Origin of the sequence: Curtobacterium sp. 8I-2 (genome assembly GCF_902506155.1) — a bacterium.
Lineage (GTDB): Bacteria > Actinomycetota > Actinomycetes > Actinomycetales > Microbacteriaceae > Curtobacterium > Curtobacterium poinsettiae.
The window spans coordinates 167244-282586 of the sequence record NZ_LR732826.1 but is presented as its reverse complement, the minus strand read 5'-3'; the positions used below and the strand labels follow the sequence as shown (position 1 = coordinate 282586).

Here is a 115343-nt window from a genome sequence, read left to right as displayed (position 1 = left end):
TCAGCCCTGCGGCAGCTCGTGCGCGGTGACGTCCTCGTTGCGCTTCTTCCGCCAGGGTCGAGCCGGGGTGTTCGGGCCGTCCCACACCAGGATGGCGCCCCATGCCGCGGCGATCAGCGGCACCGAGATGATCGCGCCCGTGATGCCGGCGAGCACGGTGCCGGCGGTCAGGCCGATCAGGATGACGAGGCCGTGCAGCTTGAGCGTCCGCCCCATCAGGACCGGCTGCAGCAGGTTGCCCTCGAGCTGGTTCACCAGCACCACGATGCCGATCACGATGAGCGCCTGCACCGGGCCGAGGGCGACGAGCGCGACGAGGGCGGCGAGGATGCCGGCAGCGGTCGCACCGACGATCGGGATGAACGCCGTGATGAAGACGATGACGGCCAGCGGCAGGGCCAGGGGCACGCCGACGATCGCGATGCCGACCCCGATGCCGATCGCGTCCACCGCGGCGACGGTGGCGGTGCCGCGGACGTAGCCGCCGAGGGTCGAGACGACCCGGTCACCGACACGACGTGCGCGGGCGTAGCGCTCACCGGTGAAGGGACGGAGCAGGAACTCCCAGATGCTCGGGCCGTCCTTGAGGAAGAAGAACAGCACGACGATCATCAGCACGAGCCCGGTCAGGAAGTTCGCGGTGGCCGACGCGCCCGCCAGCGCACCGGAGCCGAACTGGGCGCTCGTGACGAAGTCGGACGCCGACGCGACCGCGTCGTCGATCTGCTTGTCGGAGATCGAGAACGGCAGGTTCTTCGCGAACTCCTGCAGCTGCTGGAACCCGTCGACCGCCGACTTCTGCAGCTGCGACCACTGGTTCTCGACCGCGACGACGATGAGCCAGCCGATCACGCCCAGGATCGCGAGCACGCCGATCAGGACGGCGAGGGTGGCGAGCACCGACGGCACGCGGTGCTTGCGCAGCCACGACACGACCGGGTGCATCGCCGACGCGATGATGAGCGCGAGGAGCACGGGGATCGTGACGACGCTCAGGATGTTGCTCGCCCAGACGACCCCGGCGACGACCACCACGACGATGATCAGCTGCAGGCACCGGGTCGCGAAGTGCCCGGCGGAGTCGGACCATGCGGCCTGGACCCTGGACGGCGGGGCTGGGGTGGTCGGGCGCGGAGCGTCGCGGAAGAACGGCATGCGCCAGACGCTACCGACCAGCGGGCCGCCGCGCCGCTTCTGACGGGCAACGCGTCGAGGGCAGCACGTCCGCGCGCCTAGGATCGGGCGCATGGCGACCGTCCTCCTCGTCCGTCACGGACGCACCACCGCGAACGCCACCGGCGTCCTGGCCGGACGCACCACCGGCGTGCGACTCGACGCCGTCGGGCGGACCCAGGCCGAGCGGACCGCGGAGCGCATCGCCGCGGTGCCCGTGGTCGCCGTGGTGTCGAGTCCGCTCGAGCGCTGCCGACAGACCGCCCGCGCGATCCTCGACCGGCAGCCCGGCCGCCAGCCCGACCGGCAGCCCGACCGGCAGCCCGACCGGCAGCCCGGCCGCCAGCCCGACCGGCAGTCCGGCGCGTCCGATCTGCTGATCGAGCGGGCCATCACCGAGGCCGACTACGGGCAGTGGCAGGGCCGGAAGCTCGCCGACCTGGCGAAGGAGCCCCTCTGGCGCACGGTGCAGGCGAACCCCAGTGCCGTCGTGTTCCCCGGCGGCGAGTCCATGCAGACGATGCAGTCCCGTGCCGTCGCGGCCGTCCGGCGCATCGACGCCGAGGTCGAGGCGGAGCACGGACCCGGCGCGGTCTGGGTCGCGGTGAGCCACGGCGACATCATCAAGAGCGTCCTGGCCGACGCGTTCGGCATGCACCTGGACCTGTTCCAGCGCATCGGCGTCGGGCCGGCCTCGGTGTCGGTCGTGCGGTACGGCGAGCACCGCCCCGAGGTCGTCGCGACGAACACCGAGTCGGGCGACCTGTCCTGGCTGCGCACCGCCCCGGCTCCCAGCGGGGAGGCCGCGGTCGGCGGCGGCGCTGGACATCCGGAACCCGATGCGCACACCGGCACCGGGCGTCCGGCCCCCGACGCGCCCGGCTGACCTGCGCGACCCTGAACGGGCGGAGCCGAGCGCTCCTACAATGCGGGTATGCCCACCATCGTCCACGGCTTCGACTGGCCGGACCGCCTCGTCGTCGGCACCATCGGCCGTCCGGGTGAGCGCGCCTTCTACATCCAGGCCCGCTCCGGTCGACGCGTCACCAGCGTCGCGCTCGAGAAAGAGCAGACCTCCGTGCTCGCCGACAAGATCGACGAGCTCCTCGACGAGGTCGCGACCGTCGACGACAACCGCTTCAGCGTGCCGCCGTCCGTGCCCGCCGAACTCCGCGACCCGGAGCCCCTCGACCAGCCCGTCGAGGCCGAGTTCCGCGCCGGAGCGCTGAGCTTGGGCTTCGACCCGTCCACCGCCCAGGTCGTCATCGAGGCGTACCCGATCGACGACGAGGTCGAGATCGTGTCCGAGGAGAGCGAGGACGGCGTCGAGATCGAGGCCGTCGTGGAGATCCCCGAACCCGCCGAGCTGTTCCAGGTGAAGATCCCGGTCGGCACCGCCCGGGCATTCGTCGAGCGCACGCGTGAGGTCGTCGCCGCCGGTCGTCCGCCCGGCGACGCATGAGCGACGGATCGCTCTCCGTCCGGGCGCGCATCCGTGAGGCGTCCAACGCCACCTTCCTCGCCGACCTCGACGGCGCGACCGTCGTCTACAAGCCCATCGAGGGCGAGCGCCCGCTGTGGGACTTCCCGGACGGCACGCTCGCCGGCCGCGAGATCGCCGCACACCTGGTCTCCGAGGCGTTCGGCTGGGGCGTCGTCCCGCCCACGTGGATGGGCGACGGTCCGTTCGGCCCCGGCATGGTGCAGCGCTGGCAGGACGTCGACCCCGAGCAGGACGCCGTCGACCTGGTGGCACCCGAACTCGCCGAGGCGGACGGTTCGCCCTGGCTGCCCGTGCTCGAGGCCATCGACGAACACGACCAGCCCGTCACGCTCGTGCACGAGGACTCCGAGGCCCTGCGCCGGATGGCCGTCTTCGACATCGTCGTGAACAACGCCGACCGCAAGGGCGGGCACGTGCTCGCGATGCCCGACGGCCACCGCTTCGGCGTGGACCACGGGCTCACCTTCCACGTCGAGCACAAGCTCCGGACGGTCCTGTGGGGTTGGATCGGCGAGCCCCTCGGGCCGGACGAGCTCGAGGGCCTCGACCGCGTGTCCGAAGCCCTGCGCGGCGGGCTCGGCGACGAGCTCGCCGAGCACCTGACGGACGAGGAGATCGACACGCTCCGGGCGCGCTGCGCGGCCCTGCGCGCCGTCGGGATCTTCCCGCCGCCGCCCGGTCACGGCCCCGCCGTGCCCTGGCCGCTGTTCTAGACGCACCCAGGTACGGACTGGAGGCCCGTGGCGGTCTCGCCACGGGCCTCCCGGCTGTCCGTGGCTGGCTTCAGAGCCCCCAGTCGTCGCGGAAGAGCGCGCCGCCGGCCCCGCGACGCGAGCCGAGGTACGAGCCGACCACGGCGACCCCGAGGTCGTCGTTCTCCGGCGCCACGACGCTGCCGTCCACCCGCTTCGCCATCGCGTCGATGAACCGGGCGAGCCCCGGGTCCTCGCCGAGCCGGAAGAACGTCGTCTGGGCGCCGAGGCGTCCGGCGTTCTCGAGCTCCCGGACGGTCAACGCGATCGTCACCGGGTCGGGCGGGTAGTCGAACCAGACCTGCCCGTTCGGCTCGAGGTGCGAGGTCGGCTCGCCGTCCGTGACGATGAGGAGCACCGGTTGGGCCGTGGGGTGCTTGCGGAAGTGCCGGTTGGCGAGCAGCAGGGCGTGGTGCAGGTTCGTGCCCTTGTCCCACATCGCGTCGAGACCGACGAGCTGTTCGACGTCCATCACCTCGGCCTCGCGACCGAAGGCGATGAGCTGCAGGTCGTCGCCGCGGAACCGGGTCGACACCAGGGTGTGGAGCGCCAGGGCCGTGCGCTTCATCGGGACCCAGCGGTCCTCCATCGCCATCGAGAACGACGTGTCGACGAGCAGCGCGACGCAGGCCTGGGTGCGGGCCTCGGTCTCCTGCACCTCGACGTCGTCGATGCTCAGGTGCACGCCGGCTCCCTGCCGACCGCTGGCCGCCGTCCGCACCACGGCGTTCGTGATCGTGCGGGGGATGTCCCACGGCTCGGTGTCGCCGAACGCCCACTGCCGTGACGCCCCTGACGGTTCACCCGCGGCGCCCGAGCGACGGAGGTCCCTGGCGCCCTGGCGACCGGACATCTGCTGGGCGACGTCCTTGAGCAGGCTCTTGCCGAGCTGCCGCATCGCCTTCGGGGTCAGCCGGAGCTGCCCGTCGGCACCGCGGCGCATCGCCCCCGAGTTCCGGAGCGCCTGTTCGAGCCGCTGCAGGGTCTTCGCGTCGACCGCCGCTTCGTCGCCCAGCTGCCGGGACAGCGCGTCGAGGTCCAGGTCGTCGAGTTCCGAGCCGGGGCCGGACTGGGCGAGCTGGTCGGCGAGCGCGTCGAGGTCCGCGATGTCCTGGAACACCCCGGTGCCGTCGCCGAGCCCGAGGCCCTGCTCGCCGTCCATGCGCTCCGACCCGCCCCAGTCCTCGCCGGGCCGCAGGGACCGCAGGTTCCCGTCGAGCTGGGACAGCTGCCCCATCAGGTCGGGGGAGCCGAAGGCCTGCTCGGCGAGGGAGTCGAGTTCGTCCCGCTGCTCCTGGGTCATCGAGTTCCGCATGCGCTGCGCTGCGGCCGCACGGGCTGCCAGGTCGTCGAGCAGCTCGTCGACGTTCGCGGGGTCCGACGGGAAGTACTCGCCGTGCTGGTCCATGAAGTCGTCGAACTGCTGCTGGGTGTCCTCACCGCGGGCGTGCGCCTCGAGCAGGGCGTTGAGGTCCTGCATCATCGCGCTGACCGCGGCCCGGTCCTGTTCGGTGGCGCCCTCGAGCGCCTGCTTCATGCCGGCGAAGCGCTGGTCGAGCACCTCGCGGCCGAGCAGGTCCTTGATCTCGTCGTACTTCTGCCGGGCCTCGGGGCTCGTCCAGTCGTAGCCGCCGAGCTCCTGCACCGCGGCGGCGGGGGAGGGCGACAGGCTGTCGAGCTGCAGTTCGGCCAGCGCCCGGTCGCCGTCGTCGAGGTCGACGTTGCGGGCGAGTTCGCCGCGTTCGGCACGGAGCGCCTGGTCGAGCAGTTCGCGGACCTGCTGCAGGGTGCCGTCGAGGTTGTTCCGGCTCGTCAGTTCACGGCGCCGCTCGGCCACCTGGCGGGCCAGGTCGTCGAGGCCGCGCTGCGTCCGGCCACCGCGTCGCAGGAACTCCCGCATCGCGCGCTCGGGCGACGTGCCGCCCATCACGTCCTGCCCGATGGCGTCGAGTGCCTCGGCCAGGTCGACCGGGGCCGCGAGCGGGTCCGGCCCGTCGGTGTAGGCCCCGTAGCGGGTGTCGCGCGTCAGGCGTCGGTTCTGCCTAGCCATAGACGGCTTCGCCCCCGCCGGACTCCTTGCTGATGCGTCGGGCGAGGAACAGGCCCTCGAGGGCGAGCTCGATCGCGCCGGCGCGTTCGCCGTCGTTCGTGGCACCCATCCGGTCGCACACCTGGTCGTACAGGTCGGACTCGCCGATCGACGGCAGCCCCTCGAGGAACGCCCGGGCGCTGACCTGCTCGCCCGTGGTGACCATCGTGCCGCCGTCGAGCGCGTCCACGAGCACCGCGAAGTCGAGACCCCTGAACCGGGCGCGCACGGTCTCGGCGGTCGCGGTGCGGAGCAGGTGCTCGAGGACCTCGTCGGCCCGGTCCTCTTCGCCGTTCTCGAACTCGATCTTGCCGCCGAGGACGTCCACCGCGGTCTCGAGGTCGATCGGGCGGGCGACCGCCTCGTCCTCGCCCTGGCGTGCTGCGCGGTGCACGGCGGCGGCGGACACCGTCTCGGCACCCGCGATCGCGAACCGGGCGCTGACGCCGCTGCGCTGGTCGACGGCGCTCGACGAACGGAGCGCCCGGGTGAAGCGGGCGAGGATCTCGATCAGCGCGTCGGGCACCTCGGCCGTCAGCTGCGCCTCCTGCCGGATGACGGCGATCTCGTCGTCGAGCTCGATCGGGTAGTGCGTGCGGATCTCGGCGCCGAAGCGGTCCTTCAGCGGCGTGATGATCCGGCCGCGGTTCGTGTAGTCCTCGGGGTTCGCACTCGCCACGACGAGCACGTCGAGCGGCAGCCGCAGCACGTAGCCGCGGATCTGGACGTCGCGTTCCTCCATCACGTTGAGCATCGCGACCTGGATGCGTTCGGCCAGGTCGGGCAGTTCGTTGATCGCGACGATGCCGCGGTGGCCGCGCGGGACGAGCCCGAAGTGGATGGTCTCCGGGTCGCCCAGGCTGCGACCCTCGGCGACCTTCATCGGGTCGACGTCGCCGATCAGGTCGGCGACGCTCGTGTCCGGCGTCGCGAGCTTCTCGACGTAGCGGTCGTCGCGGTGCCGCCAGCTGATCGGCAGGGCGTCACCGAGCTCGTCGGCACGTCGGATGCTCGCCGTCGTGATCGGTTCGTACGGGTGCTCGCCGAGCTCGGAGCCGGTGATGACCGGCGTCCACTCGTCGAGCAGGCCCTGCAGGGTGCGGAGCAGGCGGGTCTTGCCCTGGCCGCGCTCGCCGAGCAGGACGACGTCGTGCCCGGCGATCAGGGCGCGTTCGAGCTGGGGGATGACGGTGGTCTCGAAGCCGCGCAGGCCGGGCCACGGATCGGTGCCCTGGCGCAGGGCGGTGAGCAGGTTGTCGCGGATCTCGGCGCGGACCGTCTTCTGGACGTGACCAGAGGTGCGGAGCTCGCCGACCGTGCGGATGTCAGGTCGGGTCACGTTCTGGACGTTACGCCTTGTCGGACGGGAGGCCCGTGGCGGGGCCCGCCACGGGCCTCCCGTCCGTCCGCTTGTGGGTTTCCATCGCACTTGCGATCATTGAGATCCCGGCGACGGAGCCGGATTCGAAGTAGGGGGATCCGGCTCCGCCCCCGGTTGCTCGTACCGCATCTGAACCACATCGGCGATCTCGGCGTACGGTCCCCTTTCGTGAGCAGCGCGAACGCAACCATCAAGAGCCTGGTGCCCGCCAGGATGGACCGCTTGCCGTGGACCCGGTTCCACTGGAGCGTCGTCGTCGGACTCGGCGTGTCCTGGATCCTCGACGGTCTCGAGATCCAGATCGTCTCGAACGCCGGGTTCCAGGCCGACCTGAACCTGTCGACGCAACAGGTGACGTTGCTCGGCACGATCTACCTGGTCGGCCAGGTCGTCGGCGCCCTGGTGTTCGGGCGGATGTCCGACCGGCTGGGCCGCCGCAAGCTGTTCATCCTGACGCTGGCCATCTACCTGATCGGTTCCGGCATCGCGGGCCTCGCGCAGGACTTCTGGTTCCTGGCGGCCTTCCGGTTCGTGGCGGGGCTGGGCATCGGTGGCGAGTACGCGGCGATCAACTCCGCGATCGACGAACTCATCCCCGCGAAGTACCGCGGGCACGTCGACATCGCCATCAACGGCACGTACTGGGGTGGCGCGGCACTCGGCGCCTTCGCGAACATCTACCTGCTCGACACGTCGTACTTCGCCGAGGACATCGGCTGGCGCATCGGGTTCTTCCTCGGCCCGGTGCTCGGCATCGCGATCATCTTCCTGCGCCGGCACATCCCGGAGAGTCCTCGGTGGCTGATGACGCACGGACGTCAGGAAGAAGCCGAGGCCACCGTCTCGCGCATCGAGGCGTCGGTGGAGCAGGCGAACGGCAAGCCGCTGCCCGAGGTCGACCAGTCGAAGGCGATGACCGTCACGCCGACCGACCGCGTCGGGTTCCTCACCATCGCGCGCGTGCTGCTGAAGCAGTACCCGACGCGGACGCTCGTCGGCGCGACGATGATGATCACGCAGGCGTTCCTGTACAACGCGATCTTCTTCACCTACGCGCTCGTGCTGACGAACTTCTTCGGCCTGAAGACAGCGGAGACGGCGGTGTACTTCTTCCCGTTCGCGATCGGCAACCTGCTCGGGCCGATCATCCTCGGGCGCTTCTTCGACACCTGGGGTCGTCGCCAGATGATCTTCCTGACGTACCTGGTGTCCGGGCTCGTGCTCGCCACGTCGGCGTTCCTGTTCCGGGCCGACGCGATCTCGGCCACGGTGCAGGTCGCCTTCTGGTGCGTCTCGTTCTTCTTCGCCTCGGCCGGTGCGTCGAGTGCGTACCTGACGGTCAGCGAGATCTTCCCGCTCGAGCTGCGGTCGCAGGCCATCTCGTACTTCTTCGCGCTGGCGCAGATCTTCGGTGCGGTCGCCCCGGCCATCTACGGTGCCTTCATCGGGGACGGGTCGTCGCGGGAGCCGCTGTTCTGGGGGTACCTGCTCGGATCCGCGGTGATGATCGGCGGCGGCGTGGTGGCCCTGATCTTCGGGGTCGACGCCGCGCGGAAGGGGCTGGAGGACGTCACCCAACCGCTCTCGGTGCTCACCGGGGATGCGAAGTCCGACCGGAAGTGAGCACGGTGGCGGCGGCCTGACATTCTGTATGCAGAGTGTTTAGCGCCGCCGCCGCAGCGCTGTCACCGTGCCTGCATGGCACTCCTCCACAGTCCGACACCGGCGACGATCATCCACGACAGCGGCCGCCCGCTCCCCGGGGGCTCCGCCCGTGCGTGACCCTGGGGTGATGGAGCACACCCCGATGCGCGCCGCGGCCGGCGACCTCGATCCCCACGGCCTGCGCCGCAGCCTGCTGCGCGACGCGGTGTTCCTGCGCCTGCTCGACAACGTCCTGCGGGGCGAGTACCGCCGGGGGCAGCGGCTGCGGCTCGACACCCTGGCATCGGACATGCGGGTGTCGCGGACGCCTGTGCGCGAAGCCCTCGTGACCCTCGAATCGCTCCAGCTGGCGACCGTCCAGCGGTACGTCGGGGTCGTGATCTCGCACTGGTCGGTCGACCAGATGACCGAGCGCCTCCGGATCGCGCAGACCATGCTCGCCGATCCTCCGTCGAGCGCCGTCGGCTACCAGGACCGGTTCGACAAGGCGTGGCTCCGCGAGTGCTGGACCGAAGCCGGTGCCTTCGTCGAGCTCGGGTCCTGGTACCTGCGCCGCCGCGGATCGTCGGTGAGTGGCGACTGGTTGCTGTCGCAGCGCATCGTGCTCGACATGTTCTTCACCGATGACGTCGCCCTGGCGAACGGGATCGACGCCGTGGTCGACCGGCGCCGACGGGTCGAGATCGTGGAGCGAGCGGTGGACGCCGCCGCCCGCGATGCCCTCGACGACTGCGCCGCCGCACTCCTCGAACTCTCGACCGCCCTGATCGCCCTGCCGGACCGCTTCCGGGTGGTGGTGTCGGCCTGACGCGGCGTCGGCTGCGGATCCGTTCAGGTCCATGCCGACCGCCGCGGATCCGCTGGTCGCGATGCCGTTCACCGAGCATCGCCGGTGTCCCTCGCACCGGATCGTCAGGAAACGTCGTGGCAGCCTTGACCGGTTGCCGTCCCCGGCGTGTCCACCGACGACAGGAGTGCCCGTGAACGACGTCCGCGACCGATCCCACCGCTTGAACCGAGCGTCCGGGATCGCACGGCACGGACGTCTCCGGCGCTCGAGCCCCCTCGCGACCGTGGCCAAGACGGTCTCCGCCGTCGTCGCGGTGGCGCTCGTGAGCTCGGTCTCGGTCACGGCGATCGCGGCGAAGCAGGTCACGGACGACCTCGGTGACGGGGTGGAGATCCAGGGCCAGCCCGCGCCGCAGGCGAAGGGTGGTCCCAAGCCCCTCAGCGCCTTCAAGGGCGGGTTCAACATGCTCGTCGTCGGCACCGACAACGACCCCGACCAGAGTGCTGCGTTCGGGGAGCGCGACGCGACCCTCAACGACGTCAACATCCTGCTGCACGTCTCGGCGGACCACACCAACGCCACCGCGGTGAGCATCCCGCGTGACCTCGTCACACCGATCCCGGCCTGCAAGAAGACCGACGGCACGGGCACCGCCCCGGCGATGGCGGCGCAGCCGATCAACACCTCGTTCGGCGAGGGCGGCCTGAACTGCGTCACCCAGACCGTGTCGGGTCTGACCGGGCTCGACATCCAGTACTCGGCGGCGGTGTCGTTCAAGGGCGTCATCGAGATGTCGAACGCGATCGGCGGCGTGCCGGTCTGCGTCGCCCAGCCGATCACCGACTCGTACACCGGGCTGAACCTGCCCGCCGGCACCTCGACGCTGCAGGGTGACGATGCCCTGGCGTTCCTGCGCACCCGGCACAGCGTGGGCGATGGGTCGGACCTCGCCCGGATCTCGAGCCAGCAGGTGTTCCTGTCGTCGCTGCTCCGAACCGTGAAGTCGAACGACACCCTCGGTTCGCCCGCCCGCCTGTACAAGCTGGCCCGGGCGGCGGCGTCGAACATGCAGTTGTCCCAGAGTCTGAACGACATCGGGACGATGGTGCAGATGGGCCTGGCGCTGCGGGACCTGCCGCTGGCGCAGGTGAACTTCGTGCAGTACCCGGGCATCACGGGCGGCACCGGGGTCTACGCCGGCAAGGTCCAGCCGACGACGTACCTGGCCGACCAGCTGTTCGCGAAGATCAAGGCCGACCAGTCGTTCTCGCTCGGGGCGGACAGCACGGGCATCGGGTCCGAGACGAACCCGACGCAGACGGGTCCGACGCAGCCGACCGCTGCACCGTCGTCTCCGGAGGCTGCGCCGAAGCCGGTGACGCCCGCGACCCCGGCAGCACCGTCGTCGGCTGCGCCCCGCACCCCCTCGGCGACGCCCGAGACCATCGACGGACTCGAGGGCCAGTCAGCCGACCAGCAGACCTGCTCCAAGGCGTTCGGGTACTGAGGCGCGGGGCGGGCCCTCGCTGGCCCCGAGTCTCGGTCGGGCGGACTCTTTGCGGCCTTCAACGCCCGTGGACTGTCCGCGGGGACGAGTCTCGGCTCGGTAGCTGCCTGCCCCCCGAACGCAGGAACGGGGGCGCGGTGGTGGGCCGCGCCCCCGGGGAAGTCGCTCCCCGTCGGGCACCACGCGATCGGGCGCGCCGGGCCCGCGCGGAGAACGACGTCGGGTGCTGTGTCGCGACGACGGGGACGAACCCCGGAACGTGATTGCCGCGTCCCGACGATGCTATGCAGTGGGGTACGCCCCGACAACCCCGATGTGTCCCCACTTCGGGGGACCGCGCTGTCCGGCCCGAGCCACGCGCGGGCGTGCGTCGGGTCGAGACTGGCGCGGTCCTCCTGTATGGTGGTCGGAGCGCTCGCGAGAGTGCTTGGAGACGTCGCATAGTCCGGCCGAGTGCACCACCCTGCTAAGGTGGAGTCCCCTTTGAGGGGACCGAGGGTTCAAATCCCTCCGTCTCCGCACTGTACGAACAGCATCACGAAACCCCGGTCCGATCGGACCGGGGTTTCGTCGTTCCCGGGCGCCTCGCACGGCGGTCGACCCCGCCGGAACCAGGTTCCGCGGCTCGAGCGCGATCAGGCGCGCGGCGGCCCCGTCGTCGACCGCACCACGAGCGTCGGTGGCACGAGCGTCCGGATGGGACCCGCCGGGGCTCCCGCAGCCGCGCCGATCCGCTCCACCAACCGCGCAGCCGCCAGGCGCCCGACCTCGTCGTTGTGCGGGTCGACCGTCGTCAGGCGCAGCAGGGGTGACGCGGCGAGCGGGGTCTCGTCGTTGCCGATCACCGAGACGTCCTGCGGCACGCGGAGTCCGGCTTCCTGCACGGCGGCGATCGCACCCATCGCCATGACGTCGTTCGCGGCGAACACCGCGGTCAGGTCGGGGTGCTCCCGGAGTGCGAGCCGCGTGCCCTCGTAGCCGGTGGCTTCCGAGGTGGGGCCGGAGCCGGAGACCAGCGGCTCGATGCCGGACGCGACCAGCTGTGCGACGGTGGCGTCCCGGCGGAGCGCAGCCGGGCCTCCCGAGCCGGTGACGTGGACGATGCGGCGGTGCCCCAGCCCGATCAGGTGATCCGCTGCCAGCCGTCCGCCGGCGGCTTCGTCGGAGGCGACCACGTCGAGTCCGCCTGGGACGTCCTCACGCGCACCGGCGACCACGACCGGGGTGTCCGCGGGGACGACGACGTCGGGGAAGCCCTCGGCGGCGAGCACCACGCCGTCGACCCGCAGGGAGACCAGGTCGTCGAAGGGCGAGGAACCGAGGTGGGCGTTGGCGCGGGTGTCGGCGAGGGTGAGGCGGAGTCCGTGCGGGGCGAGGGCCTCGCGGATGCCGTCGAGCATCGGGACGTACCAGGGGTTCCGGAAGTCGTCGACGATGACGCCGATGGTGCGGGTCCGGGTGCCGGCGAGGATCGCGGCGGCGCGGTTCGGGCGGTAGCCGAGCTCCGCGACGGCGGCGAGCACCGCGGAGCGGCGGGCGGGGGAGACCCCGGGGTCGTCGCGCAGCACCATCGACACCAGGGACTTCGAGACGCCCGCGCGTGCGGCGACGTCGATGATCGTCGGCGGGCGAGGGGTCACGCTGAGCCTTTCCGGCACGGTGCTTGACAGGACATGGGCTGGTGCGGCTACAGTCTACCGACACGTTCTGGAACGTTCCAGAATCGGATCCAGCGACCTTCTCGAAGGAGAGAACATGAGCGACAGCATCGGCGTCGCCGTCATCGGCGCGGGCATGGCGGGCAAGGCCCACATGGCTGCGTGGCGGAACGCACCCTCCCTCTTCACCTCGACGCTGCCGCCGATCCGGCTCGTCTCGGTCGGCGACGTGTACGAGCCCCTCGCCGCCGAGGCCGCACGGCGCTTCGGCTACGAGCGGCACGACACCGACTGGCGGGCCATCGCGGCAGCGGACGACATCGACGTGGTGAGCGTCGTCGTCGCGAACACGCTGCACCGCGAGATCGTCGAGGGGCTGCTCGCCGCCGGCAAGCACGTGCTGTGCGAGAAGCCGCTGTCCGACTCGCTCGACGACGCCCGCGCCATGGCGTCCGCCGCTGCCGAGGCCGAGCAGCGCGGAGTCCTCGGCCGCATCGGTTTCACCTACCGTCGCGCTCCCGGGCTCGCGGCCATCAAGGAGCTCGTCGAGGACGGCACGCTCGGCCGGGTCCTGCACGTCTCGGGTCGGTACTGGACCGACTACGGCGCCTCGCCCGACGTCCCGTTCTCGTGGCGCTTCGCGGGGGAGCCCGGGTCCGGGGCGCTCGCCGACGTCGGCTCGCACCTGTCCTACGTCGCCGAGTTCCTCGCCGGACCGGTCCGGAGCGTCAGCGGTGGGACGTTCACCACGTCGATCACCGAGCGACCCGTGGCCGCCGGACACGCCCTGCGGGGGCAGGCGGTCCCGCTCACCGGTGCGACCGCGGCTGTCGGGAACGACGACTACGCCACGTTCAGTGCACGCTTCGGTGACGGCACGGTCGTCGGGTCGCTCGAGGCCTCCCGCGTCGCGGCCGGGCATCCGAACGGACTCGTCATCGAGGTGTTCTGCGAGCGCGGGGCCGCCCGGTGGGACCAGGAGCGCGCCTCCGAGATCGGCCTCGCGCTGCAGTCCGACGGCTCGCGTACGGGCGGGTACCGCCAGGTCGTGCTCGGCCCGGACCACCCCTACGTCGCGGGCGGCATGGCGATGGACGCCCCGGGCGTCGGTTGGGGGCAGAACCAGATGTTCGAGTACCAGGCGCGGGCGTTCCTCGACGAGGTCGCCGGGCTGTCCGGCGACGTACCCGACGCCCTGCCCGCGAACGCCACGTTCGACGACGGCGTGCACAACATGGAGGTCCTCGACGCGGTGGCACGGTCCGCCGCGGCCGGGGGTGCGTCCGTCGACGTGGCCGACGCCGTCGTCCCGACCACGGAGGGTGTCCGCGCATGAAGCTCGGTCTCTACAACGCGATCCTGCACGACCGCCCCCTCACCGACGCACTCCGGGTCATCGCGGCCAACGGCCTGACCGGCATCGAGCTGAACACCGGCGGCTTCCTGCCCCCGGTGCACGTGCCAGACATCGACGCGATCCTGGTCGACGACGCAGCCCGTGACGCCTTCCTCGCGCAGTTCGAGGACACCGGCGTCTCGATCGCCAGCCTCAACTGCAACGGCAACCCGTTGCACCCCGACCCCGCGATCGGTCCCGCCCACGCCGAGGACGTCCGACGCAGCATCCGCCTCGCCGCCCGCCTCGGACAGGACCGCGTCGTCACGATGTCCGGCCTGCCGGCGGGGGAGCCCGGCGGGACGCGGCCGAACTGGATCGTGAACGCGTGGAACTCGGCCGCGCTCGACGTCCTCGAACACCAGTGGAGCGTCGCGGTGCCGTTCTGGCAGGAGGTCGACGCCCTGGCCCGGGAGCACGGCGTGAAGGTCGCGCTCGAGCTGCACCCGCAGAACCTGGTGTTCAACCCGGCGACGATCCGCGAGCTCGTCGAACGCGGCGGGCTGACGAACGTGGGGGTCGAGCTCGACGCTTCACACCTGTTCTGGCAGCAGATGGACCCGGTGGCGGTCGCCCGCGACCTCGGCCCGCTGGTGTTCCACGCCGCCGCGAAGGACGTCCGGATCAACCCGCACGCGGCGATCAACGGCGTGCTCGACAACTCGTTCCGCCGGTTGTCGACCGACGAGCCACGCACGAACCTGGGCGGCGACGAGTGGGCGAACGAGTGGCCGAAGCCGTCGGCGTGGGACTTCGTCGCGCTCGGCAAGGGCCACGACGAGGTGTACTGGACGACGTTCCTCGAGGCCCTGCGCGCGATCGACCCGGACATGTGGGTGAACATCGAGCACGAGGACACCGAGCTCGGGCGCGAAGAAGGCGTCGCGGTCGCCGCGCGCGTGCTGCGCGCCGCGGACGCGGCACTGCCGCGCCGGGCCTGACCGTCCGGCGGCCGACCCGCACACCGCCTGGAGGCCCGTGAGCCGTTCCGCGCACGGGGTGACGGATCCGCTCGTGGTGCGCAGTGCCTCCCGGCCGCACCCTGCGCGGATCGGCCACCGGTGCGCGGAACGACCAGTCGGTGCACCCGTTCCGGGTGCTGTCATCGGGCCGGGGTAGCATGCACGACACCTGTCCTGTGACGATGGAGCCCTGCGTGCCGGAACCGACCGACCCCGCCTTCCCGCTCGAACACGTGCGATCGGTGGGCGACGACATCGTGGCCTCCGTCGCCACGGTGATCGACGGCAAGACGGAAGCCATCCGAACTGCCCTGACGGTGATGCTCGCCGAGGGGCACCTGCTCGTCGAGGACGTCCCCGGGGTCGGCAAGACCGTGCTCGCCAAGGCGCTCGGCGCCTCGGTTGGCGGGTCGGTGAACCGCATCCAGTTCACCTCGGACATGCTGCCGTCCGACGTCACGGGCGTGAACATCTTCGACCAGTCGTCCGGCACCTTCCGGTTCTCGCCCGGCCCGGTGTTCGCGAACGTCGTCATCGGCGACGAGATCAACCGCACCAGCCCGAAGACCCAGTCGGCCCTGCTCGAGGCGATGGCCGAGTCGCAGGTCACCGTCGACGGCGTGACGCGGCAGCTGGACCGTCCGTTCATGATCGTCGCGACGCAGAACCCCATCGACATGGAGGGCACGTACCCGTTGCCCGAAGCCCAGCGCGACCGCTTCATGGCGCGCATCGCGATGGGCTACCCGAGCGTCGACGCCGAACGGCAGATGCTCGCGAACCGCGGCGGCAGCGACCCGCTGTCGCGCCTGCGGCCGATCGTCGACGTCACCACCCTGCGGCAGATCATCGAGACCGTGGCCCACGTGCACATCGCCCCCGACGTCGAGGCGTACATCATCGCGATCGTCCGGTCGACGCGCACGCACCCCGACCTGGTGCTCGGTGCGAGCCCCCGTGCGACCCTGCACCTGGCGCAGGCCGCGCGTGCACACGCTGCGTTGGCCGGCCGGTCGTTCGTCACCCCCGACGACGTCGCAGCGCTCGCCCCGATCGTCCTCGCACACCGGCTCGTGCCGGTCGCCCGGGGGCTCGGCGGCACCGGCGAGGACACCGTGCGCGAGATCGTCGTCCGCATCGTCTCGGACACCGCCATCCCGTTCACGGCCACCCCCGTCCGCTCCTGATGGCGCGTCCACCGGCACCGCCGTCGCTGCTGCGACGCGTCGGTGCCGCGCGGTCCACGGCCGCCCGGTTCGGTCGCCGCGGGCTCTCGTTGGCACGCCGGACCCCGTTCCCGCGTCCGACGGTCCGCGGCTGGACGGTCATCGCGGTCGGCATCGGCCTGGTCGGCGGCGGCCTGGTCGGCTCCACGAGCGTCGCGGTCACGGCAGGGCTCCTACTGCTCGTGCTCGTCGTGCTCGGCATCGTCATGGCGTTCGTGGTCGCGACCCCGCTGCGAGGCAGCCGCAGCACCGCCCGGGCGATCGTGCAGGTGGGCGAGGTCTACCGCGAACGCATCACCCTGGGCGGCACCAGCCTGCCGTTCGGCCCGCGGGCGACGCTGCTCGTCCGCGAACAGCTCGAGGACGCCTTCGCCAGCCTGGCCGAGGCGGAGACCTACGCCGAGGTCGGACCTGGCCTGCCGCCGGCGGTGCTCGACGTCGAAGCGCTCGCGATGCACCGCGGCCGCTCGCTGGTCGGGCCCGTCACGATCCGGGTCGAGGACCCCTTCGGCCTGCTCCGGATCGACCGTCCCGTCGTCGCGGCCGAAGAGATCGTCGTCGTGCCGGCCTCGGCGCCGCTTGGTGCGATCGACGCCGGAGCGCTCGCCGGTGCCGTCTCCGCCGACGAGGGCCGGGTCGGACAGGGCGGTTCGGCCGACGACAGCGAACTCCGTCCGTACCGACCGGGTGACCCGATCCGCCGGGTGCACTGGGCCCAGAGTGCGCGCCGCGGGGAACTCCACGTCCGCCAGACCACGCAGGCCCAGCCGCCCGAGGCCGTGATCGCGCTCGACGTCCGGCGCGAGTCCTACCAGCGCCTCGGTCGGGAAGACCTCGCCGAGCTCTCCGACCTGGGCGGCGACCAGGCCTTCGAGCACGCCGTGGTGGTGGCCGCCAGTGTCGCCCGCGCGCTCGCCGCCCGGACCTCCCGCGTCGTGCTCGTGTTCGACGGCCCCGAAGGCGCGACCCGGCACGCGGGCGACGTCGGCGGGCTCACCGACGTGCTCGTCGGGCTCGCCGACGTCCGGCTCCGCTCCGATGCGCGACAGGTGACCGACGTCCTGCCCGAGGTCCGCGGCCGCGACGTGCACGGGATGACCGCCGTCGTGACCGGTACCTGCACCGCGGAGGAAGCCGCCGAGCTCGTCAGTGCGACGAGTGGGTCGAGCCGCGGCATCCTGGCGACCATCGTGCCGCCGGACCCTGCCGTCCGGGGCATCCTCGACCGCGGCGGCTGGCGGACCCTCGTGGTGCCGGTCGCCGGTGCGACTCCGTCCGGAGCAGCACGGTGACCGGGGCGACCGCACCGGTGCGTGGCCGCGTGGACGTGCGCGAGATCCTGGAGCGGGACGACCTGCGTGACGTCCCGAGCGCCTGGGTCGTCGCCCTCGCGCCGGTGCCCGTGCTCCTCGCCGCCCTCGCCATCCGGCCGCTCGTGCAGGGCATCGCCTGGTGGGTGTCCGGTGTCGTCGTCGTCGCCGTGCTCGTCGCGGTGATGCTCGCGGTGCGCCGGCAGACGCCCGGCATCCGCTTCGTCGTCCTGGTCGGCACGGTCATCGCCTGCTCGTGCGCCGCCGCCCTGGTCAACGACATCCAGCCGCTCGGGTGGCTCGACGCCGACGGGGCCCTCGGGCAGACGCTCGCCGCGATCCGCCTCAACCCGGCACCCCTGCCACAGACCGACGCGATCCGGCTCGTGGTCACGGCGTCGATCGGGTGGGTGGCGGCGGTCGCACTGTTCCTCGCCGCCATCGCGCGGATCCCGTCGCTCGCCGCGGCCCCGGCCCTGGTGATCCTGATCGTGCCGGGCGTCATCACCGGCCAGCCCGCCGGCACCCCGCTCGTCATCGCCACGTCGGTGGCGTTCCTTGCCCTGCTGTGGTTGTCGGTGCGCCCCGTGCAGCGCGCACTGCCCGCCGCCGTCGTCGGTGCCATCGGGCTCGTCGTCGCCATCGGACTGCCGACGATCGTGCCGCTCAACGCCAGCTGGCTGTCCGGTGTCACCGGTGCGATCCAGTCCCCGATCCAGCCCGGACGGCCCGGCACGCTGCTCGAACTCGGCAACGACCTGCGCCGCCCGAGCGAGCTCGAGGTCTTCCGGTACCGCTCGTCGGACGGGCAGCCCGAGTACCTCAAGCTCGCCGACCTGGACGAGTTCGGCACGGGGGACTGGGTGCCGACCGTGACGAACGCGGCCGAAGCCGACACCGCCGACGAACAGCAGTGGGCCGAGGGCGTCAACCCGCGCCTGGCGAGCCGCGGCGACGTGACGGTCCGTATCACCGGGCTGTCGAGCACCTACCTGCCGGTGCCGTCAGGTGCGGTCTCGATCGAGTCGCAGTCCACCAACCTCGACCTGTCGCAGTGGCGCTGGATGGGGAACTCGAGCACCGTCCGGTCGACCGGCGCCGCGACGGCCCGGGGTGCGATGTACGAGGCGTACGGCGCCTCGACCTTCGCCAACGACTACCTCGACGCGGTCGCCGCCTCGGGGGTGCTCGCGCGCTCCGACGGCCGTGGCTTCCGGGAGCCCAGCCGCGAGCAGCTCCGCACCGACCTCGCCCTGCCCGACGACCTGCCGGCGAACATCTCGTCCACCGCCACCCGTGTCGCCGCAGCCGCGACCGACGACTACGGCCGGGCACGGGCGCTCGAGCAGTGGTTCCGCAGCGACCTGTTCACGTACTCCGAGACCGCTCCGGTGGAGCAGGGCTACGACGGTGACAGCATGGACGTCGTCTCGACGTTCCTGCGCGTCCGCGACGGGTACTGCGTGCACTTCTCGTCCGCGATGGCCGTGATGGCCCGGACGCTCGGCATCCCCTCGCGCATCGCGGTGGGGTACCGGGCCGGGTCGCCGCAGCCCGACGGCGAGTACGCGGTGTCGAACCGGCAGCTGCACTCGTGGCCCGAGCTGTACATCAAGGGCGCCGGCTGGGTCGCGTTCGAGCCGACGCCCGACTCCGACGAGGCCGCTCCGTCCGAAGAACCCTCGGCCTCCCCGACGGCAGCGGCGCCGGAGACCCCGCTGCCGGCGCCCGAGCAGACCACCCCGGCGGAAGAGTCGGCGTCGTCGACTCCGTCGGAGTCCCCGGTTCCGGGTGCTGCGGGTGCGTCCAGCACCGGCGGCGGCGGTGGCCCCGTCGGTCTGCTGGTGGGCCTGTTGCTCGTGCTCGCGGTCCTGGTCGCCCCGGGCTTCGTGCGTGCCGTTCGTCGCCGCTCCCGGCTGTCGGCGATCGCCGCCGGTCGGTCACCTGCCGTGCAGGCGTGGCGGGAACTGCTCGACGACGTCGCCGACCACGGGTACGCCCCGGGCCTCGCGCCGCCGGGTGACGCCGCCGCCGTGGCCCGGACTGCCCGAGCCGTGCTCGGACGCCTGCGGCCCGGACTGCCCGCGTCGGTCGTGCCGCACCTGGAGGCCGCCGTCGACGCGGTCGACCGTGAGCGCTTCGCCGCCGACGGGGCCGCATCGGTGGACGGTGCGGCGCTGGGCAGCCACGTCCGACAGGCCCGTGTCGCCCTCGACGAGTCGGTGCCGAGCGTGCGCGTCGTGCGGTCGCGGCTGCTGCCGCCGAGCCTGTTGCCGTCCTCGGCCTGGTCCCACGACGGGCCGAAGCCCCGCCGTCGGGATCGTCGCACGGCCTGACGCCGGCGCGGGCGCGTGGTGCGAACCTCGCACGGTGCGGGGTTCGTCGGGCGCTGCGGGGTTGGTCGGGTGGTGCGTGGTTGGTGGCTCGGTGCGGGGCTGTAGGCGTGCACGGGGCGGTCGAGCGGGCACGGGGTCGCGAACCTCGCACGGTGCGGGCTCCGTTGGGCGATGGCCCGGCGGATGTTGCACGGTGCGGGGTTGGTCGGGTGGTGCGTGGTTGGTGGCTCGGTGCGGGGCTGTAGGCGTGCACGGGGCGGTCGAGCGGGCACGGGGTCGCGAACCTCGCACGGTGCGGGCTCCGTTGGGCGATGGCTCGGCGGATGTTGCACGGTGCGGGGTTGGTCGGGTGGTGCGTGGTTGGTGGCTCGGTGCGGGGCTGTAGGCGTGCACGGGGCGGTCGAGCGGGCACGGGGTCGCGAACCTCGCACGGTGCGAAGCCCCGACCGCCGAGCCCGACCGCCACGCCCGCCCGCGGGCCGCGGCAGCGTCAACGCCGGCGGATGACCGCCTCGAGCAGGGTCGCGACCAGCTCGCCCGGGTTGACCCCCGGCAGCGCCGGCGCGTCGAACACCAGGCCGACGTTCGCCGCGATGAGCACGTTTGCGAGCTCCTCCGGCGTCATGCCCACGTCGACCTCGGGGTGGCCACCGAGCCACAGCCGCACCAGTTCGAGCACGCCGTCCTGCAGCACCCGGCGCTGCCGGATGAACTCGGGCAGGAACTCCGGGTGCCGGACGGCGTACCCGCGGAACGTCGACAGGAGCGCGAACTGTTCGCTCTGGTCGTTCTGACCGAACGCGACGCGCAGGACGTTCCCGACGTCGACGGAGTCGATGTCAGCGTGCACGAGTTGCCGCAGGGAGCCGAGCACCACGTTGGTGGACCGCTGCATGACCTGTCCGAGCAGGTCTTCCTTCGACGAGAAGTTCGAGTAGACCGCACCCTTGCTGAACCCGGCGCGCGCAGCGACCTCGTCGAGCCGGGCGCCGTGGACCCCCTGTTCGGCGAAGACGGCCGCACCGGCGGCGAGCAGGCGCTCTCGGACCTCAGCGCGCGGGATGCGCTGGGCGGGGGAAGCGTCGTCGCTCATCGGTTGGTGCTCCGACCTGTGCTGGTGGTCGTCGGGGAGAACATCGTGGAGGAGACCTGCCGCGCCGCGCGTCTGATCCCGCGCGGCATCAGCGAAGCCCCCATCCCCACGTCTGCTCGGAACCGCCGCGTTCGGGTCGCGTCGGTGCTGTGCGGACAGCGTTCACCGGGATCGCACCGGCAGAACCACCAGGACGATACCCGGCGGTACTGATCGTACCGTCGCGGAGCCGCGGATGACAGCCCCTCAGTCCTCGTGCTCTTCCCGGACGCTGCCGGCACCGGTCCGACGCCCCGGTCGACGGAGCAGTCGGAGCGCGTCCGGTCGCAGGCTCCGACCGCGCCGGAGCAGCGAACCCAGGGTCGACTTCGGCTGCCAGTCACGACCGTTCGGCAGTCCCCAGCCGCGGCGGACCGCGCCCCAGCGGAGCCCGAGCGACAGGGTGATCGCGAGCAGGATGCCGATCGAGGGTGACCCGAGGGCCGAGGCGATCACCATCGTGGCCGACGCGGCGACGGCCACGGTGGCGTACAGCGCGTTCCCGCCGAACACCGCCGGCACCCGTCGCAGCAGCAGGTCGCGCATGGCCCCGCCACCGACCGCCGTGATGGTCCCCATGATGATCGCGGCGGGCCAGTCGAGGCCGGCGTCGTAGGTCCGCTGCACGCCGACGACCGCCCAGAACCCGATCACGGCGGCGTCGAGCACGGTGAACAGGCGGTCCCAGGTGATCTCGGAGAACGACACGAGGAACGCGATGAGCGCCCCGGCGACGGCGACCGGCACGTACAGCGGGTCGACCAGTGCGACGGGCGGCCCGTTCTGCAGCAGGGTGTCGCGGAGCATCCCGCCACCGAGTCCGGAGACGAACCCGACGACCAGGAACCCGAACAGGTCGAAGTCCATCGCGCGGGCGATGGAGCCGCCGAGCAGGGCGGACGCGAAGACCCCGGCGAGGTCGAGCACGTTCGTGACCGACGCCAGGCCGTCGACGGACAGCAGGTTCATGAGAACCATCAAACATCACGTCGCACGACTGGCGGGCCGATCCGCGGTTAGGTTAGCCTCACCTTCGTCATGCTCGCCACTCTCGTCATCGGTCTCCGTGAAGGCCTCGAAGCCACGCTCATCGTCGGCATCATCGCCGCGTTCCTGCGTCGCAACCGCGTCCCGCTCGCCCCGATGTGGTCGGGCGTCGGGCTCGCGGTGCTGCTCAGCATCGCCGTCGGCTTCGGGCTGCAGGCCGTCGAGCAGGCGCTGCCGCAGGCGCAGCAGGAGGGCATGGAGGCGGTCATCGGCATCGTCGCCGTCGTCTTCGTCACGGGCATGATCGTCTGGATGCGCACGCACGCGCGCACCCTGACCGCCGACCTCGAAGCGAGTGCGACCGCCGCGCTCGGCCGCGGCACCGCCTGGGCGCTCGCCGGCATGGCGTTCCTCGCCGTCCTGAAGGAGGGCTTCGAGACCTCGGTGTTCCTCCTCGCCACGTTCCAGGCGTCGTCGGACACCGGCCTCGCCGCGCTCGGCGCCGTGATCGGCATCGCCGCCGCGGTCGTCGTCGGCTTCGGCATCTACACCGGTGGCGTCCGCCTCAACCTGTCGCGGTTCTTCACCGGCACCGGGGTCTTCCTGGTCTTCGTCGCCGGCGGCCTGGTGCTGACCGTCCTCCGCCGCGCGCACGAGGCCGGCTGGATCGTCATCGGCCAGCAGCGCACCGTCGACCTGTCGTGGCTCGCCCCGAACGGTTCGGTGCAGGGCGCCCTGGTCACCGGCGTGCTCGGCATCCCGCCGGACCCACGGGTCATCGAGGTGCTCGGCTGGGTCCTCTACGTCGTCCCGGTACTGGCCCTGACCCTGTGGCCGCGCGCCTGGCGTCCGTCGCCGGACCGCGTGCCCCGGGTGCGCGCCGTCGTGGCCGGCACCCTCGCCGTGGCGGCAGCGGCGCTCGCGATCGCCGTGCCGACCGGCGGCGTCGACCTGCCCCGCACCACCGCGGTCAGCGGCGACGCCAGCTCCGTCTCCGCCAGCGTCGACGGTGCGTCCGGCGTCCTCCGTGTGGCCGGCACCGGAACCGGCCAGGAGGCCCGACTCGCCCTGCCGACGTCGGCCCACCGCCGCGTCACCCGCGCGGGCGTGGCCGCCGACCGGTGGCGCGTCGTGCAGGACGGAACCGGTGCGCAGGGGAGTGGTGCCGACCGTCCGTCGAGGCTGACCCTCGACGACCTCGTCACACTGTTCGGCCGATTGCCCGTCGGGGTCTCCCCGTCGACGAACCCCGGCCCGTTCGCGGCCCGCTGGGCCGTCCGCGACACCGTGACCCTGTGGACGGTCCGGGGTGGGGTCCTGGACGCCACCCGCGACGAACGCGACGTGCTGACGCTGAGCGGTGGGGGCCTCCCATCCGCACGCACCACGACCCTGGACCGCACCGTCTGGTCCGTCCCCGACGCCCGCGTCGAGCGGTCGGCCGCCTCGGTGGCCGCGGCCGACGCCCGGTCAGCCGACCTGCTGCTCTGGAAGGCCTGGCTGCCGATCGCCCTCGGCATCGCGGCCGCCGCACAGGCGCTGCTGGCCCTGCGTGACCGCCGCCGTCGGCGGCTCCCCACGACCCGCACCCCCGAACCCGTCCCCGCTCGTGGCCCTCCGGCCGCGGACCCTGCAAGGAGCACCGACCATGTCCTTCGGTAAGCCCGTCCGACCCCTGATCACCCTGGGCGCCCTCGGCGTCGTCACCGCCCTCGCACTCTCCGGATGCTCCGGCGGGTCCGCCGAGACCGGCGGCTCCGGCAGCGACGCGAAGGTCTCCCGCGTCACCGTCACGCTCACCAACGACGGGCAGGACGCCTGCGCGGTGTCCGCGACGAAGGTCCCCGCGGGCCCCGTCACGTTCACGGTGAAGAACGAGTCGTCGACCGCGATCACCGAGGTCGAGCTGCTGCAGGACCAGCGGATCCTCGGCGAGAAGGAGAACCTGGCACCCGGCCTCGACGCCGTCCGGTTCACCGCCACGCTGACCGGCGGGAAGTACCAGGTGTACTGCCCCGGTGCCGAGACCGAGCTGACGGACTTCACCGTCACCGGCAAGGCCGCGTCCACCGCGAACAGCAGCGCCTCGACGCTGCTCCGTGACGGGACGAAGGGCTACGCGACCTACGTCGACGGCCAGGTGACCGACATGGTCGCCGCGGTCGAGCAGCTGCAGAAGCACATCGACGCCGGCGACCTCGACGCGGCGAAGACCGACTACGCGAACGCCCGTCCGTTCTACGAGCACGTCGAGAGCGACGTCGACGGCTTCGTCAAGAAGGGCTTCAAGGCCACCGACAACGCGGGCAACCTCGACTACCTCATCGACATGCGCGCCTCGAACCTCGACCCGGCCGTCGGCTGGAGCGGGTTCCACGCCGTCGAGAAGGACCTGTTCCAGGCGGGGAAGATCACCGCGTCGACGAAGCAGACCGCCGCGGACCTGACCGAGGACGTCCAGCTGCTCGCGAAGCTCGTGCCGACGCTCGACTACAAGCCGGAGGACCTGGCCAACGGCGCCGCCGGGCTGCTCGAAGAGGTGCAGTCGAACAAGATCACCGGCGAGGAAGAGGCGTACAGCCACATCGACCTGGTCGACCTCGCCGCCAACGTCGAGGGTGCCCGCCAGGCCTTCGCGTACCTCAAGCCGGGGCTGACCAAGCTCGACCCGACCTTGACGAAGCAGATCGCGAAGCAGTTCGACGCCACGAACACGCTGATGGACGGCTACCGCGACGCCGACGACCTGGGCGGCTTCGCCAGCTGGGACGCCGCCACCAAGAAGTCCGACGCGAACACGATCTCGCAGCAGATCCAGGCGCTGCAGGACCCGCTGTCCCGCCTGGCCGAGAAGGTCGCGACCGCGTGACCGAGCTGGACGAAGGACCCCGGGCGGACGAGGCACCCCGGGCGAACGTCTCGCGCCGCGGACTGTTCGGCGCCGGCCTGGCCGTGGCCGGTGCCGGGGTCGGCGCAGCCGCGGGCATCGGCGGCGCCACCGCGGCGACCGGGGTGAACCCGTTCACGGCGGCGACGAACGGCGACGAGTCGATCGACCTGTCCACGAGCCACCCGTTCTACGCCACCGCGGCACGGCAGCCACAGGGCGGGATCCGCACCACCCCGCAGCGGCACTGCGTCTACATGACGTTCGACCTGTCGACGACCGTGACGACCGAGCTGCAGGTGCTCCTGGCCCGCTGGTCGGCCGCGATCGCCCAGCTGCAGGCCGGCAAGACCGTCGGCAGCGTCGAACCCGCCCACGGCAACGGGGTCGGTGCCGACACGGGCGAGGCGCTCGACCTCGGTCCGGCGTCCCTGACCGTCACGGTGGGGCTCGGCCCGGGCGTCTTCGACGAGCGCTTCGGGCTGGCCGACCGGCGTCCGGCGTCGCTCGCCGACATCCCGACGCTGCCGAGCGACAACCTGCAGCGGGGCCTGACCGGCGGCGACCTGTCGCTGCAGGCCTGCGCGGACGACCCCCAGGTGGCGTACCACGCGGTGCGCGACCTGGCGCGGATGGCCCGCGGCACCGCGACCGTCCGCTGGACCGTGCTCGGCTTCGGTCGGGCATCGGCCGGGCCGGACCAGAGCACGCCCCGCAACCTGATGGGGTTCAAGGACGGCACCCGGAACATCACGACCGACGCCGACCACGACCGGTTCGTCTGGCTCGACCGCGACGCCGGGTGGATGGCCGGGGGCAGCTACCAGGTGGTGCGGAAGATCCGGATGAACATCGAGACCTGGGACGCCGACGTCGTCAGCGACCAGCAGCGGGTGTTCGGGCGGACGAAGATCCAGGGGGCACCGCTCTCCGGCGGACAGGAACACACCACCCCGGACTTCCACGCGAAGGACGATGACGGTGCGACGAAGATCGACGCGACGTCGCACATCGCCCTCGCCGCACACGAGGCGAACGGCGGCGTGAAGATCCTGCGCCGGCCGTACAACTACACCGACGGGCTCAACGAGTACGGCCAGCTCGACGCCGGGCTGCTGTTCATCGCCTACGTGAACGACCCGGACCACTTCACGCGGTTGCAGCGGAAGCTCGGCGCCTCGGACCGGCTGAACGAGTACGTCTCGCACATCGGCTCCGCGGTGTTCGCCGTGCCGCCGGCACCGCGCAAGGGGTCGTACATCGCCGAGCAGCTGTTCCGCTGAGCTGAGTCGCCGACACGACCCACCGACGCAGAAGGGGTGGGCGCCCTCCGCCGTTTCCCTGGAGGCGGAGGACGCCCGCGTCGCGGAGTCTTGTCGAACGGAACCACCGCCGACTTGCTGAAAGCGACCCGGCACGACGCGTCGCGGTGCGACAACCCCGAGAGTACCGCGTGGATCCGCGGATCCGCAGTGTTCGACCGGGATGGGACAGCAACCGTGGCGGCCGGCTCGCGCGACGCGTGCGCCGGACGCGCCCCGGGCCTCCTGACCGACGCGAACGGGCCGCCTCACCATGGTGAGACGGCCCGTTGCGGTGTGCGCTCGGGAGGCGCGGGGTCAGTCCGTCAGGACCATCGCAGCACGTCGTGCACGGTTGCGGCGGAGGACCACGAGTGCTGTGGTCCCGGCGAGCAGGAGCAGGCCGGCCGCGATCGCCGGAGCGGTCAGGTCCGCACCCGTGTAGGCGAGGTCGCCACCGGCGCGCGGGTCGTCGTCGGTCCCGCCGACGCCGCCGATGCCGGCGTCGTCACCGGTTCCCGCACCGGGGCCGGGGGTGACCCCGCCACCGGTGCCCGGGGTCGGGTCGGCCGGGTCCGTCGGGTTCGTGGGGTCGGTCGGGTCCGTCGGATCGGTGGGGTCGACCGCCGCGGCGACCGGGATCGTCACGGCGAGGGTGACGGTCTGATCACCCGGCAGGGAGACCACGAGCGGTGCGTCGGTCGTGGCGACCGGCTCCGCCACGGCGGCGAGCGAAACGGACCCAGCGGTGCGGGCGGCAGCGCGTGCAGCCGGCGCCTCGATGTCGGGGACCGTGACGGTCAGGGTCGCGCGACCCTGCTCGTCGTTCGTGTCGATGATCGTCGGGTCGATGGCGGCCGACGCGAGCTCCTTGCCGTCCGCGCTGACCGAGACGGTGCCGGCCTTCGCGGGGTCCTCGCTGCTGAACACGAGCGACGACAGGTCGAGCTCGATCTCGTCGCCGGGCTGGAACCCGTCGGACGGGGTCGGCGTGACCGTGACCCCGACGGCGCGCTGGTCGGTCGGGGGCGTGACCGTCGGGTTGGCGAGGAAGTAGTCCACCTGGGCCTGCAGGTCGACCTGGCCCGAGTCGGCGATGTTCGTGCCGGTCGCGAAGGCGGCGAAGTTGTCACCACCGGTCGACAGGAACGAGTTGACGGTCACCTTGAGGGTGTCGGTCAGCGCGATCGGCTCGCCGTCGAGGGTCATCCCGGTGATGCGGTCGCCACGGCCCTTCGACGGGTCGTAGGTGTACGCGAAGCCGTCCGAGACGCCGAGCTTCAGGAACGGACGCGGCAGACCGTCCGGCTGCCACTGCTGCTCGAGGGCGTTCTTGATCTGCTGGCCCGTCATGTCCTCGGTGACCAGGGTGTTCGCGAACGGCTGGACGAGCGCGGCTTCCTTGTAGGTGACGGTGCCGTCCGGGTCGCCGGCGCCGCTCGACGCGGCGATCATGTCGGTGCGGAGTCCGCCGGGGTTCATGAAGGCGACCTGTGAGCCGTTGCGCTCGGTGGCGCTGCGCTGGACCTCGGCGATGTAGTTGCCCAGGACGGATTCGCCACCGCGGTTCTCGGTCGTGCGGTCGGACTGCACGGCGCGACGCAGGTCACCCGTGATCGTGCCGAGCTTCTTGCTGCCCTCGACGTCGGCGACGGCCTTCGCGGCGGTCACGATGTCGGCCACCGCGTTCACCGAGGTGGGGTCGGTCGGCACACGGGTCTCGCCGTTGACCGACTTGACCTCGCTCGTGATGCCGGTGAGCTGCTTGTCGGCGTCCACCGTGAGCTGCAGGTGCCCGAAGGCCACGCCGTAGGACCCGGCCTGGATCACCGGACGCTTCGTGCCGTCGGGGCCCGCGATCGAGTGGTTGTACGTCGCGTGGGTGTGCGCTGAGACGATGGCGGAGACCTTCGACGAGACACCCGAGGTGATCTCGCCGAACACACCAGAGCCGGTGGCGTCGGCGAGGACGTTCGTCGGTGCGCCCTCGTGGACGAGCAGGACGAGCACGTCGGCCTCGTCGTTGTCGTCCTTGCCGTCGGTGAGCTGCTCGGCGTACTTGTTGACCTGGCTGACGATCGGGGCCATCGCGAGGCCCTCGACACCGCCGGGGCTGACGAGCCCGGGGATGAGGTCCTCGGTGGTGGCGCCGATGAAGCCGATCTTCACGCCGCCCTTCTCCACGATGGAGTACGGCGTGAACGCGGGGTCCGTGGTGCCGGCCTTGACGATGTTCGCCGAGACGTAGGGCCACTCGGCGCGGTCCTCGATGCGGCCGGTCAGGTCGCTCTGGCCCTTGTCGAGCTCGTGGTTGCCGATCGCGCTGACGTCGAGGTCCATGGCGTTCAGGGCGTCGATCGTCGGGGTGTCCTGCTGGATGAGCGACGTGAAGGTCGAGGCCCCGACGTTGTCGCCGACGCTGGCGAAGATCGTGTTCGGGTTGGCCTCGCGGTACGACTGCACGACGCCGGCGAGCTTCGCGGCGCCCGCGGCCTTGTCGGCGGCGGTGCCCTCGGACTCGATGCGACCGTGGAAGTCGTTGACGTCGATGATGTCGATCGTCGTGTCGCCCTCGGCGGCGACGGCTGCGGACGGGACGGACAGTGCGACCAGGACCCCGGCGGTGGCGAGGGCCGCGCCGGCGCCGAGGCGCCGTCGGGTCGTCGCACCGGCGGATCCGGTGGTGTGGGAAGTGTTCATCGCCGTCGAACCTACGAAGACGCACAGGCGACTCGCCAGACCCAGTCGCAACTCGTCACACGACGTTCACATCCACCATGCCGAGCTTCAGCGGATCTCCCGCCAGGTCGTCTCGGCCGCGCTGCCGATCACGGCCTCGATGATGTCGGCGGAGCGGGCGCCGTCCGCGAAGGTCGGCAGTCCGTCTGGTGCCACCCCGGTGCGGGCCGCGGTGTAGGTGTCGGCGACGAAGGCCGCGAACGCGTCGAGGTACCCCTGCGGGTGTCCGGCCGGCACGATCGCCAGCCGGCGCTGGTCCGGGTACCCCTGCGAGGGGTCGCGCACGACGATCTGCGCGCCGCGCTCGTTGCCGAACCACGCGGACTCGGGCTGCTCCTGGTCGAACGCCGCGCTGCCGCGGGTGCCGTCGACCTCGAACCACAGGCGGTTCTTGCGGCCCGACGCGACCTGCGAGATCACGACGTTGCCGATGCGGCCCGTGGCGGTGCGGAAGGTCGCCACGGCGGTGTCCTCGGTGGTGACCTCGGCACGCTCCGCCGCGTCCGCCACCGGGTCCGGGTCGGGGGAGCCGGAGAACGACGGACCGGACGCCGCAGGCCGGGTGGGGTAGACGATGTCGGTCGCCGCGGACACCGAGGCGAAGCGCTCACCCGTGACGAACTCGACCAGGTCGCACCAGTGCGAGCCGATGTCGGCGAACGCGCGGGACAGCCCGCTCGAGGTCGGGTCGACCCGCCAGCTCGAGGCGTCCTCGTCGAGCATCCAGTCCTGCAGGTAGTGGCCGTGCACCGCGAGCAGCCGGCCGAGCTCCCCGTCGGCGATGCGCGCCCGGATCTCGCGGACCATCGGGTGGTAGCGGTACACGAACGGCACCGTGGCCACGACACCGGCGTCGGCAGCGGCGGCGACGAGCTCGGCGGCCTGGGCGGGGTCGATCGCCAGGGGCTTCTCGCACACGACGTTGATGCCGGCCGCGATCACCGCGAGCGCCTGCGGGTGGTGCTGGTCGTTCGGGGTGCAGATGTGCACGACGTCGGGGGCGTCGGCGATGACCTCGTCGAGCGAGGCATAGCCACGGGGCAGGTCGAGCTGCGAAGCCACCTGCTCGGAGCGGGTGGCGTTCCGGCCGAGGACACCCAGGACCTCGGCACCGGAGGCCCGGGCCGCCCGGGCGTGGACGCCGGCGATCATGCCCGTCCCGACCACGGCGACACGGAGGCGTCGCCCTTCGTACCCATTGCTCATGGTGCTCCCTCGCGCCGGAATGACACCACCGTAGCGGCCCGGTCATCCACCGGGGCCGATGAGTACCGTCTGCAGCATGTCGAGCCTCCAGACCAGCCTGCTCATCCTCGGAGCCAGCGGCGACCTGTCCAAGCGCCTGCTCCTGCCCGGCCTCGCGACCCTGCTCCAGGTGAAGGACGACTGGGACGTCCAGCTCGTCGGGGCCGGTGTCGAGGACCTGTCCGACGCCGACTGGAAGGCGCAGGTGCGCGAGTCCTTCGAGAACGCGCAGGCGTCGAAGAACGAGGAGGACGAGGGCGCTTCCGGCGACACGGCGCTGCCGGAGCGACTGCAGGCCGTGGTCGACGCCTCCACATACCGGAAGGCCGACGTCACCGACCCGGACGACCTGCGGGCACTGCTCGAAGTGTGCGACCACGACCCGGCGATCTACTTCGCGCTGCCGCCGGCCGTCACCGAGAAGAGCTGCGAGCAGCTCGCCCACCTCGACCTGCCCGCCCGCACCCGGCTGGCGCTCGAGAAGCCGTTCGGCACCGACGCCGACAGCGCCTCGAAGCTCAACGACCTGCTGCACTCGTTCATCCCCGAGGAACGGATCCACCGGGTCGACCACTTCCTCGGACGCTCCACCGTGCTCAACCTGCTCGGGCTGCGCTTCGCCAACCGCATCATCGAGCCCCTGCTGTCGTCGCAGCACGTCGAGCGCGTCGACATCGTCTACGACGAGACCCTCGGGCTCGAGGGTCGTGCGCGCTACTACGACAAGGCCGGCGCGCTCACCGACATGATCCAGAGCCACCTGCTGCAGGTGATGGCGGTCGTCGCGATGGAGGCCCCCGCCTCGATCAAGGCCGACGACCTGCGCACCCAGAAGGAGCTCGTGCTGCGGGCCGTCCGGCCCTGGGGTGGCGACGTCGTCACCGCGGGCAAGCGCGCCCGGTACACCGCCGGCACCGTCGGCGACCGCCAGCTGCCGTCGTACGTCGACGAGGACGGCGTGGACCCGTCGCTCGGCACCGAGACCCTCGCCCAGCTCACCCTGGAGATCGCGAACTGGCGCTGGGCCGGCGTCCCGTTCACCCTGCGCTCCGGCAAGGCGCTCGCCGCGCAGCGTCGCGAGATCGTCATCACGTTCAAGGACTCCCCGCACGTGCCCGAGGGACTCACCGGCACCGAACTGCCCGACCGGCTGCGCATCTGGATCGCCCCGGACGAGATGCAGCTCGAGCTCAACGTCAACGGCGCCGGCGACCCGTACACGATCGACCACACGAGCCTCGAAGTGACCTTCAACCCCGGGCGCCTGAGTGCCTACGGCGAGGTGCTGGCCGGCGTGCTCGAGGGTGACGCGACGCTGTCGGTCCGCGGCGACAGCGCCGTGCAGGGCTGGAAGGTCGTCGGGCCGTTCCTCGACGCGTGGAAGGCCGGCAAGGCGCCCCTCGACGAGTACGCAGCGGGATCGGTGGGCCCCGACGGCTGGGACAACATCGAGGCCTGAGCCCGACGGGCGGCGTAGCGTCGGGCGACGTGAACACCACCGACGACGTCCTGCAGACCGTTCCCGAACCCGCCGGCGCCGACATCCGTGTCGACGACGTCTCCTACGACCACGAGGGCACCGAACTGCTCGGTGTGCTCGCGAAGGACGCCGCGATCGCGGGCCGTCGTCCGGCCGTCCTCGTCGTGCACGACTGGCACGGCGTGAACGAGCACGTCGAAGCCCGGGTGACCATGCTCGCCCGACTGGGCTACGTCGCGTTCGGCGCGGACGTCTACGGTGCGGGCGTCCGCCCCGGGGACGACACCGCGGCCCAGGTCGCCGGCGGTTTCTACCAGGACCTGCCGCTGCTGCGGGCCCGCGCCACCGCCGGACTCGAGCGACTGCTCGCCGACCCGGACGTCGACCCCGCCCGCGTCGTCGTCATGGGGTACTGCTTCGGCGGCTCGACCGCACTCGAACTCGCACGGACCGGGGCCGACCTGGTCGGTGCCGTGTCGTTCCACGGCGGGCTCATCGCGCACGACCCCTCGGACGCCGCCGACATCCGGGCGAAGCTGCTCGTCCTCACCGGGGGCGCCGACCCCGTGGTGCCCGACGAGGCCGTGCACGCGTGGCAGGACGAGATGCGGGCTGCGCCGGACGTCGACTGGCAGGTCGTGACGTACTCGGGCGCGATGCACGCGTTCGCGGTGCCCGGCACCGACGCCCCGGACCACGGTGCGCAGTACCAGGAGCGCGCCGACCGCCGGTCGTGGCAGGCGCTGCGGGTGTTCCTGGCCGAGGTGTTCGACGAGGAGCCCGCGGCACGGTGACCGCGCGGCCGCCGGGGGCTGCTCGCGACACGCCGGGCACGGGGGCCGGAGCGCCTCGATTGGCGCCCGGGCCGCACCTGTTGTAGAGTCTTCCACGGCCGCAAGGCCACGCGCTCGTAGCTCAATGGATAGAGCATCTGACTACGGATCAGAAGGTTGGGGGTTCGAGTCCCTTCGAGCGCACAGTACGGAGAAGGGCCCCGGTGGACACCACCGGGGCCCTTCTCCGTTCCGGCCGGCGAGGGCCAGATCCCGGCGAGGGTCAGCCCGCGGCGTGGTGCGGGTAGTCGGCGGAGCGGCCCTGGAACGCCAGGATCGCCGGGTTGCGGATGTGTCCGTCCCCGATCTCGATCGCCCGGCGGATCGTCTCCGACCCGGCCCAGGCGTCGGCGCCCGACATCACGGTCCGCAGGAACGGCAGCAGCGCCTCGCTGATCTCCCAGGTCGACGAGTTCCAGAGCATCGACGGGCTGTGGTCGACCGCGTAGTAGTTGGTGGTGCCGCCGACGGTGGTCATCGGTTGTGCGAAGGACGTCGGGTGCGCCCAGCTGAACCCCATCCCCTCGTCGACGGAGACGTCGACGACGAGGCTCCCCGGACGGAAGGCCGCCAGGTCCTCGGTGCGCAGGAACACCAGGGGCGCGTTGGGGTCCTGGAGCGTGCAGTTCACGACGATGTCGTTCTCGGCCAGGTACGGCGCGAGCGGGACCGGCCCGTCCGGGGTGCTGACCACGCTGTCGAACGGCGGTGCGTCGGTCTGCCCGAAGTGCAGGATGTCGACGGAGGGGATGGGTGAACCGACGGCCGCGATGTCCCGGTTGGTCAGGACGCGGACGTCGTGGATGCCGTGTGCGTTCAGGGCGGTCACCGCACCGCGGGCCGTGGCACCGAACCCGATGACGACCGCGGTGAGCCGGCGCCCGTAGTCGCCCGTCGACCCGCAGAGCTGCAGTGCGTGGATCACCGAGCAGTAGCCGGCGAGTTCGTTGTTCTTGTGGAACACGTGCAGGCCGAAGCCACCGTCGTCACGCCAGTGGTTCATCGCCTCCCACGCGATCAGCGTCAGTCGTTTGTCGACGGCGAGCTGCGTGAGTTCCCGGTCCTGCACGCAGTGCGGCCACCCCCAGAGCACCTGACCGTCACGCAGGTCCGCCAGGTCGGACGTCAGGGGCTTGGGCAGCAGGACGACATCGGCCGTCGCGATCACCTCTTCGCGATCGGCCATCGCGCCGACGAGGGGCTCGAGATGCTCGTCGGGGACGCCGAAGCGTCGGCCGTACCCGCGTTCGAGCGTCATCGCCGCTCGCAGGTCGGGATCGATGCGCTCGAGGTGGGCCGGGTGGATCGGCAGGCGGCGCTCGTCGGCCTTCCGGGAGTCGGCGAGCACCCCGAGGTGGAGCAACTGGTGCGCTGGCGCTGTTTCGGTCATGGTGCACTGTACGGTGCAGGCCGACCACGGGTGCGCCGGACGGGACGACCGCTCAGGAACCGGGCGAGTACGGCCGGGCCGCGTCGATGATCTCCGGGGCACGCTCGATGCCGAACGACGTGAAGAGCGGCGACCACAGGGCCTTGAGCTGCGCGACGAGTTCGTCGTCGGTCAGCTGTGTCGAACCGTCCACCATGCCCAGTGTCGTGTTGAGGAGCAGCAGGACCGACGGCTGGACCTCGGCCGCGTCGACGTCAGCGGCCGCCACCCCGGCGCTGACGAGCTCGCCGCGCGTCATCTCGAACCAGTCGAAGCCGCGCGGCACCGGCACGCCGGCCTTGCCGAGTTCGTGCAGGAGCCGCACGGCGCCGCCCGCGACCGAACCCCTGCGGACGTCGATCCCGGTGGTCAGGAGGAACACCGTCAGGCGCTCGAGCCCGGGCTCGGCGGGCAGCGCGTCGAACAAATCACGCCAGCGCTGCTGCTGCAGCTCGATGACCGCCGTCGCCAGGTCCTTCTTCGACGGGAACAGGTGGTACCCGATCGCCGACTTCGGCTTGCCCATGGCCTCGGCCACGCGGGAGAACGTGGTCGCCTCGTAGCCGAAGGCCGCGAACTGTTGCCCTGCGGCGTCGATGATGGCTCGTCGAGACGCCTCCATGGCGAGCTGCCGCTGGTTCATCTGGCGCGGTGTCCTTCCTCGCCCGGGATCGAGCGGTCAGTGAACACCACATCCTAGGGCCGCTCACTCCTGCGGCCCGTCACCCCGTTCGGGTCAGGCGGCGCAGAACGTGTTCCACGCCACGTCGATCCCCTTCCGGTGCAGCGAGTCGAGTCCGACGTCGAGGTGCTTCCGCTCCGCGTCCACCAGGTGCGCGCACCGGTGGTCCTGGGCCACGGTCTGCAGCTGGCCGAGCGCGGTCACCAGGTCGGTGTCGATCGCGTCGAGCTGGGGCCGGATGGTCGCCAGGTCCGGTGCCGTCGTCGGTGCGGTCCACGGGTTGTGCGTCCAGTGGTTGATGAGGCCGCGCTGGACGACCTTGCTCGCGGCGATCTGTGCGCGGACCACCCGGGTCACCAGGACGGGGTCGACGCCCTGCTGCTCCGCCAGGGTCACCGCTTCGTCGACGACGGCCTGTTCGCGCACCGGGTCGGCGACCGGCTTGCCGCTCAGCCACTTCGACTCGGCCACCGGGTCGGCGAGCTCGAGTCGACGCAGGATGAGCGCGCCGAGGGTGTCGAGCTGCGCCGTCGACGCCGCGGGACCGGAACCGTCGTGGGAGATGGTCATCGTGGAACCCGTCGGTTCAGCCGAGGTGGACAGGGTGTCGGCGTTCGCCACCGACGTGGGCAGTGCGATGCCCGCTGCGAGCAGGCCGAGGGCGAGCGCGGTCGCGGCGCTCCGGCGGGCGTGCTGACGGGCGGAGGTCGAGGTGGTGGGGTGTGCGGTGTTCACGGGGTTTCCTTCCCGAACCGGCGCCGGAAGCGTCGGGTCAGATCGTCGATGATCGGTTTGATGACCTCGTCGTAGAACGGGTAGACGCCGAAGTGGTCGGCGCCCTCGTCGCAGTAGCAGTCCATCGAGATGGCCTCCTCGAAGTTCGAGAAGACGTAGGTGGCACGGTGCGGGAACACTGCGTGCGGTTCGTCGTCACGCGGGGTCGTGGTGGTCACGGCGGTGATCGATCCCGGTCGGCAGCCGTCAGCCGGCCAGGCGAGCCGCGGGGACGCCCGGGTCGCGCCCGGAGACCACCACGGCATCGATCTCGGTGGACCCGTTCCCCGACCCGACCGTGCGGTTCTGGATCTGGTTGAGCGCCCAGTTGCCCGGCAGGGGCTCGAGCTGGTTGCCCGCCCACGCCGGCGACATCCCGGCGACGAACGAGAAGTGCGCGAGTCCGGAACTGCTCACCGCGGTGCACGTGGCACGGGATCCGTAGACGCCCTGCTTGTACAGGTTCCCCCGGTCCCGCAGGCCGGCTGCGACGCCGCGGAAGTACGGCACCACGAGCGACTCGTCCTGCGCGGCGGTGGCGTCGAAGTCGGCGGCGAAGTAGATGGTGGTCTGCTTGGGGATCCCGAGTTCCCGAGCGGCGTCGTGGGCGCGGTGGGCGTCCTTGACACCCTGCTCCTCGGTGAACCACGAGGCGGCGAACCCGCCCTCCTCGAAGATCGGCCACAGCCCGAGCCCGGCGCTCGCCATCACGCGCAGCTCGTCGGGCGTCAGGGCCTTGTCGAGCGCCCCCGACCGCTGGTGGTTCGTCAGGTAGCGGCCGACGCCGGTGGCGCCGGATGCGCGGACGGCTGCAGCGCGCGCGTCGTCGAGGCGCACGGCGGTGTCGGCCCCGGTCGTGGCCCGGTCGGGGTCGCCCGTGCTCGCTGCCAGCGCCGCCCACGTGCCGGCGTCGAACGTCCCGGTCTGCTCGGCGGGCGGGAACGCCTGGAACTGCTGGAACGCCCGGACCACCGCGGCGTCCGCCGCCGAGTAGGCGCTGCTGAACACGACGCGCTCACCGTTCAGCACCAGGAGCGCCTTGACGAGCAGCACCCAGGCGCCGGTGGCCCCCACGCCGACGACGCTCGGTCCCGCGGCGCGGAGTGCAGCAGCCGTCCCCGGACCCCAGGCTCCGTCGACCGTGACGCCGACCGCGACCTGCACGGCGCGGATCGCTGCCGCGTACGTGCTCGTGTCGACGACCCCGCTCGTGCTGCCGTACGCACCGCCGACCGCCTCGGCGTACGTGCGGTTGAGGTACTGCTGGACGGTGCGGACCGATCGGGACCCGCCGGAGGCGAGCCGCACCGGGTCGACGGTCAGGAGTGCGCCGAACAGGTGGGCCGACAGCGGGAGCCCGCCGGGAGCTGCGCCCAGGTCGGACCGCAGGGCCTCGGCGGCCGCGACGGTGGCCGCGTCGAACTCGCCGGTGAGCGAGACGGTCGACGCGCCCTTGCAGATGAGTCCCGCCTGGACGAGCCGGCGCCAGGTCTCGGCGTCGTCGCCCGTCTCGGCGCCGACGTCCCCGTGCTGCTCGAGTTTCTGCCGTGTCGTCGGACCGAACGTCGCGACGACGGGGGAGATGCCGAGGAGCGACTGGGTTCCCTGCACGATCCCGAGCACGGTGCCGCTGCCGGTCAGTCCGTCCTCGTCCACCTGCACCCATCCGTGCACGTGCCCGAAGGTCTTGTTGAGCCAGCGCTGCACGGCCAGGACACCCGCGTCGGCCGAGCCGGAGGAGCCGGTCGACCCGGGGGAGCCGGCCGAGCCGGAGGGGGTCGCCGCGTCGGCCGGGGCCGCGAGCGTGGTCGTGACGAGCGGGACGGCGGCGGTGATGCCGATGAGCGCAGTTCGGCGCGAGATGTGCACGGGGGTGCCCCTTCAGTTGCCTCGAGCGTCCGCTGGCCACCGATCACGCTGTGCGATGCTGATGGCTGCGGCATGGTCCGAGCAACTTCGTCCCTCAACTTGGGACGGTCCTGCATTTCGACAGACGATCGACTGATGAAGCGCTCAGTCCGACACGACGGACGGGAGGCCCGTGGCGATTTCGCCACGGGCCTCCCGTTCGTTCCGCCCGTTCTGTCGGTGCGTCGACTACGCGACGGTCGCGCGCGCCTCGGCGAGCGACGGGTAGTCCGTGTAGCCCTCGGCGGTCGCGCCGTAGAAGAGCTCCGGACGCGGCTCGTTGAGCTCGGCGTCGTGCTCCCAGCGGTGCGCGAGGTCCGGGTTGGCGATCGCGGCGCGGCCCACGGCGACGGCGTCGGCGTGGTCGCCGTCGACGAGCGTGATGGCCTCGTCGCGGGTGGTGAGCGACGAGAAGCCGGAGTTCACGATGAACGGGGCACCGGTGGTCCGGCGGATGTGCTGCACCAGGTCGCCGGTCGGCTCGGCGTGCAGGACGTCGACGAAGGCGAGCCCGAGCGGCGCGAGGCCCTCGGCGACGGCCGTGTAGGTGGCGCGGACGTCGTCGGCGTCGTCCTCGATGACGCCCTGGATCCCGTGCTCGGGCGACAGGCGGATGCCGGTGCGCTCGGCGCCGATGGCCTCGGCGATGGCCGTGGTGACCTCGATCGCGAAGCGCGCGCGGTTCTCCGGGGAGCCGCCGTACTGGTCGGTGCGGGTGTTCGACACCGGCGACATGAACTCGTGCACCAGGTAGCCGTTGGCACCGTGGACCTCGACCCCGTCGAGCCCGGCGGCGATCGCGTTGCGGGCGGCCTGCACGAAGCCCTGCACGGCCTCCTGCACCTCGGCGGTGGTCAGCGCGTGCGGGACGGGCATGTCGGCCTTCGAGCCGTCGGCCAGGTGCGTCTGGCCGGGAGCGGCGACGGCGGACGGGCCGACGATGCGCGGCGTCTGCGAGATGTCGGTGTGCGAGACGCGGCCACCGTGCATGAGCTGCATCACGATCGTGCCGCCTGCGGCGTGCACGGCGTCGGTCACGCGGCGCCAGCCGGCGATCTGGTCGTCGGTCTCGATGCCGGGCTGGCCGGGGTAGGAACGGCCCTCCTGCACGGGCCAGGTGCCCTCGGTGATGATCATGCCGAGGCCGGCGCGCTGCCGGTAGTGCTCGACGAGCAGGTCGTTCGGGACGCCGTGCTCACCGGCGCGGGTGCGGGTGAGCGGGGCCATGACGACGCGGTTCGACAGGGACAGGGCACCGATGGTGGTGGGTTCGAAGAGCTTCACGTCAGGGGGAACGACGAGTTGTCCGATGCAATTCCGTCTCGGAGCAGTTCTTCAGGCAGCGCCGTCAGTCGCGCGGGCACACCAGCGTCGACGAGCGCACCTGACCCTCCGGCCGGATCACCTGGTGCTGGGAGAGGGGCTTGCCGCACAGGGGGCAGCCCCGGTCGATCGTCCGGTCGTCGATGCCCTCGGGGCGGCCGGCGCCGATCTGCGAGGGGCCCATCTTGTCGATGAGCGTCGTGTTCCATCGTTCGTACCACTGGCCGAAGCGTCCCACGGTGCATCCTTTCGTTCGTGCACGAACCATTATGGCACTGATGGTCGCGGATCACACCTGGTCGACGCGTTCCAGCAGCTCGGTCAGTTCGTCCTTCAGTGACTCCAGGCGAGCGAGTGGCCACCCGAGCCGGTCGGCGACGGCCAGCGGCACCGCCTGGGCGCGGTCGCGCAGGGCGTGTCCGGCGGTGGTCAGCGAGACCTCGAGCTGGCGTTCGTCGGCGGCACTGCGCGTGCGGCGGACGTAGCCGGAGGCCTCCAGTCGCTTGAGCAGTGGGCTCAGCGTCGCGGAGTCGAGTCGCAGCTCGCCGGCGATCTCGCGCACCGACCGCGGGTCCCGTTCCCACAGGGCGAGCATCACGAGGTACTGCGGGTGGGTCAGGCCCATCGGTTCGAGCAGGTCGCGGTACAGCCCGATGACGCTGCGGCTCGTCGCCGCCAACGCGAAGCAGAGCTGCCGGTCGAGCGCGAGCGGGTCCGGTGCGGTCTGGGTCATGCGCCCAGGGTACTTCGTTCGTGCACGAAGTGGTCTGAGGCGCGGTGGTGGCGCGTCCATGCAGGGACAGGTATCGACAGAACACCAGTCGATCGACGCGTGTTCTGTCGCGCGTTGCGGACGCATCAGGTGCGGACGCATGCGTCGGGGCGGTGGGCGCAACGGCCTGGAGGTCCGGTGCCGGTCTCGTGGACCGGCACCGGGCCTCCAGGGTGGTTGCGCTGGTGCGTCGACTACGCGCGGTGCGCGGGCGGGTGCCCCGAGTCGTGCGTCGTCGCGTCCGGCTCCACGGGGAGTGCGTGGGTGCCGGTGTGCGTGCCCTCGTGCCCGGCGACCGGGTGGGAGCGCTCGAGCTTCGCGCCCTCCACGTCGACGTCCGGCACGATGCGGTCGAGCCACTTCGGGAACCACCAGGCGCTCTTGCCGAGCAGGTGCATCGCCGACGGGATGAGCAGCATGCGGACGACGAAGGCGTCGATCAGCACACCGAACGCCAGCCCGAAGCCGATCGGCTTGATGGTGGACGAGTCCGAGAAGATGAAGCCCGCGAACACCGAGATCATGATGATCGCCGCTGCCGTGACCACCGCGCGACCCGCGTGCAGACCGCGCTGGACGGCCACCTTCGCGCTCGCGCCGTGGGCGTAGGCCTCACGCATGCCGGACACCAGGAACAGCTGGTAGTCCATCGCCAGACCGAACAGGATGCCGATCTCGATGATGGGCAGGAAGCTCAGGATCGGTGCCGGGTCGTGCACACCGAAGACCGAGCCGAGCCAGCCGAACTGGTAGATCGCGGTCAGACCACCGAACGACGCCAGCACGGACAGGATGAACCCGGCGGTGGCGGTGATCGGCACGAGGAACGACCGGAACACGATGATCAGGATGATCAGCGACAGTCCGACGACCACCACGAGGTAGAGCGGCAGCACGTTCGACAGCTTCTCGGACACGTCGATGTTCGCCGACGCGTTGCCTGCGACGCCGAGCGTGACCTTGCCGTCGTCGGTGGAGACGGTCTGCTCGCGCAGGTCCTTCACGACGTTCTCGGTCGAGACGCTGTCCGGGCCACCCGAGGGCTTCACCTGGAACGCGACGATGTCACGGTCCTTCGATGCACCGATGGGCAGCACGGCCTCGACGTCGTCGTTCTTCGCGATCGCCTGGCCGATGGTGACCTCGGTCGCGGTGACGTCGCTCTTGCCGATCGACTCCGGCAGGGTCGCCACGACGAGCAGCGGGCCGTTCTGGCCGGCGCCGAACTCCTTCTCGAGCGTCTTGTAGGCCTTGTACTGGCTGGAATCGACGGCCTCGGACGATCCGCTCGGCAGGCCGAGGCGCATCTGGGTCGCCGGCAACGCGATGGTGCCGAGCACCGCGACGCCGAGGACGAGCGTGATGACCGCGCGCCAGCTCGACATGGGCTTGTTCGGGATCCGCGTGGAGTCGGTGTTGCCGATCTTCGCGCGCTCCTTCTTCCGCAGGATCCGCATGCCGATCAGCGACAGCAGGGCCGGCGTGAAGGACGTCGCGATGAGGATCGCGAAGAGCACCGCGACCGCACCGACCGTGCCCATCAGGCCGAGGAACGGGATGCCGGTGATGTTCAGGGCGAGCAGCGCGACGATGACGGTCGCACCGGCGAACACCACGGCGTTGCCCGAGGTGCCGTTCGCGAGCCCGATCGACTCGTGCACCTGCATGCCCTGCTTCAGCTGGGTCCGGTGCCGGTTCAGGATGAACAGCGAGTAGTCGATGCCGACCGCCAGGCCCAGCATCACCCCCAGCACCGGCGTGACCGAGATGAACTCGACCACGCTCGAGAACGACAGGGCGGTGAGCGAGGCGACGCCCACGCCCAGGACGGCACTGACGAGCGGGACCGCGGCGCCGATGACCGTGCGGAGCATCAGGAGCAGCACGATCGCGGCGATGATGACACCGCCGATCTCACCCGGTCCGAGGATCGACGGCACACCCTGCGCGATGTCGTTCGAGACGTACACGTTGACGCCCCGGATGTCGGCCGATTCGGCGTCGTCCGCGATGGCGGTCTTGGTGTCGGCGGGGACCTCGTAGGTCGACGTCGTGAACTGGACGGTGCCGATCGCGGCGCTGCCGTTGTCCGACACGAAGCGGATGTCCTTCGACAGGTCGAGCAGGTCCGAGCCCTGTTCGAGCTCCCGCTCGTTGTCGTCGAGCTTCTGCTTGTTCGTGTCGATCTTCTTCTGGGCGTCGGCGATCTGCTGCTCGCCGGCGTCGATCTGGGCCTGCTGGGCGTCGATCTGCGCCTGGGCCTGCTGGAGCTGGGCCGCTGCGGCCTGCGCCTGCGCGGCGGGGACGGCTGCGCCCCCGGCTGCCTGCGCCTGGGCCTTCTGCGCGTCGAGCTGTGCCTGCGCGTCCGCGATCTTCTGCTTGCCGGACTCCAGCTGCGCCTTCTGCGCGTCGAGCTGGTCCTGGCCGGTCTCGATCTTCGCGCGGCCGGACTCGATTTGGTCGCGACCGTCGACGATCTTCTGCCGCTGGTCGTCGAGCCGGTCCTGCGTCGCGAAGCCGCTCGTTGTGCCCTTTACGCCGTCGAGCTTCTCGAGGCTGGTCAGGAAGTCGTCGATCTCGGACTGCTGCGAGGACGAGAACGCCTTGCCGTCCTTCGTCTCGAAGACGATCGTGCCGTTGCCGCCGTTCGCCGACGGGAACTTGTCGGCGAGCTGGTCCTGCACCTGACTGGTCTTGGTGTTCGGGATGGTGATCGACGACGAGATCGTCCCGGCGAAGAGCGTGTACGTGACGCCCGCGACGGCCATGATCACGACCCAGGTGATGATCACGAGCCAGTGGCGTCGTGCGGAGAACCGTCCGAGACGGTAGAGGAGACCGGCCATGCGGAGTGCCTGCGGTCCTTTCGTTGTCAGGTGCTGGTGGTGCGGGGTGCGCCGGTGGACCCCTGGGGGACGAGGAGGTGGGGTGGTGTCAGTCGTCGGCCATGTAGCCGCTGCGGACGCTGTGCACGAGTCGGGCGAGCAGGTCGTCCCACGCGTCGAGGGCGGGCTGGTCGAGGTCGGGGCCGGACGTCGCCAGCCAGTGCTCCGCGATGACGACGATGCCGCTCATGAGGCCTTCGACGAGCAGCGCTGCGTCGAGGGGGTCGGCGGCCGGGTAGCGACGGGCGACCTCGTGCCGGAGCCGTTCGGTCACGCGTGAGAACGCCGTCTGGGTCAGGACCGCGGCCTTCGGGTCGTCCTTGCCGGGGTCGCCGAGGATCCGGTACATGCCGGCGATCGCCGGGGCCAGGTCGGCGCCGCGGGCCGCGGACTCGAGCTCGTCGAACATCGACGCCCGGCTGCCGTCGCCCACCGGCGTCCGGGCCATGTCGGCGAGGAACCGGTCGATGATGACGGAGAGCTCCTGCTCGCAGACGGCCAACAGGACCTCGTCGAGCGAGGCGAAGTGGTTGAACACGGTGCGCCGGGCGATGTCGGCCCGGGCGGCGAGGTCGTCCACGCTGAAGTCGCGTCCGCCGCGCTCGTCGATCAGGTCGCGGGCGGCCTGCAGGATCGCCGCGCGGTGCTTCGCCTTGAGGGCGGCACGGCGGTCGGTCACGATGGTCACGAGAGGGAACACTAGGTGCATCGATGCACTCGGTGCAATGAGGCTCGGTGCTTCCCCAGGTTCGTCCCCCGGCGTGAACGTCTGTGCTGCACCGGTGTTCAGGCGGAGGCGTCCGGTGCCAGACTGGACCGACGAACCACCGTCGTACGAAGGAGTACCCGATGCCCGTCCGCCTGTCCCCGGAGACCCTCGACGAGATCGCCGCGAGCGGTGTCGCCGTCCCCACCTACGACCGCGCCGGGATCACCGCCGGCATCGTCCACTTCGGCGTCGGCGGGTTCCACCGCGCGCACCAGGCGATGGTGATCGACCGGCTCCTGCAGCAGGGCGAGGCCCGCGAGTACGGCATCTGCGGCGTCGGCGTGCTCGAGCAGGACCGCCGGATGGCGACCGCCATGGCCGAGCAGGGCGGCCTGTACACGCTCGTCCTCAAGCACCCGGACGGCACCCGCGAGTCCCGCGTCGTCGGCAGCATCGTCGAGTACCTGCTCGCCGTCGACGACCCCGACGCCGTCGTCGAGAAGATGGCGCACCCGGACACGAAGATCGTCAGCCTGACCATCACCGAGGGCGGCTACAACTTCGACCACGTCACGGGCGAGTTCGTCGCCGACGAGCCGGGTGTCGCCGCCGACCTGCGCGGCGACGGCCCGCCCCGCACGGTCTTCGGCCTGGTGGTCGAGGCTCTGCGCCGCCGACGGGACCGCGGGCTGGAACCCTTCACCGTGATGTCCTGCGACAACATCCAGGGCAACGGGCACGTCGCCCGGTCGATGTTCACCGCCTACGCCCGGCTGCAGGACCCGGCCTTCGCGGACTGGATGGACGAGCACGTGGCGTTCCCGAACTCGATGGTCGACCGCATCACCCCGGTCACGGCCGACGAGGACCGCGCCTGGGTCCGCGACGAGCTCGGCATCGACGACGCCTGGCCCGTCGTCGCCGAACCGTTCTTCCAGTGGGTGCTCGAGGACGACCACCCCGCCGGCCGGCCGCCCTACCAGGACGCCGACGTGCAGATCGTCGAGGACGTCGAGCCGTACGAACTCATGAAGCTCCGTCTCCTCAACGCCAGCCACCAGGGGCTCTGCTACTTCGGGTACCTGTCCGGCTACCGCTACGCGCACGAGGCCACACAGGACCCGGCGATCGCGACCTTCCTGCGCCGCTACATGGACGAAGAGGGCGCACCGACGCTGCACCCGGTGCCCGGCATCGACCTCGATGAGTACGAGTCGACCCTGATCGAGCGCTTCCAGAACCCCGAGGTGCGCGACACCCTCGCCCGGCTCTGCGCCGAGTCGAGCGACCGGATCCCGAAGTGGCTGCTCCCCGTCGTGCGCGAGAACCTGGCCGCCGGTCGGCCCGTCACGCTGTCCGCCGGCATCGTCGCGTCCTGGGCCCGCTACGACGAGGGCACCGACGAGTCCGGCGAGCCCATCGAGATCGTCGACCGGCTCGCCGAGCCCCTGCACCGCATCGCCCTGACCCAGCGCGAGGACCGCCTCGCCTTCATCGCGAACCGCCAGGTCTTCGGCGACCTGGTCGACGACGAACGGTTCGTCGCCGCCTACCGCGACGCCCTGGACGGGCTCATCGCGGACGGCGCGCACGCCACCGTCACGCGCCTGTCGCGGTCCTGAGACGCGACCGACGAACGGACGGGAGGCCCGTGGCGGCGCCGCCACGGGCCTCCCGTCCGCCTGCTGGCGGCTGCCGTCAGACGCTCACCGCGCGACGTCGTCCCACGGCACCGGGGTGGTCTCGCCCGTCTCCCAGTCGCGACGCAGCACGCCGTAACCGACCGACCCGACGGCCGGGCCGCCGTCGACGGGCCACGCCTCGCGGTAGTGGGCCTCCTGCACCCAGCCGGCACGGACGAAGACCCGGCGCATGGCGGTGTTGTCCTCGCGGGTCTGGCCCTCGAAGCGCGTGATCGCCGGCATCGTCGTGAACACGTGGTCGGTCACCGCACGCAGGGTGGGGACCCCGAGGCCGCGGCCCCGGAACCGACCGGCCAGGCGCAGGTCGAACAGGGGGACGGGGTCGGCGAGGTCCTCGAGGCGGACCAGCCCGATGCGTCCGAGGCCGTCGTGGTCGAGCCAGGACGTGTCGTGCTCCTCGTCGCGGTAGGCGCCGGAGTCGACGGCGCTCGCCGCGTCGGCCGCGCTGATGCGCCGTCGGACGTGGAACGGGAACTCCTCGGACGTCAGGAACGCGAGCAGCTCCGGGCGGTCGGCGCCGGTGGGGTCCAGGCGGGTGAGTCGGACGGCGGGAGCTGGCATGCCGCTCAGGGTAGTTGCACGGTCGTCGGGCAGGCTCGGGGCGTGCGAGGTGGGACGGGGACGACGACCACAGCCCTGACGGCCCTGGTGCTGGTCGGACTGGTGGGGTGTTCCGGCGAGCCGGGCGGTGCGTCGGCTCCTGCTTCTGCCGCTGCGTCGGCTCCGGGTGCAGCGGCGCCGGCGACCGACCCGGCGACCGACCCCGCCACCGCGCGGGCCTTCGCGTCGCTCGAGCGGCGGTACGACGCTCGGCTCGGCATCACCGCGGTCGACACCGGCAGCGGCCGGACCCTCGTGCACCGTGCAGGGGAGCGGTTCGCGTTCGCGTCGACGGTGAAGGTGTTCATCGCGGCGGCGGTCCTCGACGCCTCGTCCGACGCCGACCTGGCGACCGTCGTGCACTACGACCGCGGTGACCTGCTCGAGTACGCGCCCGTGACGAGCGAGCACGTCGACACCGGGATGACGGTCCGGGAGCTCATCGACGCGGCGCTCCGGTCCAGCGACAACACCGCTGCCAACCTGCTGGTGGAACGGCTCGGCGGGCCGGACGCCGTCGAGCGGTGGCTGCGCGGCATCGGCGACCGGACGACCCGCGTCGACCGGGTCGAACCCGACCTGAACCAGGCGACGCCGGGCGACCGGCGTGACACGACGACGCCGGAGCGGTTCGCGGCCGACCTGCGGGCGGTGCTGCTCGGGGACGTCCTCGACGCTGCCGACCGGCGGGTGCTCCGCGACGCGATGCTCGGCAACACGACCGGGGACGCGACGATCCGTGCCGGGGTGGACCCGTCGTGGCGGGTCGCCGACAAGACCGGCACGGCGTCCTACGGGGTCCGGAACGACATCGCGGTCGTGACGCCGCCGGGACGAGCACCGATCGTGCTGGTGGTGATGACGAGCCGGGCCGATGCCGCCGCGGAACCGTCGGATGCACTGGTCGCCGCGGCGACCCGGGCCGCGGTGGCCGGGCTGACCGGCTGAGCCGCACGCCTCGCGGAGCGTCGCGGGACTACCGGAGTGTGCTCGCCCAGCGCCCGATGGTGTCGTACGCCCGTTCCCGGACGTCCGGCGCGGACAGGACGACGTCGTGCAGGGCCCCCGCGAGCCGGCGGACCGTGACCTCGTCACCGAGGGAGAGCGCACGGTGCGCCACCGTGTCGACGTTCAGGGCGACGTCGGCCCGCGCCATCCCCGGGTCCCACCGCGGCTGGAGCATGCTCTTGTCGCTCAGCATCACCAGGGTCGGGACCGTGATGCCGAGCCCCTTCTCGACCTCTGCCTGACCGTCGAAGACCGCGGCGAGCCACCCGGGGTGCAGGGGGAAGCCGCGCTCCGGCCGCCACTGCTGCTCGTAGGTCCACGACCCCTCGCCCTCGGCCGAGACGGTGCGCGTGTAGAAGCCGGGGTCGACGGCGGGCATCGGCGCGAGCGGGTTCCGGCGCGCGCCGAGCCTGATGACCGGTGCGACGATGGCCCGCCCCACCGCGGTGGCCTGGAACTCGAGCCACGGGCTGTTCAACACCAGGCCGTGCACGAGCTCCGGGTGCCGGGCCGCCCACAGCGACAGGGTCAGACCGCCCGTGGAGTGGCCCATCGGCACGAGCTTGCGGCGGTCCGAGCCGGGGTGCTCGGCCGAGATCGCGTCGAGCGCTGCGGCGATGTCCTCGTCGTACACGGCCAGGTCGTCGACCATGCCCGGGGTCTGGTGCGGACGCAGACTCCGACCGTACTTCCGCAGGTCCAGCGCGTGGAACCGGGCGCCGAGCCGCTCCAGGCGTTCGGCGAGCTCGACCTGGAAGAAGTAGTCCGACCAGCCGTGCACGTAGAGCACATCGACCCCGTGCAGGGGCCCGCGACCGTGCAGCAGCAGGTCCGTCGGGGTGTGCCGTCGGCGGACCAGGGTGGCGACGACGGGGCCCTCGGAGTCGGTGCCGAGCGGCAGTTCGAGCCGCTCGTACGCTGCTCCGAGCACGTCCTCGTGCCACCCCTGGTCCGTCATGCGCCGAGCGTATCCGGCGCCGGTGCGGGCGGTGCTGCTGCGGGGTCGTGCACCCGTCACCCGGCCAGGACCACGACCTTGCCGCTGATCCGTCCCGCGGCCGCCTCGTCGTGCAGGGGCGGCAGCTCGGTCAGCGGGATGCGCCGGGTGACCTCGACCGTGAGCGCCCCGGCGTCGACCAGGGACACCAGCTCCGCCAGGCGCTCGCGGTTGCGCAGGACGAACACCGTCGCCGCCCGGACCCCGCGTGACTCGTCGTCCGGCGTGGCCATGAACGCCGTGGTGCTGACGACCGCGCCGCCGTCGCGCACGACGTCGACGAGTGCTGCGAAGTCCTGCGGGTCGATCGGGGCGAGGTTGAGGAGCACGTCGACCGGCTCCGTCACGGCGGCGCGGACGTCGGTCGTGGTGTGGTCGATCACCTCGTGGGCACCGGCCGCCCGGACGGCCTCGATGCTGCGCGGGCTCGCCGTCGCGATGACGTGGACGCCGGCGCGGACGGCGAGTTGGATCGCGTACTTGCCCACCACGCCGCCGGCGCCCATGACCAGCACGCGCTGGCCTGCCTCGAGCCGCCCGTCGTCGAACAGTGCCTGCCACGCGGTGAGTGCCACCGAGGGCAGCGCCGCCGCGTCGGCCAACGGGATGCTCGTCGGTGCGGCGACCACCGCGTCCGCCGGGGCGATGACGTACTCGGCCGCCCCGCCGTCGAGCTCCATCGGCAGGAACGCGACGACGGCGTCCCCGACCGCGATCCCCTCGACGCCGTCGCCGAGCGCGTCGACGATGCCGGACACGTCGTAGCCGGGGACGTGCGGCAGCTGGATCGGGATCGGCAGGAACCCGCCCCGCATCCCGTTGTCCGCCGCGTTGAACGCCGAGGCGGCGACGCGCAGTCGCACCTGCCCGGCGCCCGGGGTGGGCTGCTCGACGTCCTCGGTGCGGAGCACCTCGGGACCGCCGACCTCGTGGAACCGTACTGCCTGCATGATCGTGCCCTTCGTCGGTGTTGCCCATGTGCTTCGAGTTCGAAGCAACTGACGATGACGCTAGCACTGCTTCGAACTCGAAGCAACGGGTAGGATGGATCCCGTGACCGACGCGCCGAACTCCCTGACACCGACCCAGCTCGGGGCGTACTTCGCCTTCACCGAGGTGAGCAGCCTGCTGCGCCACGCGGTCGAGCGGCAGCTCCGCGACGTGGGCGGCCTGAGCTACGTGCAGTTCCAGCTGCTCGCCCGGCTCGGTGACGCTCCGGGCGGGCAGCAGCGCATGACCGACCTCGCCGACGGCGTCGTGTACAGCCGGAGCGGGCTGACCTACCAGGCGCAACTGCTCGAGCAGCGCGGGCTGGTCACGCGCGGTCCCTCGCCGGACGACGAACGCAGCACGGTCGTGACGATCACCCGGGCCGGTCGTGACGTCCTCGCCGCGGTCTTCCCCGGACACATCGAGGCGCTGCACACCCTGCTGTTCGCGTCGATGTCCGACGCGGACGTCGACGACCTCGCACGGATCCTCGGGGGAGCGGCGGAGCACCTGCGCGCGAACCCGCCACGCTCCGCGGGCGCGCGCCGGCGCAGCTGACGGAACGGTCGTACCGCGCGGGTCACGCCCGATCGTCGCGCCGGTGGGGTCCCCGTTCTAGCTGCGGGGAGCCCGCACGAAGAACAGCGTGATGGCGCCGAGGACGACCGCGGCGACGATGAGCGCCCAGGCGAGCACGATGACCGGCCCGTCCCAGGGGGAGACGAGCAGTCCGACCCCGATCACCAGGGCCACGGCGGCGCCGATCAGGGCGAGGCGGTGCGGTCGTACCGGAGCGGTGCGTGTCACGGTTCCAACGGTACGCGCGAAGGGCTGGCAGCGCGGCGTCGAACGGGTACGCCGGTCACACCGTCGTGCGCATCACCCACCGCCACTTCGCGATGCGGCGGTCGCGCACGAACCCGAACTGCGTGAACAGTTCTTCCGGTCCGGTGTGCAGGTACGCCCCGCGCTGCGGTTTCCGCTCGACCGTCTGCTCCGGGTAGGCCTCGACCGTCCCGCCGCCCGCCCGGCGGATCTCGTCCAGGGCCGTGGTGACCGCGGCACGTGCGACACCGTGGCCGCGGTGCCGGGACTCCACGAACACGCAGCCGATCCGCCAGTCCGGCGGGGTCGAGGCGTCGCGTGCGTAGGCGCCGGGGTTCAGGATCGTCGGCAGCTCGGCCGGGCGTCCGAACTGGCACCAGCCGACCGCGGTGCCGTCGGCGTAGACGAGCACCTGGTGGTTCGTGCCGTCGCGCACGTGCCGGTGCTTCGCCTCCTGGTGGGACACCGTGGGGTCCGGTGTGCCGCGCGGGCCGTCCGGGTGGAAGCCGATGCACCAGCACCCGCCCCACACACCGTTGCTGCGGGTGACGAGCGCGGCGAAGTCGGGCCACGTCTCCTCGGTGAGCATCGCCGTCGAGTACTCCATGCGCCGATCATGCTCCGCACGGGCGGCGAGCGCCGAGCGGCGACCGACCCCGGCACTTTCCCAGCGGACACGACGGTGTTCCGCGGGGAAGTCCCGGCGGCCACCCGAGCAGGACTGCGAGCCTCTCCGGACCGCGCCGATGGTGGCGCGGACGAGGGGGAACGACATGACGATGCGACGTGCAGGGGGAGCCGCGCTCGGCTTCGTGGGTGGCAGTGTGCTCGCCGGGTTGCTGGTGAGCGTCGGGGTGACGCCGGTGATCGCGGTCGCCGGCGTCGGCACGACCTCGGCGATCGGGGTGTTCGAGTCGTTGCCGGAGGACATCGAGATCGGGCACCTCCCGCAGCGCAACCAGATCTGGGCGTACCGCGGCGGCGAGCCGGTGCACCTGGCGAACGTGTGGGACCAGGACCGCCAGGAGCTCACGCTCGAGCAGATCAGCGACCACCTGGAGCACGCCGCGGTGGACGGCGAGGACAAGCGGTTCTACGAGACCGGCGGCGTCGACGCGACGTCCGTCGTCCGGTCGCTCGTGAGCGTCGCCACGTCCGGGACCGAGGGCGGGTCGGGTGGTTCGACCCTGACGATGCAGCTCGTGCGGAACATCAAGATTCAGCAGGCCAGCGAACTGCCCACGGCCGAGGAGCGCGAGGCCGGGTACGAGGAGGCGACCCGGCGGACGCCGCAGCGCAAGCTCGCCGAGATGAAGCTCGCGATCAGCCTGGCGAAGCAGTACACGAAGCGGCAGATCCTGGCGGCGTACCTGAACATCGCCTACTTCGGCGACCAGACCTACGGCGTGCAGTCGGCGGCGCAGCACTACTACGGCAAGTCGGCGAGCGACCTGACCCCGGCCGAGGCGGCGTCGCTCATCGCGATCGTGCAGTGGCCGGAACGACGGGACCTGTCGACGCCGGACCACCACCGCGACAACGCCGCCCGGCGGAACGTGATCCTGCGGTCGATGCACGAGCAGGGGCACCTGTCGGCCGAGGAGTACCGAACGGCTCGGCTGTCCCGTGTCGCCGACTCCGTGCACCTGACGGCACCGCACCAGGGGTGCGAGGCGGTCGAGGTGGGCGCCGCGTTCTTCTGTGACCACGCGGAGACCATCGCTCAGCGGCTCCCGCAGCTCGGCGCGACGAAGCAGCAGCGGGCGGACGCCTGGCGCACCGGCGGGTACCGGATCCAGACCACGCTCGACCTCGACCTGAACGCGGCGCAGAAGCAGCTGCTCGACCGGTACGACCCGAAGACCGAGACCCGGCTGGCACTCGGGGCCACGTTCAACACGGTCGAGGCAGGGACGGGCCGCGTGCTGACGATGGCACAGAACACCGACCACGACCGCTCGTCCGACGCGCCCCGCACCGCGACCTCGCTGAACTACGCCACCGACGAGGCGGACGGCAGCTCCACCGGCTTCCAGACCGGGTCGACCTACAAGATGTTCACCCTGCTCGCGTGGATCGAGGCCGGCCGCAGCCCGGACACCGTGGTGGACGGCACGCCGCACCCGCACAGCGAGTGGACCGCGTGCGGGGAACCCGCCTCGGCGTTCTGGCAGCCGAAGAACGACTCAGCCGGGCAGCGTGGTCCGTACTCGGTCCGGTCGGCGACGGCGCAGTCCGTCAACGCCGCGTACCAGTCGATGGCCGAACAGCTCGACCTGTGCGACATCCGCGACGTGGCCGAGCGGCTGGGCGTGCACCTGGCGAGCGGCGGCGAGCTGCCGTGGAACCCGGGTTCGTTGCTCGGCACCGAGAGCATCGCCCCGCTCACGATGGCCTCGGCCTACGCCGGCATCGCGAACGGCGGGCGGTTCTGCGCACCCGTGGTGATCGACCAGGTCGTCGCGCCCGACGGTGAGGAGCTCGGCGGACAGCCCCGCTCGTGCACGCAGGCGGTGTCCCGGCAGACCGCGGCCACCGCGTTCGACGTCATGCAGGGCGCCTTCCGCGGCGGGACGGCGAGCGGTGGGCAGACCCCCGACGGCGCGACACTGTTCGGCAAGACCGGCACCACGGACGCGGCCGACCAGGTGTGGTTGGTGGGCGGGACCTCGCGTGCCGTCACCGCCTACTGGCAGGGCAACACGGACGGCGCGAAGCACAACCTGCGGACGTTCTCCAACGGCCAGGGCGGCACCTACGCCGGGTCGCGTGCGGCCGTCTGGCGCGACGCGCAGACGGCGGTGAACGCGGCGCTGCCGGTCGGCTGACGGCCCGGAACGCAGCCACGAACGGCCTGGAGGCGCGGTGCCAGCTGGCACCGCGCCTCCAGGCCGGTTCTCGGTTGCGTCCTACGACAGCTTCTTGCTGTCCTCGAGCCAGCCCGCGAGCTTGGTCATGTAGTCGGCCTGCGACGTGTAGTCGAGGGCCGGGAACGTCCAGCTGTGGACCTGGCCGGCCTTGAGCGCGGCGTTGTCGGCGAAGGTCGGCTGCTTCTCGAGGTCGGCGACCTGGTAGCCCTGCTGCGACAGCAGCAGCACGTCACCGGTGATCTGACCGGCGTTCTCCCACGAGTAGATGCCCCAGTAGAAGCCCTTCGGCTTCGGGTTGACGAAGTCGACCCCGTACGACGCGTACATCTGCAGCGACGGCTCGTCGGTCGGGCGGGTGACGTACGCGCCGTCACCGTCGGCGTACATCGAGACGACCGACAGGTCCGTGTCCTTCGAGACCTTCTCGAGCTCGTCGGCGGCGGTGTCGAAGCGCTTCTCGGCGGCGTCGACCGTCGACTCCTTCGCGCCGAGCGACTCGGAGAGCTTCGCGATCTCCTCGATGACGTCCTCGCCCTTGCCGCCCCACTTCACCTCGGCGACCGGCGCGATCGCCTTGATCTGCTTCTCCTGCGCCTTGTCCTTGAAGCCGTAGCCGGGCTGCTTGGTGTCGAGCGTGCCCTTCGCGTCGGTCGGGTAGACCGAGGTCACGACGAGGTCGGGCTTCAGCGCGGCGAGCTGCTCGAGGTCGATGTCGCCGTAGGCGGTGCCGAGCTGGGTGATGCCGTCGGTGTCGAGGCCCTTGAACCGGGCGTCCTTCGCCATCGTCAGCTGCCCGAAGGTGCCGACGGGCTTGAGGCCGTACTCGATGAACGACAGGGCGATGTCGTTCAGCACGACGACGCGCTTCGGCGTGTGGTCGACCTTGACGGTCGCGCCGGTGGCGTCCTGGTACGACCACGCCTTCGACGCGGCGGTGCCGCCGTCGGAGTCGGAGTCGTTCGAGTTGCCGGTGCTCGAGCAGCCGGTCAGGAGGAGTGCCGAGACGGTCACGGAGGTCAGGAGGGCGGCGCGCAGGTGGCCACGTCGGGAGGTCTTCACATTAGGAGAGGCTAACCTAACTTTACGGCACTCGCCAGCACGTCTTCGGTTTTCGTGCGTGTGACGGTGTGCTCGGTTCCGGCGCTCGGGAGCGGGTCGTGCTCGTCCGCTTCGGGCACGATCATCGGCGCACCGGTCACGGGGTCGGGGAACACCCGGGCGTGCAGGCCGAACGCGTGCTCGAGCAGTGCCGGGGTGAGGACCTCGTGCGGTGTGCCGTCGGCCACGACCCCGCCGTCGTGCAGCACCACGAGCCGGTCCGAGTACCGCGCCGCCAGCGACAGGTCGTGCAGCACCATCACGATCGTCGACCCCTGCTCGCGGTTCAGCCGTCGGACGAGCCGCAGGACCTCGAGCTGGTGCGCGAGGTCCAGGTAGGTCGTCGGCTCGTCGAGCAGGAGCGTCTCGGCCTGCTGCGCGACGACCATGGCGATCCAGGCGCGCTGGCGCTGTCCGCCGGACAGGCTCGTGACGTCACGGTGCGCGACCTCGGTCAGGCCGGTGGCGGCGATCGCGTCCTCGGCGACGGCGGCGTCCTCGGCGGTCCATGGCTTCGCCCACGACTGGTGCGGGTTCCGGCCGCGCATCACCAGGTCGAGCACGCTGGTGCCGGCCGGGGCGACGGGGGACTGCGGCAGGATCGCGAGCTTGCGGGCGACCTGGCGGTTCGGCTCCTTGCGGATCGGGGCGCCGTTGAGCAGGACCTCGCCGGCCTGCGGCTTGAGCACGCGGCCGAACGCCTTGAGCAGGGTCGACTTGCCGCAGCCGTTCGCGCCGAGGAACGTCGTGACGGTGCTGCGTTCGATGCGCAGGTGCAGGTCGCGCAGGACCGGCTGGCGGTCGTAGCCGACGGACAGGCCCTGGGCTTCGAGCACGCTGTCGTGCTCGTGCTCGTGCTCGTGCTGGTGGTCGCGGTCGTGCGCTGTTGTCATCGGGACATCTCCTTGCGGTGACGGACGAGGAGCCAGATCAGGTACGGCGCCCCGATCACGGTGGTGATGATGCCGACCGGCACCTGCCACGGGAACGCGGAACGGGACAGCAGGTCGGCGGCGAGCACGAGCACGGCTCCCAGAGCACCGGCGAGCAGCAGCGGCGGCCGGTTCGTGCCGGCGAGCCGGAGCCCGACCTGCGGCACGACGAACGCGACGAAGCCCACCGGTCCCGCGGCGGCCACGGCGGCGGCGGTCAGCACGACCGCGAGTGCGATGACGAGCAGCCGGTGTCGCTGGACGCCGAGTCCGACGCCGGTCGCGACCTCGTCGCCGAGCTGCCCGATGCCGAGTGCCGCACTCGTCGCGAGTGCGATCGGCACCGCGACCACGGCCACCAGGAGCAGCGGCCAGACGCTCTCCCACGAGGTGCTCGACAGGCTGCCGACCAGCCACTGCGAGGCCGCGGTCGCGACCGTGATCTTCGCCCGGACGAGCAGGTAGCTGGTCACGGCGTCGAGGGTCGCGCTCACGCCGATGCCGACCAGCACGAGCCGGTAGCTCTGCACGCCACCGCGCCAACCCAGGCCGTAGACCAGGACCGCTGCGACCAGGGCGCCGATCGTGGCGGCCACCGGGATCCCGCCACCGAGCACCAGGGACGACACCGAGTACGTCCCGCCGCCCAGCACGATCGCGGCGACCGCACCGACGCTCGCGCCCGCGGTGACGCCGATGATGTCCGGGGTGCCGAGGGGGTTCCGCGTGAAGGTCTGGGTCAGTGCCCCGGCGACCCCGAGGGTCAGGCCGACGAGTGCGCCGGTCAGCACGCGGGGCAGGCGCAGAGTGGTGATGATGAAGGCGTCGGGACCGGACTCCAGCCCGAGCAGGGACCGGATGACGACCCCGGGCGCGATCCACGTCGAGCCGACCGCGGTGCCGAGGACGATGAGCACCAGGACGGTGGCGAGCGACGCGACGGTGTACCAGAACACCCGGGGGCGCCAGGCGAGGCCGACGGGGCCGATGCGGATGCCGGCACGGCCGGGGGTGCGGGCCGCGGGGCCGTTCGTGCCCGGCGCACCGGGTGTACTGCCGGGCATGCCGGTGGTGCTGCCGGGCGTCCTCCCGCTGCTGCGCACCGCTGCCCCGCTCACAGCGACACCAGCGATCGGCGGCGGGCCACGGCGACGAACACCGGGCCCCCGATGACGGCGAGCACGATGCCGACCTCGACCTCGGAGAACCCGCCGATCAGGCGACCGATGACGTCGGCGACCAGCACGAGGGCGGCGCCGACCAGACCGGACACCGGCAGCGTCCAGCGGTGTCCGGTGCCGACGAGCGCGCGGGCGACGTGCGGGACCGTCAGGCCGACGAAGCCGATCGGGCCGGCCGCCGCGGTCGCCCCGGCGGCGAGCAGCGTGATCCCTCCCAGGCCGACCAGCCGGGCGACGAGCACGTTCTCGCCCAGGCCCTTCGCCAGCTCCGACCCGAGCCCGAGGGCGTCGAGGGCGCGGACGTTCAGCACCGCGAGCACGAGTCCGGCGGCCAGGAACGGCCACACCGCCCCGAGGATGTCGAGCTGGCGTGCGGCGAGCGACCCGACGACCCAGAGCCGGTACGCGTCGAGCGACGCCTGGTCGGTCAGCACGACGAACGAGGTCAGGGCGGCGAGCAGCGCCGAGACCGCGGCGCCGGCGAGGGCGAGCGGCACCGGGCTGGCCGTGCCGCTGCCGGCGATCGTCACCGAGAAGACGACGACGCTGGCGACCAGGGCCCCGACCAGTGCGAACCAGACGGTCGCGCTCGTGCTCGTCACCCCGAACACGTAGACGCCGAGCACCACCGCGAGCCCCGCGCCCGACGAGACGCCGAACAGACCGGGGTCGGCGAGTGGGTTGCGGGTGTGTCCCTGCATGAGCAGTCCGGCGATGCCGAGGGCCGCGCCGACCGCTGCGCCGATGAGCGTGCGCGGGATGCGGGAGCCCCACACGATCGCCTCGTCGGTGCTCGATCCGGTGCGCGTGAGCCCCGCCCACACCTCGGCGACGCCGATGCGGTTGCTGCCGAGCAGCATGCTCGCCACGGCGACGAGGACCAGGGCGACGACGAGGCCGATGATGACCGCGGTCCGTCGCCGCATCGCGGTCCGGTGCACACCGAGGGCGCGGGACGCGTCGCCGTCCCGGGCGCTGGACACGACGGGTTCGGGGGCCTCCGGACCGGAAGCCAGAACGGGATTGGGGGCTGGCACGGAAGTCATCTTAGGTTAGCCTTGCCTCATGGCGAAGACCCCGCGGCTCCTGCCGACGAACCCCCGGCTCTTCCGCGCCCGTGTCCTCCGGACCCAGCGGGTGACCCCCTCGATGCAGCGTGTCACCGTCACCGGCGACGACCTGCACGAGTTCGGCTACCTCGGTTTCGACCACTGGTTCCGCCTGTTCGTCCGGCGCCCCGACCAGGACGCCTTCCGGATGCCCGACCTGGACGGCAAGAAGTGGTGGCCGACGTTCCTCGGCATCCCCGAGGACATCCGCCCGCACTGCGCGAACTACACCGTCGCCGCGTACCGGCTGCTCGCCGACGGCACCGCCGAGCTCGACATCGACTTCGTCGTGCACCTGGACCACCGCGGTCAGCTCGAGGGCCGTGCCGCGATCTGGGCCTGCTCCGCCCGCCCCGGCGAAGAGCTCGCGATGCTCGACCAGGGCTGCATCTTCGACGTCCCGGCCGGCACCAGCGAGGTCGTCGTCGCGGCGGAGGAGACCGGCCTGCCCGGCATCGTCGGCATCGCCGAGTCGTTGCCGCGCGACACCGTCGGCCGCATCATCCAAGAGGTCCCGACCGCCGCCGACATCCGTGACCTCGACGCCCCCACCGGCGTGCAGGTGACGTGGATCGTCCGGCAGCCGGGCGCGGTCCCCGGCAGCGGCGCCCTCGCGGAGCTGCAGCGGCACGTGCCGTCCGACGACAGGGGCTACGCGTTCGTCGTGGGGGAGTCGAAGCTCGCCACCGAGGGCCGCCGCCACCTGCACCGTGCCGGTCTGCCGAAGTCGCGCATCACGTTCTCCGGGTTCTGGAAGCACGAGACGAAGGTCTCCGTCCGCGCCTGACCCGCGTGCTGCCTGGCAGGTGTGCCCCGTCCCGCCAGGTACGCCCGCCCTCGCCAGGTGCGCCGCGCCCGTGGCGCGACCAACGGACGGACGGGAGGCCCGGTGCAAGCTGGCACCGGGCCTCCCGTCCGTGGTGGGGCCGCGTCAGCCCTTGAGGCCCGAGCCCGTCACGCCCTCCACGATCTGCCGCTGGAAGATCAGGTAGAGGATGATCAGCGGCAACGCCGCCAGGAGTGCACCAGCCTGGATGTCGGCGTAGCGCTGCCCGAAGCTGCCCTGGACCGTGGCGAGCCCGACCGGGATCGTCATGAGGTCCGGGTTGGACAGCACGAACAGCGGCAGCAGCAGGTTGTTCCACACCCCGACGAAGGTCAGGATCGTCACCGCTGCGATCACCGGACGCGACAGCGGCAGGATGACCGACCAGTAGACCTTCCAGATACCGGCGCCGTCGATGCGCGCAGCCTCTTCGAGCTCCTTCGGGATGCCGTCGAAGAACTGCTTGAAGATGAACACCGCGATCACGGCGGGCACCTGCGGGAAGATCACCGACCAGTACGTGTTGAGCAGGCCGACCGCGTTGAGCTCCTGGAAGATCGGGATGATCAGCACCTGGGTCGGGATCATGATGCCCAGGATGATGAGCAGGAACGCGATGTTCCGGCCGCGGAACACCAGCCGCGACAGCGCGAACGCCGCCATCGAGGCGAACAGCACGGTGAGCACCGCGGTCACGACGCTCGTGATGCCGCTGGCCAGGTACCAGTTCCAGATGTCGCCGGCTTGGAACAGCGACGCGTACGAGTGCAGCGTCGGGTTCCAGTTCGACAGGATCGAGTTCGCGCCGAGCGCGGCGACACCGTTGTCGGACAGCGACGTCTTGAGCGCGAACACGCTCGGGATGAGCCAGATGATCGCGAAGATCGTCAGGATGATGCCCGACGCGATCGTGAAGCCGCGCCCGCTGACACCGATCTTGGCGGCGCTCGTGGGAGCGGCGGACGAGACCCCGGTGCGGAGCTTCCGGCCGGTGGTGATGCTCTCGGTGGCGGTCATGTCAGGCACCGATCTCTCGCTTGGCGGCAGCGCGCTCGACGAGCTGCCGGATGACCGCGATCGCCACGATCACGATGAACAGGAGGACCGACGCAGCCGACGCGGCACCGAGTCGGTTGTCGGTGAATCCGACGCCGGTGATGAGCTGCAGCGAGACCTGGGTGGAGATGCCCGGGCCGCCGTTCGTCATCAGGTAGACCTGGTCGAAGATCTTCAGGCTCGCGATGATCTGCAGCAGGATGACGAGGGTCGTCGTGCGGCCGAGCAGGGGGAGCGTGATCGACTTGATCTGCTGCCAGTTCGAGGCACCGTCGACGGCGGCGGCCTCGTACAGTTCGCGCGGGATCTCCTGCAGGCCGGCCAGGTAGAGCACGAAGTTGAAGCCGAGGGTCCACCACACGGTGGCGATGGCGACACCGATCATCGCCGTGTTCGGGCTGGCCAGGACACCGGCGCCCGGAGTCATCCCGAGCAGCGACTGGACGCTCGCGAAGAGACCGGTGCTCGGCGTGAAGATGAACACCCAGATCAGCGAGATCGTCGCCGACGGCAGGATGAACGGCAGGAAGAACGCCAGACGGAAGAACCACTGGCCGCGGTTCATCCGGTTCGTCAGCACGGCGAACACGAACGCCAGGATCACGAGCGGCGGGGTCGTGTACAGCGTGAACTGCAGTGTGTGCCAGAGCGAGGACCAGAAGTCGTCGCGACCGAGCATCTCCGCGTAGTTCGCGAACCCGGCGAAGCTGCCGAGCCCGGTGCGGACCGTCGAGGTGTTGAAGAAGCTCGTGACGATCATCCAGACCGTCGGACCGAGCAGGAAGGCGATGTAGAACAGGCCGAACGGGGCGAGGAACAGCCAGCCGCTGCGGCCCTGGCCGCGGGTCAGGCTGGAGCGGTACGGGCGGAGTCGTCGCGGAGCGCTCGCCGCGTCCGTCGGGCGGTCGAGGACAGGTGCTGTGGTCACGTCATCGTGCCTTTCGCAGGGTGTTCACGTCGTTCGTGGTGGTCGCAGGCCCGATCACAGCGGGCTCGGCGTGTTGAGGTAGGTCGACAACTGGGACTTGATGGCGCTCATGGCCGCGGCGGGGGAACTGCTGCCCTGCTGTACGAGGGCCAGCTGGGCGCCCACGGTGTTCTCGAACGTGGACCCGGAGCCGCCGTACCAGGCGGCGTCGTCGAACACCGCTGTCTCGGCGGCGGAGGCGTAGTTCGACTGCGGCGTCAGCTTCTTGTAGGCCGAGCTGTCGTACGTCGGCAGGTACGCCGGCACGTGGCCACCCTGTGCCCAGGTCAGGCTCTGCTCGAGCATCTGCTTGATGAACAGCATCGCCGCCTGCTTCTGCTCCGGCGTGCGGTCCTTCTTCGGCAGGATGAACGTGTGCGAGTCGGCCTGGGTCGCCGGCTTGTCGAAGAGCTGCGGGACCGGAGCCATCCCGAACTTCAGCCCCTTGATCGACTGGGCGGTGCTGATCTCCCACTCGCCCTGCATGAAGAAGCCGGCCTTGCCGGTGAACATGAGCGTCTGCGCGGTGGCGTAGTCGAGGCCCTTGTTGAGCCAGCCCTGCTTGACCCACTTCTGGGTCATGTCGGTGACCTTCGTGTAGGCGTCCTCGTTGACGGTGAGCTTGGAGCCGCCGTCGCTGATGAACGGCGTCGCACCCTCGATCTGGTTGTACATCGTCCAGAAGAAGCGCCACGGGGTCGCGACCTCACTGACGTTCGCGACGTTGAGCGCCGTGCCGCCGGTGACCTTCGAGACTGCCGCCAGGGCCTTCTCGAAGGCGTCGATCCCCGTCAGGTCCTTGAGGTTGTCGTCGCTGTCGAGCAGGCCGGCCTTCCGGCACACGTCGACGTTGTAGAACAGCACGAAGGGGTGGGTGTCGAGCGGCACGCAGATGTTCTTGCCGTCGGTCTTCTGCGCCGTCCAGGCCTTCTGGTTGAAGTCGGCGGCGCTCATACCGACGCCGGCGAGGTCCTCGGAGGTGATGGGATCGAGCAGGTCACCGTCCCACAGGGGCTTCGCCCGGGTCAGGTGGGAGATCGCGACGTCCGGTGGCTTGTTCCCGACGGTGGCGAGTGTGACCTTCGAGTAGTACGGGTTGCCCCACGCGAACGTGGTGGCCTGCAGCGCGCTCGATCCGCCGTGCTGCTTGGCGTAGCCGGCTTCCATGTCCTGCATGCGGACGCCGTCACCGCCGCCGAACAGGTTCCAGAAGACGAGGGTCTCGGGGTTGAGGGCACTGCCGGCGAGACCGGCGGCGAGGGGACTGGAGCAGGCGGCGAGCGGCAGGACCGTCGCGGCCGCTGCACCGGCGGCGAGGAAGCCCCGCCGCGAGAGGCGCGACGCAGGTGTTGCGGGTGGGATCGGCATGGCATCACTCCATCGGGATGGGCCGGGCTCGGGAACAGGGTCGGTGCTCCCGCCGGAGCATCGCTGCTCCGGACCCGGAGCACTGCTGCTCCGGACACGGAACGACCTTCCGGTGCTCCGTGAGCGCTCACATTAGCGCTCGCCCCTGTCATCCGCCACCCCTTTCGCGACGGCGTGGAACCCGGTAGCGTTTCCGTCAGGTGAGCGCTCACTTTCGTGACGGCCCGCTTCGGTTCCCGTACGCGCCCCCACCGCTCCCCGCACGAACCGCACTGCCACGATCGAAGGAGATCCATGCCCCGCACACACCTCGTCCTCGACGCCGCGTTCACCGTGGGGCCGGTGCGACGTCGCCTGTTCGGCGGGTTCGTCGAGCACCTCGGCCGCCACGTCTACGACGGCATCCACGAGCCCGCCCACGAGACCGCCGACGAGCACGGCTTCCGAGGGGACGTCGTCGAACTCGTCAAGGAACTCGGCGTCTCCGCCATCCGCTACCCCGGTGGCAACTTCGTCTCCGGCTACAAGTGGGAGGACGGCGTCGGCCCCGTCGAGCAGCGCCCCCGCCGTCTCGACCTCGCCTGGCACTCGACCGAGACGAACGAGGTCGGCCTGCACGAGTTCCAGCACTGGCTCGACCGGGTCGGCTCCGAGCTCATGCTCGCCGTGAACCTCGGTACCCGCGGCACGCAGGAGGCGATCGAGCTCCTCGAGTACGCCAACATCGACGCCGGCACCGCACTGTCCGATTACCGTCGTTCCAACGGTCGCCAGGAACCCTTCGCCATCACGATGTGGTGCCTCGGCAACGAGATGGACGGCCCGTGGCAGCTCGGCCACAAGAACGCCGACGACTACGGCAAGCTCGCCGCCATGACCGCCAAGGCCATGCGACAGATCCAGCCCGACCTCGAGCTCGTCGCCTGCGGTTCCTCCGGGGCGTCGATGCCGACGTTCGGCGAGTGGGAGCGCACCGTCCTCGAGCACACCTACGACGACGTCGACTACATCTCCGCGCACGCCTACTACGAGGAGGACGACGACCTGCCGTCGTTCCTCGCCTCGGGCGTCAACATGGACCACTTCATCAAGACGGTCACCACGGCCGCCGACCACGTCCAGGCGCAGAAGAAGTCCGACAAGCGCATCGACATCTCGTTCGACGAGTGGAACGTCTGGTCGATCAAGAAGTGGGAGGCCAAGGCCAAGACCTTCACGCTCGACGAGTGGCCCGTCGCCCCGCGTCTGCTCGAGGACGTCTACACCGTCGCCGATGCCGTCGTCGTGGGTGGCCTGCTCATCTCGCTGCTCCGCCACGCGGACCGCGTCGCCTCGGCCTCGCTCGCCCAGCTCGTCAACGTGATCGGCCCGATCATGACCGAGCCCGGCGGCCCGGCCTGGCGCCAGACGACGTTCTTCCCGTTCTCGGTCACCTCGCGCCTGGCACAGGGCACGTCGCTGCAGGTCAAGGCCTCCGGCGACACCGTCGACGGTGGCAAGCACGGCGAGGTCCCGGTCGTGGACTCCGCCGCCACCGTGACCGAGGACGGCAAGGCCGCGGTCTTCCTGGTGAACCGCCACCCGTCCGAGCCGACCACGGTGACGATCGACCTCGCAGGCATCGGTGCGACGGGCGACGTCCACGCCGAGGGTGTCTGGGACGACGACCTGCATGCCGTGAACGACCTGGAGAACACCTCGCGCGTGGGGCTGCGCACGAACGAGTCGGTCCGCCGCGAGGGCGACACCGTCACGATCGAGCTCCCGCCGGTCTCCTGGACCGCCGTCTCGATCGGCTGACAAGACGCCTCGGCGCACGCCACGGCGGGCGTCGAGTGAGCACAGAGGACGTCGGGCGCTCGCGCCCGACGTCCTCTGCTCGTTGTGCGGGCGCGGCGCGCGGCGGGCCGCGGCCGAGTCTCGTCTGGGCGGACAGGGCGCGGCACGCGGATGGCGCAGCCTGTCCGTGGGGCCGAGTCTCGGGCCTCGGACGTGGACGCGCCGGCCGGGAGGCCCGTGGCGGCCTGGCACCGCGCCTCCCGTCCGGCGTCCGGCGAGACCACGACCGAGTCTCGTCTGAGCGGACAGAGCGCGGCACGCGGACGGCGCAGCCTGTCCGCGGGGCCGAGTCTCGGCACGAGCGCGCCGCGTCAGCGCGCCGACGGTGCCGCCGTGCTCGCGCGCTCGACGAGCCGCACCGGCACCAGGTCCGACGCGACGCTGACCCGCTCGCCGTCGATCTGGGCGAGCAGCGTGGCGACCGCTCGGCGGCCGACCTCGTCGAAGGACTGGTGCACGGTGGTCAGCGGCGGCCAGAACGAGTCGGACTCGGGGGAGTCGTCGAACCCCACCACGCTGAGCGACGACGGCACCGGGCGGCCGGACTCGTGTGCGGCGCGCAGGACCCCGAGGGCGGTCTGGTCGTTCGCGGCGAACACCGCGGTGATCTCCGGCCGTGCGGCGATCTCGAGCCCGGCCTCGTACCCGTGCTCGGTCGTCCACCCACCGCGGAACACCGGGGGGACGGGCCGACCGGCGCGCGACAGGGTGTCCTGCCACGCGGCGAGGCGACGGGCCGCCGAGTACGACGAATCCGGACCGGCGACGTGCCAGACGGTCTCGTGGCCCAGGTCGAGCAGGTGCTGCGTGGCCTGCCGGGCGCCGTCGGCCTGGTCGGTGTCGATCGCGGGGTGGTCCGTGCTGCCCGTGGAGTCGACGATCACCATGGGGACGCCGTCGGGCAGCACGACCTCGGCGGTGTCGATGATGTGCGACTCGATGATGATCACGACGCCGTCGACGGCCTGTTCGTGCAGGCGTGAGAAGGCGGACCGGACGCCCGCCTCGGTGCGCGAGGCCATGGGCAGCAGGGTGATCGTGAAGTCGGCGACCCCGGCGGCGTCGGCGATCGCCTCGAGCGTGCGCATGTTGCCGAAGGACGCGAGCGTGAACATGATCACGCCGATGGTCCGGAAGCGGCCCGAGCGCAGGGCGCGGGCGGCACGGTTCGGCCGGTAGCCGAGGGACTCCATCGCGCGCTGGACGCGGTCGCGGGTCTCCGGGCTGACGTTGTCGAAGCCGCGGGCGACCCGCGAGACGGTCTGCATCGAGACCCCCGCGGCGTCGGCGACGGCGGCCATCGAGGGGGCGCGGCGGGTGCCGGCGGGGGACTCCATCGTCACGCTGGCGCTCCTTCCGGATCGAGGGGCCGAACAGTCGGCCTCCCCGGACGCTAGCGCATGTTGACGTTGCCATGCTATCGTCGCGACGTTCGATGTTGACGTCAACATCGGTGACCGCCCGGACACCCTGATCCGGCCCGGGCCGAGCCGCCGACATCGGCCACCCGAACGCAGCAGACGAAGGAGTCACATGAGCACGCTCGCAGCGCGCCCCGGTGAGGCAGCACCGCGCCCCACCGCCGAGCGCCCCGCCGGCCGCCGCCCCAAGCCGCGGGGACGGTTCACCGGATGGCTGTTCGTCGGCCCGTTCGTCGTCGTCCTGGTCCTGATGCTCATCGTGCCGATCGGGTACGCGCTCTGGCTCAGCCTGTTCCGCGACCAGCTCATCGGCGGCAACCAGTTCGTCTGGTTCGCCAACTACGTGCAGCTCTTCCAGGACGCCAAGTTCTGGTCCGGGCTCGGTCGGGTCGCGATCTTCCTGGTCGTCCAGGTGCCGATCATGCTCGGCCTCGCGCTCGTCGCCGCCCTGGCCCTCGACAGCGCCCGACTGTGGGGGACGAGCTTCTTCCGCATCGCGGTGTTCCTGCCCTACGCGGTCCCCGGTGTCGTCGCAGCCCTGATCTGGGGCTTCATCTACGGCAACCAGTTCGGTCTGACCGGTGCCGCGAACGACGCGCTCGGCATCGACCTGCTGCAGCCGTTCAGCCCGAGCTGGGTCCTGACGTCGATCGGCAACGTGGTCACGTGGGAGTTCCTCGGCTACAACATGCTGATCTTCTACGCCGCACTCCGCACCGTCCCCGGTGAGCTGTACGAGGCGGCGGAGCTCGACGGCGCCGGCCCGATGCGCACGGTCCTCTCGATCAAGCTCCCGGCGCTCCGCGGCCCGATGGTCATCGCCACGATCTTCTCGATCATCGGCAGCTTCCAGCTCTTCAACGAGCCGAACCTGCTCAAGACGCTCGCCCCGAACGTCATCGGCAGCGCCTTCACCCCGAACATGTACGCCTACTCGCTGTCCTTCAGCGGCCAGCAGTTCAACTACTCCGCCACGGTCGCGATCGTGATGGGCGTGATCACCGCGGTGATCGCCTACGTCGTCCAGGTCCGCGGCACCCGCGAGGAGAACCGATGAGCACCATCCAGCACCCCGCCGGGCCCGCAGCGGCCACGGTGACCGAGGCGACCACGACGCAACGTGCGCCGCGCACCCGCTCGATCCGCGCCTCCCGGCAGCTCCGCACCGCGGAAGGCGGACGCAAGCCGAAGCGGTCCGGCCTGCTGACCGCGGTCATGGTCGTCTTCGTCGTGTACTCGTTCGCGCCGCTGTTCTACCTGCTCGTGAACAGCACGAAGACGCAGTCGTCGCTGCTCTCCACCTTCGGTCTGTGGTTCGGCGGGGACTTCAACCTCTGGCAGAACATCGTCGACACGGTGACGTACAACGACGGCATCTTCCTGCAGTGGTTCGGCAACACGCTGCTCTACGTGGTCGTCGGCGCCGGCGGGGCCACCCTGCTCGCCACGGTGGCGGGCTACGGCATGGCGAAGTTCCAGTTCCCGGGGCGCCGTGCGGTCTTCGCCGTCGTCCTCGGCGCCATCGCGGTCCCCGGCACGGCACTGGCCGTCCCGACCTTCCTGCTCTTCTCGCAGGTCGGCCTGACGAACACCCCGTGGTCGATCATCCTGCCCTCGCTGATCAGCCCGTTCGGCATGTACCTGATCTGGACCTACGCGGTCGACGCGATCCCCGCCGAACTGCTCGAGGCCGCCCGCATGGACGGTGCCGGCGAGTTCCGGATCTTCTTCACCATCGCGCTCCGCCTGCTCGCTCCCGGTGTCGTCACGGTCCTGCTGTTCGCCGTCGTCGCGACCTGGAACAACTACTTCCTGCCGCTCATCATGCTGAGCGACCCGAAGTGGTACCCACTGACGGTCGGCCTGAACCAGTGGAACGCGCAGGCCACCGGGTCCGGCGCGCAGCCGATCTACAACCTCGTCGTCACGGGATCGCTCCTCACGATCATCCCGATCGTGGTCGCGTTCCTCTTCCTCCAGCGCTTCTGGCAGTCCGGCCTCGCAGCCGGGTCGGTCAAGGCCTGACCCCTCGGACACCAGGCGCACGGCGACCCCGCCACGCGCCGCCCGGTCCGGCACACAGCAGCACCACCCCCTCCACGAAGAAGTGAAAGGCACTCCCATGAACAAGCGTCTCCGGCGCGGGCTCAGCGCCCTCGCCATCGGCGTCACCGCCGCGATCGCCCTCGCCGCGTGCGCCTCCGGCAGCTCCGGCTCCGGCGGTTCGGCCGACGACATCGACAAGGCCCTGAAGGACGGTGGCACCCTGACCTACTGGTCGTGGACCCCGTCGGCGAAGGCCCAGGTCGCCGCGTTCGAGAAGCAGTACCCGAAGGTGAAGGTCAAGCTCGTCAACGCCGGCACCGGCGCCGACCAGTACACCAAGCTGCAGAACACGATCAAGGCCGGCTCGGGTGCCCCCGACGTCGCCCAGGTCGAGTACTACGCCCTGCCGCAGTTCGCCCTGTCCGAGTCGCTCCTCGACCTGTCGAGCTACGGCTTCGACTCGCTCGAGAAGGACTTCGCGAAGAGCACCTGGAGCTCGGTGTCGATCGACGGCAAGGTCTACGGCCTGCCGCAGGACTCCGGCCCCATGGCGCTGTTCTACAACAAGAAGGTCTTCGACAAGCACGACATCGCCGTGCCGAAGACGTGGGACGAGTACGTCACCGCGGCCAAGAAGCTGCACCAGGCCGATCCGAAGGCGTACATCGCCGCGGACTCCGGCGACGCCGGCTTCACCACGAGCATGATCGCCCAGGCCGGCGGCACCCCCTTCACCACCGACGGTGACAAGGTGACCATCAACCTGCAGGACGCGGGCTCGAAGAAGTGGACGAGCACCTGGAACGAGCTCGTCGAGCAGGGCCTGCTGTCGAAGACGGTCGGTTGGACCGACGACTGGTACAAGCAGCTCGGCAACGGCGAGATCGCCACGCTGATCACCGGCGCCTGGATGCCCGGCAACCTGGAGTCCGGCGTCGCCCAGGCCTCGGGTGACTGGCGTGTCGCCCCGATGCCGACCTACGACGGTGGCACCGCCCAGACCGCGAACAACGGCGGCAGCGCCGAGGTCGTCATGAAGCAGTCGAAGAACCCGGCACTCGCCGCGGGCTTCCTCAAGTGGCTGAACTCCTCGAAGGAGTCCACGAAGGTCTTCATGGAGTCCGGCGGCTTCCCGTCGACCACCGCTGACCTGGACTCGTCGGCCTTCCTCGACGAGAAGCCGTCCTACTTCGGCGGCCAGCAGATCAACAAGGTGCTCGTCGACGCGTCTAAGTCCTCGGACAACGACTTCACGTACCTGCCGTACCAGGTGTACGCGAACAGCGTCTACGCCGACACCGTCGGTCAGGCGTACGAGAACGGCACCTCGCTCGACGCCGGCCTGCAGGCCTGGCAGAAGGCCCTCGCCAAGTACGGCAAGGACCAGGGCTTCACGGTCTCGACCAAGTAGTTCCCGGTATCCCCGCGGGGCCGTGCGGACACGTCCGCACGGCCCCGCTCCACGCCCGGCTCCGGCCGGCCATGAGAAGGTCACACCATGCGCTTCGCCATCGGCGACACCGACTTCCTGCTCGACGGCGAGCCGCACCGGGTCCTGTCCGGCGCGATCCACTACTTCCGCGTGCACCCTGACCTGTGGGCCGACCGGATCCGCAAGGCCAAGCTGATGGGCCTCAACACCATCGAGACCTACGTGGCGTGGAACGCGCACGCGCCGTCGCCGGGGGAGTTCGACCTGTCCGGCGGCCTGGACCTCGGCCGCTTCCTCGACCTCGTCGCGGCCGAGGGCATGCACGCCATCGTCCGCCCCGGCCCCTACATCTGCGCCGAGTGGACCAACGGCGGGCTGCCGTACTGGCTCTTCGCCGACGGCTCCGTGGGGGTCCGCCGAAACGAGCCCGGGTTCCTCGCAGCGGTCGAGACGTACCTGCAGCACCTGGCCCCCGTGCTGGTCCCGCGGCAGATCGACCAGGGCGGGCCCATCGTCCTGGTGCAGGTCGAGAACGAGTACGGCGCCTACGGCTCCGACCCCGAGTACCTGCTCGCGCTGGAGCAGATGCACCGCGACATCGGGCTGACCGTCCCCTTCACGAGCGTCGACCAGCCGATGGGCACCATGCTCGAGGACGGCTCGCTGCCCTCACTGCACAAGACCGGTTCGTTCGGCTCCCGCTCCGCCGCCCGGCTCGAGCGCCTGCGGCAGGCCCAGCCCACCGGCCCCCTGATGTGCTCGGAGTTCTGGGACGGCTGGTTCGACAGCTGGGGCGAGCACCACCACACCACGCCGGCGTCCGCCAGTGCCGAGGACCTGGACGTCCTGCTCGCCGCCGGCGGCTCGGTGAACATCTACATGTTCCACGGCGGCACGAACTTCGGCTTCACGAACGGCGCGAACGACAAGGGCGTCTACCGTCCGATCGCGACGTCGTACGACTACGACGCCCCGCTCGACGAGGCCGGCCGACCGACGTCGAAGTTCCACGCGTTCCGCTCGGTGATCGCGCGCTACGCGCCCGTGCCGCCGCTGCCCGCAGCGATGGAGCCGGGTGGGTCGGGTCGCCTCGGTCCCGTGGCCGCGTCCGGCGACGGCCTGGAGGCCCGGATCGCCCCCGCCACGGACCTCGCCGTCCGGCTGGACCGCGTCGCCTCGCTCCGTTCCCTGCTGCCCACGCTCACGACGTGGTCCGCGCACGACGAGCCGCCGACCTTCGACGCCCTCGGAGCCGCGAGCGGCTTCGTCGTCTACCGCGCCGAGGCCGACCTGCCCGCCGGAGGGGTGCTGACCGTCGGCACCGAGGTGCGTGACCGTGCGATCGTGTCGGCCGACGGTGTCGTCGTCGGGGTCCTGGAGCGCGAGCACCACGACCGGGCCATCACCCTGCCGCCGGTGACCGGCACGCTCGAACTCCTCGTCGAGGACCAGGGCCGGGTCGACTACGGCGTCCGCATCGGTGAGCCGAAGGGCTTGATCGGGGGCGTCTCGATCGACGGCGTCCCGGTGGCCCGCTGGACGGCGTCCCCGCTCGCACTCGACCCGATCGCGCCGGCAGCCGTCACCGCACTGGCCGAGGTCGCTGCCTCCGGCGGGGACGTGCTCGCGGGGCCGACGTTCGCCGCGGGGTCGTTCGACCTCGACACCGTCGACGACCGGTACCTGTCGCTCGTCGGGTTCCGCAAGGGAGTCGCCTGGGTCAACGGATTCTGCCTCGGTCGGTACTGGTCGCGAGGCCCGCAGCGGACCCTGGCGATCCCGGGCCCGGTGCTCCGCCACGGTCGCAACGAGCTCGTCGTGCTCGAGCTGCACGCCGCCGCGTCGCGCACCGCGTGCCTGCTCGTCGAGCCCGACCTGGGCCACACCGAGGCGTAGCCGCGCGGCCGCCCTGGTCAGATCGGGCGTACCTGGTCGAATCGGGCGTACCTGGTCGGAAGTTTCGACCAGGTACGCCCGATTCCGCTCCCCAGCGCGGGCGTCATGGGAAGGATCAGTCGCTGTCGAGGGCGTCCAGGTCTGCCAGCGCCCGCTCGGCGTCGGCGATCCGGTCGGCCTCGGGGCGACTCCACCACTCGGGGCCGCGCTCGCCCAGGCCGTGCTTGGCCAGGCCGTTCCGGTGCCGCGCCGCCGCCAGGGCCTCGTCGTCGCCTGCGCGCTTCGCGGTCTTCACGGCGTTGCGGCCGCGCCCCAGGTGCGAGCGGAGTGCGGCGGCGAGCTGCTCGGGCACGGCGGGGTCGGTGCGCCGCCAGCGTCGGCCGTCCACGACGAAGAAGTGGTCGTCGGGTTCGGCGGTCATGGTCCGAGTCTGCTCCGTCGGTGGTGGGTGGACAGGGGTCGATGAGCCGCGAACGCGTCCGCCCGCCGACCCGGTCGACCTGCTTCGCGGGCATCGACCAGAGCGGAGTGCGTGGCACGGGCCGACACACGAACGGCCCGACGTCAGCAGACATCGGGCCGTTCGTGTGTTCACGAGCAGGTGCTCACTTGTCGTCGACGGCGTCCTTCGCCTTCTCCGTCTGCATGCGCGCCTCGCCCATGTGCTGGTCCTTCTTGCCCTGGGCGTGGAGCTCCTGGTCGTCGGTGTGCTCACCGACCTTCTCCTCGACCTTGCCCACGATCTTCTGGGTGGCGTCCTTGGCCTTGTCTCCGAGCGACATGGTGATTCCTTCCGGTGGGGGCATCACCGGTGGACCCGGCGGTGTGTCACCGACAGTACGGACGGAGGTGTACCCCGTTCACTGCGGCAGGACATGTGCGCCGCTGATCAGGGGATGAGGCGGTCGGCCCGGTAGCGAGCGAACAGGTCCGCGAAGGCCTGTTCGGTCCGACGGAACGCCGTGAACCCGGCGTCTCGGCTCTTGCCCATGTCGGTCACGACCTCCATCGCGCGGCCCAGGTCGGCGTCGGTGTGCCACCACGAAGCGAGTCGGTTGATGTCGGCCTCGGCGAGACCGTGGCGCTCGGCGATGCCGGCCCACTCGGACTCGTACGGGGCCATCTGCTCCTCGAGCGGTCGCGGAGCGTCCTGGTAGCCCACCACGCGCGCGGGGTCGACACCGAGGTGCGCGGCCAGGCGCGGCCACATCCAACGCCAGCGGAAGACGTCACCGTTGACGATGTTGAACGGCTCGTCCGCACCCTCGGGTGACGTCGAGGCCCACACCATGTGCTCGGCGAGGATGCCGGCGTCGGTCATGTCGGTCAGGCCGTTCCACTGCGCCTCACTGCCGGGGAACACGAAGTCCAGGTCGAGTTCCTTCGCCAGCGTGGCCTGCACGGCGAGTGTGAGGCCCATGTTCATGGCGTTGCCGACGGCGTGCCCGATCACGGTGTGGGAGCGGTGCACCGACCAGGTGAACCCCTGGCGCTCCGCGGCTGCGAAGAGTTCGTCCTCTTGCGCGTAGTAGAAGTTCGGGGTGTCGAGGCGCGGCTCCTCCTCGTGGAAGGGGGTGTCGGGCATCTCGCCGGCGGCGTACGCCTCGAACGGGCCGAGGTAGTGCTTCAGGCCGGTGACCAGGGCGACGTGCTCGAGCGGAGCGTGCGACAGTGCCGCGAGCAGGTCGCGGACCATTCCGCCGTTCACGCGGATGTTCTCCGCCTCGGTGTCCTGCCGCTGCCAGGCGGTGAAGAAGACGTGGGTCGGGTGCTCGTCGGTGAGTGCGGCCGCCAGGCTCTCGGGGTCACGCAAGTCGGCCGCGACGGTCCGGACGCCCTGTTCGGCGAGCGGTCGGCGGGAGAGCGCCGTCACGTCCCAGCCGAGGTCGAGCAGGTGGCGCACCAGGGCAGAACCGGTGATGCCACTGGCTCCGACGACCAGGGCTTCGCGGCGGGCAGGGGTCGGTTCGGTCGATCCGGTTGCAGTCATCCCTCGATGCAACTCACGTTGGACGACACGTGTTCCCTCAACGCGGACGGCGGATGCGGATCGGACCCTTGGCGGTCGACGGGTCGACGACGGACCCGCCCTGGGTGATCTCGACCTCGCCGCGCGCGACCATGCGCCGGGCGGCTCGCCGTGCCGGCTCCATCAGCGGTCGCCAGTCGTCCGGGTCCAGCGAGCGTGCGACCTCGGACGGGCAGATGCTCGAGGTCCGTGCCCGGGCTGCGAGCAGTTCGTCGATGCGCTGCTCCAGAGCCCGGTCGGTGTCGTCGAGACCGTGCCGGCGACAGGCGCCCGAGCACCACTTCGCCTCCGGTGCCGCCGAGGACGGCATCCGCCGACCGCACGAGGCGCAGGTCCGCTCGGCGTGCGCCGACTCCGACGCCGAAGCATCGGCTTCCGTCCTGATCGCCCGTCCCATCACCCCATCCTCGTCCTGCCGTCCGCGGGGGTACACAGCGACCACGCACCCGGCCCAGGTGCACCTGGCAGCATCGGAGCGGTGAACCCCGACACCGCCCCCACCCGTCCGTCCGAGCCCGCCTGGGCCCAGCACGTGATGTGGTGGCACGTCTACCCGCTCGGCTTCGTCGGCGCCGAGGTCCGGCCGACCACGCCGGTGGGGGAGCGTCCGCTCGAACACCGCCTCGACCGCCTGACCGGGTGGCTCGACCACGTCGTCGACCTCGGTCTGAACGGCCTGTTGCTCGGCCCGGTGTTCGCGAGCTCGACCCACGGCTACGACACGGTCGACCACTTCCGCATCGACCCGCGCCTGGGCGACGACGCCGACTTCGACGCCCTGGTCGCCGCGGCGCACGAGCGGGGCGTGCGGGTGCTGCTGGACGGGGTGTTCAACCACGTCGGCCGCGAGCACCCGGCCTTCACCGCGTTGTCGGAACAGGGCCCCGAGGCACCGACCGCCGACCTGTTCGCCATCGACTGGTCCGGCTGGCAGCCGGAACAGCCCGTGCCCGTCGGGCTGTTCGAGGGGCACGACATCCTCGTCGCGCTCGACCACGACAGCCGCGCCACCGAGGACCTCGTGGTGCAGGTCATGACGCACTGGCTGGAGCGGGGGATCGACGGCTGGCGGCTCGACGCGGCGTACGCGGTGCCGCCAGCGTTCTGGGCGCGGGTGCTGCCACGGGTGCGGGAGCGGTTCCCGGACGCCTGGTTCAGCGGTGAGGTCATCCACGGCGACGCGGCGGCGATCGCACGCGACTCGACGATGGACTCGCTCACCCAGTACGAGCTGTGGCAGGGGATCTGGCACGGCATCGCGGACCGCAACGGCCACGAGCTCGCGCACGCGATCGAGCGGCACGACGCCCTGCTCGCCACCTTCGCCCCGACCACGTTCGTCGGCAACCACGACGTGACCCGGATCGCGAGCGCGGTGGGGGAGCGGTTCGCCGGGCACGCCGCCGCCGTGCTGTTCACGGTCGCGGGGACGCCGGTGGTCTACGCCGGTGACGAGTACGGCTGGACCGGTGTGAAGGAGGAACGCGAGGGCGGCGACGATGCTGTCCGCCCGGAGTTCCCGGCCGAGGTGCCCGCGCCGACGGACCTGACGCACGCGTACGAGGCGCTCATCGCCCTGCGTCGCCGGAACCCGTGGCTGCACCGCGCACACACCGACGTCGTGCACCTGACCAACACCGCCGTGGTGCTGCGGACCGCGACGGCGGACGCCGCCGTGGTGACCGCCCTGAACCTGGCGGACGACCCCGTCGAGGTGCCCGTGGCCGACGCGACGCAGGTCGAGGCGGGCGGGGCCGATCTCGGGGACGGGACCGTGCGCCTCCCGGCCGGGGGGTGGGCCGTCCTGTCGCGTTCGTGAGCAGAAACGGTCGGGTCCCCATCGAGGACCCGACCGTTTCTGCGCACCAAGCGAACAACGCTACTTGCGGGCGGACGCCGCCCGGCGCTTGTTGAACACGTCGAACGCGACGGCGGCGAGCAGCACCAGACCCTTGATCAGGGACTGGAACTCGGTGCCGACACCGAGGATCGACATGCCGTTGTTCAGCAGGCCGATGATGAGACCGCCGACGATGGCGCCCGGCACGGTGCCGATGCCGCCGGTGACCGCAGCGCCACCGATGAACACGGCGGCGATGGCGTCGAGCTCGAAGCCGTTGCCGGCGCCCGGAGCCGCCAGGTTGAGCTGGCCGGTGAAGACCACGCCCGCCAGGGCCGAGATGACACCCATGTTGACGAAGAGCAGGAACGTGACCCGCTTCGTCTTCACACCCGACAGCTGCGCGGCCAGCGCGTTGCCACCGATCGCGTAGATGTGGCGGCCGAACACGGCGCTCCGCATGACGACCGAGTAGATCACCACGAGCGCACCGAGCACGACGAGCACGATCGGGGTGCCGTTGTAGCTGGCGAGCAGGAGTGCCACGTAGATCACGAGCACGGCGCCGAAGGCCGTCTTCACGATGAACCAGGCGAACGGCTCGCTCTCGAGCTGGTACTTGCGACGCGTGATGCGACCGCGGAACGCTGCGATCACCATGACGGCCGCGGCGGCGAAGCCGAGGATCATCGTGAGCGGCTCGTACCCGGTGGTGCCGAAGGACGGCAGGAAGCCGGAGCCGAGCGAGCGGAAGCCGGTCGGGAACGGCGAGATCTGCTGGTTCTGCAGCACGATCTGGGCCGCGCCGCGGAAGGCGAGCATGCCCGCCAGCGTCACGATGAACGCCGGGATCCCGAAGTAGGCGATCCAGAAGCCCTGCCAGGCACCGACGAGGGCACCGACGACCAGGCAGAGCACGACCGCGATGGGCCACGGGATGTTCCACTGCGTGATCATCACGCCGGCCATGGCACCGGTGAAGGCGACCACCGAACCGACCGACAGATCGATGTGCCCGGCGATGATGACCATCACCATGCCGATGGCCAGGATGAGGATGTAGCTGTTCTGGACGATCAGGTTCGACACGTTGATCGGGGCCAGCGTGATGCCGTTCGTGGTCACCTGGAAGAAGATGACGATGACGATCAGCGCGATGAACAGGCCGATCTGTCGGAGCTGCCCGGTGAGGTAGCCGACGGCGGACTTAAGCGCGTTCATTGACAGGGGTCTCCCGTTCCTGGGTCATGTACTGCATGAGGACCTCGGGCGTCGCCTCGGAGCGCGGGACGTCGGCCGTGATGGTGCCCTCGGAGAGCGTGTAGATGCGGTCGCAGATGCCGAGCAGTTCGGGGAGCTCGGAGGAGATCACGATGACCGCCTTCCCCTGGTCGGCGAGCTGGTTGATGATCGTGTAGATCTCGTACTTCGCGCCGACGTCGATGCCGCGGGTGGGCTCGTCGAGGATGAGCACGTCGGGGTCGGCGTACATCCACTTCGACAGGACGACCTTCTGCTGGTTCCCGCCGGAGAGCTTCCCCGTCACGACGTCGACGTTCGGCGCCTTGATGTTGAGGCTCTTGAGGAACTGGCTCGCGACCGTGGTCTCCTCCGAGGAGTTCACGAACCCCCAGTTCGCGAGCTTGCCGAGCGCCGACCCGGAGATGTTCCGCTTGATGTCGTCGATCAGGTTCAGGCCGTAGCGCTTGCGGTCCTCGGTGACGTAGGCGATGCCGTTGTCGATCGCCTGCGAGACGGTGTGCGTCTTGATCGGCGTTCCGCGCTTGTAGACGGTGCCGCTGATGCCGGTGCCGTACGACTGGCCGAAGACGCTCATCGCGAGTTCGGTGCGGCCGGCACCCATCAGCCCGGCGATGCCGACCACCTCGCCGGCCCGGACGTTCAGGTTGGCCCGGTGGATGATCTCGCGCGACGAGTCGAGCTGGTGGTGGACGGTCCAGTCCTCGATGCGCAGCAGTTCCTCGCCGATGACGGGGTGCTCGCGCTCGGGGTACCGGTTCGACAGGTCGCGGCCGACCATCCCGCGGATGATGCGGTCCTCGGACACATCGTCGGCGCGCATGTCGAGCGTCTCGATGGTCTTGCCGTCACGGATGATCGTGACCTTGTCCGCGATCGCCTTGATCTCGTTGAGCTTGTGGCTGATGATGATCGCCGTCATGCCCTCGGCCTGCAGCGAGCGGATGAGCTCGAGCAGGTGCGCGGAGTCGTCGTCGTTCAGCGCGGCGGTGGGCTCGTCGAGGATGAGGAGCTTCACCTCCTTCGAGAGCGCCTTCGCGATCTCGACGAGCTGCTGCTTGCCGACACCGAGGTCGACGACCTTGGTCACGGGGTTGTCCTTCAGCCCGACGCGCCCCAGCAGCTCGGCTGCCGTCAGGTTCGTCTTGTTCCAGTCGATGAAGCCGCCCTTGGACTGCTCGTTGCCGAGGAAGATGTTCTCAGCGATCGACAGGAAGGGGCTGAGGGCCAGCTCCTGGTGGATGATGACGACGCCGGCGGCCTCGGAGTCGTTGATGTTGGCGAACCGCACGGGTTCGCCGTCGAGCAGGATCTCGCCGTCGAAGGAGCCGGCCGGGTAGACCCCCGACAGCACCTTCATCAGGGTCGACTTGCCTGCGCCGTTCTCGCCGCAGATCGCGTGGACCTGGCCGCGCTCGACCTCGATCGTGACCCCCTGCAGGGCCTTGACGCCGGGGAACGTCTTGGTGATGTCCCGCATCTCGAGGATGGTGTCCGCCATGTGGACGCCTTTCCGTCGTGCGCGCGCGTGCGCGCGCTGGTGGAGACGGACTGGAGGCGCGGTGCGCAGCTGGCACCGCGCCTCCGGTCCGAGAGATGGGCCCTGACTACTTCAGGTCGGCTTCGGTGTAGTACCCCGAGTCGACGAGGACTTCCTTGTAGTTGTCCTTCGTGACGACCGTCGGCTGGAACAGGAAGGTCGGGACGACCTTGACCTTGTTGTCGTAGCTCTTGGTGTCGTTGACCTCGGGCTTCTTGCCGGTGAGCAGGTCCTCGGCCATGGTGACCGACTGCTTGGCGAGCTTGCGCGTGTCCTTGTAGATGGTCGAGTACTGCTGCCCGGCGATGATCGACTTGACCGAGGCGGCCTCGGCGTCCTGGCCCGTGACGGTCGGGAGCGGACGGTCGCTCGTGCCGTACCCGGCACCCTGCAGTGCCGAGATGATGCCGATCGAGATGCCGTCGTACGGCGAGAGCACGCCGTCGAGCGTGGTGCCGCCCGAGTAGGACTTGGCGACCAGGTTCTGCATGCGGGCCTTGGCCGTGGCCGGGTCCCACTGCTGCGTCGCGGCCTGGGACAGCTTGTCCTGGCCGGACTGGATCTTCAGCGTGCCGTCCTCGAGGTACGGCTTGAGCGTCTTCATGGCGCCGTTGAAGAAGAACCCGGCGTTGTTGTCGTCGAGCGAGCCGGCGAAGACCTCGATGTTGAAGGGGCCCTTCTCGCCGGTCTTCTTGCCGTCCGCGTCGAGGACACCCAGGCCGGTGAGCAGGCTGTTCGCCTGGTCGACGCCGACCTTCTCGTTGTCGAAGGACACGTAGTAGTCGACGTTCTTGTTGCCCGTGAGCAGGCGGTCGTACGAGATCACCTTGATGCCGGCCTTGGCGGCGGCGTCGAGCTGGTCGGAGAGCGCGCCACCGTCGATCGACGCGATGATCAGGACCTTCGCGCCCTTGGTGATCATGTTGCTGACCTGCTGGGCCTGCTGCTGGACCTTGTTGTCGCCGTACTCGAGGTCGACCTTGTAGCCGGCCTTCTCGAGGTCGCTCTTGACGGCGTTGCCGTCCTTGATCCACCGCTCGGAGACCTTGGTGGGCATGGCGACGCCGACGAGGGCGCCCTTGTTGTCGCCGCTGCCGCCACCATCGGTGGATGCACGGCCGCCGGCCGAGCAAGCGGCCAGCGAGATCGCGATGCCGACGGCTGCGACGCCCGCGATGATCCTGCGCTTCATCATCGAAGTACCTCTGTTCCTTCGCGTCGTCCTCGACGCGGTCGGGTGCCGGGGCTGCTGTGCCCCGCGGGATGCGCTCGTGTGAGCGCTCACATCTTGTGGGTTCCGTGACGGGGTGTCAACTCAGCGTCGCCGTTTCGTGATCTTGCCGCGGTGGCCGGACCGAGCGGTACGGTTGGCCACGTGAGCACCAGGACCGCCCCCGAGGGCACGGGCGGCAAGCGCCGGAAGGCCCCGACGATCTTCGACGTCGCCGAACGCGCGGGCGTGTCCCACCAGACCGTCTCGCGTGTCATCAACGGTGACCCGACCGTCCGCGAGCAGTACCGGACGCAGGTCACCGACGCCGTCACCGCGCTCGGGTACCGGCCCCGCGCCGCCGCCCGGGCACTCGCCGGCGGGCGGAGCAAGGCGCTCGGCATCATCACCGCCGGCGACGCGCTGTACGGACCGTCGAGCACCTCGATCGGCTTCGAACGGGCCGCGCGGTCCGCCGGGTACCACGTGCTGCTGTCCACCCTGCCCGAGGAACCGACGCCGTCCGACCTGTCCGGCGCGCTCACCACGCTGCTCGCGCAGGACGTCGCCGCGATCGTGCTCGTCGCCGCCGACAACCGGGTGCTCGACGCCCTCGCCTCGCTCACCGTGCCGGTCACGGTGCCCGTCGTGGTGTCGAACGCGGTGCAGCGCGACGCCGTCCGGAACCCGGTCGCGCCGAGCGTCGCCGCGGTCGCGATCGACCAGGCCGCCGGCACCTCGCTCGTGATGCAGCACCTGTTCGACCGCGGACACCGCCGGATCGTGCACATCGCCGGACCGCACGTGTCGCAGGAGTCCGAGGTCCGCCGTGCCACCTACGTGCGGATCATGCAGGACGCCGGGCTCGAACCCGTCGTGCTCGAGGGCGACTGGACCCCGGCGAGCGGCTTCGCAGCTGCCCGGCACATCGACGTTGGGACGGTCGACGCGGTCTTCGCGGGCAACGACCAGATGGCGCTCGGGGTGCTGCACGCCTTCGCCGACGAGGGGCTGCGGGTGCCCGACGACATCGCGGTCGTGGGCTTCGACGACGTCCCCGAGGCCGCGCACTTCACGCCGCCGTTGACCACCGTGCGACAGGACTTCCGGGCGATGGGGGAGCGGGTGCTCGACACCGTGCGGGCCCTGGTCGAGGGGGAGCCCCGCGACGAGACGCTGCTGGCGCCCGAGCTGGTGGTGCGGCGCAGCACGTAGCGCCCCGTCGCACCGTGCGGCGGTATGCGGGTGGTGCGAGGTTCTTCCGTGCGCCGGCCCGCGGCGCACGGTGCAGCGTCGTGCGGCCGGTGCGAGGTTGATCGCTCGGTGCGGCGCTACAGTCCCGCACCGAGCGATCAACCCCGCACCGGTTGAGGGGCCGCGCACGGTGCGAAGCCGCGCACGACCCCGCACCGACCGAGGGGCCGCGCACGGTGCGACACCGCGCACGACCCCGAGCTGACCCGACCGTCAGCCCTTCAACGCCCCGGACGACAGCCCGGCGACGTAGAACCGTTGCAACCCGACGTACAGCGCGATGCACGGGATCATCGCCACCACCGACCCGGCGACGAGGTTGCCGTACGACACCTGCCCGTACGCCCCGGTCTGCAGGTTGAGCAGCGCGACCGGCAGCGTGTACAGCGAGTCCTTCGTCAGGAACGTCAGCGCTCCGAGGAACTCCGTCCACGACGCCAGGAACGCGTACAGTGCCGCGGTCGCCGCCCCGGGCAGCAGGAGCGGGCGGAGCACCGACACGACGACCCGGAAGCGCGAGGCCCCGTCGACGAAGGCCGAGTCCTCGAGCTCGGTGGGGATCGACTCGAACGCGTTCCGCATCACGAACACCCCGAACGGCAGGTTCACCGTCGTGTAGAACAGCACGAGCCCGAGCAGCGAGTTCGTCAGCCCCATCGCGTTCATCTCGAGGTACAGCGGCGTGAGGATGGCCTGGAACGGCACCATCATCGTCAGCAGCACCAGGCCGAACACGACGCCGGATCCCCGGAACCGGAAGCGGGCGAAGCCGTAGCCGGCCATCGTCGCGATGACCGCGGTCAGCACCGCCGTGGCGATCGACACGATGAGCGAGTTCACGACGCCGGTGAGCAGGTGCGACGACGAGGCGAACACGGCGGCGAAGTTCTGCCACCCGAGCTGGAAGAACGTCGCCGGGTCCGGGGCCTGCGTGATGACGGCCTCGGACTGGAACGCCCGCAGGATCGACCAGATGAGCGGGACACCGAACACGAGCGCGGAACCGATGCCGGCGATCGCGTACAGGGTGCGCTTCACGGTGGTGTCGCGCGGGTGCTGGACGCTGCCCTGCTGGTGGCGCCGACGTCGGCCGTCGCCCGTGGTGGTCAGGGTCCTGGTGGACAGGTCCGGCGCCGAGAGGGCCGCACGGGAGGTCGTGGTGCTCATGGCGTCAGTCCTTCTCTCGCAGTGCCCAGAACTGGAACACCGTCACGGCGGCGATCACCACGACGAGGGCGATCGACTGGGCGGTCGCGGCCCCGAGCTGCAGGTTCACGAACCCGCGGTTGTAGATCGCGTTCACGATGGTGGTGGTCTCGGTGCCCGGCCCGCCCTGGGTCAGGATGTAGAACTGGTTGAAGGCCAGCAGCGACCCGATCACCGAGATGATGACGCTCAGCGCGACGGTGGAGCGGATCATCGGGAACGTGATGAGGCGTTCGGTCTGCCACCAGGACGCCCCTTCGAGCTGCGCGGACTCGTAGACCTCGTCGGGGACGCCCTGCATCGCCGACATGAGCAGCACCATCGTCAAGCCCGACACCGCCCAGACCACGAGCACGCAGATGAGCACCGTCGCCAGCGTGCCGTTCACGAGCCACGCGGTGCTGCCGTCGGTGATCCCGAGCCAGCGGAGCACCATGTTGACGGCGCCGGAGTTCGGTTGCGCCTCGAGCACGAGCATGAACGAGAGCGTCGTCAGCCCGACCACGTACGGCAGGAAGAACACCGTCCGCAGGATCGTGCTGCCGCGGCGGCGGGCCCGGACGAGCACGGCCAAGAAGTACCCGAGCGCCAGGATCGGCAGGGTCACGATCGCCGTGTACAGCAGCGTGTAGCCGATCGCGTGCACGAACGTCGGGTCCTGGAACAGCGTCAGGTAGTTCTGCAGCCCGATGAACCGGTACGGGCCGATCAGGGGCCAGTTCGTGAACGAGATGTAGAGCGCGAACACGAGCGGGACGAGCACGAAGACGGCGACGAACAGGATCGCCGGGGCGACGAGGACGGCGCCGGTGCGCGGCGGGTGGGTGAGCGAGTTGCGGGTCCGGGCGGAGCCGCCGCGCCCCGGGCCGCGGCCCACGGTGGGACGGCCCGGGCCGGTCCGGCCGGCGGGACGCCGGGTGGAGATGGTCGACATGCGTGCACCTCTCTGTGCATCAACAAGAGCGAGACGAGCCAGAGCCCGAGACGAGCGAGACGAGCGAGCAGGCAGGCTCAGGCCTGCACCTGGTCGAGGATCCGCTGGTAGTCGGACTGCGCCGTCCGCATGGCGGCAGCGCTCCCCGACCCGAACACGGCCTCGCGGAACATCGCGAAGTACGGCGACGACGGCTGGTTGTTGAGCAGGTTGTACGCCAGCGTCTGCGGTGCGTAGCCCTTCTCGATGGCGTCGAGCGGACCGTACGCCAGCGGGAACCGCTTGCGGTACTCCGGGGTGGCGGCGTCGGACCGCGTCGGGAAGTACCCGCCGTCCGGCAGTGCCTGCTGCTGTTGGAGCGCGTTCGCGTACTGCATGAACGCCCACCCACCGGACGGGTTCGCCGCCCCGTTCGGGATGCACATGTTGTCGCCGCCGTCGAAGAACGACCGCTGGCCGTCCCACGACGGGATGAGCACCGTCTGCATCTTCGCCCGCATCGCCTTGGTGGCCGCGGGCACGGTCGCCCCGTACGAGGTCGGGAAGATCCCCACCTTGCCGGCCCGGAAGTCGGCACCCCACGTGGTACCGGCGTCGGAGTACGTCGCCTTCGACAGCACGCCGTCCTTCCACAGTTGCCGGTAGAACTCGAGCATGCGTTCGAGGGCCTCGTTGCCGGTGATGTTCGGCCGCTGGGAGCCGACCTCGCCGGTCATCATGTCGACGCCGGTCGCCCAGACGTGCGGCTGCGTGACGAAGCCGATGATGCCGGCGGCGTTGCCGGAGATCGACCAGCCGTACACGTCGTCGTCGAGCTTCCGGATGGCCTTCGCCGCGTCGAGCAGCGTCGACAGGTCCCTCGTCGACTCCTCGACGTCGAGCCCGGCACGCTCGAACAGCTCGGTGTTGACGAACAGCTGCGAGTTGTCCGCCAGGTACGGCAGCCCGTAGTACCGGTCGCGGTACTCGAGCAGGCGCAGGTGCCCCGGCGAGATCGCATCGAAGTAGTCCAGGCTCTTGACGACGTCGGTCAGGTCGGCGAACGCCTCGCGGAAGATGAACAGCTGCGAGTTGATGTCGTCGATGTCCACGACGTCCGGCGGCTCACCGCCGCGGATCGCGGTCGCCAGCTTGGTCACGTACTGCGCGTCCGGCACCGGGGTCAGCTGGACCTGCAGCTCCGGGTTCGCCTTGTTGAACCCGGCGACGGCCGATGTCAGGCCGGCCTGGGTCGCCGACCGGCACCACACCTGCACCGTGCCGGTCGCGTTCTTCCCGAAGCTCGCGGGCTTCGCGACGACCTTCGGCAGGGTGCCGGAGCACCCGGCCAGGGCGAGGGCCGCCCCGCCGGCGACGCCGCCGACGAGGAACGCACGGCGGTCCACGCCGGTCACCGCGCCAGCGGGAGCCAGACGCGCATCGGCGCGGCTCCCCGGTTCGCCCACGCGTAGTACGGGACCGCGGTGGCGGTGACGTCGTGGACGTCGCGACCGGCCTGGAGGCCCGTGGTGGCGCCCTGCAGACCGGCCACGTCGTCGACGTTGGTCGCGTCGCGGGCTGTGGTCGCGCCTCCCGGCCCGTCCAGACGCTGGTACGGCCAGGCCGGCTGCACGTGCTCGGCCGGGGCGTGCCCCGGGATCCGCAGCGTGACGACGCCGTCGAGCAGGTCGTCGCGGTGTTCCTCGGTGATCGGCGCGTCGGCGTCGACCGTCAGGTCGTCGACCGTGAAGCCCTGCTGGTCCGCCTGCTCGACCGCGTACACGAGCGGGCCGCGCTCGATCGCGACCTGCCCGCGGGCGGCGTCGATGCGGGCGTCGGCGACGTACCGGTGCGGCGTCGTGTCGAAGACGAGGTCGACGGTGTCGCCCGCCGACCACTCGCGGTCGACGACGTGCAGCGTGCCCGCCGTGGGGTTCGCGGACCCGTCCGGACCCGTGACGGTCGTGGTGTCCGACCAGGCCGGGATCCGCAGGCCCAGGGCGAGCGGGCCGTCCTCGGTGACCGTGACGCGGACGCGGCCGTCGTGCGGGGAGTCGGTGTCGACGCGCACCGGACCGAGGTCCGCGGTGGCGTACTGGTGGATCTGCAACCCGCCGTCCGTCGCGGTCGCCAGGTAGCCGTCGAGGCTCGCGAAGGTCCGCATGATGTTCGGCGGGCAGCAGGCGCAGTCGAACCAGCCGCGACGCCCGTGGGCGGGGGAGCGGTTCTCGTCCTGGTGGGCGTGGTCGCGCTGCTGCAGCGGGTTCACGTAGAAGTACTCGGTGCCGGCCAGGCTCACCCCGGCGAGGAACGCGTTGTAGAGCAGGCGCTCGATCGCGTCCGCGTACACGGGCTTGCCGGTCGCGAGCAGCAGGCGCCAGGCCCACTGCACCCCGCCGATCGCCGCGCAGGTCTCGGCGTAGCCGCGGTCGGTCGGCAGCTCGTACGGGTCGCCGAACGCCTCCCAGTCCCAGCGAGCCCCGAGGCCGCCGGTGATGAACGCCTTCGTCGCCATCATGTCCGCGAACTGCGTCTCGCTCGCGGTGAGGAGCTCGGTGTCCCCGGTCTCGATCGCGACGTCCACGGCACCCGCGGCCAGGTACACGGCGCGGACCGCGTGGCCCTCCACCGTCGTGGCTTCGCGGCTCGGCACCCGGTCGGAGAAGTACGTCGGCTCGCCGCCGGCGCGCTCGATGATCCCGTGGCCCCGGGCATCGACGAACCAGTGCGCCAGGTCGAGGTAGGCGCGGTCGCCGGTCTCGCGGTACAGCTCGACCAGGCCCATCTCGACGACGGGGTGGCCGTCGACGTCGCGGGTCTTCGGCGTGCCGTCCGGGGCGGTACCGTCGCCGAACGTGCGGACCAGGTGGTCGGCGTTCTTGATCGCGACCTCGAGGAGCCCGGTGTCGCCCGTCGCACGGTGCTGGGCCACGGCCGCCTGGTACAGGTGCCCGGCGCAGTACATCTCGTGGCTCCACTTGAGGTCCGTGTACCGCTCGCCCTTGCCGCGGACCTGCTGCACGGAGTCCAGGTAGCCGTCCTCGGCCTGGGCTCGGGCGTACAGCGCGGTGACCTCGCGCTGCAGGTCGAGCAGGTCCTCGGCGGGGGCGCGGCCGTACTCCCACGCCACGGCCTCGAGCCACTTCGTCACGTCGGAGTCCATGAAGATCGGGCCGACGGCCTCGCCCTCCTCGAGCCCCGCGGCGATGCGCAGGTTCCGGAAGTTGCCGGCCGTCTCGAGCTGCTGGTAGCCGCTCCGCACGGCGTCACGGCCGTTGCGCTCCTGTCGGAGCGCCCAGAAGCCGCCCGTGATCCGGGCGTCGCCGGTCGGCAGCGGCCGGAGCGTGAGGTGCGCGTCGGCGGTCGGGAGGACCGGGGTCGCGGTGTGCGCGCCGCGATCGGTCGCGAGCGTGGTGGTCATGTCGCCTCCTTGCGATGTGACTCGGGCCGTCCGGGTCGTCATCGATCCGGAAAACGGTTTCTGCGGTGGACGCTACGACACGGGGCGCACGCCGCGCAAGAGCATTCCGGTGCTTTTGTGTAAGGTCATCGGCACGTCCTGGTCATCGGAAAGGTGGTTGCCGTGACGCTCGAACGCACCGGACAGCCGATCCGGATCACCGACGTGGCGGCGCTCGCCGGGGTGTCGATCGGCACCGCGTCGAAGGCGCTGAACGGCACCGGACAGCTGCGGGACGCCACCCGGCTGCGGGTGAAGGAAGCCGCCGAGAAGCTCGGGTTCGTCGGCGACGCCCGTGCCCGTGCGCTGTCCTCGGGGCGGACCTACACCGTCGGCATGATCACCACCGACTCGTTCGGCCGATTCTCGATCCCGGTGCTGCTCGGTGCCGAGGACGCCCTGTCCGCCGGGCGGATGGCCGTCCTGCTGTGCGACACCCGCGACGACCACGTGCGCGAGGCCCACTACCTGCGCTCCCTGGCGGCCCGCGGTGTCGACGGCATCATCGTGACCGGCCGCTCCGCCGACGCCCGGCCCCCGATCGACGCGTCCATCCCCGTCGTCTACGCCTTCTCGCCCTCGACCGACGACAGCGACGTGTCGGTCACGCTCGACGACGCCGCCGGTTCGGCACGCGTCGCCTCGCACGTGCACTCGCTCGGGAGGCAGCGGGTCGCGATCGTGACGGGGCCGGCGCGGCACCGGTCGGCAGCGCGTCGCGTCGCCGGTGCCACGTCGGTGCTCGGGTCGCACCTGGTCACCGAGCCGCTGTACGGCGAGTGGTCGGAGCGCTGGGGGCGGCAGGCCGTGGACGTGCTGGCCCGGCAGTCGCCCGACGTCGACGCGATCGTCTGTGGCAGCGACCAGATCGCCCGGGGCGTGTGCGACCGGCTGCGGGAGCTCGGACGCTCGGTGCCGGGAGACGTCGCGGTCACGGGCTTCGACGACTGGGACGTGATGGCGCTCGCCTCGAGGCCGCCGCTGACCACGGTCGACCTGCGGCTCGAGGAGCTCGGACGCGTCGCGGGGCAGGCGCTCCTCGCCCTGATCGACGGCGGGACCGCGGCGTCGGCGGCCGTGACGCCGTCGCTCGTCATCCGCGAGAGCACGGTCGGGGCCTAGGTCGGTCACGACACCCCGTCCGCCGTGGTCGAGTGGTCACGAACCGTCGCTCTGCGCGCCTCCAGCCGACCGTTCGTGACCGCGCGGTGGGGAGGCAACGGGGTGTCGTGACCGTCCCGGGCGCCGCCGTTCGGGGTGTCGCGGGTCCGGCGGGTCGGCGCTCGCGGGTGCGGGGTGGCAGGTGGTCGGGACTCGCGCGGGTGTGGGGCGGCGAGGGGTCAGGACTCGCGCGGGTGTGGGGCGGCGAGTGGTGGCATGTCGTCTTCGCCCTCGTGCGTCGCGCGGTCACGACCCGTCGTGCGTGGGACGTCGAGTGGTCAGGAATGGTCGGCTGCAGGTGCGCCGGACGACGGTTCGTGACCGGTCGGCGGAACTGAGCGGGGAGTTTCGACCGGCGGGGAAGCGGGCGGACGAGTGGGACGGGCAGGACGGGCGGCGCGCCGCCGCGTTGCGTGTGTGAGCGCTCACGTGCCAGGATGTGAGCGCTCACTGAGGACGACGAGGTTCTGGAGGAACGCATGGGCGACGACCGCCGACAGCGGATCGTGGACGGCCGCACCACGCTCGGGATCGAGCTCGGCTCCACCCGCATCAAGGCCTGTCTGGTGGACGAAGACCTCGTCCCCATCGCAGCCGGGTCCCACGAGTGGGAGAACGAGTACGTCGACGGGCGCTGGACCTACTCACTCGATGCCGTCGAGACCGGACTCCGTGCCGCGTACGCCGCCCTGGTCGCCGACGTCGAGTCGCATTACCGCGTGACCCCGACGACCTTCCGCGCGGTGGGCGTGAGCGCGATGATGCACGGCTACCTGGCGTTCGACGCCGCGGGCGAGCTGCTCGTGCCGTTCCGCACCTGGCGCAACACCTCCACGGGTCCCGCAGCCGAACGGCTCAGCGACGCCCTCGGGTTCAACATCCCGCTGCGCTGGTCGATCGCGCACCTGTACCAGGCGGTCCTCGACGACGAGCCGCACGTGGCCGAGATCGCCGGTGTGACGACCCTGGCCGGCTACGTCCACCGTCGTCTGACCGGCCGGAACGCGCTGGGTGTCGGTGACGCCAGCGGCATGTTCCCCATCGAGGGCGGCCCCGTCGACAGCGGCCCCGGTGACCCCGGTGCCAAGGACTTCGACCCCGCCATGCTCGCCACCGCGGAGGACCTGATCGGCCTGCCGGACCTGCGGTCCCTGCTGCCCGAGGTCCTGGTGGCCGGCGCCGAAGCGGGCGAGTTGACCCCCGAGGGAGCGGCCTGGCTCGACCCGACCGGCACGCTCGAACCCGGTGCGCCGCTCTGCCCGCCCGAGGGGGACGCCGGCACCGGCATGGTCGCGACGAACGCGGTCGCTCCGCGCACCGGCAACGTCAGTGTCGGCACGAGCATCTTCGCGATGGTCGTGCTCGAGCAGCCGCTGACCACGGCGCACGAGGAACTCGACGTCGTCACCACCCCGGCCGGGGACGCCGTGGCGATGGTGCACTGCAACAACGGCGCGAGCGAGATCGCGAGCTGGGCCCGGGTGTTCGGGCGCTTCGCCGAGGCCTCGAGCGAGCGGACCGGCGCGACGCCGATCGGCATCGACGACGTCTACGCCACGCTGCTCGCCGAGGCCGTCGCCGACGACACCGACCCGGACGCCGGCGGCCTGCTCTCCTTCAACTACCTGGCGGGCGAACCGGTCACCCACGTCGAGGACGGCCGGCCCCTGCTGCTCCGCACCCCCGGCGCACGCTTCACGCTCGGCAACCTGGTGCGCTCCGAGGTGCACGGCGCCTTCGCGACCCTGGCCATCGGCATGGACGTCCTGCACGGCGAACAGGTGCAGGTGGACCGGATGACGGCGCACGGCGGGCTCTTCCGGACGCCCGGCAGCCCGCAGCGGCTCCTCGCGGCGGCGTTGCGGGTGCCGATCGCGCTCGAGGAGACCGCGGGCGAGGGCGGCGCCTGGGGGATCGCGGTGTTGGCCGCCTACCTCGAGCACACCGACCAGCAGCTCGCCGACTACCTGTCGGACACCGTGTTCGGCGGGGACGCCGTGCACGTGGCCGAACCCGAGCCGGCGGACGTCGCCGGGTTCCAGACGTACCTGGAGCGCTACCGGGCCGCACTGCCCGTGCAGGACGTCGCCGCGGCGGCGACCCGCCCCAGCGCGACCACAGGACCGACCGAAGCGACCGACGGCGCCGACCCGCGCCTCCAGACAGAGGAAGTGACCCGATGACGGACGCGATCGACGAGACCACACGCCAGGCGGTGGCGACGACGCGGGAGCGCGTCGCGCGCCTGCACGGCGAACTCGTCCGCTACGGCCTCGTGATCTGGACCGGCGGCAACGTCTCCGAGCGCGTGCCCGGTACGGACCTGTTCGTCATCAAGCCGAGCGGGGTGTCGAGCGACGACCTGACGCCGGAGAACCAGGTCGTCTGCACGCTCGACGGCGTGCCGGCCGAGGGCTGGGGCAACGCGCACGGTCCCTCCAGCGACACCGCCGCGCACGCCTACGTGTACCGGAACATGCCCGAGGTCGGCGGTGTCGTGCACACCCACTCGACGTACGCCACCGCCTGGGCCGCCCGCGCCGAGGCGATCCCGTGCGTGATCACGGCGATGGCGGACGAGTTCGGCGGACCGATCCCGGTCGGCCCCTTCGCGATCATCGGCGACGACTCGATCGGCCACGGCATCGTCGACACCCTGAGCGGTCACCGCAGCCGTGCGGTCCTGATGCAGAACCACGGCGTCTTCACGATCGGCAAGGACGCGGAGGACGCCGTCAAGGCCGCCGTGATGTGCGAGGACGTGGCACGGACCGTCCACATCGCGAAGCAGGGCGGCGCGGTCGTCCCGATCCCCGAAGCAGACATCGATCGACTCTTCGATCGCTACCAGAACGTCTACGGACAGAACCCCGAAGGAGCCATGCGATGACGCAGGACACCACCGTCGACCCCCAGGCCACGCTCGACAGCTACGAGGTCTGGTTCCTCACGGGCTCCCAGGGGCTCTACGGCGAGGAGACCCTGCGCCAGGTCGAGGAGCAGAGCAAGGCCGTCCACGCGGAGCTCGCCGGGCACCTGCCGGTGCAGCTCGTCTGGAAGCCCGTCCTCAAGGACGCCGACGGCATCCGCCGGGCGCTCATCGAGGCGAGCGCCGACGACAAGGTCATCGGTGTCACCACGTGGATGCACACGTTCAGCCCGGCCAAGATGTGGATCGGCGGCCTGCAGGCCCTGACCAAGCCGCTGCTGCACCTGCACACGCAGGCGAACGTCACGCTGCCCTGGGCGGACATCGACTTCGACTTCATGAACCTCAACCAGGCCGCGCACGGCGACCGTGAGTTCGGCTACGCCCTGGCCCGCCTGGGCGTCCGGCACGCCACGGCCGTCGGCCACGTCTCGGACCCGCGCGTCCAGCAGCGCGTCGCGAACTGGACCCGTGCCGCCGCAGGTGCCGCGGCCGTCCGCGAGCTGAAGCTCACCCGCTTCGGCGACAACATGCGCTACGTCGCCGTCACCGAGGGCGACAAGACCGAGGCCGAGATCGAGCTCGGCGTGCAGGTCAACACGTGGGCGGTCAACGAGCTCGCAGCAGCGGTGGACGCCGCAGCAGCGGACACGGCAGCGGTCGACGCGCTCGTGGCGACGTACGAGCGCGACTACGACGTGGACCCGTCACTCCGCAGCGACGGTGGCGAGCGTCACGCCGCGCTCCGCGACGGCGCCGCCATCGAGATCGGCCTCCGCACGCTGCTCGCGCAGAACGGCAGCGCCGCCTTCACCACGAACTTCGAGGACCTCGGCTCGCTCAAGCAGCTGCCGGGCCTGGCCGTGCAGCGCCTGATGGCCGACGGCTACGGCTTCGGCGCCGAGGGCGACTGGAAGACCTCGGTCCTGGTCCGCGCGATGAACGTCGCCGGCGCCGGCCTGCCCGGTGGTGCGAGCCTGATGGAGGACTACACCTACGACCTCACCCCGGGCGCCGAGAAGATCCTCGGGGCGCACATGCTCGAGGTCTCGCCGACGCTCACCACCACGAAGCCGACGCTCGAGATCCACCCGCTCGGCATCGGCGGCAAGGACGACCCGGTCCGCCTGGTCTTCACCGCCGACTCCGGCGAGGCCGTCGTCGTCGCGCTCTCCGACACCCGCGACGGGTTCCGCCTCACCGCGAACGTCGTCGACGTCGTGCCCCCGACCGAGGCCCTGCCGAAGCTTCCCGTCGGCCGTGCGGTCTGGGAGCCCCGGCCGTCGTTCCCCGTCGCCGCCGAGGCCTGGCTCACCGCCGGCGCCGCGCACCACACCGTCATGACGACGGCGGTCGGCCTGCAGGTCGTCGAGGACTTCGCGACGATGGTCGGCACGGAGTTCCTGGTGATCGACGAGCACACCACCGCACGCGGGTTCCGCGACGAGCTGCGTCTCCAGCAGACGTGGCACCGTCTCGACCGCGGCTTCTAGGGGAGTCAGGACCCACGATGGACGACGTGATCGCGGCCGAGCGCACGCGCACGAACTGGGCGGGCAACGTCACCTACCGCGCCTCGGCGCTGGCCCGCCCGACGTCGGTGGACGAGCTCCAGCAGCTCGTCGCCTCGACGCCGCGCCTGACGGCGCTCGGCTCGCGACACTCGTTCAACACCATCGCCGACACGGATGCCGTCCAGGTCTCGCTGTCGGACCTGCCGCCCGTGCTCGACATCGACACGGCCCGGCGGGTGGTCCGTGTGGCCGCGGGCATGACGCACAGTCAGGTCGCGGCCGGCCTGGAGGCCCGTGGCTGGGCCCTCGGGAACCTCGCGTCCCTGCCGCACATCTCCACGGCCGGTGCCGTCGCCACGGGGACGCACGGCTCCGGTGTGCGGAACCCGTCGCTCGCGCAGGCGGTGGTCGGCCTCGACGTGGTGCGCGCCTCCGGCGCGCTCGACCACGTCGACGCTGCGTCGCCGGACGGGCTGCTCGACGCCCACCGCGTGGGGATCGGCGCGCTCGGCGTCGTCACCGCGGTGGAGCTCGCGATCGAGCCGACGTTCCAGGTCGCCACGACGGTGCACCTCGACCTGCCGTGGGAGGCCGTGGCCGCGCAGTTCGACCCGGTGATGTCCGACGCGTACTCGGTGTCGATGTTCACGTCGTTCGACGACCGGGGCGCCCGGCAGGTCTGGGTCAAGCACCGCGTCGACGAGGCCGCACCGACGGTCGACCTCGTGGCCCTCGGAGCCCGTGCAGCCTCGGGTCCGGTGCACCCGGGTGAGAACGACCCTGCCGGGGTCACCGAGCAGGGCGGCGTGCCAGGGCCGTGGGCCGAGCGGCTGCCGCACTTCCGGTCCTCGTTCACCCCCTCGACCGGGGCCGAGATCCAGGCCGAGTACCTGATCCCCGCGGCCTCGGCCGTGGCGGCACTCGAGGCGCTCCGACCGCTGGCGTCGCTGTTCGCGCCGATCCTCATCGCCGCCGAGGTCCGCACCATCGCGGCCGACACCGCCTGGCTCGCGCCGTCATCCGGCCGACAGTCGGTCGGTCTGCACTTCACGTTCCGCCGGGACGCCGCCGCCGTTGCGGCGGCGGTCACCCGGATCGAGGACGTCCTCGAGCCCTTCGACCCGCGGCCGCACTGGGGCAAGGTCTCGGCTGCCGGCGCCGAGCGGCTGCACGAGGCGTACCCGCGGCTGTCCGACTTCGCCGCACTCGCCCGTGACCTCGACCCCACGGGGCGGTTCCGCAACGCGTTCCTCGCGCGCATCCTGTCCTGACGCGATTGACAGGTGTCCCGCACCACCGGCTGTGGTGCGGGACACCCGGGTCCTCAGTCCTTGCGGGACAGGTCGATCAGGAGCCTGACCACGGTCACGAGCAAGCTCGCGATCCCCAGCCAGGGCACCCGACGCCTGGACCGATCATCGGCGTCGTTCGACATCGCTGACCTCCTGGTGTCGTCGCCGGCTGACACGAGGAGCTTCGGCCGAGGGATGCGTCGCCGAGCGGGCTCGGTTACCATCGGTTCCGAGCGTTGGAATCGGGATGGTTGATGCATCCCTTGGCTTTCCACTCGGAAGGCGAATCGAGGCCCGGAACTGTTGTCGCAGTCCCGGGCCTCACGCTTTCGCCCAGGTCGCGCTCCGGCGGTGACGCGACCGGAGCCAGCCTACGTGCACGTGTCCGCTGATATGCAGATCGACTCTCACAGGGGATCCCCATCGGATGCCCCGGCGAACCCCCGCTTCGGTACCGGTCGTCCACATGTGAGGACGCAAAGGTCGGGGCATGGCGAACCTCAACCGCATCATCGGCATGGCCTCGAAGGTCATCGACAAGCAGCTCCAGAAGCGTGGGCAGGGGGGAACCGCGCCCGGCGCCGGATCGCAGCAGGGCGGGACGGACTGGCGTGGCATCGTGCGGAGCGCCGCGGACAAGCTGACCGGTGACGACCGGGGCCAGCAGCAGCCGCCGCAGCAGTACGGCCAGCCGCAGCAGTACGGCCAGCCACAGCAGTACGGCCAGCCACAGCAGTACGGCCAGCCGCAGCAGTACGGCCAGCCGCAGCAGTACGGCCAGCAGCAGCACGCAGGCACGCCGCAGCACGGGGCCGACGCCGACAAGGTCGCCCTGGCGAAGTACGACTACCTGCTCCGCACCTCGTCGCCGGAGCAGCTCGAACAGGTCCACCACGACGCCTTCGCGCGGCTCACCCCCGGGCAGCGCCAGCAGGTCCGCGACCGCCTGAACTCCGAGCTCCCGCCCCACGAGCACCTGCGCGACGACTCGGCGGGCGGCATGGCCCGTGCGATGACCCGCGGGGAGATGTCGCGTCCGGGTCTGGTCCGACGGGTCCTCGGGGGTTCCGGCCGCTCGGGCAACGCCAACGGCAACGGTCGCGGCCGCGCCGGGGCCTTCGCCGGCGGTGCAGCGGTCGGCGCTGGCGCGATGGCGTTCGGTGGCCTCGCCGCCGCGGTGGCCGGGGGAGCGGTGCTGAGCGCCGCCGCCGGTCCGGTGCTGGCAGGGGCTGCCGACCTCGGCGTGGACTTCGAGGGCATCGCCTCGGGCATGGGTGACCTCGGGCTCGGTGACCTCAGCGGTGGCGTCGAGGGACTCGCCGGTCAGGGTGAGCAGCTCCTCGGTGGCTTCGGTGAGCAGGCCGCGGGCTTCGGTGAGCAGGCGTCCGGTCTCGGCGAGCAGGCGTCGAACCTCGGCAACGACTTCCTCGGTGGGCTCTTCGACCGCTGACACACGACGGTGCGAACGCATCGGGAATAGCGGGACGGCGTCCGGCGCTTGCAATGTTTCGTCGTGCGTCGTCCGACGCACGCGAGATTCGGACGGGCCACCGTCGCGGTGTCAGGATGGATGCCGCCCGGCGGGTGGACCGTTCCGCCGTCGCAGCGACCGCCACCGCGATCGCGCCCCCTTCCCCGAGGAGCAGCCCCGTCATGAGACGCCCCAACCGCCTGACGATCACCGCGGCCGTCGCCGCAGCAGCAGCCCTGGTCCTGACCGGCTGCTCGGGTGGGGGCTCGTCCGACGACGGTGCGGACGCCACGGCCAAGGGCGGCACGCTCAACATCCTGACGCCGCAGACCTCGTTCCACCTCGACCCGGCGACCAGCCAGAGCCTCGGCATCACGTCGATGGGGCTCGTCGCGCGTCGACTCACCACCTGGGACGTCGAGCCGGGCAAGACGGCGAAGGTCGTGCCCGACCTGGCGACCAACACCGGCGTCTCGAGCGACGACGGCAAGACCTGGACCTACACGCTGAAGGACGGCGTCGAGTTCCAGGACGGCACGCCGATCACCACGAAGGACATCAAGTGGGGCATCGAGCGCTCGTTCGCGCCGACGCTGAGCGGTGGCCTGAGCTACCACAAGTCGCTCCTGGTCGGTGGTGACTCCTACAAGGGCCCGTTCGACGGCAAGTCGCTCGACAGCATCGAGACCCCGAACGACAAGACCATCGTCTTCAAGCTCAACGCCGCGTACGGCGACTGGCCGTGGCTCGCGTCGATGCCGGCGTTCACCCCGGTGCCCGAGGGCGACGGCAAGGACACCGGCGCCTACGACCTGAAGCCGGTCGCGTCCGGCCCGTACCAGGTGCAGTCGAACACGCAGGGCTCGCAGGTCACGCTGGTCCGCAACAAGAACTGGAGTGCGAAGACCGACGAGGTCCGCACGGCCGGCCCGTCGAAGATCGTGTTCAAGGAGAGCCAGGACCAGTCCACGGCCACGCAGACCCTGATCGCGGACAACGGCGACGCCAAGAACTCCTTCGGGGCGATCTACCTCGGTGCCGCGGAGCTGAACCAGGTGCGCAGCAACCCGGCCGCCCAGGACCGCCTCGCCACCTCGAAGGCCGGCCCGATCAGCTACATGGCGATCAACACGCAGCGCGGTGCGCTCAAGGACCTCAAGGTCCGACAGGCCCTGCAGTACGCCGTCGACCGCAAGTCGTTCCGGATCGCCGCAGGCGGCGCGATCGCCGGGTCGTACGCCTCGACCCTGATCACCCCGGGCATCGCGGGGCGCCAGGACTACGACCTGTACAAGACGAAGGCCACCGGCGACGTCGACAAGGCGAAGCAGCTGCTCAAGGAGGCCGGTGTCTCGGGCCTGAAGCTGACCCTCGTCACGCAGAACGACCCGACGTACCTCGCCCAGGCGCAGGCGCTGCAGTCCGGACTGAAGCGTGCCGGCATCACGGTGACGCTCAAGCCGCTCGACTACGACTCCTTCACGCAGGCGACCACCAACGGCACCGACTTCGACCTGTCGCTGTCGAGCTGGCAGCCGGACTTCCCGAGCGCGAACGCCAACCTCCAGCCGCTCTACGCCTCGTCGCAGATCGGTGGCGGCGGCTACAACGTCTCGAAGTACAGCAACCCCGAGGTCGATGCCCTCATCGCGAAGGCGAGCTCGACGGTCGACCAGGACGCCGCGCAGAAGCTCTGGGCACAGGCCGACCAGAAGATCATGGCCGACGCCCCGGTCGTACCGCTGATCTACGCGAAGCAGTCGTTCCTCGCCGGGTCGAACGTGCAGAACTTCCAGATCGCGGACTTCCCCGCGTACCCGAACTACCTCAAGGTCTCGCTCAAGCAGTGACCGATCCGATCCTGCAGGTCGAGGGGCTCCGCGTCGCGTTCGGCGACGCGGAGCCCGTCGTCCGTGACGTCTCCTTCGACCTGACGCCCGGCCGGGTCCTCGCCCTGGTGGGGGAGTCCGGCTCGGGCAAGTCCGTCAGCGCCATGAGCGTGCTCGGGCTCCTGCCGACGCAGGCCACGGTGTCCGGCAGCGCCCGGTTCCGCGGCGAAGAGCTCATCGGTGCCGCCACCGAGACCGTCCGCGCCGTCCGTGGTGCGGGCATCGGCGTGGTGTTCCAGGAGCCGATGAACTCGTTCACACCGGTCCTGTCGATCGGCACCCAGATCGCCGAGGCCGTCCGGGTACACCCGTCGGGACTCGACCGCGCCGGGGTCCGGGCACGCGTCGACGAACTGCTCCGTGACGCCGGGCTCGCCGACCCCGAGCGCATCCGGAAGGCCTACCCGCACGAACTGTCCGGCGGCCAGCTCCAGCGCGCGATGATCGCGATGGCCCTGGCCGGCGATCCGGTCGCACTCTTCGCCGACGAGCCCACGACCGCCCTCGACGTCACCGTGCAGGCCGGCATCCTCGACCTGCTCCGGCGGCTCGGCCGCGAGCGTTCCCTGGCCGTGTTGCTCATCACCCACGACATGGGCGTGGTGGCGGACGTCGCGGACGACCTGCTGGTGCTGCGTCGCGGCGACCCGGTCGAGCACGGGACCGTCGCCGAGGTCTTCGCACACCCGACCGCCGACTACACGCGCGAGCTCCTCGCGGCCGTCCCCAGCCTGGAGGCGCGTGGAAGCTCCGCCGAGCCGCTCGCGTCGACCGAGACTCGGCCTGCCGGACCGGACGCGGCTCCGGCAAGCCGCAATCTGTCCGCAGACGCGAGCACCGCGTCGGCCCCGGCCGACGTCGACGACGCGAGTCGCGCCTCTCCCCACCGGCACGGCCGGCCCGCCGCTGGCGCGTCGGACCAGAACCGGCGGCGTGGGCCCAGTCCGCTCGTGGCGCGCCTGCGCGACGTCGCCGTGCGGTACTCGCGCCGAGGCGGACCCACCGTGTCCGGTATCGACCTCGACCTGCACGCCGGTGAGACCGTCGGCCTGGTGGGCGAATCCGGTTCCGGCAAGTCGACGATCGGGCGCGCGCTCGCGGGCCTGGTGCCCGTCGTCGCCGGCTCGGTCGAGGTGGACGGCAGCGACCTGCGCACTGCTCGCGGACGCCGGCTGCGCGAACTGCGCAGCCGGGTCGGCATCGTGTTCCAGGACCCGGCGTCGTCGCTCAACCCGCGGCAGACCATCGGCTGGAGCATCGCGGAACCGCTGCTCGTGCACGGCACCGACTCCGCAGCCGAACGCGCCGAGCGTGTCCGCGAACTGCTGATCGCCGTGCAGCTCGACCCGACGTGGGCCGAGCGGTTCCCGCACCAGCTGTCCGGCGGCCAGCGGCAGCGAGTCGCCGTCGCGCGTGCGCTCGCGCTGCGGCCGGCACTCGTCATCGCCGACGAACCGACCTCGGCACTCGACGTGACGGTGCAGGCCGCCGTGCTCGACCTGCTCGCCGGCCTGCAGCAGGAGTTCGGTTTCGGCATGCTGCTCATCAGCCACGACCTCGCCGTCGTCCGCCAGCTCGCCGACCAGGTGATCGTGCTGCGCGACGGCCGGATCGTCGAACGGGGGAGTACCGACGCGGTGCTCGACGACCCGCAACAGGACTACACGCGCATGCTCCTCGCCGCAGCGCCCGTCGCCGATCCCGTGCGACAGGCCGCCCGCCGCGAGGCGTGGCGCGCGTGGGAAGGAGTGGCCTCGTGACGGCCAACGTGGTCGACCGACCGGTCGCACCGTCCGGCCGTACGACCGGCTTCCGGGCCGTCGTGCGGCGGGTGCGGCAGGACCGCTGGGCGGTGGCCTCGGCCGTCGTCATCGCGGTGTTCCTGGTGGTCGCCGTGGCGGCCCCGCTCATCGCGAAGGCGTCCGGGCAGGACCCGTACTCGTACGACATCGACGCGCTCAACTCGTTCGGTGCTCCGCGCGGTCCGGGCGGCGGCATCAGCGGCGAGCACTGGTTCGGCGTCGAGCCCCTGACCGGGCGCGACCTGTTCTCGATCGTCACGTACGGCGCGCGGACCTCGCTCGGCATCGGACTCGCCGCCACCCTGGTGTCGATCGTCATCGGCGTGCTCGTCGGCGTCACGACCGGGTTCTTCGGCGGCTGGTACGACCGGGTGCTCTCGCGGGTCGTCGACGTGATCTTCGGGTTCCCGTCGCTCGTGTTCATGATCGCCCTCACCGCGATCGTGCCGTCGTCGTTCCCGAAGCCCGTGCTCGTCGTGCTCGTCATCGGGTTCTTCGGCTGGCCGGCCGTGGCCCGTGTCGTGCGAGGACAGACGCTGTCGCTCGTCAGCCGGAACTACGTCGTGGCCTCCACCGCGATGGGTGCCGGCCGGTGGCACGTCATCCGCACGCAGCTGCTGCCGAACCTCGCCGCGACCATCACCGTCTACGCGACGATCTCGATCCCGTCGATGATCGGTGCCGAGGCCGCGCTCTCGTTCCTCGCCGTCGGGGTCAACCCGCCGACGCCGTCGTGGGGTCGCAGCATCGGTGACGCCATCGGCTGGGTGCAGACCGACCCCATGTACCTCGTGTTCCCCGGAGCCGCACTGTTCCTCATCACCCTCGCCTTCAACGTGCTCGGCGACGCCCTGCGCGACGCCCTCGACCCGCGAGGGGGCACCGCGTGAACGCCGCGACCCTGCGCTTCCTCGCGATCCGCCTGCTCGGTGCGGCGGTCGTGCTGCTCGTCGTCGCGGCCATCACGTACGCGCTCTTCATGCTGCTGCCGACCAACCCGGCGCGGGCGATCTGCGACAAGCCCTGCACCCCGGACCGACTGCGCGAGGTGCAGGCGTTCCTGGGCACCGACAAGCCCTGGCTCGCACAGTTCGGCGCCTACCTGGCCGGCATCTTCACCGGCCGGACCTTCGGCAGCGGCAACAGCGTCATCGAGTGCGCGGCGCCGTGCTTCGGGTACTCGTTCCAGCTGCACGAGAGCGTCACCGAGCTCATCCTCGCGCGCCTGCCCGTCACCGCCTCGATCGCCGTCGGAGCCGCTGTGCTGTGGCTCGTGGCCGGGGTGTTCGGGGGCACCGTCTCGGCGCTGCGTCGCGGCACCTTCGTCGACCGGGCCGTGATGACGGTCGCGGTCGCGGGTGTCTCGTCGCCGGCGTACCTGGTCGGACTGCTCGGCATCCTGCTGTTCGGGTTCGTGCTCGGGATCCTGCCGACGAGCGGCTACGTGGCCTTCGGTGACGACCCGGTCGGCTGGTTCACCCACCTGATCCTGCCGTGGTGCGTGCTCGCCTTCATCAGCGCTGCGATCTACGCCCGGCTGACCCGCGGCGAGATGCTCGAGTCGATGTCGCAGGACTTCGTCCGGACCGCTCGGGCCAAGGGACTGCGGGAACGCCAGGTCGTCGTGCGGCACGGACTCCGGACGGCGATCCTGCCCGTGGTGACGCTGTTCGGGCTCGACCTCGGGTCGCTGCTCGGCGGTGCAGTCATCACCGAGAAGGTGTTCTCGATGCAGGGTCTCGGCGCGCTGCTGATCGACGCGGTGCACACGCTCGACCTGCAGGTGGTCGTCGGCTTCACGCTGTTCTCGGCGCTGCTGATCGTGACCGCGAACGTGATCGTCGACATCGTCTACGCGTTCGTCGACCCGCGGGTGCGGCGCCGGGCGTAGGGCGCGGTCGGCCCGCGCACCGTGCGGGGCGCGCTGGTCCGTGCGAGGTCCGGTCCGACGCGGGCCCGTCGCACGGTGCGGGGCGCGCTGGTCCGTGCGAGGTTGCCCGCTCCGTGCTGCACTACGACGCCGCACCGAGCGGGTAGCCCGTCACGGTCCGACGAACCCTGCACCGTGCGTCTGCGCCGGGCCCGGCTCGCCCCGCCCTGCGCCGGCTGCCCGCCCCGTCCTGCCCCGGCTCTCCGCCTGCCCGGCTGCCTCAGGCCGGGCGCCCCACGAACCGGTAGACCGAGCCGTCGTCGGTGCGCGTCAGCACGCCGAGGTCCACCGCATCCCGGCGCACGATGGACACGTCGGCCGCCAGCATGCCGATCGCGGCGTTCAGCACGGCCTCCGGCACGGCGCGGTCACACCCGAGGCGCTCGAACACGAGCTCCACGATCCGGACGGACAGCGCATGTCGTTCGACGTCCTTCACCGGCATCCGCTCGATCCGGTCGAACTCGAGCACCGCTGCCGGCGACTGCAACCGCTGGAGTTCCCGTGCCGTCCGACCGAGCACCGCGGCGTCGGGGCCGTCGTCGGTGACCCAGTCGAACGAGCCGACCGCCGCCCGGGTGCGGTCGTCGGCGGGGGCTCCGGCGAACACCGCCGCACGGAGGGCCGGGGACGCCAGGACGGAGACGACCTGACGCGCCCGGCCGACCACCCGGGCGACGTCCATCAGAAGTACGTGATGCCGTGCGGCGTCCGCGGCGGCAACAGCATCGCGCGGAGCAGCTCCACCGACGCCGGGTCCGCAGCGCGGACCAGGCCGGCGGCCGCCAGGGTGACGGGGGAGACCGAGCCGATCAGCACCGCACCGAGCTCCGCGACGTCGAGCTGGACGTCAGACCCGGCCACGTCGACGTCGTCGGCGACGCGCGTGACGGTGCCACGGGCCTCCTGGACGTCCAGCCGGTACGTGCCGGTCGTGTGGCCGAGCGCATCGGTGACCGCGAGTGTCAGCGAGCCGTCGGCGGCGAACGGCCTCGACTCGAGCACCGCCGCCACGTCGAGCACGCGCAGCCAGACGTGGTCCTCCTCGTGGTCGACGTCGTACGCACGGTTGTCGCCGAGCGCCGCGACGATCGGGTCGTCGAGGCGGGACCGGTTGTACTTCACGACGTCGTTGAGGTCGACCGACAGCAGGAACTCCCACAGGGCGGTGTAGGCCCGGTCGTGTGCGTAGACCAGGTCGACGATCTCGAGCGCGGTGTCGGAACCGCTGGTCTCCTTGACGCGCCAGGTGACGTAGCCGTCGATGTCGTCCGAACCGTCGGGCCGGTGCACGGCAGCGCGGACGTCCTTCGCCTTCTGGCCGTCGGGGCCACGCAGGCCGAAGACGACGTCCCAGGTGCCGGTGTTGCGGACCATGGAGCCGGGGGTGCGGGCGTGGAAGCGGTCGAAGACGGCTTTGCCCGGGCCGTCGGCGAGCCACTGCGGCGTCACGACCGACACCGTGCCGGAGGTCGGCGCCAGCAGGGGGAGCGCGCGTTCGCGGCGGACGTGGATCGCGCGCTCGCGGATGGCGCTGCCGAAGCCGAAGCGGCGGTAGATGGTGCCCTCGGACGCGGTCAGCGACGCCACGGCGTAGCCCTCGGCGACGCCCCGCTCGAGCGCGTGCGTCATCATCCGGCGCAGGATGCCGCGGCGGCGTTCGGTCGGACGGACGGTGACCGCGGAGATCGCCTGGGTGTCGACGGAGGACCCGTCTCCCCAGCTCAGCGCCTTGCGGAACCAGGTGAAGGTGCCGGCCGGCCAGGTCTCGTCGACAGACCCCGGGAACGGCTTCCGCACGTAGACGCCGAGGAAGGTCTCTTCGTCGGCGATGAAGTGCGACGCCATGCGGGCTGCGCCCTCGGCGTCGGGGTCGGCTTCGTGGAAGCCCATCCCGACGGCCTGCATCCACGGTGCCGTCTCGGCGTTCGGTGCCCCCTTGTCGTCCGTCCCGGGCGCGAACTCGCGCAGCTCGTAGCGGTCGTCGAATGCATCGTTGCTCACGTTCCGACACTATCGGGACCGGGTGACGTCGCGACAGCCGGGTGGTCTGCATGGGGTCACGCGCCGGGAGTTGGGTGTCGGGGTGCACGGTGCGGGGTTCGTGGGTCAGGGCGGTGGAGGTGGCTCGGTGCGGGGTTGTGGCGGGGCGGGTTCCGGTGGTCATAGCGAGAGGGAAACGCCCGGTCACATTCCGAACCCGGAAGCTAAGCCTCTCAGCGCCGATGGTACTGCAAGGGGGACCTTGTGGGAGAGTAGGACGCCGCCGGACTTAACGTAGTAACACCAGGGAACCCCTGACCATTCGTGGTCAGGGGTTTTCTGCGTTCCCGGGGTTGTTCTGCGTCATCCACAGCGCAGGAAGGACGGGCGGGTGCCGCGGTAAGGTTGGCGGGTCATGACTGCGCCATTCACCACCGCCTCCGGCTCCGACATCCGCGTCCGCTTCTGCCCGAGCCCGACGGGGACCCCGCACGTGGGGCTCATCCGCACCGCCCTCTTCAACTGGGCCTACGCCCGCCACACCGGCGGCAAGCTCGTGTTCCGCATCGAGGACACCGACGCAGCCCGCGACAGCGAGGAGTCGTACGCGCAGATCCTCGACGCGCTCCGTTGGCTCCGGCTCGACTGGGACGAAGGCGTCGACGCCGGTGGCGAGCACGTACCGTACCGGCAGTCCGAGCGCACCGCGATCTACGACGACGTGATCGCGAAGCTCAAGGCGTCCGGACACATCTACGAGTCCTTCGTCACGCCGGACGAGATGGAAGCCCGCAACAAGGCAGCCGGTCGTGATCCCAAGCAGGGCTACGACAATCACGAGCGTGACCTGACCGACGCCGAGCGCCAGGCCTTCCGTGACGAGGGCCGCGAGCCGGCGCTCCGTCTGCGTGTGCCGGACCGCGACCTGAGCTTCGACGACCTGGTGCGCGGCGAGATCACGTTCAAGCAGGGCACCTTCCCGGACTTCGTGGTGGTCCGCCCGAACGGCAAGCCGCTCTACACGTTCACCAACCCGGTCGACGACGCCCTGATGGGGATCACCCACGTGCTCCGTGGTGAAGACCTGCTGTCGTCGACCCCGCGACAGATCGCCCTGTACGAGGCGCTGTACGAGATCGGCCTCGCGCCGTCCATCCCGGTGTTCGGACACCTGCCGTACGTGATGGGGGAGGGGAACAAGAAGCTCTCGAAGCGTGACCCCGAGTCGAACCTGTTCCACCACCGCGCCGCCGGCATGATCCCCGAGGGGCTCGTCAACTACCTGGCACTGCTCGGGTGGTCGATCGGCCCTGACCGCGACGTGTTCTCGATCGACGAGATGGTCGCGGCGTTCGACGTCACCGACGTCAACCCGAACCCGGCCCGCTTCGACCACAAGAAGGCCGAGGCGATCAACGGGGACCACATCCGGCTGCTCGCACCGGACGACTTCCGGTCGCGCCTGCTGCCGTACCTGACGGAGTTCGTCAGCGACCCGGCGACCCCGGAGCAGCTCGAGGTCCTGACGAAGGCCGCCCCGCTCGTCCAGGAGCGCATGCAGCTGCTCGGTGAGGCACCGGCGATGCTCGGGTTCTTGTTCACGGCCGACGCCGATCTGGTGGTCGAGGACGACGCGCTGGCATCGCTCAAGGGCGACACGGCGACCGTCCTGACGGCGGGCATCGCGGCGCTCGAGGGGGTGCAGGACTGGACCACCGAGTCGATCGAGGGTGCGCTCCGTGCGACCCTCATCGACGAGCTCGGCCTGAAGCCCCGCGTGGCCTTCGGCCCGTTGCGCGTCGCCGTGTCCGGGCGTCGGATCAGCCCGCCGCTGTTCGAGTCGATGGAGATCCTGGGCAAGGAGTCCACCCTGACCCGGCTCCGCGCCCTCGCGGCGCGCTGAACGACCGTGGGCAGCACCGAGCAGACCGTGCCGATCGTGCACGACGTGGCGGTCATCGGCGCCGGGCCGGCCGGCCTGAGCGCGGCGCTCAACCTGGTCCGGGCGAAGCGGACCGTGCTGCTCGTCGACGCGAACCGGCCCCGGAACGCCGCCACCCTGCGGTCGCACGGTTTCCTGACGCGGGACGGCATCTCGCCGCTCGAGCTCCGGAAGCTCGGCCGGACCGAGGTCGAGGGCTACCCGGAAGCGACGGTCGTGCAGTCCGTCGTCGACCTGGTGGCTCCGGACCCTGACACGGACGCCTGGCGGGTGCACGGTTCGTGGCGCGGCACCGAGCTCGACGCCCGCGCCCGGACGGTCGTCGTCGCCACCGGGCTGCGTGAGGAGTTCCCGGCACTGCCGATGCTCCGCGCGTTCTACGGCACGGCGGTGCACAGCTGCGTCGAGTGCGATGCGTACGACAAGGCCGGGCAGCCGCTCGCGTTCATCTGCGAGACCGACGACGTGGTCGACCGCGCGCTGCTCATCGCGTCGTGGACGGACGACCTGATCGTCTACACGAACGGCATCGCGCCGATCGACGATGCGGGTCGCGCACGCTTGGCGGCGGCCGGTGTCGTCGTGGACGAGCGGGCCGTCGAGGACCTGGAAGGGGACCGCACCGGGATGACCGGCGTCCGGCTCGCCGACGGCCACGTCGAGCCACGCGCCGGCGGGTTCGTCCGCCCGGTGTGGCACGCGGACCTCGACTGGCTGCACACCAGCACGGGCACCAGCGCCGGCGAGAGCACCAGCGTCAGCGCCGGCGAGAGCACCAAGGCCAACGCCAGCGCCAACGTCGGTGGGAGCACGACGACGACCGCGGACGCCGACACGCCCGGGTCGCTCGGAGGCCTGCTGCGCGACCCGCAGGGACTCCTGGTGGTCGACCGGGTCGGCCGGACATCGGTCCCGGGGCTCTACGCCGTGGGAGACGTCACGCCGCCCGGCCCGGAACAGCTCATCGTCGCCGCCGGGCACGGAGCCGCGACCGCCGCTGCCGTGCACCGAGACCTGGTTGGTGGTCTCACGGACCTCCGGGATGCTGTACAGTAGTTGATCGTGCCCCGGGTGACCGGGCCAGAAGGCCGACAGGCCTTTTGGGGTATGGTGTAATTGGCAACACAGCGGTTTCTGGTACCGTCGTTCTTGGTTCGAGTCCAGGTACCCCAGCACTTGATGAACAGCCCCCGGGATCTCTCGGGGGCTGTTCTCGTTCCGCGGGGCGGTTGCGCGGAACCGCACGATCCCCGAGCGATGAGCCACCGCTGCGCGAGAACTGCCCAGGGCGGTGGACCGATCGATCCGGATCCGCAGCCTCCGTGGCGGGCGCGGGCCGCGCCTCCAGGCCGGGTTGCGGTTCCCCGCACCCACCCGGCACCTGCTCGCGTGCGCGGGGAGCGCGGTCCTACGGTCGGAAGACCGTCGCGGGAGTCGTGGCGGTCCGCTGCCGAGCACCCGAGGTGTCATCGTGACCTCCGCCGACCCGCTGACGACCATCGATCCCTGGCACCACCCAGCCGCCGTCCCCGCGGCGGCCGACCACTCCGTGCTGGACCGCTGGGACCGCGTGGTGGCGCTCCGGGGCGACGCCGCCGCGCTCGCGGGGAACGGCCGTCCGTACACGTACGCCCAGGCGGACCGGGCGTCCCGCGCGCTGGCCGCAGCCCTGACCGTGACGCTCCGGCCCGACGACCACAGCGGCGCCGGCGTGGACGAGACCCCCGGCGGGGCGTCGAAGCCGGTCGGGCTGATGGCGGGACAGTCGACCGAGGCCGTGATCGGGATCCTGGCGCTGGTGCGTGCCGGTCGGACCGTGGTGGTGCTCGACGACCACCTGCCCGCCGCACGGCTGGCGCACGTGGCCCGGCTCGCCGGAGTCGACGAGATCGTGGCCGACACCGAACGAGCGGCACCGGCCGCCGGTGTCGTCGCGGAGCGGGACGGCCGGGTGCACGCACTCGGCGAGCTGCTGGACGTGGGCGCACCCGGGGATGCCCCTGCGACGGACACCGCAACCGCACCCGGTGGTGCCCCCACGACGGACGCCGCAGGCGCCCCCGGCGGGCGGGACCCCTTCGCGATCGTCTTCACCTCGGGCTCGACCGGCATGCCGAAGGGCGTGGTCCTGACGCACCGGCAGCAGATCGCCAACGCCGAGCAGGATGCCCTCGCCCTGGGCCTCGGACCCGGCGACCGCCTCGGTGTGGTCCTGCCGCTGTCGTTCGCGGCCGGGCTGCTGTTCTCGTTCGACACACTGCTGTGCGGCGGCACCATCGTGCTGCTCGAGCCGCGTGACCTCGGTGTCGAACGGCTGCTCGGACGGTTCCGGGACGACGGCGTGAACGTGCTCGTCTGCACCCCGCACCTGCTGCGCTCGATCGTCGGGTCGCAGAGCGCCCCCGGAGCGCACGGGACCGCAGCCGGGACCGCACCGGTGCTCGGCGGCCTGCGCTTCCTGATGACCACGGGCGAACCCGTCACCGGCGCCGACCTCGCCGCAGCCCGACCGCACCTGGACCCGGACACGCTGCTCCTGAACGCCTTCGGTTCGAGCGAGACCGCGTGCGTCGCGTACTGCCCGGTGGCCCCGGGCGAGCCGGTGCCCGAGGGCGTGGTGCCCGCCGGGTGGCCACTGCCCGGCAAGACCGTGCTCGTGCTCCGTGAGGACGGCAGCCGGGCCGACCCGGGGGAGACCGGCGAGCTCGTCGTCGTCTCCGACGCCCTGACCGCGGGCTACTGGGGCGCGCCGGAGAAGACCGCCGAACGGGCCGGTCGCACCGGCGAGGCCGAGTCCGCCGTCGGCATCCCCGTCGGGACCCCGAGCTGGCGGCAGGGCGACCTGGCACGCGTCGACCCCGACGGCCGGCTCGTGCTGCTCGGCCGGTCCGACGACGCCGTGAAGGTCCGCGGCTACCTGGTCGAGCCGAGCGAGGTCGAGGCGGCGCTCCGCGCGGTCCCCGAGGTGCACGACGCGGTCGTGACGGCACAGGTCGATCCCGGTTCCGTCACCCGGCTCGTCGCCTACGTGGTCGGCCGGCCGGGGCAGCGCACCCCGGCACCGGGTGCGCTCCGACGGGCACTCCGCGACCGGCTGCCCGAGTACATGGTGCCGGCGTCGATCGTGCCGATGACCGAACTGCCGCGGAACGAGCGGGGCAAGGTCGACCGGGCCGGACTCCCCGGGGCGCCGAGCGTCGAGACCGAGATGGTCGAGGGTGAGTACGACCAGTGGGAGCTCGTCGTCGGGCAGATCTGGGCCGAGGTGCTCGGCCTGCGGGGCGTGCACCTGGACGAGGACTTCTCCGCGCTCGGCGGCGACTCGCTGTCCGCCGAGGAGATGCTCGCCGTCGTGCAGGACCGGCTCGGGGTCGACCTGCGCTCGTCCGACGTGCTCGAGCACCCGACGCTCCGCGCCTTCGCCCGCCGTGTGCGGAGCGGGACGAGCGCGCTGCCGAGGCACCCCGACGTCGTGAAGGTGTCCGAGGCGCGCGAGGGCGGCCGTCCGCCGGTGTTCTGCTTCGCGGGTGGCGGTGCCCTGGCGCTGACGTTCCTGCCGCTGTCGCGCCACCTGCCCGAGCACGACGTGTACGCGTTCCAGCAGCACGGGCTCGAACGCCGCGGGGTGCCGGACTGGACCATCGAGCGGAGCGCCCGCCGCTGGGTCGCCCTGATGCGCATCGTCCAGCCCCGGGGACCGTACGTGCTCGTCGGGCACTCGCTCGGCGGACTGGTCGCGCTGGAGATCGCACGGCTGCTCACCGAGAGCGGCGAGCAGGTCGAGCACCTCGCGCTCCTCGACACGTACCTGCCGCGGACCGGGTCCGACACCGCTCGGCTGCACTTCGGTCGGCTCGAGCCGCGCGAGCACCGCAACCCCACCGTGCGGGCCGTGCGGCAGCGCGTGGACGGGGCACTCCGGCGCGTGCTGCCGTCCGGGACGTCGTGGGGCGAGCACGTCGCCAAGCGCCTCCGGGCCTACACGGCCGGCGTCCTGCGTCACGGCGGCCAGCGACACTTCGACGCGTTCTTCGACCAGGCCGAGCTCGTGACCAGACGGCACCACCCGACGCCGTTCCACGGGCGCGCCACCTACGTGCTCGCCGACGCGAACCCCGACGCCGCCGGCTGGTCCGCGCTGCTGCGCGGGGAGACCGAGACGGTACGGATCGCCGCCGAGCACAGCTCGCTGCTGCGGGAACCGCACGTCGCCGACCTCGCGACGGCGCTGCGGGCCGCGTTCGCGACGGAGCACGCACCCCGGAGCTGAGCGGCTGCGCACCGGGTGCGGTGGTCGCGACCAGGAAGCGGACGGGAGGCGCGGGGCCGGCCGGCACCGCGCCTCCCGTCCGCTCGTGGCTCGTCCACCACCCGTCGGCCGCCGCGCCCGGCGGCCCACCTGCGCGAGCGTTGCGGGTTTCCGTATCCGCACCCGGGTGTCCGCAAGGGACCGCAGCGTGCATTGACCCTCCCGCCGGCCACGGCGATGGTTGGAACCGCGGGGGAGAGTACCCACTCACCCGCGGCAAGCCGGCGGCGTCGTACCCGCGTCCCGCTGCTCGACCGACGACGATCACCGTCGTCGAGGCGTCATCCGAGGACGCACCGCTCGTCTCGACGAGCCACCACCCGACAGCAACCCTGACCCGACAGGACCGCGCCATGCCCGTACGTACCGTCCGCCCTGCAGACCCGAGGGTCTCCGTCGTCATCCCGGCGCGGAACGAGGCCCGCAACCTCGAGATCATCCTCCCGAAGCTCCCGCCCGTGTACGAGGTGATCCTGGTCGACGGCAACTCCGTCGACGACACGATCGCCACGGCCCAGCGGGTCATGCCCGGCATCCGCGTCGTGCACCAGACGCGCAAGGGCAAGGGCAACGCCCTGGCGTGCGGGTTCGAGGCCGTCACCGGCGACGTCGTCGTGATGTTCGACGCCGACTGCTCCGCGGACCCCGACGAGATCCCTCGGTTCGTCCAGGCACTCGTCGAGGGCGCCGACGTCGCGAAGGGCACCCGGTACTCGCTCGGCGGCGGCAGCGACGACATCACGATCGTCCGCAACATGGGCAACCGCGGCCTGAACCTGCTCTGCAACGTCATCCTCGGCACCCGCTACAGCGACCTCTGCTACGGCTACAACGCCTTCTGGGCCGACGTGCTGCCGGAGATCGGTCTGCTGTCGTCCGAGCTGCCGAAGCCGGCCGACGGTTCGATGCTGTGGGGCGACGGGTTCGAGATCGAGACCGTCCTCACCTGCCGCTGGTCGGCCGCCGAACTCGCGATCACCGAGGTGCCGAGCCACGAGAAGCTCCGCGTGCACGGTTCCAGCAACCTGAACGCCGTGACCGACGGCATCCGCGTGCTGAAGTCGATCATGCACGAGCGCCGTCGCGCCGCCATCGGCCGTGCCGAGGTCCGCCGGGCGGCGATGAGCGTCGTGCCGCCGGCCAGGCAGCTCGTTGCCGGGCACGCTCCGGTGCACGCCGCCGGACACGCTCCGGTGCACGCCGCCGGGCACGCTCCGGTGCACGCCGCCGGGCACGCTCCGGTCGGCACCCCCGTCGCCGCGACCGCCGGCATCCTCGAAGAGGACGTCGCGTGACGAGCGTCGCGGTCGTCATCTGCGCCTACACCCAGCAGCGCTGGGGCGACCTGCAGGACAGCGTCGAGTCGGCCAGGCGTCAGCCCGAGGCGCCCGAGGTCGTCGTCGTGATCGACCACGAGCCCGAGCTCCTGCTGCGCGCCGCGGCCCGCTGGCCCGGACTCCGCGTCGTCCCGAACACCGAGGACCGCGGGCTGTCCGGTGCCCGGAACACGGGCGTCGCCCTGACGGACGCCGACGTCGTCGCGTTCCTGGACGACGACGCCACGGCGGACCCGGACTGGCTCGGGCACATGCTCACCGCGCTCGAGGACCCCGAGGTCGTCGGCGTCGGGGGCCGCGCCACCCCGTCCTGGCCGACCGCCACCGGCGCCGGCCCGTACGCCGACGAGCTGCTCTGGATCGTCGGCTGCTCGTACCGCGGCCTGCCGGAGACCCCCGGCGACGTCCGCAACGTGATCGGCTCGAGCATGGCCTTCCGCCGCGACGCGATCCTGCTCGCGGGCGGGTTCCGCTCGGGCATCGGTCGGGTCGGCAACCAGCCGCTCGGGTGCGAGGAGACCGAGCTCTGCATCCGCATCGCCCAGGCCCGTCCGGGTGCGCGGATCCGCCACGAACCGCGGTCGAACGTGTCGCACCGGGTCTCACCGGACCGTGTCACCATGCGGTACCTGCGTCGTCGCAGCTACTACGAGGGCATCTCGAAGGCCGTCCTGAGCCGCCGGGTCGGCACGGGGGACTCGCTCGCCAGCGAGTCGACCTACCTGACCCGTGTGATCCCGGGCGCCGTGCTGCGGGAACTCCGCCACGTCGGTCGTGGCGGAGGCCTGCGGGCGTACGCCATCGCGCTCTCCGTCGTCTCGACGGTCGCGGGCTACGCCGTCGGCCGGGTCCTCGGCGCCCTCGTCGTGCGGACCCCGCCGGCACCCGCCCCGCTCCCGCAGACGGTGGGGACGCCGTGACCCGCGCGACCCTGGCGATGGTCCTCTCGCCGATCGTGAGCGGACCGCTCGTCCCCACGTGGGACGGCGCGCTCTGGATCGGCGAGGTGGACCGGGCCGACGTGCACGCGTCGAGCCACCGGGACGTCATCGCCCTGCAGGGATCGGCCGGGTACGGGCGTGCCCGGCTGCTCGTCCGCGACCGCGGTGAGCCGCTCGGCTTCGTCGAGACCGAGATCACCGAACGCCGCCGCATCGGCGGCACGATCGACGTCCGTGCGCTGCAGCGCGCGATCCGGCCCATGCCGGCCCCCGAGCGTCGGCCGGCAGCAGGTCTGGTGCTGCCGTCCGTCACCGTGGTGCTCTGCACGGACGGCGCCGCCGGCACGACCATGCGCTCGGTGCTGGCGAACCGGTACCCCGACTTCGACGTCGTGGTCGTCTCCCGCGGTGCCGACGACGAGGGCGTGGCGACGGTCGACATCGGCGGACGCCGGGTCACCACCATCGCCGCGCCGGGTGAGGGGCTCGCCGCCGCGCGGAACGCCGGTCTGCTCGCCGCCTCGGGCGAGGTCGTCGCGTTCGTCGACGAAGGCGCCGTCGTCGACGGTGACTGGGTCGACGCCGTCGCCCGTGCCTTCGCGGCCGCTGACGACGTGGACTGCGTCACCGGTCTCGTGCCGAGTGCGGAACTCCGCACCCCGGCACAGCGCTGGCACGACGCCCACACCCCGGGGGCGCGCACCGTCCGCCGTCGGGTGTTCCGGCTCGACGACGCGGTGGACGACCTGCCGCTGCACCCCTTCGCCGCCGCCGCGTACGGCACCGGCGCGAACCTCGCCGTCCGCCGTGCGGCCGCGCTCCGGATCGGTGGGTTCGACACCGCCTTCGGTCCCGGCACCAGCGTCGGTGGCGGCGACGACCTCGACCTCTTCACACGACTGCTGTTCGCCGGATCCGCGATCGCCGTCGAACCGGCCGCCATCGCGTGGCAGCGATCGGCGGACGACGTCGCGTCGCTCCGCGCGGCCGCCGCTGCCCACGGCCACGGACTCGGAGCCTGGATGACCAAGAACGCCTTCGACCGCGACACCTTCACCGCTTCGGTGGACGCGGCCCCCGAGGCGATCAACGCCTTCGCCCGGCTCGGTCTCGAACAGGGCGACCGTGCGTCGGACGTCGCCGGGGACACCGGCACGGACCGGGCCCGCGCGACGGACCCGGTCGACGCGCAGTTCGCCGCGACCGAACGGCGGCTGCGGGGCGTCGAACGACGGTCGGTGCTCACCGCACCCGTCCTGGCGCTCGTCGAACGCCTGCGGGGTGGCGGCACCATCGACCGCACCGCACGCGGTCGTCACGAGCTCCGGCACGGCCTGGCCGGTACCCGCTCGGGCCGCCCGGTGGTGGCGGACGCCATGGGGCCGCTCACCCGGCTGAGCGCCGCGGGGCTCGTCACCGCGACGCTGCTCGTCGCGGTCGTCGGCGCCGTCGGTGACCTGCCGGTGCTGCGGGGGAGCGCGATCGGCGTCTTCCTGTTCGCGCTGCTCGGTGTCGCACCGCTCCTGCTCGTCCGTCCGATGCCGCTCGCCCGGTTCAGCGTCTTCGCCGTCACGGCGTCGCTGGTCGGCACGATCGCGATCGGCTACACGATGGCGACGTTCCGCATCTGGGAACCGACGGTGCCGTTCGTCGGGGTCGTCGTGCTCACCGCCCTCGCCCTGGCGATCGCGGTGCCGCGGGACCTCGCCGAACTCCGGCGCGCCCGCCTGCTGCCCACCGACGGTGCCGCACCGGCGCGCCGGTGGTCACCGACGCACACCGTGACCGCCGCTTCGGTGGCCGGTCTGCTCGTCATCGTCGTCGCCGCGCTGACCCACGTCGGCGATCCGGTGCCCGACGGCCTGTTCGGATCGCTGGGCCCCGGCCTGGTGATCGGCCTCGCGATCGTCGTCGCGGCCGCCGTCGTCGCCGTGGTGCGCGGCCGCGGACTCGCGGTCCCCGTCGTGGTGCTCGGTGGGAGCATCCAGCTCGCCCAGGCGATCACCTACGGCATGCCGACCGTGATGGCGGCCGCCCGGCACATCGGAGTCCTGGAGTACATCCGACGCTGGGGCGGGACGAACCCCACGGCCGACATCTTCCAGACGTGGTCCGGCCTGTTCGCTGGTGGCGCCTGGGTCGCGGACGTCGGCGGCATCGACAACGCCATGACCATCGCCGCGTGGGTCCCCGTCCTGCTCGCCTTCAGCACGACGATCGCGGTCGGTGTCCTGGCCGCCAACTGGCTGCCGGGCAACCGTCGTCCGTGGATCGCCGCGTTCCTGACGGCGATGACCGGTTCGCTCAACACGACGTACTTCTCGCCCCAGTCCGTCGGCATCCTGATGTCCCTGGTGATCCTGGTGCTCGCCGTCGGCCCGCTGCGCCGGACCGCCGTGACCACCGACGACGGCCTGCGGACCACCGTGCTCCGTCCACGCCGTGTCGGCCTGTCCCGGATCATCGCGATCACGGCGATCGGCATCGTGCTCGTCGTGACCCACCAGATCTCGCCCTACCTGACGGTCGCGGCGCTCGTGACCCTCGTCGTGTTCCGGTTGCTCCGCCCCTGGTGGCTGCCCGTCGTCGTGCTCGTGCCGGCGATCGGGTTCGCGATGCTGAACGGCGACGTGCTCGGCAAGTTCCTGTCCCTGGCGGCGGTCGGCAAGGTGCTCGACAACGTGCAGCCGCCGTCGCACGACATGACGGTGCTGCCGAAACCGCTCGTCACCCGGCTCGCGTTCGACGTGCCGGCCGTGGCACTCATCGTGCTCGGCCTCGTGGCGGTGCTCACCGTGCTCATGCGTCGTGACCGCGTGCACTGGGGCCTGCTCACCGCCGCCGCGAGCCCGATCTCGTTGCTCGTCGCGACGAACTACGGCCAGGAGGGCATCTTCCGGGTCGTGCTGTTCGCGACACCGTGGATCGCGATCCTGGCGGCCGGCCTGCCGAGGCCGAGCGGCCGCTTCGCGTGGGCCGGTGAGCTGCTCGAGCGCACCTTCCGACCGACGGCGGTCACGGCCGTCTTCGCCGCCGCCGCCGTGGCCGCGATGGTCGCCGTCGGCGCCTTCGGCCAGACCGCCCTCGACTGGAACCGCGTGCCCCCGCGCAGCCAGTCCGCCGCGACGCAGTTCTACGACGCCACCGCCCCGAAGGGTTCCGTCATGCTGCTGACCGGTTCGGCGAACGCCGTCCCCAGCAACACCGGGTCGCGCTACTTCGACGTGGGCTGGTTGTCCCGCGAGGTGCTCGGCGACTACCCGGGACCCCGGGGCTACGACGCCGTCGACGACGTCTCCGAGATGACCCGTTCGCTGGTGCTCGAGTGGCCGGCCACGCAGTACTACGCCATGGTCGCGGAGCCGTTCGGCGCGTACGACGAGCGCTACGGGTACCAGACCGAGGCCGACTACCAGCGGGTCCGGGCAGCCATGGCCGACTCGCCGTACTGGAAGCGTGTGTGGGGCTCCGGCACCACGACGGTCTACCGGATCACCCAGGCGGGCCTCGCGCATGCCGCGGACTGACCGTCGGCGGACCGGGCGGGCGTGGCGCATCGGTGCCGCGTCCGCCGCGGCGGTCCTCGCGCTGGTGGCGCTCGCCGCCCCGGCCCTCGACGCGACGCGTGCTGCGGCCTCGGCATCGACGCCGACCAGCCGTTCCGAGGGCGGTGGTCCGGCGGTGCCCGGCCCGGCCGGTGTCGACTGCAGCGCCGGTCGTGTCCTCACCCTGGTGGCGCACGCCGACGACGACCTGCTGTTCTCCGGCACCGAACTCCGTGCGGACGTCGACGCGGGCAAGTGCGTCCGCTCCGTGGTCGTCACCGCTGGCGACGCCGGCAAGCCCGCCTGGTACTGGCAGGCGCGTCAGGACGGGCTGATGGCGTCCTACGCCGAGATCGCCGGCGTCGACCCGGTCTGGACGACCGGACAGGCCACCGTCGCGGGACGCACACTGCACACCGAGACCCTGGCCACCGACCCGGCGCTCAGCCTGGTGTTCCTCCAGCTGCCGGACGGCGACGTCGACGGTTCGGGCTTCGCGGCCGACGACGACGAGAGCCTCGAGAAGCTGTACCAGGGCCACATCCCGACGATCCACACCGTCGCTGACGCGTCGCAGCCGGCGTCGTACTCCCTCGCCGACCTGCGCGCGACCGTCGGCGGACTGTTCACCGACTACGCGCCCACCGAGGTCCACACCCTCGACCACGGCGGGTCCTACGGTGACGGCGACCACAGTGACCACCACACCGTCGCCTACCTGGCCGCCGAGGCCCAGGCCGCGTCGGCGACGTCCCACACCTTCACGGGGTACCTCGGCTACCCGATCGCGGACCGACCCTCGAACCTGACGGCGGCGCAGACCGCGGCCAAGTCGGCGGCGTTCTTCGCCTACGCGGCGCACGACGGGGAGACCTGCGCGTCGGCCTCGGCGTGCGCGTCCCGCCCCGAGGGCTCCTGGCTGAGCCGGCAGTACACCGTCGGGTCGTCCACCGAACCGCCGACGGACCCGCTGCCCGAGCACGGCACCGACGTCACCTCCGGCGCATCGGTCACGGCGAGCGCCGAGAACCCGGCCGACGGCCAGACCGCCGCCAAGGCCGTCGACGGCGTCGTCAGCGGCTACCCGGACGCCCCGACGGCCGAGTGGGCTGCCCCGTGGGGCGGCGTCGGGACGTGGATCCAGCTCGACTGGGCCGCGGGTACCACGTTGCACGAGGTCGACCTCGCCGACCGGCCGAACGGGGACGACCGGGTCACCGGCGGCACGCTGACCTTCTCGGACGGCTCGAGCGTGGCCGTCCCGGCGCTCGACGACGGCGGTGCCGTGCAGCGCGTGGCGTTCGCTGCGCGCCACGTCACGTGGGTCCGGTTCACCGTCGGCTCGGTGAGCCGGACGACACGGAACGTCGGTCTGGCCGAGATCCGGGCGTTCGCCCCGGAGCCGCCGACCCCGACCCCGACGCCGACCCCGGATCCGACGCCGACGGCATCCGACGTCACCGCCTCGTCCGTGCCGACGGCCGCGTGGGACGACGCGTCCACCGGGCAGACGGTCGACAAGGCGGTCGACGGGGTCGTCTCGGGCTACCCCGCCGACACCACCGCCGAGTGGGTCGCCCCGTGGGGGCGGACCGGCGTCTGGATCCAGCTCGACTGGGCCGCCTCGCAGCGCCTCAGCCGGATCGTGCTGCACGACCGTCCGAACAGCGCCGACCAGGTCACCAGCGGGATCCTGACGTTCTCGGACGGCAGTCAGGTCGCGGTCGGTTCCCTGCCGGACGGCGGCGACGCCCTGACCGTCGACTTCACCCCGCGCAGCGTCTCGTGGGTGCGCTTCACGGTGACGGGCGTCTCGGACAGCACCGGCAACGTCGGACTCTCCGAGCTCCGCGCCTGGACGACCGGATGACCGACGACCAGGGGGACCGCCAGGAGGCCCGCCCCACGTGGTCGGAACACGTCGCCGACGACGCGGCGTCGGCCAACGGCGCGGCACCGGCACACGGACGCGGCCTGTCCCGGCACCGCCCGCCGCGCCGCCGCGCACGACGCGCCGCCTTCGCCGCCGGTGCGCTCCTGGCCGCCGCCGGCATCGTCGCCGGCACCGCGACCGCCACCACCACCGCGAACGGGGACGACGTGACCCTCGACGATCCCAGTGGCGTCTCGATGCCCTCCGACCAGCCGGCCGGGTGGACCCGGGTGTTCGGCGAGGACTTCGCCGACACCGCCACGAACCGCACCTTCGAGTCGCGGTACGCCGAGCGCTTCGTCGCGTACCACGGCTTCGCGGACACCGCGGGGACCGGGCGGTACCAGGCGTCGACGCTGTCCACGCACGACGGCCTGCTCGACGTGCGACTCCGGACCACCAGCGCCGGTGTCCCGCTCGCCGGCGGTGTGGTGCCGCTCGTCGACGGGCAGTGGGGCGGACAGACCTCCGGCCGCTACAGCATCCGGATGAAGAGCGACGAGGTCGACGGGTACGGCGTCGCCGTCCTGCTGTGGAGCGATCAGAACCTGTGGTCGGACGGTGAGATCGACTTCCCGGAGGGGGCACTCGGTGCGCCGGCCTGGCTCAACGTGCACTGCTTGTCCGATCCGGCCGAGAAGTGCGTCCACGAGCAGACCTCGGCCTCGCTGGCCGACTGGCACACCTACACGATCGAGTGGACGCCCGAGCGGATGTCGTTCCTGGTCGACGACGAGGTCGTCGGCACCACGACGGAGAACATCCCGACGGCACCGATGCACCTGGTCGTCCAGGCGGGCTCGAACGGTGGGGACCCGCCCGCCGACGCCGAGGGCTCGCTGCTCATCGACTGGCTGACCATCGACGTGCCGTCTGCCGGGGCCGCGCCCGCGGCGACGCTGCCGTCCGACGCCCCGACCGACTGAGCTGCTCCGGACCCCGCACCGAGACCGGGGCGTGGTCGACGCTCAGTGCTCCGCGTGGTCGCGGAGTGCCTGCAGCAGCGCCGCGACGTGACGGTCACGGCCGTGGTGGTCCCGCACCCAGGCTCGGCAGCGGTCCGCCAGGCCTGGCTCGGTGCCGCTCGCGTGCAGTGCCTCGATCAGCGTGTCGGCGAGCGCGTCGGTGTCGGTCGGTTCGACGGTGAACCGGGCCCACTCGCCGCGCAGGATCTCGGCGGTGCCGCCCGATGCGGCCGCGACGACGGGGCGGCCGGTCGACATCGCCTCGACGACGACGCGGCCGTAGCCCTCCGGTTCGATGGAGGGCGCCACCACGACGTCGGCGGCGTGCAGCACGGGGACGACGTCGTCGCGCTCCGGCACCACGATGACGGACCCCGGTGGCAGCCTGCTCCAGGTGCACGACGAGCTCATCCTCGAGGTCGCTCCGGGCGAGCAGGAGCGCGTCGAGGAGATCCTGCGCACCCGGATGGGCAACGCCGCCGAGCTGACGGTGCCGCTCGACGTGTCCGTCGATCCGCAGCGGCCGTCCGCCGTGGTCCACCTGGGTAGGGTCGAGGGCATGACCGATGACCGTCCTGTCCGCCAGCCGTCCGCCGTCGACCGTGTCGCCGAGGACTGGGTCACCACACTCGTCGACCTCGACCCGACGACCGCCACGTACATCGGGGTGCCGGGGCGCACGGGGGAGT

At 71.4% G+C, this 115343-nt stretch carries 91 protein-coding genes, 3 tRNA genes, 1 rRNA gene and 1 pseudogene; 51 read left to right on the top strand and 45 right to left on the bottom strand.

Annotated features, from left to right (window positions below):
* Positions 1-1155: an AI-2E family transporter gene (locus BOSE127_RS01385; RefSeq protein ID WP_159556033.1), complete on the bottom strand. Its 1155-nt coding sequence runs from the start codon at positions 1153-1155 to the stop codon at positions 1-3.
* A 91-nt stretch (positions 1156-1246) separates the two neighbouring features.
* Between BOSE127_RS01385 and BOSE127_RS01380 the strand changes: the two genes are divergently transcribed.
* From BOSE127_RS01380 to BOSE127_RS01370, 3 genes are read left to right on the top strand one after another with little or no spacing between them, the layout of a single operon-like run.
* On the top strand, positions 1247-2059 hold the full coding sequence (locus tag BOSE127_RS01380; protein WP_159556032.1) for an MSMEG_4193 family putative phosphomutase: 813 nt from the start codon (positions 1247-1249) through the stop codon (positions 2057-2059).
* Between the two features lie 48 nt (positions 2060-2107).
* On the top strand, positions 2108-2635 hold the full coding sequence (locus BOSE127_RS01375) for a DUF3090 domain-containing protein (RefSeq protein WP_017888309.1): 528 nt from the start codon (positions 2108-2110) through the stop codon (positions 2633-2635).
* On the top strand, positions 2632-3390 hold the full coding sequence (locus tag BOSE127_RS01370; RefSeq protein WP_159556031.1) for an SCO1664 family protein: 759 nt from the start codon (positions 2632-2634) through the stop codon (positions 3388-3390). The genes BOSE127_RS01375 and BOSE127_RS01370 overlap by 4 nt, the downstream gene beginning before the upstream one ends.
* A 70-nt stretch (positions 3391-3460) precedes the next feature.
* On the opposite strand, the gene BOSE127_RS01365 is transcribed toward BOSE127_RS01370, so the two are convergent.
* Positions 3461-5479 carry a vWA domain-containing protein gene (locus tag BOSE127_RS01365; protein WP_159556030.1) on the bottom strand — a complete coding sequence of 673 codons (2019 nt, stop codon included), beginning with the start codon at positions 5477-5479 and terminating at the stop codon, positions 3461-3463.
* On the bottom strand, positions 5472-6857 hold the full coding sequence (locus BOSE127_RS01360) for an AAA family ATPase (protein WP_159556029.1): 1386 nt from the start codon (positions 6855-6857) through the stop codon (positions 5472-5474). The genes BOSE127_RS01365 and BOSE127_RS01360 overlap by 8 nt, the downstream gene beginning before the upstream one ends.
* Positions 6858-7067: 210 nt before the next feature.
* On the opposite strand from BOSE127_RS01360, the gene BOSE127_RS01355 reads away from it, so the two are divergent.
* The 4 genes from BOSE127_RS01355 (at position 7068) to BOSE127_RS01340 (ending at position 11380) form a co-directional block, all read left to right on the top strand.
* Positions 7068-8522, top strand: a complete 1455-nt coding sequence (locus BOSE127_RS01355; protein WP_442873450.1) for an MFS transporter — start codon at positions 7068-7070, stop codon at positions 8520-8522.
* Positions 8523-8691: 169 nt separating this feature from the next.
* On the top strand, positions 8692-9372 hold the full coding sequence (locus BOSE127_RS01350; protein WP_017888314.1) for a GntR family transcriptional regulator: 681 nt from the start codon (positions 8692-8694) through the stop codon (positions 9370-9372).
* Positions 9373-9637: 265 nt separating this feature from the next.
* A complete protein-coding gene (locus tag BOSE127_RS01345) occupies positions 9638-10861 on the top strand; it encodes an LCP family protein (RefSeq protein ID WP_236559475.1) in 1224 nt (407 codons plus the stop codon).
* A gap of 429 nt (positions 10862-11290) precedes the next feature.
* Positions 11291-11380, top strand: a tRNA-Ser gene (locus BOSE127_RS01340).
* Between the two features lie 116 nt (positions 11381-11496).
* Here the strand turns inward: BOSE127_RS01340 and BOSE127_RS01335 are convergent.
* A complete protein-coding gene (locus BOSE127_RS01335; protein ID WP_017888335.1) occupies positions 11497-12501 on the bottom strand; it encodes a LacI family DNA-binding transcriptional regulator in 1005 nt (334 codons plus the stop codon).
* Between the two features lie 115 nt (positions 12502-12616).
* Here BOSE127_RS01335 and BOSE127_RS01330 point away from each other — a divergent pair, with 115 nt between their 5' ends.
* From BOSE127_RS01330 to BOSE127_RS01310, 5 genes are all read left to right on the top strand, one after another.
* Complete coding sequence (locus BOSE127_RS01330) at positions 12617-13855, top strand: Gfo/Idh/MocA family protein (protein WP_159556027.1); 1239 nt, start codon at positions 12617-12619, stop codon at positions 13853-13855.
* Entirely contained in the window at positions 13852-14856 is a 1005-nt protein-coding gene (locus tag BOSE127_RS01325; protein ID WP_159556026.1) for a sugar phosphate isomerase/epimerase family protein, read from the top strand. Before BOSE127_RS01330 ends, BOSE127_RS01325 begins: the two co-directional genes overlap by 4 nt.
* 203 nt (positions 14857-15059) lie before the next feature.
* The gene (locus tag BOSE127_RS01320) at positions 15060-16064 is read left to right on the top strand and encodes an AAA family ATPase (protein WP_236559494.1); all 1005 of its coding nucleotides are present in this window, start codon (positions 15060-15062) and stop codon (positions 16062-16064) included.
* A complete protein-coding gene (locus BOSE127_RS01315) occupies positions 16064-17395 on the top strand; it encodes a DUF58 domain-containing protein (protein WP_017888339.1) in 1332 nt (443 codons plus the stop codon). The genes BOSE127_RS01320 and BOSE127_RS01315 overlap by 1 nt, the downstream gene beginning before the upstream one ends.
* The gene (locus tag BOSE127_RS01310; RefSeq protein ID WP_159556024.1) at positions 17392-19749 is read left to right on the top strand and encodes a transglutaminaseTgpA domain-containing protein; all 2358 of its coding nucleotides are present in this window, start codon (positions 17392-17394) and stop codon (positions 19747-19749) included. The genes BOSE127_RS01315 and BOSE127_RS01310 overlap by 4 nt, the downstream gene beginning before the upstream one ends.
* Before the next feature lie 490 nt (positions 19750-20239).
* On the opposite strand, the gene BOSE127_RS01305 is transcribed toward BOSE127_RS01310, so the two are convergent.
* Together BOSE127_RS01305 and BOSE127_RS01300 are read right to left on the bottom strand one after the other, a co-directional pair.
* Positions 20240-20842: a TetR/AcrR family transcriptional regulator gene (locus BOSE127_RS01305; protein ID WP_017888341.1), complete on the bottom strand. Its 603-nt coding sequence runs from the start codon at positions 20840-20842 to the stop codon at positions 20240-20242.
* A 246-nt stretch (positions 20843-21088) separates the two neighbouring features.
* Positions 21089-21850 (bottom strand): trimeric intracellular cation channel family protein, encoded by a 762-nt coding sequence (locus BOSE127_RS01300; RefSeq protein WP_056070282.1) that lies wholly within the window; start codon positions 21848-21850, stop codon positions 21089-21091.
* Between the two features lie 69 nt (positions 21851-21919).
* On the opposite strand from BOSE127_RS01300, the gene efeU reads away from it, so the two are divergent.
* Genes efeU through BOSE127_RS01285 form a run of 3 tightly spaced genes read left to right on the top strand, consistent with a single transcriptional unit; the run spans position 21920 to position 26038 of the window.
* A complete protein-coding gene (efeU, locus tag BOSE127_RS01295; RefSeq protein WP_201300412.1) occupies positions 21920-23530 on the top strand; it encodes an iron uptake transporter permease EfeU in 1611 nt (536 codons plus the stop codon).
* Positions 23517-24737, top strand: a complete 1221-nt coding sequence (gene efeO / locus BOSE127_RS01290; protein WP_159556023.1) for an iron uptake system protein EfeO — start codon at positions 23517-23519, stop codon at positions 24735-24737. Before efeU ends, efeO begins: the two co-directional genes overlap by 14 nt.
* Positions 24734-26038 (top strand): Dyp-type peroxidase, encoded by a 1305-nt coding sequence (locus BOSE127_RS01285; protein WP_140448851.1) that lies wholly within the window; start codon positions 24734-24736, stop codon positions 26036-26038. Before efeO ends, BOSE127_RS01285 begins: the two co-directional genes overlap by 4 nt.
* 336 nt (positions 26039-26374) lie before the next feature.
* Here the strand turns inward: BOSE127_RS01285 and BOSE127_RS01280 are convergent, their stop codons facing one another.
* Entirely contained in the window at positions 26375-28756 is a 2382-nt protein-coding gene (locus tag BOSE127_RS01280; protein WP_159556022.1) for a bifunctional metallophosphatase/5'-nucleotidase, read from the bottom strand.
* 87 nt (positions 28757-28843) lie between these two features.
* Positions 28844-30001: a Gfo/Idh/MocA family protein gene (locus BOSE127_RS01275; RefSeq protein ID WP_042540607.1), complete on the bottom strand. Its 1158-nt coding sequence runs from the start codon at positions 29999-30001 to the stop codon at positions 28844-28846.
* 76 nt (positions 30002-30077) lie between these two features.
* On the opposite strand from BOSE127_RS01275, the gene BOSE127_RS01270 reads away from it, so the two are divergent.
* The 3 genes from BOSE127_RS01270 (at position 30078) to BOSE127_RS01260 (ending at position 32497) form a co-directional block, all read left to right on the top strand.
* Entirely contained in the window at positions 30078-31499 is a 1422-nt protein-coding gene (locus BOSE127_RS01270) for a glucose-6-phosphate dehydrogenase (RefSeq protein ID WP_017888348.1), read from the top strand.
* A 29-nt stretch (positions 31500-31528) separates the two neighbouring features.
* Complete coding sequence (locus tag BOSE127_RS01265) at positions 31529-32314, top strand: dienelactone hydrolase family protein (protein ID WP_042540609.1); 786 nt, start codon at positions 31529-31531, stop codon at positions 32312-32314.
* A gap of 110 nt (positions 32315-32424) precedes the next feature.
* Positions 32425-32497 (top strand) — tRNA-Arg (locus BOSE127_RS01260).
* A 79-nt stretch (positions 32498-32576) separates the two neighbouring features.
* Here the strand turns inward: BOSE127_RS01260 and BOSE127_RS01255 are convergent.
* The 10 genes from BOSE127_RS01255 to BOSE127_RS01210 form a co-directional block, all read right to left on the bottom strand.
* The gene (locus BOSE127_RS01255; protein ID WP_159556021.1) at positions 32577-33743 is read right to left on the bottom strand and encodes a N(5)-(carboxyethyl)ornithine synthase; all 1167 of its coding nucleotides are present in this window, start codon (positions 33741-33743) and stop codon (positions 32577-32579) included.
* A gap of 52 nt (positions 33744-33795) precedes the next feature.
* Positions 33796-34425 carry a TetR/AcrR family transcriptional regulator gene (locus BOSE127_RS01250; RefSeq protein WP_159556020.1) on the bottom strand — a complete coding sequence of 210 codons (630 nt, stop codon included), beginning with the start codon at positions 34423-34425 and terminating at the stop codon, positions 33796-33798.
* Between the two features lie 93 nt (positions 34426-34518).
* Positions 34519-35199 (bottom strand): gamma subclass chorismate mutase AroQ, encoded by a 681-nt coding sequence (gene aroQ / locus BOSE127_RS01245; protein WP_236559474.1) that lies wholly within the window; start codon positions 35197-35199, stop codon positions 34519-34521.
* Complete coding sequence (locus BOSE127_RS01240) at positions 35196-35417, bottom strand: hypothetical protein (RefSeq protein ID WP_017888353.1); 222 nt, start codon at positions 35415-35417, stop codon at positions 35196-35198. Before BOSE127_RS01240 ends, aroQ begins: the two co-directional genes overlap by 4 nt.
* A 28-nt stretch (positions 35418-35445) precedes the next feature.
* Positions 35446-37107: a glycoside hydrolase domain-containing protein gene (locus BOSE127_RS01235; RefSeq protein ID WP_159556019.1), complete on the bottom strand. Its 1662-nt coding sequence runs from the start codon at positions 37105-37107 to the stop codon at positions 35446-35448.
* Positions 37108-37335: 228 nt separating this feature from the next.
* Complete coding sequence (locus BOSE127_RS01230) at positions 37336-38430, bottom strand: alkene reductase (protein WP_056070304.1); 1095 nt, start codon at positions 38428-38430, stop codon at positions 37336-37338.
* A gap of 64 nt (positions 38431-38494) precedes the next feature.
* A complete protein-coding gene (locus BOSE127_RS01225) occupies positions 38495-38707 on the bottom strand; it encodes a hypothetical protein (protein WP_017888356.1) in 213 nt (70 codons plus the stop codon).
* Positions 38708-38758: 51 nt separating this feature from the next.
* Positions 38759-39202, bottom strand: a complete 444-nt coding sequence (locus BOSE127_RS01220; protein ID WP_017888357.1) for a MarR family winged helix-turn-helix transcriptional regulator — start codon at positions 39200-39202, stop codon at positions 38759-38761.
* A gap of 233 nt (positions 39203-39435) precedes the next feature.
* Complete coding sequence (locus tag BOSE127_RS01215) at positions 39436-42087, bottom strand: MMPL family transporter (RefSeq protein ID WP_159556018.1); 2652 nt, start codon at positions 42085-42087, stop codon at positions 39436-39438.
* Between the two features lie 88 nt (positions 42088-42175).
* Positions 42176-42814: a TetR/AcrR family transcriptional regulator gene (locus tag BOSE127_RS01210; protein ID WP_017888359.1), complete on the bottom strand. Its 639-nt coding sequence runs from the start codon at positions 42812-42814 to the stop codon at positions 42176-42178.
* Between the two features lie 161 nt (positions 42815-42975).
* Between BOSE127_RS01210 and BOSE127_RS01205 the strand changes: the two genes are divergently transcribed.
* Positions 42976-44457: a mannitol dehydrogenase family protein gene (locus tag BOSE127_RS01205; protein WP_159556017.1), complete on the top strand. Its 1482-nt coding sequence runs from the start codon at positions 42976-42978 to the stop codon at positions 44455-44457.
* An 84-nt stretch (positions 44458-44541) separates the two neighbouring features.
* Here the strand turns inward: BOSE127_RS01205 and BOSE127_RS01200 are convergent, their stop codons facing one another.
* Complete coding sequence (locus BOSE127_RS01200; protein ID WP_159556016.1) at positions 44542-45099, bottom strand: GNAT family N-acetyltransferase; 558 nt, start codon at positions 45097-45099, stop codon at positions 44542-44544.
* A gap of 42 nt (positions 45100-45141) precedes the next feature.
* Here BOSE127_RS01200 and bla point away from each other — a divergent pair, with 42 nt between their 5' ends.
* On the top strand, positions 45142-46086 hold the full coding sequence (gene bla / locus BOSE127_RS01195) for a class A beta-lactamase (protein WP_159556015.1): 945 nt from the start codon (positions 45142-45144) through the stop codon (positions 46084-46086).
* Positions 46087-46114: 28 nt separating this feature from the next.
* On the opposite strand, the gene BOSE127_RS01190 is transcribed toward bla, so the two are convergent.
* Together BOSE127_RS01190 and BOSE127_RS01185 are read right to left on the bottom strand one after the other, a co-directional pair.
* Positions 46115-47104, bottom strand: coding sequence for an alpha/beta hydrolase (locus tag BOSE127_RS01190; protein ID WP_159556014.1), 990 nt, complete (start codon positions 47102-47104; stop codon positions 46115-46117).
* A 56-nt stretch (positions 47105-47160) separates the two neighbouring features.
* Positions 47161-48093, bottom strand: coding sequence for an NADP-dependent oxidoreductase (locus BOSE127_RS01185; RefSeq protein WP_159556013.1), 933 nt, complete (start codon positions 48091-48093; stop codon positions 47161-47163).
* 103 nt (positions 48094-48196) lie between these two features.
* On the opposite strand from BOSE127_RS01185, the gene BOSE127_RS01180 reads away from it, so the two are divergent.
* The gene (locus BOSE127_RS01180) at positions 48197-48691 is read left to right on the top strand and encodes a MarR family winged helix-turn-helix transcriptional regulator (RefSeq protein ID WP_111109919.1); all 495 of its coding nucleotides are present in this window, start codon (positions 48197-48199) and stop codon (positions 48689-48691) included.
* Between the two features lie 57 nt (positions 48692-48748).
* Here the strand turns inward: BOSE127_RS01180 and BOSE127_RS01175 are convergent, their stop codons facing one another.
* Positions 48749-48940, bottom strand: coding sequence for a hypothetical protein (locus BOSE127_RS01175; RefSeq protein WP_159556012.1), 192 nt, complete (start codon positions 48938-48940; stop codon positions 48749-48751).
* 55 nt (positions 48941-48995) lie between these two features.
* Entirely contained in the window at positions 48996-49565 is a 570-nt protein-coding gene (locus tag BOSE127_RS01170; protein WP_201300423.1) for a GNAT family N-acetyltransferase, read from the bottom strand.
* Between the two features lie 166 nt (positions 49566-49731).
* Between BOSE127_RS01170 and BOSE127_RS01165 the strand changes: the two genes are divergently transcribed.
* The gene (locus BOSE127_RS01165; protein WP_236559473.1) at positions 49732-51786 is read left to right on the top strand and encodes a transglycosylase domain-containing protein; all 2055 of its coding nucleotides are present in this window, start codon (positions 49732-49734) and stop codon (positions 51784-51786) included.
* A gap of 81 nt (positions 51787-51867) precedes the next feature.
* On the opposite strand, the gene BOSE127_RS01160 is transcribed toward BOSE127_RS01165, so the two are convergent.
* Genes BOSE127_RS01160 through BOSE127_RS01145 form a run of 4 tightly spaced genes read right to left on the bottom strand, consistent with a single transcriptional unit; the run spans position 51868 to position 56076 of the window.
* Positions 51868-52887 (bottom strand): ABC transporter substrate-binding protein, encoded by a 1020-nt coding sequence (locus BOSE127_RS01160; RefSeq protein WP_159556011.1) that lies wholly within the window; start codon positions 52885-52887, stop codon positions 51868-51870.
* A gap of 11 nt (positions 52888-52898) precedes the next feature.
* Entirely contained in the window at positions 52899-53819 is a 921-nt protein-coding gene (locus BOSE127_RS01155; RefSeq protein ID WP_159556010.1) for an ABC transporter ATP-binding protein, read from the bottom strand.
* Positions 53816-54922 (bottom strand): FecCD family ABC transporter permease, encoded by a 1107-nt coding sequence (locus BOSE127_RS01150; protein WP_042540364.1) that lies wholly within the window; start codon positions 54920-54922, stop codon positions 53816-53818. Before BOSE127_RS01150 ends, BOSE127_RS01155 begins: the two co-directional genes overlap by 4 nt.
* A 50-nt stretch (positions 54923-54972) precedes the next feature.
* Complete coding sequence (locus tag BOSE127_RS01145; RefSeq protein ID WP_231564117.1) at positions 54973-56076, bottom strand: FecCD family ABC transporter permease; 1104 nt, start codon at positions 56074-56076, stop codon at positions 54973-54975.
* Between the two features lie 28 nt (positions 56077-56104).
* On the opposite strand from BOSE127_RS01145, the gene BOSE127_RS01140 reads away from it, so the two are divergent.
* Complete coding sequence (locus tag BOSE127_RS01140) at positions 56105-56935, top strand: siderophore-interacting protein (protein WP_159556009.1); 831 nt, start codon at positions 56105-56107, stop codon at positions 56933-56935.
* A 144-nt stretch (positions 56936-57079) separates the two neighbouring features.
* On the opposite strand, the gene BOSE127_RS01135 is transcribed toward BOSE127_RS01140, so the two are convergent.
* From BOSE127_RS01135 to BOSE127_RS01125, 3 genes are read right to left on the bottom strand one after another with little or no spacing between them, the layout of a single operon-like run.
* Entirely contained in the window at positions 57080-57991 is a 912-nt protein-coding gene (locus tag BOSE127_RS01135) for a carbohydrate ABC transporter permease (RefSeq protein ID WP_056070327.1), read from the bottom strand.
* Position 57992: 1 nt separating this feature from the next.
* Entirely contained in the window at positions 57993-58958 is a 966-nt protein-coding gene (locus tag BOSE127_RS01130) for a carbohydrate ABC transporter permease (protein WP_017888374.1), read from the bottom strand.
* 54 nt (positions 58959-59012) lie between these two features.
* Positions 59013-60365: an extracellular solute-binding protein gene (locus BOSE127_RS01125; protein WP_042540360.1), complete on the bottom strand. Its 1353-nt coding sequence runs from the start codon at positions 60363-60365 to the stop codon at positions 59013-59015.
* A 294-nt stretch (positions 60366-60659) separates the two neighbouring features.
* Between BOSE127_RS01125 and arfA the strand changes: the two genes are divergently transcribed.
* Complete coding sequence (arfA, locus tag BOSE127_RS01120; RefSeq protein WP_017888376.1) at positions 60660-62165, top strand: arabinosylfuranosidase ArfA; 1506 nt, start codon at positions 60660-60662, stop codon at positions 62163-62165.
* A 350-nt stretch (positions 62166-62515) separates the two neighbouring features.
* On the opposite strand, the gene BOSE127_RS01115 is transcribed toward arfA, so the two are convergent.
* A complete protein-coding gene (locus BOSE127_RS01115; RefSeq protein ID WP_236559493.1) occupies positions 62516-63541 on the bottom strand; it encodes a LacI family DNA-binding transcriptional regulator in 1026 nt (341 codons plus the stop codon).
* Positions 63542-63737: 196 nt separating this feature from the next.
* Between BOSE127_RS01115 and BOSE127_RS01110 the strand changes: the two genes are divergently transcribed.
* The 4 genes from BOSE127_RS01110 (at position 63738) to BOSE127_RS01095 (ending at position 68999) form a co-directional block, all read left to right on the top strand.
* Positions 63738-64682, top strand: a complete 945-nt coding sequence (locus tag BOSE127_RS01110) for a carbohydrate ABC transporter permease (RefSeq protein ID WP_017888378.1) — start codon at positions 63738-63740, stop codon at positions 64680-64682.
* The gene (locus BOSE127_RS01105; protein ID WP_017888379.1) at positions 64679-65650 is read left to right on the top strand and encodes a carbohydrate ABC transporter permease; all 972 of its coding nucleotides are present in this window, start codon (positions 64679-64681) and stop codon (positions 65648-65650) included. The genes BOSE127_RS01110 and BOSE127_RS01105 overlap by 4 nt, the downstream gene beginning before the upstream one ends.
* A gap of 97 nt (positions 65651-65747) precedes the next feature.
* Positions 65748-67082: an ABC transporter substrate-binding protein gene (locus BOSE127_RS01100; RefSeq protein ID WP_017888380.1), complete on the top strand. Its 1335-nt coding sequence runs from the start codon at positions 65748-65750 to the stop codon at positions 67080-67082.
* Between the two features lie 87 nt (positions 67083-67169).
* A complete protein-coding gene (locus BOSE127_RS01095) occupies positions 67170-68999 on the top strand; it encodes a glycoside hydrolase family 35 protein (RefSeq protein ID WP_159556007.1) in 1830 nt (609 codons plus the stop codon).
* A 115-nt stretch (positions 69000-69114) separates the two neighbouring features.
* Here BOSE127_RS01095 and BOSE127_RS01090 read toward each other — a convergent pair whose 3' ends face one another.
* From BOSE127_RS01090 to BOSE127_RS01075, 4 genes are all read right to left on the bottom strand, one after another.
* The gene (locus BOSE127_RS01090; RefSeq protein ID WP_017888382.1) at positions 69115-69420 is read right to left on the bottom strand and encodes a hypothetical protein; all 306 of its coding nucleotides are present in this window, start codon (positions 69418-69420) and stop codon (positions 69115-69117) included.
* A gap of 184 nt (positions 69421-69604) precedes the next feature.
* The gene (locus BOSE127_RS01085) at positions 69605-69781 is read right to left on the bottom strand and encodes a CsbD family protein (RefSeq protein WP_017888383.1); all 177 of its coding nucleotides are present in this window, start codon (positions 69779-69781) and stop codon (positions 69605-69607) included.
* Positions 69782-69888: 107 nt separating this feature from the next.
* The gene (locus BOSE127_RS01080) at positions 69889-70989 is read right to left on the bottom strand and encodes an SDR family oxidoreductase (RefSeq protein WP_159556006.1); all 1101 of its coding nucleotides are present in this window, start codon (positions 70987-70989) and stop codon (positions 69889-69891) included.
* 37 nt (positions 70990-71026) lie between these two features.
* Positions 71027-71425, bottom strand: coding sequence for a DUF3253 domain-containing protein (locus BOSE127_RS01075; protein WP_017888385.1), 399 nt, complete (start codon positions 71423-71425; stop codon positions 71027-71029).
* Positions 71426-71506: 81 nt separating this feature from the next.
* Here BOSE127_RS01075 and BOSE127_RS01070 point away from each other — a divergent pair, with 81 nt between their 5' ends.
* Positions 71507-72847 (top strand): alpha-amylase family protein, encoded by a 1341-nt coding sequence (locus BOSE127_RS01070; protein WP_236559472.1) that lies wholly within the window; start codon positions 71507-71509, stop codon positions 72845-72847.
* Positions 72848-72907: 60 nt separating this feature from the next.
* Here BOSE127_RS01070 and mmsB read toward each other — a convergent pair whose 3' ends face one another.
* From mmsB to chvE, 3 genes are all read right to left on the bottom strand, one after another.
* Positions 72908-74089, bottom strand: coding sequence for a multiple monosaccharide ABC transporter permease (gene mmsB / locus BOSE127_RS01065; protein WP_017888387.1), 1182 nt, complete (start codon positions 74087-74089; stop codon positions 72908-72910).
* Positions 74076-75629 carry a multiple monosaccharide ABC transporter ATP-binding protein gene (gene mmsA / locus BOSE127_RS01060; RefSeq protein ID WP_042540350.1) on the bottom strand — a complete coding sequence of 518 codons (1554 nt, stop codon included), beginning with the start codon at positions 75627-75629 and terminating at the stop codon, positions 74076-74078. The genes mmsB and mmsA overlap by 14 nt, the downstream gene beginning before the upstream one ends.
* Before the next feature lie 106 nt (positions 75630-75735).
* Entirely contained in the window at positions 75736-76863 is a 1128-nt protein-coding gene (chvE, locus tag BOSE127_RS01055) for a multiple monosaccharide ABC transporter substrate-binding protein (protein ID WP_017888389.1), read from the bottom strand.
* 180 nt (positions 76864-77043) lie between these two features.
* Here chvE and BOSE127_RS01050 point away from each other — a divergent pair, with 180 nt between their 5' ends.
* The gene (locus tag BOSE127_RS01050; RefSeq protein WP_017888390.1) at positions 77044-78093 is read left to right on the top strand and encodes a LacI family DNA-binding transcriptional regulator; all 1050 of its coding nucleotides are present in this window, start codon (positions 77044-77046) and stop codon (positions 78091-78093) included.
* A 252-nt stretch (positions 78094-78345) separates the two neighbouring features.
* On the opposite strand, the gene BOSE127_RS01045 is transcribed toward BOSE127_RS01050, so the two are convergent.
* The 4 genes from BOSE127_RS01045 to BOSE127_RS01030 all read right to left on the bottom strand — a co-directional run bounded on the left by BOSE127_RS01045 (position 78346) and on the right by BOSE127_RS01030 (position 83672).
* Entirely contained in the window at positions 78346-79299 is a 954-nt protein-coding gene (locus BOSE127_RS01045) for a carbohydrate ABC transporter permease (protein WP_017888391.1), read from the bottom strand.
* 4 nt (positions 79300-79303) lie between these two features.
* On the bottom strand, positions 79304-80272 hold the full coding sequence (locus BOSE127_RS01040; protein ID WP_159556005.1) for a carbohydrate ABC transporter permease: 969 nt from the start codon (positions 80270-80272) through the stop codon (positions 79304-79306).
* A gap of 77 nt (positions 80273-80349) precedes the next feature.
* The gene (locus BOSE127_RS01035; protein ID WP_236559471.1) at positions 80350-81666 is read right to left on the bottom strand and encodes an ABC transporter substrate-binding protein; all 1317 of its coding nucleotides are present in this window, start codon (positions 81664-81666) and stop codon (positions 80350-80352) included.
* On the bottom strand, positions 81663-83672 hold the full coding sequence (locus BOSE127_RS01030; RefSeq protein WP_159556003.1) for a glycoside hydrolase family 127 protein: 2010 nt from the start codon (positions 83670-83672) through the stop codon (positions 81663-81665). The genes BOSE127_RS01035 and BOSE127_RS01030 overlap by 4 nt, the downstream gene beginning before the upstream one ends.
* Before the next feature lie 162 nt (positions 83673-83834).
* Between BOSE127_RS01030 and BOSE127_RS01025 the strand changes: the two genes are divergently transcribed.
* The 10 genes from BOSE127_RS01025 (at position 83835) to BOSE127_RS00980 (ending at position 97660) form a co-directional block, all read left to right on the top strand.
* Positions 83835-84833, top strand: coding sequence for a LacI family DNA-binding transcriptional regulator (locus tag BOSE127_RS01025; RefSeq protein WP_159556002.1), 999 nt, complete (start codon positions 83835-83837; stop codon positions 84831-84833).
* A gap of 518 nt (positions 84834-85351) precedes the next feature.
* The gene (locus tag BOSE127_RS01020) at positions 85352-87055 is read left to right on the top strand and encodes a xylulokinase (RefSeq protein WP_159556001.1); all 1704 of its coding nucleotides are present in this window, start codon (positions 85352-85354) and stop codon (positions 87053-87055) included.
* Positions 87052-87762, top strand: a complete 711-nt coding sequence (locus BOSE127_RS01015) for an L-ribulose-5-phosphate 4-epimerase (protein ID WP_042540341.1) — start codon at positions 87052-87054, stop codon at positions 87760-87762. Before BOSE127_RS01020 ends, BOSE127_RS01015 begins: the two co-directional genes overlap by 4 nt.
* A complete protein-coding gene (araA, locus tag BOSE127_RS01010) occupies positions 87759-89294 on the top strand; it encodes an L-arabinose isomerase (RefSeq protein ID WP_017888398.1) in 1536 nt (511 codons plus the stop codon). Before BOSE127_RS01015 ends, araA begins: the two co-directional genes overlap by 4 nt.
* Before the next feature lie 17 nt (positions 89295-89311).
* On the top strand, positions 89312-90586 hold the full coding sequence (locus BOSE127_RS01005) for a D-arabinono-1,4-lactone oxidase (RefSeq protein ID WP_056070354.1): 1275 nt from the start codon (positions 89312-89314) through the stop codon (positions 90584-90586).
* 511 nt (positions 90587-91097) lie between these two features.
* Complete coding sequence (locus BOSE127_RS01000) at positions 91098-92057, top strand: cation-transporting ATPase (protein WP_236559470.1); 960 nt, start codon at positions 91098-91100, stop codon at positions 92055-92057.
* Between the two features lie 203 nt (positions 92058-92260).
* Positions 92261-93928, top strand: a complete 1668-nt coding sequence (locus BOSE127_RS00995) for an ABC transporter substrate-binding protein (RefSeq protein WP_236559469.1) — start codon at positions 92261-92263, stop codon at positions 93926-93928.
* Complete coding sequence (locus BOSE127_RS00990; protein WP_159555999.1) at positions 93925-95727, top strand: dipeptide ABC transporter ATP-binding protein; 1803 nt, start codon at positions 93925-93927, stop codon at positions 95725-95727. Before BOSE127_RS00995 ends, BOSE127_RS00990 begins: the two co-directional genes overlap by 4 nt.
* Positions 95724-96659, top strand: coding sequence for an ABC transporter permease (locus BOSE127_RS00985; protein WP_017888404.1), 936 nt, complete (start codon positions 95724-95726; stop codon positions 96657-96659). The genes BOSE127_RS00990 and BOSE127_RS00985 overlap by 4 nt, the downstream gene beginning before the upstream one ends.
* Positions 96656-97660, top strand: coding sequence for an ABC transporter permease (locus BOSE127_RS00980; RefSeq protein WP_017888405.1), 1005 nt, complete (start codon positions 96656-96658; stop codon positions 97658-97660). The genes BOSE127_RS00985 and BOSE127_RS00980 overlap by 4 nt, the downstream gene beginning before the upstream one ends.
* A gap of 259 nt (positions 97661-97919) precedes the next feature.
* On the opposite strand, the gene BOSE127_RS00975 is transcribed toward BOSE127_RS00980, so the two are convergent.
* Positions 97920-98384 (bottom strand): DUF2087 domain-containing protein, encoded by a 465-nt coding sequence (locus BOSE127_RS00975; RefSeq protein ID WP_159555998.1) that lies wholly within the window; start codon positions 98382-98384, stop codon positions 97920-97922.
* Complete coding sequence (locus BOSE127_RS00970) at positions 98384-99703, bottom strand: GNAT family N-acetyltransferase (RefSeq protein WP_159555997.1); 1320 nt, start codon at positions 99701-99703, stop codon at positions 98384-98386. Before BOSE127_RS00970 ends, BOSE127_RS00975 begins: the two co-directional genes overlap by 1 nt.
* Before the next feature lie 151 nt (positions 99704-99854).
* Between BOSE127_RS00970 and rrf the strand changes: the two genes are divergently transcribed.
* The 10 genes from rrf to BOSE127_RS17415 all read left to right on the top strand — a co-directional run bounded on the left by rrf (position 99855) and on the right by BOSE127_RS17415 (position 114615).
* Positions 99855-99971: ribosomal RNA gene (gene rrf, locus BOSE127_RS00965) — 5S ribosomal RNA — on the top strand.
* A 126-nt stretch (positions 99972-100097) separates the two neighbouring features.
* Positions 100098-101585 (top strand): glutamate--tRNA ligase, encoded by a 1488-nt coding sequence (gene gltX, locus BOSE127_RS00960; protein WP_159555996.1) that lies wholly within the window; start codon positions 100098-100100, stop codon positions 101583-101585.
* Between the two features lie 6 nt (positions 101586-101591).
* Positions 101592-102680, top strand: a complete 1089-nt coding sequence (locus tag BOSE127_RS00955; RefSeq protein WP_017887117.1) for an NAD(P)/FAD-dependent oxidoreductase — start codon at positions 101592-101594, stop codon at positions 102678-102680.
* Positions 102681-102725: 45 nt separating this feature from the next.
* Positions 102726-102797 (top strand) — tRNA-Gln (locus tag BOSE127_RS00950).
* 298 nt (positions 102798-103095) lie between these two features.
* A complete protein-coding gene (locus tag BOSE127_RS00945; protein WP_159555995.1) occupies positions 103096-105894 on the top strand; it encodes an alpha/beta fold hydrolase in 2799 nt (932 codons plus the stop codon).
* A gap of 392 nt (positions 105895-106286) precedes the next feature.
* Positions 106287-107228 (top strand): glycosyltransferase family 2 protein, encoded by a 942-nt coding sequence (locus BOSE127_RS00940; RefSeq protein ID WP_159555994.1) that lies wholly within the window; start codon positions 106287-106289, stop codon positions 107226-107228.
* On the top strand, positions 107225-108190 hold the full coding sequence (locus tag BOSE127_RS00935) for a glycosyltransferase family 2 protein (RefSeq protein ID WP_159555993.1): 966 nt from the start codon (positions 107225-107227) through the stop codon (positions 108188-108190). The genes BOSE127_RS00940 and BOSE127_RS00935 overlap by 4 nt, the downstream gene beginning before the upstream one ends.
* Entirely contained in the window at positions 108187-111738 is a 3552-nt protein-coding gene (locus BOSE127_RS00930) for a glycosyltransferase (protein WP_159555992.1), read from the top strand. Before BOSE127_RS00935 ends, BOSE127_RS00930 begins: the two co-directional genes overlap by 4 nt.
* Positions 111725-113626 (top strand): DUF7402 domain-containing protein, encoded by a 1902-nt coding sequence (locus tag BOSE127_RS00925; protein WP_159555991.1) that lies wholly within the window; start codon positions 111725-111727, stop codon positions 113624-113626. The genes BOSE127_RS00930 and BOSE127_RS00925 overlap by 14 nt, the downstream gene beginning before the upstream one ends.
* Positions 113623-114615, top strand: coding sequence for a glycoside hydrolase family 16 protein (locus BOSE127_RS17415; protein ID WP_159555990.1), 993 nt, complete (start codon positions 113623-113625; stop codon positions 114613-114615). Before BOSE127_RS00925 ends, BOSE127_RS17415 begins: the two co-directional genes overlap by 4 nt.
* Positions 114616-114657: 42 nt before the next feature.
* On the opposite strand, the gene BOSE127_RS00915 is transcribed toward BOSE127_RS17415, so the two are convergent.
* Positions 114658-115014 carry a glycosyltransferase gene (locus tag BOSE127_RS00915; RefSeq protein ID WP_159555989.1) on the bottom strand — a complete coding sequence of 119 codons (357 nt, stop codon included), beginning with the start codon at positions 115012-115014 and terminating at the stop codon, positions 114658-114660.
* Positions 115015-115039: 25 nt separating this feature from the next.
* On the opposite strand from BOSE127_RS00915, the pseudogene BOSE127_RS17475 reads away from it, so the two are divergent.
* A pseudogene (locus BOSE127_RS17475) lies at positions 115040-115165 on the top strand (DNA polymerase); the annotation flags it as partial.
* Positions 115166-115343: the final 178 nt, after the last annotated feature.

Excerpts from the sequence above, each read along its gene's own strand:
- BOSE127_RS01385 (WP_159556033.1), bottom strand. The coding sequence starts at position 1,155 with ATGCCGTTCTTCCGCGACGCTCCGCGCCCGACCACCCCAGCCCCGCCG.
- BOSE127_RS01380 (WP_159556032.1), top strand. The coding sequence starts at position 1,247 with ATGGCGACCGTCCTCCTCGTCCGTCACGGACGCACCACCGCGAACGCC.
- BOSE127_RS01375 (WP_017888309.1), top strand. The coding sequence starts at position 2,108 with ATGCCCACCATCGTCCACGGCTTCGACTGGCCGGACCGCCTCGTCGTC.
- BOSE127_RS01370 (WP_159556031.1), top strand. The coding sequence starts at position 2,632 with ATGAGCGACGGATCGCTCTCCGTCCGGGCGCGCATCCGTGAGGCGTCC.
- BOSE127_RS01365 (WP_159556030.1), bottom strand. The coding sequence starts at position 5,479 with ATGGCTAGGCAGAACCGACGCCTGACGCGCGACACCCGCTACGGGGCC.
- BOSE127_RS01350 (WP_017888314.1), top strand. The coding sequence starts at position 8,692 with ATGGAGCACACCCCGATGCGCGCCGCGGCCGGCGACCTCGATCCCCAC.
- BOSE127_RS01330 (WP_159556027.1), top strand. The coding sequence starts at position 12,617 with ATGAGCGACAGCATCGGCGTCGCCGTCATCGGCGCGGGCATGGCGGGC.
- BOSE127_RS01325 (WP_159556026.1), top strand. The coding sequence starts at position 13,852 with ATGAAGCTCGGTCTCTACAACGCGATCCTGCACGACCGCCCCCTCACC.
- BOSE127_RS01320 (WP_236559494.1), top strand. The coding sequence starts at position 15,060 with ATGGAGCCCTGCGTGCCGGAACCGACCGACCCCGCCTTCCCGCTCGAA.
- BOSE127_RS01315 (WP_017888339.1), top strand. The coding sequence starts at position 16,064 with ATGGCGCGTCCACCGGCACCGCCGTCGCTGCTGCGACGCGTCGGTGCC.
- BOSE127_RS01305 (WP_017888341.1), bottom strand. The coding sequence starts at position 20,842 with ATGAGCGACGACGCTTCCCCCGCCCAGCGCATCCCGCGCGCTGAGGTC.
- BOSE127_RS01300 (WP_056070282.1), bottom strand. The coding sequence starts at position 21,850 with ATGAACCTGCTGTCCGTCGACGGCCTGGCGTCGGTCACGAACGTGCTC.
- efeU (WP_201300412.1), top strand. The coding sequence starts at position 21,920 with ATGCTCGCCACTCTCGTCATCGGTCTCCGTGAAGGCCTCGAAGCCACG.
- efeO (WP_159556023.1), top strand. The coding sequence starts at position 23,517 with ATGTCCTTCGGTAAGCCCGTCCGACCCCTGATCACCCTGGGCGCCCTC.
- BOSE127_RS01280 (WP_159556022.1), bottom strand. The coding sequence starts at position 28,756 with ATGAACACTTCCCACACCACCGGATCCGCCGGTGCGACGACCCGACGG.
- BOSE127_RS01275 (WP_042540607.1), bottom strand. The coding sequence starts at position 30,001 with ATGAGCAATGGGTACGAAGGGCGACGCCTCCGTGTCGCCGTGGTCGGG.
- BOSE127_RS01270 (WP_017888348.1), top strand. The coding sequence starts at position 30,078 with ATGTCGAGCCTCCAGACCAGCCTGCTCATCCTCGGAGCCAGCGGCGAC.
- BOSE127_RS01255 (WP_159556021.1), bottom strand. The coding sequence starts at position 33,743 with ATGACCGAAACAGCGCCAGCGCACCAGTTGCTCCACCTCGGGGTGCTC.
- BOSE127_RS01250 (WP_159556020.1), bottom strand. The coding sequence starts at position 34,425 with ATGAACCAGCGGCAGCTCGCCATGGAGGCGTCTCGACGAGCCATCATC.
- BOSE127_RS01220 (WP_017888357.1), bottom strand. The coding sequence starts at position 39,202 with ATGACCCAGACCGCACCGGACCCGCTCGCGCTCGACCGGCAGCTCTGC.
- BOSE127_RS01215 (WP_159556018.1), bottom strand. The coding sequence starts at position 42,087 with ATGGCCGGTCTCCTCTACCGTCTCGGACGGTTCTCCGCACGACGCCAC.
- BOSE127_RS01205 (WP_159556017.1), top strand. The coding sequence starts at position 42,976 with ATGCCCGTCCGCCTGTCCCCGGAGACCCTCGACGAGATCGCCGCGAGC.
- BOSE127_RS01200 (WP_159556016.1), bottom strand. The coding sequence starts at position 45,099 with ATGCCAGCTCCCGCCGTCCGACTCACCCGCCTGGACCCCACCGGCGCC.
- BOSE127_RS01190 (WP_159556014.1), bottom strand. The coding sequence starts at position 47,104 with ATGACGGACCAGGGGTGGCACGAGGACGTGCTCGGAGCAGCGTACGAG.
- BOSE127_RS01185 (WP_159556013.1), bottom strand. The coding sequence starts at position 48,093 with ATGCAGGCAGTACGGTTCCACGAGGTCGGCGGTCCCGAGGTGCTCCGC.
- BOSE127_RS01170 (WP_201300423.1), bottom strand. The coding sequence starts at position 49,565 with ATGGAGTACTCGACGGCGATGCTCACCGAGGAGACGTGGCCCGACTTC.
- BOSE127_RS01165 (WP_236559473.1), top strand. The coding sequence starts at position 49,732 with ATGACGATGCGACGTGCAGGGGGAGCCGCGCTCGGCTTCGTGGGTGGC.
- BOSE127_RS01155 (WP_159556010.1), bottom strand. The coding sequence starts at position 53,819 with ATGACAACAGCGCACGACCGCGACCACCAGCACGAGCACGAGCACGAG.
- BOSE127_RS01150 (WP_042540364.1), bottom strand. The coding sequence starts at position 54,922 with ATGCCCGGCAGTACACCCGGTGCGCCGGGCACGAACGGCCCCGCGGCC.
- BOSE127_RS01140 (WP_159556009.1), top strand. The coding sequence starts at position 56,105 with ATGGCGAAGACCCCGCGGCTCCTGCCGACGAACCCCCGGCTCTTCCGC.
- BOSE127_RS01135 (WP_056070327.1), bottom strand. The coding sequence starts at position 57,991 with ATGACCGCCACCGAGAGCATCACCACCGGCCGGAAGCTCCGCACCGGG.
- BOSE127_RS01125 (WP_042540360.1), bottom strand. The coding sequence starts at position 60,365 with ATGCCGATCCCACCCGCAACACCTGCGTCGCGCCTCTCGCGGCGGGGC.
- arfA (WP_017888376.1), top strand. The coding sequence starts at position 60,660 with ATGCCCCGCACACACCTCGTCCTCGACGCCGCGTTCACCGTGGGGCCG.
- BOSE127_RS01115 (WP_236559493.1), bottom strand. The coding sequence starts at position 63,541 with ATGGAGTCCCCCGCCGGCACCCGCCGCGCCCCCTCGATGGCCGCCGTC.
- BOSE127_RS01110 (WP_017888378.1), top strand. The coding sequence starts at position 63,738 with ATGAGCACGCTCGCAGCGCGCCCCGGTGAGGCAGCACCGCGCCCCACC.
- BOSE127_RS01105 (WP_017888379.1), top strand. The coding sequence starts at position 64,679 with ATGAGCACCATCCAGCACCCCGCCGGGCCCGCAGCGGCCACGGTGACC.
- BOSE127_RS01100 (WP_017888380.1), top strand. The coding sequence starts at position 65,748 with ATGAACAAGCGTCTCCGGCGCGGGCTCAGCGCCCTCGCCATCGGCGTC.
- BOSE127_RS01095 (WP_159556007.1), top strand. The coding sequence starts at position 67,170 with ATGCGCTTCGCCATCGGCGACACCGACTTCCTGCTCGACGGCGAGCCG.
- BOSE127_RS01090 (WP_017888382.1), bottom strand. The coding sequence starts at position 69,420 with ATGACCGCCGAACCCGACGACCACTTCTTCGTCGTGGACGGCCGACGC.
- BOSE127_RS01085 (WP_017888383.1), bottom strand. The coding sequence starts at position 69,781 with ATGTCGCTCGGAGACAAGGCCAAGGACGCCACCCAGAAGATCGTGGGC.
- BOSE127_RS01080 (WP_159556006.1), bottom strand. The coding sequence starts at position 70,989 with ATGACTGCAACCGGATCGACCGAACCGACCCCTGCCCGCCGCGAAGCC.
- BOSE127_RS01075 (WP_017888385.1), bottom strand. The coding sequence starts at position 71,425 with ATGGGACGGGCGATCAGGACGGAAGCCGATGCTTCGGCGTCGGAGTCG.
- mmsB (WP_017888387.1), bottom strand. The coding sequence starts at position 74,089 with ATGAACGCGCTTAAGTCCGCCGTCGGCTACCTCACCGGGCAGCTCCGA.
- mmsA (WP_042540350.1), bottom strand. The coding sequence starts at position 75,629 with ATGGCGGACACCATCCTCGAGATGCGGGACATCACCAAGACGTTCCCC.
- chvE (WP_017888389.1), bottom strand. The coding sequence starts at position 76,863 with ATGATGAAGCGCAGGATCATCGCGGGCGTCGCAGCCGTCGGCATCGCG.
- BOSE127_RS01045 (WP_017888391.1), bottom strand. The coding sequence starts at position 79,299 with ATGAGCACCACGACCTCCCGTGCGGCCCTCTCGGCGCCGGACCTGTCC.
- BOSE127_RS01040 (WP_159556005.1), bottom strand. The coding sequence starts at position 80,272 with ATGTCGACCATCTCCACCCGGCGTCCCGCCGGCCGGACCGGCCCGGGC.
- BOSE127_RS01030 (WP_159556003.1), bottom strand. The coding sequence starts at position 83,672 with ATGACCACCACGCTCGCGACCGATCGCGGCGCGCACACCGCGACCCCG.
- BOSE127_RS01020 (WP_159556001.1), top strand. The coding sequence starts at position 85,352 with ATGGGCGACGACCGCCGACAGCGGATCGTGGACGGCCGCACCACGCTC.
- BOSE127_RS01015 (WP_042540341.1), top strand. The coding sequence starts at position 87,052 with ATGACGGACGCGATCGACGAGACCACACGCCAGGCGGTGGCGACGACG.
- araA (WP_017888398.1), top strand. The coding sequence starts at position 87,759 with ATGACGCAGGACACCACCGTCGACCCCCAGGCCACGCTCGACAGCTAC.
- BOSE127_RS01005 (WP_056070354.1), top strand. The coding sequence starts at position 89,312 with ATGGACGACGTGATCGCGGCCGAGCGCACGCGCACGAACTGGGCGGGC.
- BOSE127_RS01000 (WP_236559470.1), top strand. The coding sequence starts at position 91,098 with ATGGCGAACCTCAACCGCATCATCGGCATGGCCTCGAAGGTCATCGAC.
- BOSE127_RS00995 (WP_236559469.1), top strand. The coding sequence starts at position 92,261 with ATGAGACGCCCCAACCGCCTGACGATCACCGCGGCCGTCGCCGCAGCA.
- BOSE127_RS00975 (WP_159555998.1), bottom strand. The coding sequence starts at position 98,384 with ATGGACGTCGCCCGGGTGGTCGGCCGGGCGCGTCAGGTCGTCTCCGTC.
- gltX (WP_159555996.1), top strand. The coding sequence starts at position 100,098 with ATGACTGCGCCATTCACCACCGCCTCCGGCTCCGACATCCGCGTCCGC.
- BOSE127_RS00940 (WP_159555994.1), top strand. The coding sequence starts at position 106,287 with ATGCCCGTACGTACCGTCCGCCCTGCAGACCCGAGGGTCTCCGTCGTC.
- BOSE127_RS00925 (WP_159555991.1), top strand. The coding sequence starts at position 111,725 with ATGCCGCGGACTGACCGTCGGCGGACCGGGCGGGCGTGGCGCATCGGT.
- BOSE127_RS17415 (WP_159555990.1), top strand. The coding sequence starts at position 113,623 with ATGACCGACGACCAGGGGGACCGCCAGGAGGCCCGCCCCACGTGGTCG.